General features: G+C 59.8%; 122 protein-coding genes, 1 tRNA gene, 1 rRNA gene and 1 other RNA gene (1 of these 125 cut by a window edge). 46 read left to right on the top strand and 79 right to left on the bottom strand.

Annotated features, from left to right (window positions below; genetic code table 11):
- The 5 genes from PSJ8397_RS14095 to PSJ8397_RS14075 form a co-directional block, all read right to left on the bottom strand.
- Positions 1–1,294 carry the 5' portion of an ABC transporter ATP-binding protein gene (locus PSJ8397_RS14095; RefSeq protein WP_085865265.1) on the bottom strand. 290 nt of this gene lie to the left of the window's left edge, so the window shows 1,294 of its 1,584 coding nt (coding positions 1–1,294); it begins with the start codon at positions 1,292–1,294; its stop codon lies beyond the left edge, outside the window.
- A complete protein-coding gene (locus PSJ8397_RS14090; RefSeq protein ID WP_143515485.1) occupies positions 1,291–2,451 on the bottom strand; it encodes an ABC transporter permease in 1,161 nt (386 codons plus the stop codon). Before PSJ8397_RS14090 ends, PSJ8397_RS14095 begins: the two co-directional genes overlap by 4 nt.
- Position 2,452: 1 nt before the next feature.
- Complete coding sequence (locus PSJ8397_RS14085; RefSeq protein WP_085865264.1) at positions 2,453–3,670, bottom strand: microcin C ABC transporter permease YejB; 1,218 nt, start codon at positions 3,668–3,670, stop codon at positions 2,453–2,455.
- Between the two features lie 45 nt (positions 3,671–3,715).
- Positions 3,716–5,635 carry an extracellular solute-binding protein gene (locus tag PSJ8397_RS14080; RefSeq protein ID WP_085865263.1) on the bottom strand — a complete coding sequence of 640 codons (1,920 nt, stop codon included), beginning with the start codon at positions 5,633–5,635 and terminating at the stop codon, positions 3,716–3,718.
- 162 nt (positions 5,636–5,797) lie between these two features.
- The gene (locus PSJ8397_RS14075; RefSeq protein WP_085865408.1) at positions 5,798–6,319 is read right to left on the bottom strand and encodes a c-type cytochrome; all 522 of its coding nucleotides are present in this window, start codon (positions 6,317–6,319) and stop codon (positions 5,798–5,800) included.
- 155 nt (positions 6,320–6,474) lie between these two features.
- Here PSJ8397_RS14075 and PSJ8397_RS14070 point away from each other — a divergent pair, with 155 nt between their 5' ends.
- Positions 6,475–7,323: a prephenate dehydratase gene (locus PSJ8397_RS14070; RefSeq protein ID WP_085865262.1), complete on the top strand. Its 849-nt coding sequence runs from the start codon at positions 6,475–6,477 to the stop codon at positions 7,321–7,323.
- Here PSJ8397_RS14070 and PSJ8397_RS14065 read toward each other — a convergent pair.
- The gene (locus PSJ8397_RS14065) at positions 7,320–7,781 is read right to left on the bottom strand and encodes an SRPBCC family protein (protein ID WP_085865261.1); all 462 of its coding nucleotides are present in this window, start codon (positions 7,779–7,781) and stop codon (positions 7,320–7,322) included. The two genes, PSJ8397_RS14070 and PSJ8397_RS14065, sit on opposite strands and share 4 nt — an antisense overlap.
- A 49-nt stretch (positions 7,782–7,830) precedes the next feature.
- Positions 7,831–8,784 (bottom strand): NAD(+) diphosphatase, encoded by a 954-nt coding sequence (gene nudC / locus PSJ8397_RS14060; RefSeq protein WP_085865407.1) that lies wholly within the window; start codon positions 8,782–8,784, stop codon positions 7,831–7,833.
- Between the two features lie 84 nt (positions 8,785–8,868).
- Here nudC and ffs point away from each other — a divergent pair.
- Together ffs and rsgA are read left to right on the top strand one after the other, a co-directional pair.
- Positions 8,869–8,967, top strand: an RNA gene (gene ffs / locus PSJ8397_RS14055) — signal recognition particle sRNA small type.
- 91 nt (positions 8,968–9,058) lie between these two features.
- The gene (gene rsgA / locus PSJ8397_RS14050; RefSeq protein WP_085865260.1) at positions 9,059–10,081 is read left to right on the top strand and encodes a ribosome small subunit-dependent GTPase A; all 1,023 of its coding nucleotides are present in this window, start codon (positions 9,059–9,061) and stop codon (positions 10,079–10,081) included.
- On the opposite strand, the gene PSJ8397_RS14045 is transcribed toward rsgA, so the two are convergent.
- Together PSJ8397_RS14045 and PSJ8397_RS14040 are read right to left on the bottom strand one after the other, a co-directional pair.
- Complete coding sequence (locus tag PSJ8397_RS14045; protein ID WP_306372146.1) at positions 10,078–10,434, bottom strand: protein-tyrosine phosphatase family protein; 357 nt, start codon at positions 10,432–10,434, stop codon at positions 10,078–10,080. The genes rsgA and PSJ8397_RS14045 overlap by 4 nt on opposite strands.
- 127 nt (positions 10,435–10,561) lie before the next feature.
- Positions 10,562–11,896: an ankyrin repeat domain-containing protein gene (locus PSJ8397_RS14040; RefSeq protein WP_085865258.1), complete on the bottom strand. Its 1,335-nt coding sequence runs from the start codon at positions 11,894–11,896 to the stop codon at positions 10,562–10,564.
- 78 nt (positions 11,897–11,974) lie between these two features.
- On the opposite strand from PSJ8397_RS14040, the gene PSJ8397_RS14035 reads away from it, so the two are divergent.
- From PSJ8397_RS14035 to recR, 4 genes are all read left to right on the top strand, one after another.
- A complete protein-coding gene (locus tag PSJ8397_RS14035; protein WP_085865257.1) occupies positions 11,975–12,337 on the top strand; it encodes a DUF202 domain-containing protein in 363 nt (120 codons plus the stop codon).
- 35 nt (positions 12,338–12,372) lie between these two features.
- Positions 12,373–14,142 carry a DNA polymerase III subunit gamma/tau gene (locus PSJ8397_RS14030; RefSeq protein ID WP_085865256.1) on the top strand — a complete coding sequence of 590 codons (1,770 nt, stop codon included), beginning with the start codon at positions 12,373–12,375 and terminating at the stop codon, positions 14,140–14,142.
- Between the two features lie 66 nt (positions 14,143–14,208).
- On the top strand, positions 14,209–14,553 hold the full coding sequence (locus PSJ8397_RS14025) for a YbaB/EbfC family nucleoid-associated protein (protein ID WP_085865255.1): 345 nt from the start codon (positions 14,209–14,211) through the stop codon (positions 14,551–14,553).
- A gap of 7 nt (positions 14,554–14,560) precedes the next feature.
- The gene (gene recR, locus PSJ8397_RS14020; protein WP_085865254.1) at positions 14,561–15,154 is read left to right on the top strand and encodes a recombination mediator RecR; all 594 of its coding nucleotides are present in this window, start codon (positions 14,561–14,563) and stop codon (positions 15,152–15,154) included.
- A gap of 174 nt (positions 15,155–15,328) precedes the next feature.
- On the opposite strand, the gene PSJ8397_RS14015 is transcribed toward recR, so the two are convergent.
- Positions 15,329–16,075, bottom strand: coding sequence for a DUF1013 domain-containing protein (locus PSJ8397_RS14015; RefSeq protein ID WP_085865253.1), 747 nt, complete (start codon positions 16,073–16,075; stop codon positions 15,329–15,331).
- 115 nt (positions 16,076–16,190) lie between these two features.
- Here PSJ8397_RS14015 and PSJ8397_RS14010 point away from each other — a divergent pair, with 115 nt between their 5' ends.
- The 3 genes from PSJ8397_RS14010 (at position 16,191) to PSJ8397_RS14000 (ending at position 18,269) form a co-directional block, all read left to right on the top strand.
- Positions 16,191–16,841: a ribonuclease T2 family protein gene (locus tag PSJ8397_RS14010; RefSeq protein ID WP_085865252.1), complete on the top strand. Its 651-nt coding sequence runs from the start codon at positions 16,191–16,193 to the stop codon at positions 16,839–16,841.
- Between the two features lie 67 nt (positions 16,842–16,908).
- On the top strand, positions 16,909–17,625 hold the full coding sequence (locus PSJ8397_RS14005; RefSeq protein WP_085865251.1) for a hypothetical protein: 717 nt from the start codon (positions 16,909–16,911) through the stop codon (positions 17,623–17,625).
- Positions 17,622–18,269, top strand: a complete 648-nt coding sequence (locus PSJ8397_RS14000; protein WP_143515484.1) for a hypothetical protein — start codon at positions 17,622–17,624, stop codon at positions 18,267–18,269. Before PSJ8397_RS14005 ends, PSJ8397_RS14000 begins: the two co-directional genes overlap by 4 nt.
- Here the strand turns inward: PSJ8397_RS14000 and PSJ8397_RS13995 are convergent.
- Positions 18,266–19,249 (bottom strand): NAD(P)H-quinone oxidoreductase, encoded by a 984-nt coding sequence (locus PSJ8397_RS13995; protein ID WP_085865249.1) that lies wholly within the window; start codon positions 19,247–19,249, stop codon positions 18,266–18,268. The genes PSJ8397_RS14000 and PSJ8397_RS13995 overlap by 4 nt on opposite strands.
- A gap of 48 nt (positions 19,250–19,297) precedes the next feature.
- The gene (locus tag PSJ8397_RS13990; RefSeq protein WP_085865248.1) at positions 19,298–19,990 is read right to left on the bottom strand and encodes a COQ9 family protein; all 693 of its coding nucleotides are present in this window, start codon (positions 19,988–19,990) and stop codon (positions 19,298–19,300) included.
- 115 nt (positions 19,991–20,105) lie between these two features.
- Here PSJ8397_RS13990 and rpsU point away from each other — a divergent pair, with 115 nt between their 5' ends.
- Positions 20,106–20,312 (top strand): 30S ribosomal protein S21, encoded by a 207-nt coding sequence (gene rpsU, locus PSJ8397_RS13985; protein ID WP_009159816.1) that lies wholly within the window; start codon positions 20,106–20,108, stop codon positions 20,310–20,312.
- 291 nt (positions 20,313–20,603) lie between these two features.
- Here rpsU and PSJ8397_RS13980 read toward each other — a convergent pair whose 3' ends face one another.
- Together PSJ8397_RS13980 and mscL are read right to left on the bottom strand one after the other, a co-directional pair.
- Positions 20,604–21,065 (bottom strand): Lrp/AsnC family transcriptional regulator, encoded by a 462-nt coding sequence (locus tag PSJ8397_RS13980; RefSeq protein ID WP_085865247.1) that lies wholly within the window; start codon positions 21,063–21,065, stop codon positions 20,604–20,606.
- A 390-nt stretch (positions 21,066–21,455) separates the two neighbouring features.
- The gene (mscL, locus tag PSJ8397_RS13975) at positions 21,456–21,884 is read right to left on the bottom strand and encodes a large conductance mechanosensitive channel protein MscL (RefSeq protein ID WP_085865246.1); all 429 of its coding nucleotides are present in this window, start codon (positions 21,882–21,884) and stop codon (positions 21,456–21,458) included.
- Between the two features lie 148 nt (positions 21,885–22,032).
- Between mscL and PSJ8397_RS13970 the strand changes: the two genes are divergently transcribed.
- A complete protein-coding gene (locus PSJ8397_RS13970; RefSeq protein ID WP_085865245.1) occupies positions 22,033–22,734 on the top strand; it encodes a glutathione S-transferase N-terminal domain-containing protein in 702 nt (233 codons plus the stop codon).
- A gap of 122 nt (positions 22,735–22,856) precedes the next feature.
- Here the strand turns inward: PSJ8397_RS13970 and PSJ8397_RS13965 are convergent, their stop codons facing one another.
- Entirely contained in the window at positions 22,857–23,303 is a 447-nt protein-coding gene (locus tag PSJ8397_RS13965; RefSeq protein ID WP_085865244.1) for a YtoQ family protein, read from the bottom strand.
- Between the two features lie 36 nt (positions 23,304–23,339).
- Positions 23,340–23,963, bottom strand: a complete 624-nt coding sequence (locus tag PSJ8397_RS13960) for a class I SAM-dependent methyltransferase (RefSeq protein ID WP_085865243.1) — start codon at positions 23,961–23,963, stop codon at positions 23,340–23,342.
- Positions 23,964–24,051: 88 nt separating this feature from the next.
- On the opposite strand from PSJ8397_RS13960, the gene PSJ8397_RS13955 reads away from it, so the two are divergent.
- Positions 24,052–24,942, top strand: a complete 891-nt coding sequence (locus tag PSJ8397_RS13955) for a LysR family transcriptional regulator (RefSeq protein ID WP_235000774.1) — start codon at positions 24,052–24,054, stop codon at positions 24,940–24,942.
- 3 nt (positions 24,943–24,945) lie between these two features.
- Here the strand turns inward: PSJ8397_RS13955 and pheT are convergent, their stop codons facing one another.
- The 9 genes from pheT to pyk all read right to left on the bottom strand — a co-directional run bounded on the left by pheT (position 24,946) and on the right by pyk (position 32,995).
- On the bottom strand, positions 24,946–27,345 hold the full coding sequence (gene pheT / locus PSJ8397_RS13950; RefSeq protein ID WP_085865241.1) for a phenylalanine--tRNA ligase subunit beta: 2,400 nt from the start codon (positions 27,343–27,345) through the stop codon (positions 24,946–24,948).
- A gap of 60 nt (positions 27,346–27,405) precedes the next feature.
- Entirely contained in the window at positions 27,406–27,618 is a 213-nt protein-coding gene (locus PSJ8397_RS13945) for a hypothetical protein (protein ID WP_085865240.1), read from the bottom strand.
- On the bottom strand, positions 27,615–27,806 hold the full coding sequence (locus PSJ8397_RS13940) for a hypothetical protein (protein WP_085865239.1): 192 nt from the start codon (positions 27,804–27,806) through the stop codon (positions 27,615–27,617). The genes PSJ8397_RS13945 and PSJ8397_RS13940 overlap by 4 nt, the downstream gene beginning before the upstream one ends.
- A gap of 611 nt (positions 27,807–28,417) precedes the next feature.
- Positions 28,418–29,479 carry a phenylalanine--tRNA ligase subunit alpha gene (gene pheS, locus PSJ8397_RS13935; RefSeq protein ID WP_085865238.1) on the bottom strand — a complete coding sequence of 354 codons (1,062 nt, stop codon included), beginning with the start codon at positions 29,477–29,479 and terminating at the stop codon, positions 28,418–28,420.
- Between the two features lie 110 nt (positions 29,480–29,589).
- A complete protein-coding gene (locus tag PSJ8397_RS13930; protein ID WP_085865237.1) occupies positions 29,590–30,465 on the bottom strand; it encodes a hypothetical protein in 876 nt (291 codons plus the stop codon).
- A 115-nt stretch (positions 30,466–30,580) separates the two neighbouring features.
- Entirely contained in the window at positions 30,581–30,943 is a 363-nt protein-coding gene (gene rplT, locus PSJ8397_RS13925) for a 50S ribosomal protein L20 (RefSeq protein WP_085865236.1), read from the bottom strand.
- Between the two features lie 14 nt (positions 30,944–30,957).
- Entirely contained in the window at positions 30,958–31,158 is a 201-nt protein-coding gene (gene rpmI / locus PSJ8397_RS13920; protein WP_085865235.1) for a 50S ribosomal protein L35, read from the bottom strand.
- A 129-nt stretch (positions 31,159–31,287) separates the two neighbouring features.
- Complete coding sequence (locus PSJ8397_RS13915; RefSeq protein WP_085865234.1) at positions 31,288–31,512, bottom strand: hypothetical protein; 225 nt, start codon at positions 31,510–31,512, stop codon at positions 31,288–31,290.
- A 31-nt stretch (positions 31,513–31,543) separates the two neighbouring features.
- The gene (gene pyk / locus PSJ8397_RS13910; protein WP_085865233.1) at positions 31,544–32,995 is read right to left on the bottom strand and encodes a pyruvate kinase; all 1,452 of its coding nucleotides are present in this window, start codon (positions 32,993–32,995) and stop codon (positions 31,544–31,546) included.
- A gap of 113 nt (positions 32,996–33,108) precedes the next feature.
- Between pyk and PSJ8397_RS13905 the strand changes: the two genes are divergently transcribed.
- Both PSJ8397_RS13905 and PSJ8397_RS13900 read left to right on the top strand, forming a co-directional pair.
- Positions 33,109–33,873 carry an N-formylglutamate amidohydrolase gene (locus PSJ8397_RS13905; RefSeq protein WP_085865232.1) on the top strand — a complete coding sequence of 255 codons (765 nt, stop codon included), beginning with the start codon at positions 33,109–33,111 and terminating at the stop codon, positions 33,871–33,873.
- Positions 33,869–34,189 carry a DUF1244 domain-containing protein gene (locus tag PSJ8397_RS13900; protein WP_085865406.1) on the top strand — a complete coding sequence of 107 codons (321 nt, stop codon included), beginning with the start codon at positions 33,869–33,871 and terminating at the stop codon, positions 34,187–34,189. The genes PSJ8397_RS13905 and PSJ8397_RS13900 overlap by 5 nt, the downstream gene beginning before the upstream one ends.
- 92 nt (positions 34,190–34,281) lie before the next feature.
- Here the strand turns inward: PSJ8397_RS13900 and PSJ8397_RS13895 are convergent, their stop codons facing one another.
- From PSJ8397_RS13895 to dgcN, 5 genes are all read right to left on the bottom strand, one after another.
- On the bottom strand, positions 34,282–34,911 hold the full coding sequence (locus PSJ8397_RS13895; protein ID WP_085865231.1) for a hypothetical protein: 630 nt from the start codon (positions 34,909–34,911) through the stop codon (positions 34,282–34,284).
- A 21-nt stretch (positions 34,912–34,932) separates the two neighbouring features.
- Positions 34,933–37,077, bottom strand: a complete 2,145-nt coding sequence (locus PSJ8397_RS13890) for an OmpA family protein (protein WP_143515483.1) — start codon at positions 37,075–37,077, stop codon at positions 34,933–34,935.
- Between the two features lie 88 nt (positions 37,078–37,165).
- Positions 37,166–38,026, bottom strand: a complete 861-nt coding sequence (locus PSJ8397_RS13885; protein WP_085865229.1) for a D-amino-acid transaminase — start codon at positions 38,024–38,026, stop codon at positions 37,166–37,168.
- 73 nt (positions 38,027–38,099) lie between these two features.
- Entirely contained in the window at positions 38,100–39,065 is a 966-nt protein-coding gene (gene dgcA, locus PSJ8397_RS13880; RefSeq protein ID WP_085865228.1) for an N-acetyl-D-Glu racemase DgcA, read from the bottom strand.
- A 97-nt stretch (positions 39,066–39,162) separates the two neighbouring features.
- The gene (gene dgcN, locus PSJ8397_RS13875) at positions 39,163–40,164 is read right to left on the bottom strand and encodes an N-acetyltransferase DgcN (protein ID WP_085865227.1); all 1,002 of its coding nucleotides are present in this window, start codon (positions 40,162–40,164) and stop codon (positions 39,163–39,165) included.
- Between the two features lie 229 nt (positions 40,165–40,393).
- On the opposite strand from dgcN, the gene PSJ8397_RS13870 reads away from it, so the two are divergent.
- The 3 genes from PSJ8397_RS13870 to PSJ8397_RS13860 all read left to right on the top strand — a co-directional run bounded on the left by PSJ8397_RS13870 (position 40,394) and on the right by PSJ8397_RS13860 (position 43,090).
- Positions 40,394–41,353 (top strand): L-malyl-CoA/beta-methylmalyl-CoA lyase, encoded by a 960-nt coding sequence (locus tag PSJ8397_RS13870; RefSeq protein ID WP_085865226.1) that lies wholly within the window; start codon positions 40,394–40,396, stop codon positions 41,351–41,353.
- Positions 41,354–41,633: 280 nt separating this feature from the next.
- Complete coding sequence (locus PSJ8397_RS13865) at positions 41,634–42,590, top strand: acetyl-CoA carboxylase carboxyltransferase subunit alpha (protein ID WP_085865225.1); 957 nt, start codon at positions 41,634–41,636, stop codon at positions 42,588–42,590.
- Positions 42,587–43,090, top strand: a complete 504-nt coding sequence (locus tag PSJ8397_RS13860) for a hypothetical protein (RefSeq protein ID WP_235000771.1) — start codon at positions 42,587–42,589, stop codon at positions 43,088–43,090. The genes PSJ8397_RS13865 and PSJ8397_RS13860 overlap by 4 nt, the downstream gene beginning before the upstream one ends.
- Positions 43,091–43,218: 128 nt before the next feature.
- Here the strand turns inward: PSJ8397_RS13860 and PSJ8397_RS13855 are convergent, their stop codons facing one another.
- Genes PSJ8397_RS13855 through PSJ8397_RS13830 form a run of 6 tightly spaced genes read right to left on the bottom strand, consistent with a single transcriptional unit; the run spans position 43,219 to position 47,397 of the window.
- Positions 43,219–43,935: a hypothetical protein gene (locus PSJ8397_RS13855; protein ID WP_085865224.1), complete on the bottom strand. Its 717-nt coding sequence runs from the start codon at positions 43,933–43,935 to the stop codon at positions 43,219–43,221.
- A 3-nt stretch (positions 43,936–43,938) separates the two neighbouring features.
- Positions 43,939–44,487: a hypothetical protein gene (locus tag PSJ8397_RS13850; RefSeq protein WP_085865223.1), complete on the bottom strand. Its 549-nt coding sequence runs from the start codon at positions 44,485–44,487 to the stop codon at positions 43,939–43,941.
- A 3-nt stretch (positions 44,488–44,490) separates the two neighbouring features.
- Positions 44,491–45,087 carry a pyridoxamine 5'-phosphate oxidase family protein gene (locus PSJ8397_RS13845; RefSeq protein WP_085865222.1) on the bottom strand — a complete coding sequence of 199 codons (597 nt, stop codon included), beginning with the start codon at positions 45,085–45,087 and terminating at the stop codon, positions 44,491–44,493.
- Entirely contained in the window at positions 45,084–45,827 is a 744-nt protein-coding gene (locus PSJ8397_RS13840) for a lysophospholipid acyltransferase family protein (protein WP_085865221.1), read from the bottom strand. Before PSJ8397_RS13840 ends, PSJ8397_RS13845 begins: the two co-directional genes overlap by 4 nt.
- Positions 45,824–46,729, bottom strand: coding sequence for a cell division protein FtsX (locus tag PSJ8397_RS13835; RefSeq protein ID WP_085865220.1), 906 nt, complete (start codon positions 46,727–46,729; stop codon positions 45,824–45,826). The genes PSJ8397_RS13840 and PSJ8397_RS13835 overlap by 4 nt, the downstream gene beginning before the upstream one ends.
- Positions 46,726–47,397, bottom strand: coding sequence for a cell division ATP-binding protein FtsE (locus PSJ8397_RS13830; protein WP_085865219.1), 672 nt, complete (start codon positions 47,395–47,397; stop codon positions 46,726–46,728). The genes PSJ8397_RS13835 and PSJ8397_RS13830 overlap by 4 nt, the downstream gene beginning before the upstream one ends.
- Positions 47,398–47,564: 167 nt before the next feature.
- On the opposite strand from PSJ8397_RS13830, the gene PSJ8397_RS13825 reads away from it, so the two are divergent.
- Positions 47,565–48,575: a zinc-ribbon domain-containing protein gene (locus tag PSJ8397_RS13825; protein ID WP_085865218.1), complete on the top strand. Its 1,011-nt coding sequence runs from the start codon at positions 47,565–47,567 to the stop codon at positions 48,573–48,575.
- A gap of 105 nt (positions 48,576–48,680) precedes the next feature.
- On the opposite strand, the gene PSJ8397_RS13820 is transcribed toward PSJ8397_RS13825, so the two are convergent.
- From PSJ8397_RS13820 to argH, 5 genes are all read right to left on the bottom strand, one after another.
- The gene (locus PSJ8397_RS13820) at positions 48,681–51,299 is read right to left on the bottom strand and encodes a TIGR02302 family protein (RefSeq protein ID WP_085865217.1); all 2,619 of its coding nucleotides are present in this window, start codon (positions 51,297–51,299) and stop codon (positions 48,681–48,683) included.
- 70 nt (positions 51,300–51,369) lie between these two features.
- Positions 51,370–52,635 (bottom strand): diaminopimelate decarboxylase, encoded by a 1,266-nt coding sequence (gene lysA, locus PSJ8397_RS13815; RefSeq protein WP_085865216.1) that lies wholly within the window; start codon positions 52,633–52,635, stop codon positions 51,370–51,372.
- A 110-nt stretch (positions 52,636–52,745) separates the two neighbouring features.
- Entirely contained in the window at positions 52,746–53,066 is a 321-nt protein-coding gene (locus PSJ8397_RS13810) for a DUF2834 domain-containing protein (RefSeq protein WP_085865215.1), read from the bottom strand.
- Positions 53,067–53,240 carry a hypothetical protein gene (locus PSJ8397_RS17140; protein WP_200811323.1) on the bottom strand — a complete coding sequence of 58 codons (174 nt, stop codon included), beginning with the start codon at positions 53,238–53,240 and terminating at the stop codon, positions 53,067–53,069. It lies immediately after the preceding gene.
- Entirely contained in the window at positions 53,237–54,646 is a 1,410-nt protein-coding gene (argH, locus tag PSJ8397_RS13805) for an argininosuccinate lyase (protein WP_085865214.1), read from the bottom strand. Before argH ends, PSJ8397_RS17140 begins: the two co-directional genes overlap by 4 nt.
- A gap of 30 nt (positions 54,647–54,676) precedes the next feature.
- Here argH and PSJ8397_RS13800 point away from each other — a divergent pair, with 30 nt between their 5' ends.
- Positions 54,677–55,261 carry a TlpA disulfide reductase family protein gene (locus PSJ8397_RS13800; protein WP_085865404.1) on the top strand — a complete coding sequence of 195 codons (585 nt, stop codon included), beginning with the start codon at positions 54,677–54,679 and terminating at the stop codon, positions 55,259–55,261.
- Between the two features lie 15 nt (positions 55,262–55,276).
- Here the strand turns inward: PSJ8397_RS13800 and PSJ8397_RS13795 are convergent, their stop codons facing one another.
- Together PSJ8397_RS13795 and PSJ8397_RS13790 are read right to left on the bottom strand one after the other, a co-directional pair.
- Positions 55,277–56,029: an anti-sigma factor gene (locus tag PSJ8397_RS13795; RefSeq protein ID WP_085865213.1), complete on the bottom strand. Its 753-nt coding sequence runs from the start codon at positions 56,027–56,029 to the stop codon at positions 55,277–55,279.
- Entirely contained in the window at positions 56,026–56,667 is a 642-nt protein-coding gene (locus PSJ8397_RS13790; RefSeq protein ID WP_235000769.1) for an RNA polymerase sigma factor, read from the bottom strand. Before PSJ8397_RS13790 ends, PSJ8397_RS13795 begins: the two co-directional genes overlap by 4 nt.
- Here PSJ8397_RS13790 and PSJ8397_RS13785 point away from each other — a divergent pair.
- Entirely contained in the window at positions 56,651–57,226 is a 576-nt protein-coding gene (locus PSJ8397_RS13785) for a YceI family protein (RefSeq protein ID WP_085865212.1), read from the top strand. The genes PSJ8397_RS13790 and PSJ8397_RS13785 overlap by 17 nt on opposite strands.
- Before the next feature lie 69 nt (positions 57,227–57,295).
- Here the strand turns inward: PSJ8397_RS13785 and PSJ8397_RS13780 are convergent, their stop codons facing one another.
- The 3 genes from PSJ8397_RS13780 to ubiA are packed head-to-tail and all read right to left on the bottom strand — an operon-like array spanning position 57,296 to position 60,553.
- Complete coding sequence (locus PSJ8397_RS13780; RefSeq protein WP_085865211.1) at positions 57,296–57,622, bottom strand: hypothetical protein; 327 nt, start codon at positions 57,620–57,622, stop codon at positions 57,296–57,298.
- Entirely contained in the window at positions 57,619–59,523 is a 1,905-nt protein-coding gene (locus PSJ8397_RS13775; RefSeq protein ID WP_085865210.1) for an OmpA family protein, read from the bottom strand. The genes PSJ8397_RS13780 and PSJ8397_RS13775 overlap by 4 nt, the downstream gene beginning before the upstream one ends.
- 58 nt (positions 59,524–59,581) lie before the next feature.
- Positions 59,582–60,553, bottom strand: a complete 972-nt coding sequence (gene ubiA, locus PSJ8397_RS13770; RefSeq protein ID WP_235000767.1) for a 4-hydroxybenzoate octaprenyltransferase — start codon at positions 60,551–60,553, stop codon at positions 59,582–59,584.
- Between the two features lie 11 nt (positions 60,554–60,564).
- Between ubiA and PSJ8397_RS13765 the strand changes: the two genes are divergently transcribed.
- The 4 genes from PSJ8397_RS13765 to PSJ8397_RS13750 all read left to right on the top strand — a co-directional run bounded on the left by PSJ8397_RS13765 (position 60,565) and on the right by PSJ8397_RS13750 (position 64,090).
- Positions 60,565–61,293 carry a 16S rRNA (uracil(1498)-N(3))-methyltransferase gene (locus PSJ8397_RS13765; protein WP_085865209.1) on the top strand — a complete coding sequence of 243 codons (729 nt, stop codon included), beginning with the start codon at positions 60,565–60,567 and terminating at the stop codon, positions 61,291–61,293.
- Complete coding sequence (locus tag PSJ8397_RS13760; RefSeq protein WP_159453153.1) at positions 61,290–62,129, top strand: GNAT family N-acetyltransferase; 840 nt, start codon at positions 61,290–61,292, stop codon at positions 62,127–62,129. Before PSJ8397_RS13765 ends, PSJ8397_RS13760 begins: the two co-directional genes overlap by 4 nt.
- Positions 62,126–62,635 (top strand): hypothetical protein, encoded by a 510-nt coding sequence (locus PSJ8397_RS13755; RefSeq protein WP_085865207.1) that lies wholly within the window; start codon positions 62,126–62,128, stop codon positions 62,633–62,635. The genes PSJ8397_RS13760 and PSJ8397_RS13755 overlap by 4 nt, the downstream gene beginning before the upstream one ends.
- Positions 62,636–62,719: 84 nt before the next feature.
- Entirely contained in the window at positions 62,720–64,090 is a 1,371-nt protein-coding gene (locus PSJ8397_RS13750; protein ID WP_085865206.1) for a glutamate--cysteine ligase, read from the top strand.
- A gap of 106 nt (positions 64,091–64,196) precedes the next feature.
- On the opposite strand, the gene PSJ8397_RS13745 is transcribed toward PSJ8397_RS13750, so the two are convergent.
- The 9 genes from PSJ8397_RS13745 to PSJ8397_RS13705 all read right to left on the bottom strand — a co-directional run bounded on the left by PSJ8397_RS13745 (position 64,197) and on the right by PSJ8397_RS13705 (position 69,842).
- Positions 64,197–64,586: a hypothetical protein gene (locus PSJ8397_RS13745; RefSeq protein ID WP_085865205.1), complete on the bottom strand. Its 390-nt coding sequence runs from the start codon at positions 64,584–64,586 to the stop codon at positions 64,197–64,199.
- A 22-nt stretch (positions 64,587–64,608) separates the two neighbouring features.
- Entirely contained in the window at positions 64,609–64,992 is a 384-nt protein-coding gene (locus tag PSJ8397_RS13740; RefSeq protein WP_143515482.1) for a hypothetical protein, read from the bottom strand.
- Positions 64,993–65,139: 147 nt separating this feature from the next.
- Entirely contained in the window at positions 65,140–65,667 is a 528-nt protein-coding gene (locus tag PSJ8397_RS13735; protein ID WP_235000765.1) for a GbsR/MarR family transcriptional regulator, read from the bottom strand.
- A 54-nt stretch (positions 65,668–65,721) separates the two neighbouring features.
- Complete coding sequence (locus PSJ8397_RS13730; RefSeq protein ID WP_085865203.1) at positions 65,722–65,976, bottom strand: hypothetical protein; 255 nt, start codon at positions 65,974–65,976, stop codon at positions 65,722–65,724.
- Positions 65,973–66,575: a glycerol-3-phosphate 1-O-acyltransferase PlsY gene (gene plsY, locus PSJ8397_RS13725; RefSeq protein ID WP_085865400.1), complete on the bottom strand. Its 603-nt coding sequence runs from the start codon at positions 66,573–66,575 to the stop codon at positions 65,973–65,975. The genes PSJ8397_RS13730 and plsY overlap by 4 nt, the downstream gene beginning before the upstream one ends.
- The gene (pyrC, locus tag PSJ8397_RS13720; protein WP_085865202.1) at positions 66,568–67,854 is read right to left on the bottom strand and encodes a dihydroorotase; all 1,287 of its coding nucleotides are present in this window, start codon (positions 67,852–67,854) and stop codon (positions 66,568–66,570) included. Before pyrC ends, plsY begins: the two co-directional genes overlap by 8 nt.
- 40 nt (positions 67,855–67,894) lie before the next feature.
- Positions 67,895–68,461, bottom strand: coding sequence for a hypothetical protein (locus tag PSJ8397_RS13715; protein WP_085865201.1), 567 nt, complete (start codon positions 68,459–68,461; stop codon positions 67,895–67,897).
- Positions 68,458–68,871, bottom strand: a complete 414-nt coding sequence (locus PSJ8397_RS13710; RefSeq protein WP_085865200.1) for a hypothetical protein — start codon at positions 68,869–68,871, stop codon at positions 68,458–68,460. Before PSJ8397_RS13710 ends, PSJ8397_RS13715 begins: the two co-directional genes overlap by 4 nt.
- Complete coding sequence (locus PSJ8397_RS13705) at positions 68,868–69,842, bottom strand: aspartate carbamoyltransferase catalytic subunit (protein WP_085865199.1); 975 nt, start codon at positions 69,840–69,842, stop codon at positions 68,868–68,870. Before PSJ8397_RS13705 ends, PSJ8397_RS13710 begins: the two co-directional genes overlap by 4 nt.
- 100 nt (positions 69,843–69,942) lie before the next feature.
- Between PSJ8397_RS13705 and PSJ8397_RS13700 the strand changes: the two genes are divergently transcribed.
- The 4 genes from PSJ8397_RS13700 to PSJ8397_RS13685 all read left to right on the top strand — a co-directional run bounded on the left by PSJ8397_RS13700 (position 69,943) and on the right by PSJ8397_RS13685 (position 76,197).
- Positions 69,943–70,731, top strand: coding sequence for a uracil-DNA glycosylase (locus PSJ8397_RS13700; RefSeq protein WP_085865198.1), 789 nt, complete (start codon positions 69,943–69,945; stop codon positions 70,729–70,731).
- Entirely contained in the window at positions 70,728–71,267 is a 540-nt protein-coding gene (gene moaB, locus PSJ8397_RS13695) for a molybdenum cofactor biosynthesis protein B (RefSeq protein ID WP_085865197.1), read from the top strand. Before PSJ8397_RS13700 ends, moaB begins: the two co-directional genes overlap by 4 nt.
- A gap of 85 nt (positions 71,268–71,352) precedes the next feature.
- Positions 71,353–72,810, top strand: a complete 1,458-nt coding sequence (locus PSJ8397_RS13690) for an efflux RND transporter periplasmic adaptor subunit (protein WP_085865196.1) — start codon at positions 71,353–71,355, stop codon at positions 72,808–72,810.
- Positions 72,811–72,813: 3 nt separating this feature from the next.
- On the top strand, positions 72,814–76,197 hold the full coding sequence (locus PSJ8397_RS13685; protein WP_085865195.1) for an efflux RND transporter permease subunit: 3,384 nt from the start codon (positions 72,814–72,816) through the stop codon (positions 76,195–76,197).
- On the opposite strand, the gene PSJ8397_RS13680 is transcribed toward PSJ8397_RS13685, so the two are convergent.
- Positions 76,194–77,006 carry a protein-disulfide reductase DsbD domain-containing protein gene (locus PSJ8397_RS13680; RefSeq protein WP_085865194.1) on the bottom strand — a complete coding sequence of 271 codons (813 nt, stop codon included), beginning with the start codon at positions 77,004–77,006 and terminating at the stop codon, positions 76,194–76,196. The genes PSJ8397_RS13685 and PSJ8397_RS13680 overlap by 4 nt on opposite strands.
- Before the next feature lie 116 nt (positions 77,007–77,122).
- Here PSJ8397_RS13680 and PSJ8397_RS13675 point away from each other — a divergent pair, with 116 nt between their 5' ends.
- Positions 77,123–77,689 carry a YqgE/AlgH family protein gene (locus PSJ8397_RS13675; RefSeq protein ID WP_085865399.1) on the top strand — a complete coding sequence of 189 codons (567 nt, stop codon included), beginning with the start codon at positions 77,123–77,125 and terminating at the stop codon, positions 77,687–77,689.
- Here PSJ8397_RS13675 and PSJ8397_RS13670 read toward each other — a convergent pair.
- Entirely contained in the window at positions 77,686–78,633 is a 948-nt protein-coding gene (locus PSJ8397_RS13670) for an L-threonylcarbamoyladenylate synthase (RefSeq protein ID WP_085865193.1), read from the bottom strand. The genes PSJ8397_RS13675 and PSJ8397_RS13670 overlap by 4 nt on opposite strands.
- A gap of 123 nt (positions 78,634–78,756) precedes the next feature.
- Between PSJ8397_RS13670 and PSJ8397_RS13665 the strand changes: the two genes are divergently transcribed.
- Together PSJ8397_RS13665 and PSJ8397_RS13660 are read left to right on the top strand one after the other, a co-directional pair.
- Positions 78,757–80,457: an acyl-CoA dehydrogenase gene (locus PSJ8397_RS13665; protein ID WP_085865192.1), complete on the top strand. Its 1,701-nt coding sequence runs from the start codon at positions 78,757–78,759 to the stop codon at positions 80,455–80,457.
- 24 nt (positions 80,458–80,481) lie between these two features.
- The gene (locus tag PSJ8397_RS13660) at positions 80,482–81,510 is read left to right on the top strand and encodes an MBL fold metallo-hydrolase (RefSeq protein ID WP_085865191.1); all 1,029 of its coding nucleotides are present in this window, start codon (positions 80,482–80,484) and stop codon (positions 81,508–81,510) included.
- Here the strand turns inward: PSJ8397_RS13660 and PSJ8397_RS13655 are convergent.
- Positions 81,498–82,238 (bottom strand): class II glutamine amidotransferase, encoded by a 741-nt coding sequence (locus PSJ8397_RS13655; RefSeq protein WP_085865190.1) that lies wholly within the window; start codon positions 82,236–82,238, stop codon positions 81,498–81,500. The genes PSJ8397_RS13660 and PSJ8397_RS13655 overlap by 13 nt on opposite strands.
- A complete protein-coding gene (locus PSJ8397_RS13650) occupies positions 82,238–82,474 on the bottom strand; it encodes a DUF6356 family protein (RefSeq protein ID WP_085865398.1) in 237 nt (78 codons plus the stop codon). Before PSJ8397_RS13650 ends, PSJ8397_RS13655 begins: the two co-directional genes overlap by 1 nt.
- A gap of 101 nt (positions 82,475–82,575) precedes the next feature.
- Between PSJ8397_RS13650 and PSJ8397_RS13645 the strand changes: the two genes are divergently transcribed.
- The 4 genes from PSJ8397_RS13645 (at position 82,576) to PSJ8397_RS13630 (ending at position 84,347) form a co-directional block, all read left to right on the top strand.
- Positions 82,576–83,037: an Lrp/AsnC family transcriptional regulator gene (locus PSJ8397_RS13645; RefSeq protein WP_085865189.1), complete on the top strand. Its 462-nt coding sequence runs from the start codon at positions 82,576–82,578 to the stop codon at positions 83,035–83,037.
- A gap of 12 nt (positions 83,038–83,049) precedes the next feature.
- Positions 83,050–83,496, top strand: a complete 447-nt coding sequence (locus PSJ8397_RS13640) for a DUF6173 family protein (RefSeq protein ID WP_085865188.1) — start codon at positions 83,050–83,052, stop codon at positions 83,494–83,496.
- 84 nt (positions 83,497–83,580) lie between these two features.
- A complete protein-coding gene (locus PSJ8397_RS13635) occupies positions 83,581–83,715 on the top strand; it encodes an aa3-type cytochrome c oxidase subunit IV (RefSeq protein WP_085865187.1) in 135 nt (44 codons plus the stop codon).
- 5 nt (positions 83,716–83,720) lie between these two features.
- Positions 83,721–84,347, top strand: a complete 627-nt coding sequence (locus PSJ8397_RS13630) for a hypothetical protein (protein WP_085865186.1) — start codon at positions 83,721–83,723, stop codon at positions 84,345–84,347.
- 3 nt (positions 84,348–84,350) lie between these two features.
- Here PSJ8397_RS13630 and PSJ8397_RS13625 read toward each other — a convergent pair whose 3' ends face one another.
- Positions 84,351–84,680, bottom strand: coding sequence for an AzlD domain-containing protein (locus tag PSJ8397_RS13625; protein ID WP_085865185.1), 330 nt, complete (start codon positions 84,678–84,680; stop codon positions 84,351–84,353).
- The gene (locus tag PSJ8397_RS13620) at positions 84,677–85,390 is read right to left on the bottom strand and encodes an AzlC family ABC transporter permease (protein ID WP_085865184.1); all 714 of its coding nucleotides are present in this window, start codon (positions 85,388–85,390) and stop codon (positions 84,677–84,679) included. The genes PSJ8397_RS13625 and PSJ8397_RS13620 overlap by 4 nt, the downstream gene beginning before the upstream one ends.
- Positions 85,391–85,505: 115 nt before the next feature.
- On the opposite strand from PSJ8397_RS13620, the gene mobA reads away from it, so the two are divergent.
- The 3 genes from mobA to PSJ8397_RS13605 are packed head-to-tail and all read left to right on the top strand — an operon-like array spanning position 85,506 to position 87,489.
- Positions 85,506–86,087 carry a molybdenum cofactor guanylyltransferase MobA gene (gene mobA / locus PSJ8397_RS13615; protein ID WP_085865183.1) on the top strand — a complete coding sequence of 194 codons (582 nt, stop codon included), beginning with the start codon at positions 85,506–85,508 and terminating at the stop codon, positions 86,085–86,087.
- Positions 86,078–86,905, top strand: coding sequence for a hypothetical protein (locus PSJ8397_RS13610; RefSeq protein ID WP_085865182.1), 828 nt, complete (start codon positions 86,078–86,080; stop codon positions 86,903–86,905). Before mobA ends, PSJ8397_RS13610 begins: the two co-directional genes overlap by 10 nt.
- Complete coding sequence (locus PSJ8397_RS13605) at positions 86,902–87,489, top strand: GNAT family N-acetyltransferase (RefSeq protein ID WP_085865181.1); 588 nt, start codon at positions 86,902–86,904, stop codon at positions 87,487–87,489. Before PSJ8397_RS13610 ends, PSJ8397_RS13605 begins: the two co-directional genes overlap by 4 nt.
- Before the next feature lie 15 nt (positions 87,490–87,504).
- On the opposite strand, the gene PSJ8397_RS13600 is transcribed toward PSJ8397_RS13605, so the two are convergent.
- Positions 87,505–88,542 carry a hypothetical protein gene (locus tag PSJ8397_RS13600; protein WP_085865180.1) on the bottom strand — a complete coding sequence of 346 codons (1,038 nt, stop codon included), beginning with the start codon at positions 88,540–88,542 and terminating at the stop codon, positions 87,505–87,507.
- Positions 88,543–88,564: 22 nt separating this feature from the next.
- Positions 88,565–89,035 carry a transcription elongation factor GreA gene (gene greA / locus PSJ8397_RS13595; RefSeq protein WP_085865179.1) on the bottom strand — a complete coding sequence of 157 codons (471 nt, stop codon included), beginning with the start codon at positions 89,033–89,035 and terminating at the stop codon, positions 88,565–88,567.
- Positions 89,036–89,249: 214 nt separating this feature from the next.
- Between greA and PSJ8397_RS13590 the strand changes: the two genes are divergently transcribed.
- From PSJ8397_RS13590 to PSJ8397_RS13580, 3 genes are all read left to right on the top strand, one after another.
- Entirely contained in the window at positions 89,250–90,899 is a 1,650-nt protein-coding gene (locus tag PSJ8397_RS13590; RefSeq protein ID WP_085865178.1) for an electron transfer flavoprotein-ubiquinone oxidoreductase, read from the top strand.
- Positions 90,900–91,062: 163 nt separating this feature from the next.
- Entirely contained in the window at positions 91,063–92,784 is a 1,722-nt protein-coding gene (locus PSJ8397_RS13585; protein WP_085865177.1) for a tetratricopeptide repeat protein, read from the top strand.
- Complete coding sequence (locus PSJ8397_RS13580) at positions 92,771–93,628, top strand: 4-(cytidine 5'-diphospho)-2-C-methyl-D-erythritol kinase (protein ID WP_085865176.1); 858 nt, start codon at positions 92,771–92,773, stop codon at positions 93,626–93,628. Before PSJ8397_RS13585 ends, PSJ8397_RS13580 begins: the two co-directional genes overlap by 14 nt.
- Here PSJ8397_RS13580 and PSJ8397_RS13575 read toward each other — a convergent pair.
- Positions 93,621–94,619: a polyprenyl synthetase family protein gene (locus PSJ8397_RS13575; protein ID WP_085865175.1), complete on the bottom strand. Its 999-nt coding sequence runs from the start codon at positions 94,617–94,619 to the stop codon at positions 93,621–93,623. The two genes, PSJ8397_RS13580 and PSJ8397_RS13575, sit on opposite strands and share 8 nt — an antisense overlap.
- Positions 94,620–94,673: 54 nt before the next feature.
- Between PSJ8397_RS13575 and PSJ8397_RS13570 the strand changes: the two genes are divergently transcribed.
- From PSJ8397_RS13570 to PSJ8397_RS13560, 3 genes are all read left to right on the top strand, one after another.
- On the top strand, positions 94,674–94,889 hold the full coding sequence (locus PSJ8397_RS13570) for a putative signal transducing protein (RefSeq protein ID WP_085865174.1): 216 nt from the start codon (positions 94,674–94,676) through the stop codon (positions 94,887–94,889).
- The gene (locus PSJ8397_RS13565; RefSeq protein ID WP_085865173.1) at positions 94,873–95,634 is read left to right on the top strand and encodes a tRNA1(Val) (adenine(37)-N6)-methyltransferase; all 762 of its coding nucleotides are present in this window, start codon (positions 94,873–94,875) and stop codon (positions 95,632–95,634) included. The genes PSJ8397_RS13570 and PSJ8397_RS13565 overlap by 17 nt, the downstream gene beginning before the upstream one ends.
- 115 nt (positions 95,635–95,749) lie before the next feature.
- Entirely contained in the window at positions 95,750–95,917 is a 168-nt protein-coding gene (locus PSJ8397_RS13560; protein WP_085865397.1) for a YdcH family protein, read from the top strand.
- A gap of 45 nt (positions 95,918–95,962) precedes the next feature.
- Here the strand turns inward: PSJ8397_RS13560 and PSJ8397_RS13555 are convergent, their stop codons facing one another.
- From PSJ8397_RS13555 to PSJ8397_RS13540, 4 genes are all read right to left on the bottom strand, one after another.
- Positions 95,963–96,895, bottom strand: a complete 933-nt coding sequence (locus PSJ8397_RS13555; protein WP_085865172.1) for a transcriptional regulator GcvA — start codon at positions 96,893–96,895, stop codon at positions 95,963–95,965.
- Positions 96,896–97,482: 587 nt separating this feature from the next.
- The gene (gene phbB, locus PSJ8397_RS13550) at positions 97,483–98,205 is read right to left on the bottom strand and encodes an acetoacetyl-CoA reductase (RefSeq protein ID WP_085865171.1); all 723 of its coding nucleotides are present in this window, start codon (positions 98,203–98,205) and stop codon (positions 97,483–97,485) included.
- A gap of 89 nt (positions 98,206–98,294) precedes the next feature.
- Positions 98,295–99,470, bottom strand: a complete 1,176-nt coding sequence (locus PSJ8397_RS13545) for an acetyl-CoA C-acetyltransferase (protein ID WP_085865170.1) — start codon at positions 99,468–99,470, stop codon at positions 98,295–98,297.
- 203 nt (positions 99,471–99,673) lie between these two features.
- Positions 99,674–100,468, bottom strand: a complete 795-nt coding sequence (locus tag PSJ8397_RS13540; RefSeq protein ID WP_407691756.1) for an EAL domain-containing protein — start codon at positions 100,466–100,468, stop codon at positions 99,674–99,676.
- 113 nt (positions 100,469–100,581) lie between these two features.
- On the opposite strand from PSJ8397_RS13540, the gene PSJ8397_RS13535 reads away from it, so the two are divergent.
- Entirely contained in the window at positions 100,582–101,142 is a 561-nt protein-coding gene (locus PSJ8397_RS13535; protein WP_085865169.1) for a DNA-3-methyladenine glycosylase I, read from the top strand.
- A gap of 35 nt (positions 101,143–101,177) precedes the next feature.
- Here PSJ8397_RS13535 and PSJ8397_RS13530 read toward each other — a convergent pair whose 3' ends face one another.
- The 11 genes from PSJ8397_RS13530 to rrf form a co-directional block, all read right to left on the bottom strand.
- Positions 101,178–101,597: a molybdenum cofactor biosynthesis protein MoaE gene (locus PSJ8397_RS13530; protein ID WP_200811327.1), complete on the bottom strand. Its 420-nt coding sequence runs from the start codon at positions 101,595–101,597 to the stop codon at positions 101,178–101,180.
- 21 nt (positions 101,598–101,618) lie between these two features.
- A complete protein-coding gene (gene moaD, locus PSJ8397_RS13525) occupies positions 101,619–101,864 on the bottom strand; it encodes a molybdopterin converting factor subunit 1 (RefSeq protein ID WP_085865167.1) in 246 nt (81 codons plus the stop codon).
- Between the two features lie 20 nt (positions 101,865–101,884).
- Positions 101,885–102,547, bottom strand: coding sequence for a CDP-diacylglycerol--glycerol-3-phosphate 3-phosphatidyltransferase (pgsA, locus tag PSJ8397_RS13520; protein ID WP_085865166.1), 663 nt, complete (start codon positions 102,545–102,547; stop codon positions 101,885–101,887).
- A gap of 235 nt (positions 102,548–102,782) precedes the next feature.
- Positions 102,783–104,645, bottom strand: a complete 1,863-nt coding sequence (gene uvrC, locus PSJ8397_RS13515; protein ID WP_085865165.1) for an excinuclease ABC subunit UvrC — start codon at positions 104,643–104,645, stop codon at positions 102,783–102,785.
- Positions 104,646–104,932: 287 nt separating this feature from the next.
- Entirely contained in the window at positions 104,933–105,712 is a 780-nt protein-coding gene (locus PSJ8397_RS13510) for an SDR family oxidoreductase (protein ID WP_085865164.1), read from the bottom strand.
- Positions 105,712–106,686, bottom strand: a complete 975-nt coding sequence (locus PSJ8397_RS13505) for a calcium/sodium antiporter (protein WP_085865163.1) — start codon at positions 106,684–106,686, stop codon at positions 105,712–105,714. The genes PSJ8397_RS13510 and PSJ8397_RS13505 overlap by 1 nt, the downstream gene beginning before the upstream one ends.
- Before the next feature lie 160 nt (positions 106,687–106,846).
- Positions 106,847–107,638 carry a S49 family peptidase gene (locus PSJ8397_RS13500; RefSeq protein WP_085865162.1) on the bottom strand — a complete coding sequence of 264 codons (792 nt, stop codon included), beginning with the start codon at positions 107,636–107,638 and terminating at the stop codon, positions 106,847–106,849.
- 43 nt (positions 107,639–107,681) lie between these two features.
- A complete protein-coding gene (locus PSJ8397_RS13495; RefSeq protein ID WP_085865161.1) occupies positions 107,682–108,443 on the bottom strand; it encodes an ABC transporter permease in 762 nt (253 codons plus the stop codon).
- A complete protein-coding gene (locus PSJ8397_RS13490) occupies positions 108,440–109,393 on the bottom strand; it encodes an ABC transporter ATP-binding protein (RefSeq protein WP_085865160.1) in 954 nt (317 codons plus the stop codon). The genes PSJ8397_RS13495 and PSJ8397_RS13490 overlap by 4 nt, the downstream gene beginning before the upstream one ends.
- 160 nt (positions 109,394–109,553) lie before the next feature.
- A tRNA-Met gene (locus PSJ8397_RS13485) sits at positions 109,554–109,630 on the bottom strand.
- A gap of 53 nt (positions 109,631–109,683) precedes the next feature.
- Positions 109,684–109,774, bottom strand: a 5S ribosomal RNA gene (rrf, locus tag PSJ8397_RS13480); the annotation flags it as partial.

The raw sequence follows: 109,774 nt of genomic DNA, 5'->3' as shown, positions 1-109,774 counted from the left end.
TGGCGATCCGTTGACGTTGGCCCCCTGAAAATTCGTGGGGATAGCGATCCATCAACGCAGGATCGAGGCCAACCTCTCGCATGATATCCGCCACCATCTCACGCGGGTTTTTGCCAGCCGCCGTGCCGTGGATGGTCAACCCTTCCGCGATGATCTGCTCAACGGTCATGCGCGGGCTTAGCGATCCGTAGGGGTCCTGGAACACGATCTGCATGTCTGACCGCAAGGGCCGCATTTGCCTGTCTCGGAACCCTTGGATGTCCTTACCCAGAAACACGATCCGCCCTTCGGACGAAATCAAACGCATCATCGCCAGCGCCAGTGTCGTCTTGCCAGACCCGGATTCGCCCACGACGCCCACGGTTTCACCCGCTCGGATCTGAAAACTGGCATCGTTGACGGCCTTCACATACCCCACAGTGCGACGCAGCAGCCCCGCCTGAATTGGAAACCAGATCTTGAGGTTCTGCGCCTCGGCCACGACGGGCGCGCCCTCGCGCACCGGATCGGGCAGGCCCACGCTTTCGGCTTCAAGCAACATGCGGGTGTAGGGGTGCTGCGGGTTGGCGAATATCTCAGCCGTGGGGCCGGTTTCGACGATTTCACCGTCTTTCATCACACAGACCCTGTCGGCAATTTTGCGAACGATGGTCAGGTCGTGGGTGATGAACAGAAGGCTCATCTTTAGGTCACGTTTCAGGTCAGCCAACAGATCGAGGATTTGTGCCTGAATCGTCACATCAAGCGCCGTCGTTGGTTCATCCGCGATCAGCAGTTCCGGCCCGTTGGCCAGCGCCATGGCGATCATCACACGCTGGCGCTGCCCGCCCGACAGCTGGTGTGGATACGACGTCAGCCGGTCTTCGGGGTCGCGGATGCCCACTTGGTTCAAAAGCTCAATAATCCGCGCGCGCACCTTTGCGCCGCGCAGGCCCTGATGCAGTTCGATGGATTCGCCCAGCTGTTTTTCGATGGTGTGCAGAGGGTTCAACGATGTCATCGGCTCCTGAAAGATAAAGCTGATGTCGTTGCCGCGCACCTTTTGCAGCTTTGCCTCAGACGCGCCGACCATCTGATCAGACCGATATTGGATCGACCCGCCAACCTTGGCGCTGTCGCCCAAAAGCTGCACCGTGGACAACGCCGATACCGATTTTCCGGACCCGGATTCACCGACCAGCGCAACGGTCTCCCCCTCGTCCACGTGAAAGGAGACGCCGCGCACGGCATGGACGGTTTGCCCGTCCTGCCTGAAATCCACGGTCAGGTCTTTGACGTCCAGAAGGCGGGTCATGAAAAGGTCTTTCTGGGGTCAAACGCATCCCGCACACCTTCAAAAATGAAGACCAGCAGGGACAGCATGATGGCAAAGGTGAAGAACGCGGTGAAGCCCAGCCACGGGGCCTGAAGGTTTTGTTTGGCTTGCAACGTCATCTCGCCCAGCGACGGGGCGGAGGATGGCAGGCCAAAGCCCAGGAAATCCAAGGACGCCAACGTAGCAATCGTGCCGGTGATGATGAAGGGCAGCATCGTGACGGTCGCCACCATGGCGTTGGGCAGCATATGGCGGAACATGATCGTGCGGTCGCGCACGCCCAGCGCCTTGGCCGCCCGCACGTATTCAAGGTTGCGCGCCCGCAAGAACTCCGCCCTGACAAGCCCCACCAAAGCGGGCCAGCCGAAAAGGATAGTGAGGAACACAAGGAGCCAGAACGAGCGCCCCAAGATCGCAAACAGGATGATGATCACGTAGATCGACGGGGTTGACCCCCAGATTTCCAACAACCGCTGAAACGTCAAATCGACCCAGCCACCGAAATATCCCTGCACTGCCCCGGCAATGATCCCGATGACTGAGGCCACCGAAGTCACGATGATGGTAAACAGGATCGACAACCGGAATCCGTGGATCACCCGCGCCACAACGTCCCGTTTGGTGTCATCCGTGCCCAGCCAGTTGTTCTCATCGGGGGCTGACGGCGCAACGCCCGGAATGTCGACGATCGTGTTGTAGCTGTAAGGGATGGGCGGCCAAAGCAGCCACCCCTTTTCGAACCCTTCCGCCTCAAGCGTGCCGGCATTGGCGGCGGCAATCAGATCTTCAGGTTCAAAAAAACAATCCTCAAGCCCGCCGGTTTCGATCAGACATTTGACCTCAATATCCTTGTATTCCGCTTCCGTGGGGAAATCGCCGCCAAAGGCCTGTTCGGAATAGAAGTTGAAAATCGGCATCCGCAGCTCACCGCGGTAACTGACAAGGATGGGTTTGTCGTTGGCCAGAAACTCCGCAAACAGCGACAACACAAAGAGGGTCAAGAAGATCCACAAGGACCAATAGGCCCGCCGGTTGCGTTTGAAATTTGTCCAACGGCGCTGGTTCAGCGGGGAAAGCGAAAGACGCCGCTTGCGCGCTGGCAATGCCTGCATGGAGGCCTCGGTGGTGTTGGCCATCTTACCCCCTCCTTTCGAAATCAATGCGCGGATCGATCAGCACATAGGTGATATCGGTAATGATCCCCACGACCAGTCCAACCAGAGAGAACGCAAAGAGCGTGCCAAAAATCACCGGATAGTCGCGCTGCAACGCGGCCTCAAACCCCAGCCGCCCCAGACCATCCAGCGAGAACAACGTCTCGATGATCAGCGATCCGCCGAAGAACACACCGATGAACAGCGCGGGGAAACCGGAAATTACGATCAGCATCGCATTGCGGAAGACGTGGCCGTACATCACGCGACGCTCTGGCAGGCCTTTGGCCTTGGCGGTGATGACGTATTGCTTTTTGATCTCATCGAGAAAGCTGTTCTTGGTCAGCAAGGTCAGCGTCGCAAAGGCGGAAATGGTTGATGCCAAAACCGGCAAGGCGATGTGGTGGAAATAATCCACGATCTTGCCCCAAGTGCTGAAGGTTTCCCAATCCGATGACGTCAGACCGCGCAGGGGAAACAGCCGCTTACAGGTCGGGTTGATGTCATAAAAGAACCGCGCATTGTCGCGCAGCCAGTCTGATATGCCAAAGCCAAAGCGGAAACAGTTGTTCGACGCAAACAGCACGATCAACAGGATTGCGAACAAGAACCCGGGGATCGCATAGCCCACGATAATTGCCCCAGATGTCCATGTGTCAAACGACGACCCGTCGCGCACGGCCTTGCGGATGCCAAGTGGTATCGAAATCAGATACGCAATCAGCGTGGACCACAAACCGAGGGTGATCGACACAGGCATCTTTTCCAGCACCAGATCCACCACAGACACCGACCTAAAATAGCTTTCGCCAAAATCGAACCGGACATAGTCCCACATCATCAGGAAAAACCGCTCCAGCGCAGGGATGGGGACGGCGCTGCATTCCTCGGCGCTCAGATCGGGCTCTCCGGTGAAGCCGTCTTCGCATGCGATGCGGGCGAAATTGAATTCAATCTCAAGTTGGTCCAGAAATTCCTGTGGCAAGCCGCGGGCGCCAACACTGTCGTTGCTTGTGTCCTCAACAATTTCAGATCCACCGCCTGAGATGCCTTCGAAGACGTCACCGCCCCCTTCAAGCTGGGCGATGATCTGTTCTACAGGGCCGCCCGGCACGAATTGAGTCAGTGAGAAATTGACGATCATGATCCCGAGCAATGTCGGGATCACCAAAAGCAATCGTCTGAGGATATAACTGCCCATTCAGCCTGTACCTTTACTGGTCTTCTTGAGGCCCATCACGATCCCCTACAGGGCACCCGATGCTTCAAGTTCGGCCGCTTTCTCTGCGTTGTACCACCAGAACGACAGGTTACCCAAGGCGAACGGAGGCAGCGGATCAGGATATTCGTACATATCGTAATACGCGACCGTGTGGGTCGATTTATACCACTGTGGCACCCAGAACCCTTTGGCCCGCAACACGCGATCAAGTGCATTCGTTGATGTCCGCAGATCATCCAAAGTACCCGCCGCAATGACACTGGTCATCAGACGGTCGATCGCTTCATCCTGAAGCCCCATGAGGTTTCGCGAACTGTCAGCTGCCGTTTCAGACCCGAACCACTGACGCATCCCGCTGCCAGGCTCAAACCCTTGGGTCATGGTGTGGGTGACAATGTCAAAATCAGACGGCGCGTTCAGACGTTCCACGTATTGCGCGAAATCCACACGGTTGAGGAACGCAGACACACCAAGTCGCTGAAGGTTTTCTACGTATGGGTTGATGATCCGATCAAACGACGGGGACGCAGAAAGGAATTCGACCTCCAGCAGCTGGCCGTCCTTGCGGCGCATGCCATCATCCCCAGTGATCCATCCGGCCTCATCCAACAGGGCCGAGGCGCGGCGCAGGTTGGCGCGGTCCGTGGGCCGACGTGCATCAGAGGTGGGTGGCAAGATCGCTTCGTCGGTGAGGATGGAGGCATCCAGCAGGCCTTCGTCTACAAGCGGCTGCAGCAGGGCGATCTCTCCCTCGGATGGGGCGCCTTGGGCCTGCAAATCGGCATTCTGCCAGAAGGATTCGACCCGGTCGTACAAGCCATAGAACAACGTGTCGTTTGACCATTCGAAGTTAAACATCAAACGCACCGCTTCGCGCACCCGCGGATCCTGGAATTTCTCATCACGCAGGTTGAAAATAAACGCCTGCGCGGACCCGATGGACCCATTCGGCAATTCTCGTGTCACGACAGCGCCGGATTCCACCCCCGGGAAGTCATAGCCCGTTGCCCACTGAAGGGACGAATTTTCATTGCGGAACGTGTATTCACCCGCCTTGAATGCCTCAAAGGAGGTCGATGCGTCGGTGAAATACTCATACCGGATGCGGTCAAAGTTGTTCTGCCCGACATTCAACGGATGATCGACGCCCCACCAATCGGGATCACGGGCGTAGATGACGTTCCGGTTGGTGTCGAAGCTTTCGATCACATAAGCGCCCGAGCCCATGAATGGCACATCCGTGCTCTCGTCTAGGCGCGCGCCGGTTTCTTCAAACCATGCTTTTGAAAAGACTGTCGTGCCGCCAGCAAAGCCCAGCACATCCCGACGCGGGGCGTCTTCGCTGAAGGTGAACTTGATCCGCAAGGTGTCCAAGACCTCAACCTCTTGGATGTATTGCGACACGACGGCCACATATTCTGGCAGGCCTTGCGTCATGAACAGGTTGTGGGTGTAGGCCACGTCCTCAGCCGTCATCGGGGTCCCATCTGCGAAGGTGATGTCGTCGCGCAGGTTAAAAATCACCCAGTCACGGCTTTCGGGAAATTCCATTGTGGTGCACAGATAACAATAGGATCCGTAGGGATCATCCGCTGTGCTGGCCAGAATGCTTTCGAACAGCAAGGTGGTGCCTGCTGCCGCTGCCCCCTCTCGGGTGAAGTTGTTAAAGGTATCAAACGTGCCCTGTGCCTGAACACTGATTTCCCCACCTTTGGGTGCATCTGGGTTGACGTAGTTCAGGTGCTCCATATCCGCGGGGTACATCAGTTCCCCAAAGTTGGAATAGCCATGGCTGATGGTGATGTTTTCGTGGCTGTCCGCACGCACCAATGTCGCAGCGCCGATGGCCAGAACAGACCCCGCAAGGAGCATCGCCCATTTCGGTGCCGTATTGGTTTTGACACGGGTTGCGGCTTGGGCAGGTCTACGCTGTGGCTTGGACATCGGGCACTCCTTTGAATTGGGTCTCACCCCTTTAACTTGAAGCTAAATCGCAGTTTGTCGAATGTTCAAGTTGAGATTGCGTGACATTGCCGTGATTACGCCTGATTTCCCAACAAAAAAGGCCGCCCCAAGGGACGGCCTTTGTCGTGTCTATCAGATCGCTTACTCGCCGATGGTGGCGAGGTAGGCAATGAGGTTTGCCCGATCTTCGATGCGGCGCATACCGTTGTAGCCCATTGCGGTGCCCGGTGCGTATGAGGACGGCTTTTCGAGGAAGGCGTTCAGCTCTTCCGCGGTCCAGACGTCGTTCACGGCAATCAGGTTGCCCGAATAGCCGTAGCCATCCACAGCCGCCACATCACGACCAACAATACCATACAGATGCGGGCCGACGCCGTTCACCCCATCTTCAAGCGCGTGACAGGCCGAACACGCGCGCCACTGGCTTTCTCCATCAGCGGCACTTGCGGCGGCATAAACCTCAGCGAAGGCGGGGCCTTCGTCGACTTCTTCTGCTGCGTCATCCGCAGACGCCACTTCGATGGTGTAGGACTGCGCATGATCGCCATGTCCATGACCGCCCGAGTGATAAATCCCTTCGGCGACCCAGCCGCCCAGCAAAAACACCAGCAGAGTGCCACACAGGCCGCCAAGTGCTTTGGTCAATGTCATTGTGTCGAACATGTCGCGTTCCATCTTGTTCCCGATTCAGACGCCGTGTATCCGCTTCCCACCCCTATGATCAAGGTGTAGCACCGCGACCAAATGCCCATTTTTTGCATTCGGTGCACATCGGTGCACACTGAGACATAAATCAGGGGGCAAACTGGGGGGGCGTCATGTCAAAATCTATCGCGTTTCAGGGAGAGCCTGGTGCCTACAGCCATCAAGCCTGCGTTGAGGCACGGCCCGATCACACGCCCCTGCCCTGCCCCACATTTGCCGCCGCAATTGAAGCCGTGCGCAAAGGGGACGCCGATCTGGGCATGATCGCCGTTGAAAATTCAACCTACGGACGCGTGGGCGATGTGCATACATTGCTGCCAAACAGCGGGCTGCACATCGTGGATGAGGCCTTCGTGCGGGTGCACATCAACCTGTTGGGCAAACCAGGGGCAAGCCTGGATCAAATTCGCACCGCCGCCGGGCACGTCGTGATTTTACCCCAATGCGGCAAGTTTCTGCGCGAAAAGGGCATTGCCCCAGTGGTCAGCCCAGACAACGCCCGCGCGGCGATGGATGTGGCAAATGGGGATGACATGACCGCAGGCGCGTTGGCGTCTGAAATGGCCGCAGACATCTACGGTCTCGACCTTCTGGCGCGCAACATCGAAGACCATGACCGCAACACCACACGGTTCCTGATCATGTCGCGGGAGCCGGATTTCAAACGGCGCGGCAATCACGGCATGGTCACCAGCTTCGTCTTCCGCGTGCGCAATATCCCCGCGGCCCTATACAAAGCGATGGGTGGGTTTGCGACCAATGGCGTCAACATGACCAAACTTGAAAGCTATATGGTCGGCGGACAGTTCACGGCGACCCAGTTCTACGCAGAGGTCGAGGGCCACCCCGATGATCGCAACGTCCAACTCGCCATGGAAGAGTTGGATTATTTCACCGATCACATCAAACTGATGGGCGTTTTTCCCGCCGCCCCGCGCCGCCATGAAGCGGCGAGTGATTAGGCGCGATACCGCTTTTCGATATCTTCGGCAAAATTGCCAACCGCCCCTTTGAACCGATTGTTCGTCTTTTGACGGGCAAACCGCAGGGACTGGAAGAACAACTTGGCAGGAATTGTCTTGGCCACAGCATCAAAAGAGACATTCAACCGTGTGCGGGCGGGGGAGAGGGGCACCAATTCCAGCTGAATTTCGGCATCCACGTTTTTGGAGGTCACACTGACCCCGATCAGGTTGGGTTTTTCGGCTTTTGTCACTTCAGCGGCGATCTTGCGTTCGACACCACGCATCATGAATTTGACGCGCCACTTGGCCCCCAGTCCATTCGCAGCCCCATCGGCAAGCCGTTGCACGTCAGCACCGCGCCGCATCACCGATCGTTCAAAAGACGCAAAATCGGTCAATTGATCGTATACAAATTCAATCGGTGCTTCGATGTCTTCACGCGCTTGTATGTCCATGATGATCTGCCTGTTCTGCCAGCCGTTTCGGGGCGATATTTTATCTGTGTTAATCTAACGTATTCGCCAGCCAGTTCTCTAGTAGAAAATGTGCAATGGCGCCTTTTCGGGCGGGTTTGATCGTCGGATGTTCCCCCTTTGAGGCCAGCATCATGTCCCCTCGTGTGACCCAGATCGCGTCCTCCAACTCCTCCGGATCGAGGGTGATTTTCGTCGTGGTCGCTTGCCCTGCGCACCCAATCATCAAAGAGGACGGAAACGCCCAAGGCTGGCTGGCAAGATACCTGACCTCGCCGACTTTGATGCCTGCCTCCTCAAACACCTCGCGGCGCACGGCGGCCTCGATCGTTTCCCCCGGTTCGACAAAACCCGCCAGCAGCGAATACATCCCCTCGGGCCAGCCGGGGGAGCGTCCGACAAGCACGTTGTCCCCATCGGTGATCAACATGATGACCACAGGATCGGTGCGCGGAAAATGCGATGTGCCGCAGGCCGCACAGCTGCGTCGCCACCCCGCGTCCGCGGCCTGACTTTCGGCACCACAGGCCGAACAGAACCGGTGGCTTTGGTGCCAACCCAGCACCGCCCGTGCGGTCGCCGCCAATTCAGCATCTCGCGCGGTCAGGGTCGTCATGATGGCCCGCAATTCAGCAAAAACAGCATCTCCGGTGGCTGGATGTTGCTGCAGCGTCGGGTCGAGGAACGTGTTCAGATCCTCTGCATCCGACAGATCAGGCGTCCACCGATCCAGTGAAAGCGCAAAAACAGGCCCGTCGTCATCCAGCCCCAGAAACAGCCGCACATCGCCCGCATCCGCCATCACCGGATGATCTAGCGGCACGCGCATCAGCGGCCCGCCCTCGTGTGTTGTCAGCACTTTGCCACGCCAAAAAACGAGGGCCCGCGTATCGCTTTGCGCGGCCAAACCTTCCGCCTTTGACCGTAAATGTGCGGCGCGGTTCAGGCCCGACCCGCCGAATGTCACTGTCTCTGCATGTTTCATGATCTGTGCGTTGCATGACCCGCCCGCGCGTGCAAGACCACTTCGCCCCCTTGCATCGGACCGCACCCGTTCGTATATGACGCCCGAGGGGTTGGCGCGGGCAAGTGCCTCGCCAACCTGGTCAGGTCCGGAAGGAAGCAGCCACAACGAGCCCCACTTGGGTCGATGTCCAACCTCTCACCCATATCGTCTTGCACCACAGCGCGGACGACATGGAACGACAAAGCGTAAGCACCGCTTTCGCGAGGTCGTCCAATAGGATAAACACCCTGACATGACAGATACCCTCGCCACCCTTGGCTGGACCCCTCATTTTGCGCGTCAGGTTGATCTGGACGATGACATGGCGCCCACACGGATCACTGCCGTGCATCGATCCCGTCTGGACGGGCTGCAGGCCTATGGAACTGTGTCGCTCTCACCCACCGCCGCTGCAGGGCTTTATGCCGTGGGCGATTGGGTCATCGCTACCGGGGCCGCCGCGTCCGAGCCATTGGACAGAACCACCGCAATCACCCGCCGCGCCGCGGGCGAAGAAAGCAAACCCCAGCTGATCGCCGCCAATGTCGACACCTTGGGCATCGTCACAAGCTGCAACGCAGACTTCAACGTGGCCCGCCTGGAACGCTATCTGGCCATGTGCGGCGCGTCGGGCTGCATGCCCTTGGTCATCCTGACCAAAGCTGATTTGGTGGACGACGTCAGCGACTACATCCGGCAGGCCGAACGCCTGTCCCCGCTGCTGACCGCCATCGCCATAAACGCCAAAGACGACGAAGACGTGGCCCGCCTTTCCCCTTGGTGCAGCAACGGGCAGACGCTGGCCTTGGTCGGATCCTCTGGGGTTGGCAAGACCACGATCCAGAACCGTCTGACGGGCCAGATCGACACGACGCAAGACATCCGGGAAGATGACGCAAAGGGTCGCCACACGACCACCAACCGCAACCTGCGGGCCACAACCACTGGCGGCTGGTTGATCGACACCCCCGGCATGCGGGAACTGCGTTTGGTCGACGCCGAAGAAGGGGTCGAAGATGTCTTTGGGGACATCACCGACCTTGCCGCCCAGTGCAAATTCAACGATTGCGCCCATCAGACCGAGCCGGGCTGCGCCGTGCGCGCAGCGATCGAAGCCGGGGATCTGGACGCGGACCGGCTGGAACGGTGGCGCAAGCTGGAACGCGAAAACCGGTTCAACACGGCCACGGTGGGCGAAAATCGCGCCCACATGAAGCGGCTTCAAAAGATGTATAACGAAGGCAAGGAACGCGGGGCCGCGAAACGGCGGCGCTAGTGGCCGCTCGTTTGTGATGCCCAATCAAACTGCGCATCGCGTTCCACCGCACAGGGCCGCACCGCGCGCAGACGTGCAAGTGCGGCATCCGGCGCCTCACCCGCTTCGACCATCAGCCGCAAAGCGACCATACCGGATCGACCGCAGCCACCAAAACAATGGGACAGCACGCGCCCACCCTCTTTGAGGAGTGTATGCGCCTGCGCCGAGACCTCGTGCCATTGGTGTCGGATCGTGGCATCCGGTGCGCCAAAATCCACAATCGGCAAGTGATGCCAAGCGATGCCCACAGCCTCTAGGTCATGGCCAAACGACGACGCCCCCATTCTGTCCATCTCGCTTTGGGTGGTCATCGTCAAAACCAGGTGAGGCGCCCAGTGCAAAAGCGTGGACAGGTCTGTTTCATAATCTCCAGACCTGCCCGGAACGGGCGACACGGCAATCAACCCCGCACCAAGGGAAAGGACATGTATTCCAAAGTCAGACAATGCCGTCCTCCACCACTTGGCCCGGACGCGCGGCGGCCCATTCGCGCAAAAACGCGCGGATTGCAGGATCACCTGATGCCTCAATCCCCTTGCGCGGCAGCGCCACACCATGATCCAGCGCAAGCTGCAAACAGCCGATATAATCCCCCTTTGCACGCGTCGGGTTCATATCCGCCCCATGCAGGATGGTTGAAAACAAAGTGCCACCATACCCGTTGATGTGGGACAAATCAGGCTTCAGAGACAGGAAATACCCCATCACATCAGGCAGGCCTGACCATCCGGCCACCTGCACAGGCGTCAGACCTTCGGCATCCGGACGGTCCCATTCAAGGCCAATGGCAATCAGCGCCTTCACGTGGTCGGTTTTGCCAGGCAGATGAACAATCTCGCGCAGGATGTTGCGATAGGCCTCGGGCAAGGTATCGGGGTTGATGAAACCGTCGGGCACATGCCCCAGCGCCGCCGCAGCCAACATGGCCTCATCAGGTGTCAAATCCGCCGAAATTCCCCTGTCGGTCAGTTTCTCAACAAGGGTGTGATTGCCAAATACGCTGGCAAACGCAAAGACACTGTGCCCCTGCCATGTCGCATTCGGGTCAGCCCCATGAGCCAGCAAAACGTCCAACACGGGGGCGGAATTCATCCGCCGCGCCGCCTGATGCAAGACTGGCACGCCCGATTGCATCCCTGTTCCGGATTGCCACGCATCCGTGCCAGCAGACAGGTCCGCGCCCGCCTCAATCAGCAGTGTCACCATGTCGACGTCGTCAAAATCCATCGCGCGCGGCAGGGCATTCGTGCCATCCACCGTCGCACCGTATTTCAGCAACAACGCCACGCCTTGCGCGTGCCCCAACTCCGTCGCGTGATACAGGCTTTCGTTGTCATCGGGGGTAGCGCCATGATCCAGCAACCATTCCGCAAGGGGGAGATTGCCCGCATGTCCCAAGGCCCAATACAGCGGGGACAATGCAGCTCCTTCATCAAAACTGGGCGCATTCACATCCGCGCCATGATCCACCAGCAACTGTGCAATGGCGGTCATCTGGTCCAGACGCTCTGCGCTTTCCCGCCATAGCGGCGATTTACACAAATGAATGAAAGGCAGCCAAGGTCCAGCAGGGGTGATTGCCGCGCGGGGATCCTGCGACAGCGTCTTCCGCACAGCATCCACGTCATAAAGCGCACAAAGCAGCCCAAAGTGGCCATGCGCCAAGTCCGGCGTCGCCTTCAACAGTTGATGTACGTCCTCAAGGCACCCGAAATGCAGCGCCTTATTCAAATGCTGCAAGGCGTGATCAAGATGGGAGGGGGTGTCCGACACGGCGCGCGCGACCTTCTTTTGCACACAACGCTACCCCGCCCCCTCGCCCCCAGCAAGGCGTCTGCTATATCTCATTGTATGGGAAAATCAGAAGACCTCGCCGAGGACCGCACCGATTGGGCCGAAGACCGCACGTTGATGGCCAATGAACGCACCTTTGCCAGCTGGACAGGCGGCGGCATGGGCGCGATAGGTCTGGCCCTCGCGTTCAAGGCCGTGTTCGGGGATTTCGAGCCCTCCATCGTGGCCCGTATCGTGGCACAAATCCCGTTGATCGCGGCCATTGTGCTGTTTTGGTCGGCGCGCAGCAAAGCCTGCCACACCATACACCGTCTGAATGAACGGACGGTTCAGGGCGCCTCTACCGCGACGCTTACAGTCATCACCATATTGATGACCGCAACCGCCATCGGCGCAGGCTTCATTCTTTGGTTTGTCTAGTGGACGCCCCGCTGGCCCGCGCATAGTCTAGCGAAATGACCGAATCCGACGCCCCCCAAGATCGAACCCAGTACCAAGTCCTCGCCCGCAAGTACCGCCCCGAGACCTTTGCCGATCTCGTGGGGCAGGACGCCATGGTGCGGACGCTGAAAAACGCCTTTGCCGCTGATCGTATCGCGCAGGCGTTCATCATGACCGGCATCCGCGGGACGGGTAAAACCACCACAGCCCGCATCATCGCCAAGGGCATGAACTGCATCGGGCCGGACGGAAATGGTGGCCCAACCACGGAACCCTGCGGTCAATGCGAACATTGCGTGGCCATCATGGAAGGCCGCCATGTGGACGTGATGGAGATGGACGCCGCATCCCGTACAGGCGTAGGTGACATCCGCGAAATCATCGAAAGCGTGCATTACCGCGCGGCCTCGGCCCGCTATAAGATCTACATCATCGACGAAGTTCACATGCTGTCGACCAGCGCGTTCAACGCGCTGTTGAAAACGTTGGAAGAACCCCCCGCCCACGTCAAATTCATCTTTGCGACCACGGAAATCCGAAAGGTCCCCGTGACGGTGTTGTCGCGCTGCCAACGGTTTGACTTACGTCGCATCGAACCCGAGGACCAGATCGCCCTGTTGCGTAAAATCGCCACCTCCGAAGGTGCCGAAATTACCGATGACGCCCTGGCCCTGATCACCCGCGCCGCCGAAGGCTCCGCCCGGGATGCGCAATCGCTGCTGGATCAGGCTATTTCTCACGGTGCGGGTGAAACCACCGCAGAACAAGTGCGCGCCATGCTGGGCCTGGCCGACCGTGGACGCGTGCTGGACCTGTTCGACATGATCCTCAAAGGCCAAGCCGCCGAGGCCCTGCGAGAACTGTCCAGTCAATATGCAGACGGCGCCGATCCCATGGCGATCCTGAGGGATCTGGCCGAGATTGCCCATTGGGTCAGCGTTATCAAAATCACCCCCGATGCCGCCGAAGACCCCACTGTCGGCCCTGACGAACGCACCCGTGGCGCAGATATGGCCGAGGCCTTGCCAATGCGTGTGCTGACGCGGCTGTGGCAAATGCTGTTGAAGGCATTGGAAGAGGTTTCCATGGCGCCCAATGCGATGATGGCCGCTGAAATGGCCGTGATCCGCCTGACCCATGTGGCCGACCTGCCCAGCCCGGAAGAACTGGTGCGCAAACTGGACGGTCAAACACCGCCTCCGCCGGCGGGCGGCGGTGGGTCACGTCCAGCCCCCACATCACAACACACCCATGCACAAGGCACCCCGACGCAAACGCACGCGGGCCCCGCTGGCACCACAATGTCCGCAGGCAACACCGCCGTGGCTGTCGCGGCTGAGGAGGCCTTGTCTCATTACCCAACGTTCGATCACGTGGTCGAACTGATCCGCCGCCACCGCGACGCCAAACTGCTCGTCGATGTTGAAGACGGCGTGCGCCTGGCCGCCTATCAACCCGGTCGCATTGAATTCGAACCTGGCCCCAACGCCCCCCAAAACCTCGCCCAACGGCTGGCCAGCCGCCTGCAAGCTTGGACAGGCAACCGTTGGGCCGTGACGCTGGTAAATGAGGGCGGCGCACCGACGATTGCCGAAATCCGCGACGCCGAAGAAAACGCGCTCAAGGAAAAAGCAACCGCACTGCCCCTCGTTCAGGCTGTGCTGCAACACTTCCCCAGCGCCAAGATCACAGACATCCGCACCCCCAAAGCCCTCGCCGCCGAGGCCGAGGCCGACGCCCTCCCCGAGGTCGACGAAGAATGGGACCCGTTCGAGGACAGCTAGCCGCCGCTTGCGGCTCCGCACTGCGCCGCCTATCTAAAGCACAACGATATTCAGGAGACAGACAAGATGTTCAAAGGACTAGGTGGCCTTGGCGATATGGCCGGCATGATGAAAAAGGCTCAGCAGATGCAAACCGATATGGCCGCCCTGCAAGAAGAGCTTCACACGATGATGGTCACCGGCGAAAGCGGCGCGGGCCTCGTGAAGGCGACCGCAACTGCCAAAGGCGAACTCAAAGCCCTCGACATCGACCCGTCCATCTTCAACGGCGACGACAAAGAAGTGGTCGAAGACCTGATCCTGGCCGCCATCAAAGACGCCCAATCCAAAGCCTCCGAAAAAGCGCAGGAAGAAATGGCAAAGCTGACCGAAGGCCTCGGGCTTCCGGCAGATATGAAACTGCCGTTCTAACCCCCGCGTGAGCCAGGCCCCAAAAGACATCGACGCGCTGATTGACCTGATGGCCCGCCTGCCCGGCCTCGGCCCCAGATCGGCGCGTCGGGCTGTGCTGCATCTGATCAAGAAACGCGGCCAACTCCTCTCCCCTTTGGCCGATGCCATGACGACAGTGGGCGCAACCGCCCGTGAATGTCTCAACTGCGGCAACATCGGAACCTCTGACATCTGCGATATCTGCGCCAGCGAAAAACGCAGCATCGGACAAATCTGCGTTGTCGAAGACGTGGCCGACCTTTGGGCGATGGAGCGGGCCGGCGTCTTCAAGGGTCGCTATCACGTGCTTGGCGGCACTCTGTCAGCCCTCGACGACATCGGCCCTGATGAATTGCGCATCCCCAAACTGCGCGACCGCGTGACCACCGAAGGTGTGACCGAGGTCATCCTTGCCCTCGGCGCCACAATCGACGGCCAGACCACAGCGCACTACATTGCCGACGAACTGCAAGGCGTGCAGGTGACGTCGCTCGCACAAGGCGTGCCTGTGGGCGGCGAACTCGATTATCTCGATGATGGCACCATCACAGCAGCCCTCAACGCCCGAAAATCTGTGTAACACCCGTTTCTTTGGGTCAAAAATACCTCCGCCGGAGGCACCCATCCAGCGCGCCTATCGATAACCGATGCCAGTAAACCGGCTGTCCCTCGCGCCCATCAAATCAAACAGAAAAGCAAAACCGCCCGGGCCAAAGGCCGGGGCGGTTTTTCAATTTCACACCACTTGCGAAGATCAATCTTCGTCGTCACCGTCATCATCGGGCAAGTTAAAGAACGTATCGGCGTCTGGCACCGATGTGTCCTCTTCCGGCTCTGGTGCGTCGGACAGCGTAAACGTCTCAAGACCCGCCATGCCAGCAGGGATCTTGGGCTCTGCATCCATACCGAGGCTCTGTTCCGTCGACACCAGCTTACGCCGTTCATCATCAGACATTACGCCGCCCTCTTTGGCCTTCTTGGCGTTGGCCTTTTGTACAGCCGCATCCAACTCGGATTGTTTGCACAGGCCCAGCGCCACAGGGTCAATCGGTTCGATGTTGTTGATGTTCCAATGGGTGCGTTCACGGATCGCCTGAATGGTAGGCTTCGTCGTGCCCACCAGCTTGGAGATCTGACCATCGCTCAGCTCTGGGTGGAACTTCACCAGCCAATAGATCGACGCAGGCCGGTCCTGGCGCTTGGAGAGGGGCGTGTAGCGCGGGCCGCGACGTTTTTCCTCGCCAGCCGAGGCGGGGTTGTACAGCAATTTCAGCTTGTGGGACGGATCAGCCTCAGCTTTGTCGATCTCTTCCTGGGTCAGCTGCTTGTTGGCGATCGGGTCAAACCCTTTGACGCCGGTTGCCACGTCACCATCCGCGATGCCTTGCACTTCCAATTCGTGCAGCCCGCAAAAATCTGCGACCTGTTTGAAGGTGATCGTCGTGTTGTCACACAGCCAGACTGCGGTTGCTTTGGCCATGATGGGCAGGTTCTGAGCCATCTGCTTTCTCCTATCAATAGACACGCCTTCCCTACACCCTTAAATGGGCAGACCGTTTCAGGCCGGGTTCACGTTGTCGGGGAACTTGAGACGTATATAGTCGGGCCAACGCCACATGGAAAGACCCCAAATGCGCAGCCTTATTGCCCTTCTGATCACCCTTGCCCTGCCCGCCACATCCCACGCCCAAGACAGGGCGGGGGACTTCGACTACTACGTCCTGGCGCTGTCATGGTCACCCACCTGGTGCGCCCTCGAAGGCGATGATCGGGGTTCACCGCAATGCGATGCGGATGCAGATTTCGGGTGGGTGCTGCATGGGCTTTGGCCACAATATGAACGTGGTTGGCCATCCGATTGCAGGCACAGCTTTCGCAACCCCTCGCGCAGTGACACGGCGGCCCAGGCAGATCTTTATGGGTCCTCCGGTTCAGCATGGCATCAGTGGAACAAACACGGGTCGTGTTCTGGCCTCAGCCCCGATGATTTCTATGACCTCTCACGTGAGGCCTACAGCCGGATCACACGGCCAGAGGTCTTCCGCCGCCTGACCGATCCCGTGACCTTGCCCGCGTCCCTGATCGAAGAGGCATTCATGCGCGACAACGATGGGCTGGATGCAGACGAAATCACCATCACCTGCCGGTCCGGCCGCATCCAGGAGGCCCGCATCTGCCTGACCCGCGATTTGGAACTGCGACATTGCGGATCCGACGTCATCCGCGATTGCAGTTTGGACGACGCGCTGTTTGATCCGGTGAGGTAAGGTTTTGAAGACTCGCCAGATCGTTGATTGAAAGTTAACGTAAGGTCAATTCAACAAGGAATTGACCATGGCAGACGACAACACACCAGACGAAATGCCCCCAAAGGCCCCACCGTATGCCACCAATACATTGGTGAAAGACGGCGACATCCGCATCCTTGCCTGGGTTGGCGGCGGGGCGATGGGGGTTCTGGTCTTGTTTGGCCTTGTGCTGGGTCAAACCGGTCTGATTGATTTTCCCCACCTGAACCGATCAGAAGACTTGGGCGAATATTACGTTGACACCTTGATCTACCGCGAACGTCGCGTGGCGCTGGCGCTGGTGATGCGCACGTTCATCACCGGGTTTTCCTTCGTTGTCGGGCTGGCCCTGTGCACCATGGGTGGATTGTTCATCTTGCGGCAGGTGACATCGCTGACAACCATTTCCGGCAGCATGGGTGGCGGCCCCAACGCCCTGTCCGCTTTGTCGGACGGCGAAGATGCGGCCAAGACGTTGAAAGAAAGCCAGTTTGCGTTTTCCTCATACTCGCCCGGGGTCTTGTTCATGCTGGGTGGCGTCCTTGTCATGGGCATCACACAGGCCCTCGCCATCCCGATCAAATCTATTGAGGTCGTCCCCCCCGGTGCTACCGCATGGTGCCTGACGGAAGAGGGCGGGACCTATGAGATATGTCGTGCCGATGTCGAAACGGAAGACGCTGTGTCCCCCCCGACCACGCCTGACCGGGCGACACCCCAGCCGCCCGCCTTTGAACCCGTCGCAACGGGGGAAGAGGAATGAGGATCGAACCGGTCGCCTTTTTACTCGTCATGGTTCCCATGATGGTTCCAGCACAACCCACAGAGCTGTGTCAGCCGACCGAGGCGGGCCTTTACACACAAGACTGCATTGATGACCTACGACAGCGCCCGCTGCGTGCGGCTGCAACGCAGGCGCGTCGGACGTGCGATCAGGTCGCGTCTCAACTCAATGGTCAGCCCTATTTTGTCCAACATCTGGGCAATGCGGAGGTCGGAACGCTCTGTCATGTCGCGCCCCTTGATCTTGGCTCAGACGATGCATCCGGTTTGCTTGCGCAACTCGATGCCTTCAACGGGGACGACGACAATCCGGCGCTGCCGAATGGCAACAATCCGACGAACTGGCAAAATGTCGTGCCCGAAGACATTGCCGCCCTCCAGGCGTTCTTGGATGGCTATGACCCCACCATCGGCTTCCCGCAGATCGGCGGCACCGGTGAGGCCATCGTGGTTGAGGCCCCCTCTTATTCAAATCAGGGCGTCTTTGTTGATCCTGTCGACGTCCAGCAGTTCAAATTTGTAGACTCGGTTGGTGACAGCACCATCTATCGCGCCACGCCCGAGGTCCGCTTGCTGATCGACAATGCAACAAACCAACTGCTTGAGATGGACATCCTACGCTAGGCGACCTTCAAAACGATTTTGCCAATGTGTTGACTGCTTTCCATTCGCGCGTGGGCGGCAGCGGCCTCGGTCAAGTCAAATTCAAGGTCCATCACGGGGGCAATGCGCCCCGCCGCAATCAAGGGCCAAACGTGGTCGCGCAGTTGCGATGCGATGTCTGCCTTGGCCTGATCGTTTTGCGGCCGCAGGGTTGAACCGGTAATCGTCAACCGCCGCATCATCACCTGCGCAAAATTCAACTCAACCTTGGGTCCCTGCAAAAAAGCGATCTGCACAAGGCGTCCATCGTCGGCCAAAGCGCGGACGTTGCGGGGCAGATAATCCCCGCCCACCATATCGAGGATCAGGTTCGCGCCGCCCGCCTGTTTCATCATCTCGACGAAATCGTCCGCGCGGTAATTCACGGCAACCTCTGCACCCAGATCACGGCACACCGCGCATTTGTCATCCGAACCTGCGGTCGTGAACACCCGTGCGCCCATCACATCGGCCAGTTGAATGGCCGTTGTGCCGATGCCAGACGATCCACCATGGACCAAGAACCGCTCCCCCGCCTTTAAGCCGCCACGCATGAAGACGTTGGACCAGACGGTGAAAAACGTCTCGGGCAGGCAGGCGGCCTGTTTCAGGGTCAACCCGTCCGGGACGGGCAAACAATGCGCGGCAGGGGTCGCTGCGTATTCTGCATACCCACCGCCGGGCAAAAGCGCACAGACGTGATCGCCAAGGGCCAGATCGGTGACCCCTGTCCCGACGTCAACAACCTCGCCCGAGGCCTCAAGCCCAGGAAGATGGCTTGCCCCCTTGGGCGGGGCATAACTGCCCGCGCGCTGTAGGGCATCAGGGCGATTCACCCCAGCATAGGCAATTTTCAAAACCACCTGCCCATGTCCAGCAACGGGCAAAGGCCGCACGGTTTCGGCCAAAACCTCCGGGCCGCCGGGTTTCGTAATTTCAATGGCGCGCATGGTATCGGACATCTGTCACCCTCTTGTCTTTCGCTTTGCATCATCAGTCGGCGGGGCCGCTCAGCCCCCGCGGGACCACCGCCCGGGCACGTCCGTCGGGGCCTCCCCCGGTGCCTTGATACGAGAGGTCAGCTGCCCAAGCACAGACGCAAACGGCTTGGTCAGCGGGTTGGACTTGATCGCTGATTTGAAGGTCTCAAACTGCATCACATTCTCGATCCGTCGGTCGATGAAGCTGCGCGTGGCCTGACCATCAAGGCTGTCGTCCCCCAACCAATACAGAACCACAGACCCATAAACCGCCGACAGTGTCGCGCGCTTCGTGTACCAGTTCACATCGTCTGACGTGTCGCCCAGCGCGGTCCAGATCGCATCGGCCGTTTCCCAAATCAGCTTGGAGCCTTCCGGTGCCATGTGCGGCAGTGCGAAAAGCACCGATCCGCGACGCACCGCCTCCTTGTCTTGGGCAACCTCAAGCCGCAACCAGATCGCATTGGCAACCTTGTCGCGGAACCGCATCTCCGCCAGTTCAGCATCCTTTAACGCCGCAACCATCGCCGCATCCCCCTGCCGGTGAAAGGCCACCGCCAGATCAACGGCACCCCGTGGACAGGCATCGCGCGCGGCCTCCAGCGTCATATCGCTGTCGTCTGCACCGGCCTTAAAGGCGGCCTCTGTCCAGCCGTCAAAGGCCACATGGGGCAAGACGGCATCCAGCAATTCAATCTGTCGAGGGTCGGTTTGGGGTGTCATAGCAGCCTCCCATTTGCAGCGTTCGGGGCACCCTAGACAACATAGGACCCCTTTGCTATACGGCCAACTCCTGCAATTCCTTGCAAATCCAACTTAGAAAGGTGGTGAAAACCACATGCAGGTTAGTGTTCGTGACAACAACGTCGATCAGGCGCTTCGTGCCCTGAAGAAAAAGCTCCAGCGTGAGGGCGTTTTTCGTGAAATGAAGCTTAAGCAGCATTTCGAAAAGCCGTCCGAGAAAAAGGCGCGCGAGAAGGCCGAGGCCATTCGCCGTCAGCGCAAGCTGGCTCGGAAGAAAGCACAGCGTGAAGGTATGCTCTAAGCAGCCTTGAACACGTTTCGAATAGAGAAAGCCCCCGTACCAATTTGGCGCGGGGGCTTTTTCGTAATTGTCTTGTCAGTGTTTACGCGATGCCTGCCAAACGCAGGATCGCGACGACCACGACGATCAGGCCGATGATATAAAGAATGTTGCGCATGTCTACACCAGATTGATGATGGCCATGACGACAACAACAAGGCCGATAAGGCTGAGAATTCCACGCATGATGATACTCCTTTTGGATCAACTTGCCGAACAAACACCCGAAAACGCGGGATAGTTCCCCAACCGTTAAACCGGCAGGGCCGTTGTCTGGCGCACGGTGCGCAGCGCAAACGAGGATTGCATGCCCTGAACGCCGGGCAGGCTGGCCAGATAACGCCGGTGAATGCGTGCGAAATCTTCGGCGTCCTCGGCCACGACTTTCAGCAAATAATCAGCGGCCCCCGCCATCAGGTGGCATTCCAGAACATCGGGGATGCGCGCGACAGACTTTTCAAACGCATCCAGCACATCATCCGCTTGGGCCCGCAGGGTGATTTCCACAAAGACCGTCGTTTTACGTTCTACCTTGCGCGGGTTCACGAGGGCCACATAGCCATCAATAAACCCCTCTTTTTCAAGACGTTGGACCCGTCTGTGACAGGCGGAGGGGGACAGGTTCACCTTGTCCGACAATTCCGCGTTCGACAGGCGCCCCTCTCTTTGCAAGGCCTTCAGCAAACGCCGATCTGTGTCATCAAGATCACCCATTTCGGAAATCCTCCCGTGTTTTTGTCAATCAAAGCAAGATTGTCGCACCTTTATCGCAACCACGCGAAAAATAGCGAGTCATTCGCCGCAAGCACCGCGAGATGACGACCCTCAGGACTGAGGATACCCAAAATGCGCATGGATTGCCCCGAGGAAATCAAACCTCAGAAGTTTGCATTGGATTGACACCTTACGCGGTGCCGGAGGTGGTGTCTCTCCGTCATGCAGGCACCATGCAAGCCGGCAGGGGGGCAATGAGCATGACTGCGCGAAGGCTGTCGCAGAGAGTCCCGGAGGATCCGCTAGACGTCTTGTCCTGCAACTTGCGTTGGCAGCCCAGAAAAAAGGCCCGCCTGATGGGGCGGGCCTTTTGCGTCACAAAGAGACGGCTTACTTCTGCAGAGCGGCCAAGATATCGGACAACAGCTCTTCCTGCGTGGGGCCTGCGGGGGCCTCTTCCACGGGCTCTTCCGGCGTCTCGGCAGCGGCTTTGACCTTGTTGACATAGCGCACCAACATGAACACCACGAAGGCGATGATCAAGAAGTTGATAACGGCCATGATGAAGGCACCGTAAGCGAAGATCGACGCGCCAGTTTCACGCGCAGCTTCCAGCGATGCGCCTTCGGCAACGTCACCGGCCAGCACGGCATAGTTGTTGGTGAAATCAACACCGCCCATGAACAGGCCGATGATCGGGTTGATCAAATCCCCCACAAGAGAGGTCACAATCGCCGTAAAGGCGGCACCGATGATGATACCAACGGCCATGTCCATGACATTGCCCTTGGCGATAAAGTCTTTGAATTCGTTCAGCATTTTTCTTCCCACTGTATTGGCTACAACGCAGAAAATTCCCTCCCTGCGCCCACGTGCACAGTGTTAACTTAAATTTCGCACACCACCAAAGGGTTATATTCCGGAACATTCCCCTTACGTTACCCGCATCAATCGAAAGGAACCCCCCGTGGCCGATCTCTCTGACTTTCCCATCACCCAGCGTTGGGTGCCCCAGAACCCCGACATTCTGCAGCTGTTTTCCTTCCCGACCCCGAACGGCGTGAAGGTTTCGATCGCCCTTGAGGAGATGGGCCTTCCGTATGAACCCCACCGCGTCACACTGTCCGATGCAGACGTGAAGTCAGAGGCGTTCCTCAGCCTGAACCCCAACAACAAAATCCCTGCAATCATTGATCCCGATGGCCCCGATGGCACACCCGTCGGTCTGTTTGAAAGTGGCGCGATCTTGATTTATCTGGCTGAAAAATCAGGGAAATTCATTGGGAAAACGGCGGCGGACAAGGCCCATGTCATCCAATGGCTGATGTTCCAGATGGGCGGTCTTGGGCCTATGTTCGGGCAGTTGGGCTATTTCAGCAAATTCGCGGGATCCGAGATCGAAGACCCGCGCCCCAAACAGCGATTTGTCGACGAAGCCAAACGCCTGTTGAACGTCCTTGAGGGTGAATTGGCCAAGCGGGACTGGATCGCGGGCGACTATTCCATCGCCGACATGGCCATCGCGCCATGGCTGGGCGCGCTGGAGTTTTATGGCACAAAAGATGTGGTGGGCTTCAACGATCTGACCCATGTGCCCGCCTATCTTGAACGGTTCAACGCCCGTCCTGCCGTGCAAAAAGGGCGCAATATTCCGGATCGGAATGGTTAACACCACTCTGAAGAAAGAGTTAAAGGCCCCTGCGAAAGGTTAATGCAGGGGCCTTTTTTCGGCGTATGGCTCGCGTACGGTTTTCGTATGGCTCGCGTATGGCAGCCTGGCCAGAAAACGCGTCAGCCCGGCAGTTTTCCAGTCAGGACATAGCGCAGAATTTCGACCACTTCGCGCGGTTCGCGGGTCACGGCGAGGGCCGCGGCATCGACCTCTTTAAGGGCGTGATCATGGTCAGGCTGCTGCAGGATGATCAGGGATTTGCCCAAGGCCGCGGCAAAGCCCGCATCGAACGCGGCATTCCATTGCTTGTACTTTTCCCCAAACCGCACGACGACCACATCGGCGTCCTCGATCCCCTTGCGGGTGCGGATCGCGTTGACCATCGCGCCCTTGTGGTCGTGCCAGTATTTGTTCGGCTCCTCCCCCAGGATGGCGACGCCACAATCATCTGAGGCCGCATGATCGGTCACGGGGCTGTTGAAGGTCACATCCAAACCCTGTGCCCCTGCGATGATCTGTTCGCGCCAGTCGGTATGGATTTCACCGGAGAGATATACGTTGAGCATGCTGCGCCCCCTTTCGTTAGGGGGCCATGTAGCACGTCAGGTTTTGCGCGCCACAATGTAGCGGGAGATGGCGGGAAAATTCCCGGCCTCCACAACCTCAAACCCTGCAAACTGAATGGCCTGTTCCAGTTCGACTTGGGTGAAGAACCGCACCGTCGGCGCTTTGCCGATCCACTGCATGGGCGGGATCATGGCGCGAAACAGGTGACGTTTGACCCCGATGGAGGGGTCCGCAAGGCAGGGCGTTTTTGAGATAAAGTACCCCCCTTTTGGCAAGGCGCGGTGAATGTCCGCGAAGATGTCTTCGGCCTTGGGAACAAGGTGAAACAGGTTGAACCCCAAGATTGCATCGACGGGTCCGTGCCCGCGTGCGACCGTTTCGGCGCGCGCCGCGTGAAAGCTGGCGTTCGGGGTCTGTGCCGCCTTTTCATTGGCAATCGCGATCATCCCAGGTGACACGTCGGTGCCTGTGATGTTGCGCACATGCGGGGCGATCGTGAGGGCCGTTGATCCTGTCCCGCAGCCGATTTCCAGAACGTGGTCGTCCGTTGTCAGGTAGGATTTGGTGCGGCCCAAGGTGTATTCGTAGGCGGCCATGTCTTTGATCGGGTCTTGGGCGTACTTGGGGGCGATCTTGTCCCAGAATGCTGCGTCGTTCATGTGAACCTCCGTTCTTTAGGGGATGTAATACAGCTGTATGGGTGGCGGCGGAATTGACGAAATTCACACGGTATCTATACATTTGCGTATGGATATTGACCCCAACAGGCTCGATTGGAACCATCTGCGGGCGTTCATGGTCACAGCAGAGGCGCAATCGCTGTCGGCGGCGGCCCGTATTTTGGGGCTGACGCAACCCACACTCAGCCGGCAGGTGGCCGCATTGGAAGATCGTTTAGGCCTTTTGTTGTTCGAACGCGTGGGGCGCGGATTGGCGCTGACCGACGCCGGACGTGAGGTTTTGACGCACGTTCAGCCCATGGGACACGCCGCACACAGCGCCACCATCGCGGCCAGTGCGCAAAGGTCGGACCTGACCGGCTGGGTGAAAATCACCGCCAGTGATATCATGTCCGCCACGTTGCTGCCCGCCGTCATCAGCGCCGTGCGAAAAACCGCGCCGCAGTTGCAGGTTGAGGTCGTGGCCACCAACGACATCAGTGACCTGATGCGCCGTGAAGCAGACATCGCCATCCGCCACATGCGACCCGAAGAGCCCGATCTGGTGGCACGCATGGTGCGCGAGGCGAAGGGGTATTTCTACGCAAACCGCAGCTATCTTGATCGCGTCGGCCGGCCGAACACCCGCGCGGACATGGCGAAGATGGATTGGGTGGCCTACGGCAATATTGACCGTATGGTGGAGTATATGACGGGGCTGGATATCCCCCTGACGCCAGACAACTTCCGCACGTCGTCCGCGGATGGGTTGGTCGCATGGGAAATGGGGCGCGCTGGATTGGGGATTTGCCCCATGGACGAAAGCGTTGGGGCAGCCGCACCCGAGATGGAGGCTTTGTTGCCGGAAACGCTGCAGGTGGCATTTCCCGTCTGGCTGGTCGCACACCGCGAATTACACACCAGCCCGAAAATCAGGCTGGTGTTCGACATGCTGGCCGATGCGATTGCGGCGCGGTAAGGTCTAGCCCCGCAGCGTGCCACCTGTCGCCTTGGTGACTTTGTCGACGATCTTGGTGCTCACAGCCTCAATATCGGCGTCTTTCAGCGTCGCGTCTTTGGGCTGCAGGCGGACCGTCACGGCAAGGGATTTCTTCCCTTCGCCCAGACTGCCACCGATGAATTCATCAAAGACGCGCACATCCTCGATCAGTGCTTTGTCCGCACCTGCCGCAGCGTTGACGAGCGTCAAAGCCTCAACACCCGCGTCCACAACAAAGGCGAAATCACGTTCAACCGCTTGCAGGTCAGGGATGCTGGCCGCACCACGGTTGGCGGTTTGCTTTTTGGGGAGCGGAATTTCAGCCGGATAAAGGGTAAAGCCCACGACAGGGCCTTTGACGTCCAGCGCGGTCAAAATCTTGGGGTGAATTTCGCCAAACACGCCCAACACCTTTTTGGGGCCAAGACAGATTTTGCCGTGACGCCCGGGGTGCCATTCGGCGCCTGCGTCGCGCAGGATTTGCACTTTGGCGGGCGCCCCCATGGCCGTAAGGATCGCCTCGGCGTCGGCCTTGGCGTCGTAAACATCCACATCGCGGGACGTGCCGTGGACGTCCTTGGGGCCCGTTTTGCCGACCAAAATGCCTGTCACGACAGTATGTTGTTCGCCCGGTTCACCGCCGTGGAAGGCATCGCCTGCCTCAAACAAGGCCATGTTGGACAGACCGCGTGCCTGATTGCGGGCGGCGGCCTGCAACAGGCCGGGCAGGACAGAGGGGCGCATGTGCGACATCTCGGAGCTGATGGGATTGGCCAGCATCGTCGCATCGTCCCCACCGCCAAACAGGGTGGCCGCTGCCTTGTCGATGAAGCTGTAGGTGACGCATTCATTGTATCCCAGCGCGGCCGTCGTCCGTCGCGCCATGCGCAGGCGGTTTTGCATGGGCGTGAGAACGGGTTCGGGCACGCCAGCGCGAGCGCGGGCCATGGGTTTGGGTTCAAGGTTGGTGAGGGACGCCATGCGGGCAACTTCCTCGACCAGATCAGCCTCGCCCTGAACATCGGGGCGCCAGCTGGGCACCTGTGCCATGTCGCCCTCCATGGTGAACCCAAGCGCGGTGAGCGTGGCGCGTTGCTGATCTGCCGGGATATCCATGCCCACCAGCGAGGAACAGCGTGCCGTGTCCAGTTTGTAGGCCCGCGAGGTGTCGGGAACCGCACCTGCCTGCACAACCTCGGACGCGGCACCGCCCGCGTGATCGACGATCATGCGCACGGCGTGCTCCAGCCCTTCTGGGGTGAAGGCAGGGTCAATGCCTCGTTCAAACCGGTAGCGCGCGTCTGAATTGATCTTCATCGCGCGGCCTGTGTAGGCGGTGCGGATCGGGTCAAAATAGGCCGCTTCGACGAAGACATTGGTGGTCTCTGCGGTCACGCCGGTGCGCAGGCCGCCCATGACACCGGCGATGGATTCGGGGCCTTCGGCGTCCGAAATAACGGTGGCACCTTCGGGGAAGGTGTAGTCACGCTCATCCAGGCCTTGCAGGCTTTCTTCGCCGCTGGCGCGGTGCAGGCGCAGGCTGCCCCCTGTGATTTTATCAGCATCGAAGACGTGCAACGGGCGGTTCAGATCATAGGTGAACCAGTTGGTCACATCGACGAGGAAGCTGATCGGACGCAACCCAATCGCGCGCAGCTGTTGCTGCAGCCAGTCAGGGCTGGGCCCGTTTTTGACGCCTGTGATCAGGCGGCCAAAAAACACGGGCGCCTGGTCGAGGGTGTCGGCGTCGATTGTCACGCTGATGGGGCATGGGCCGGATGCAGGCACCGGATCTACGGTGCAGGGTTTGAGGGTGCCCAAACCGCGCGCGGCCAGATCCCGGGCCACGCCGCGCACGCCCAAGGCGTCAGGTCGGTTGGGCGTAATGGCGATTTCGATGACCGGATCGACCTTGGCCGCGTCATGTTCCGCCAGATAATCCGCGAAGGATTGGCCAATCTCTCCGGCGGGCAGTTCGATAATGCCGTCGTGTTCGTCGCTCAGTTCCAATTCCCGTTCGGATGCCATCATGCCGTGGCTTTCGATGCCGCGGATTTTGCCCACGGAAATGGTGATGTCGAGGCCAGGGATATAGGTGCCTGGACGGGCCACAACGACGGTGATGCCTGTCCGCGCATTGGGCGCACCGCAGATGATCTGCGTGGGGCCTTGGCCGTAGTCGACGGTGCAGACGCGCAGCTTGTCCGCGTCAGGGTGCTTTTCGGCGGCTGTGACCTTACCGATGATGAAATCGCTAAGTTTGGCGGCGGGGTTTTCGATGCCCTCAACCTCAAGCCCGAGGTCGGTGAGGGTGTCCGCAATCTCATCGACGGAGGCGTCGGTGTCGAGGTGCGATTTGAGCCATGAAAGCGTGAATTTCATCTGTCTGGTCCCTGCCGGAATACGTGTTGGCAGGGGTTTAGCGGAAAGGCCAACGCGCTGCTAGGGGCGTTCGTCGGTCTTGGCCGTCTTGGATTTGAGCCACTGATTGACGGCAAAGACCGGCAGGATGATCGCGGCCCAGCCAAGCGCATTTAGGGTCGTCAGACGGCGCTTTGTGTCCAGCGGAATATCCGGATCGCGCCACAGCTCCACATGGGCCACGACGATCAGCGCAACGAGGGCGATCAGATAGAGTTTGAAACGGGTGCTCATGGGGGAGAGGTGGCCCGCCTGGGCGGGGGATCAAGGGGCGGCAGGGACAGGAGGATGGCCAGCGCGACCGGTTGCAGGAGAAACCCGTTCCAATACCAAACGACCGTGGGCCGGTGGCGCAGCGCGGCCGCGATCAGGCAGGCGGGGCCAAAGGAGATCGCGCCGAGGAGGTAGAGTGTGAGGAGCATGAGGTGCCTTTCGCGGGTGGAAAGGCGGGGTTAGCAGGTGGAGGTTAGGATGGAGTTACGGTCTCTGGCGACAAACAGAGGGCAGCGCCCGACCCTGGGTGGGCGCATGTGATCGGGCTGTTTGGGCGGGGACGTTTGCCTCAAGCTTTATCGGCCGCGCGAGGGACTGACGTAGCAAAAGCGCCCTCCCGGGGGGAGGGTCGTGCGCTGTCCGGCGGTGCCGGGCTTTGTTCACTGTTTACAACTAAACAACGCAAACGGGCTGACGGGACTTTGCAAATATCTGTTTGTGGTGACGTGAGCCACTGCGTTACCGTTTATTATCAGGAGCGGTGGTTCGCTAGCATAGTCGTTGAATGGGGAGAGATTTGAATATTCCGAGCCATAAGTTGAATATTTGTTCAGAATGCTCGTTGTAGAATACTCTGAGCCATGGCTTCCGTATTCGTTAAAAATAGAATCTGAATCGTATGGTGAGGCAACATATCCAAGAAACTCCCCATCCTGTGCCACGATAGCAGCGCCCCACACTTGCTGGCAAAAATCTTGAGCAGCCAATTGCAACGGAAAGGCTGGCAGCGTGGTTAGAATGAGAATGCGGCGTAGCAATCCTACCCCCCATGCACCGTCGGCACCTGTAGCGCGCTGAACCCGTAGTGGCGCAGCCAGCGCAGGTCGCTTTCGAAGAATGCACGAAGGTCGGGGATACCGTATTTCAACATCGCAATCCGGTCGATGCCCATGCCGAAGGCGAAGCCTTGCCATTCGTTCGGGTCGATGCCGCCTGCGGCCAGCACTTTGGGGTGGACCATGCCGGAGCCGAGGACTTCGAGCCAGTCATCGCCTTCGCCCACTTTCACGGTGCCGCCTTCGAAAGAACACTGGATGTCGACCTCAGCCGACGGTTCCGTGAAGGGGAAGTGGGACGCGCGGAAACGGGTTTTGACGGAGGTGCCGAAATAGGCGGTGAAAAACTCCTCTAGCACCCACTTCAGGTTCGCCATGGAGAGGTCTTTGTCGATCGCCAGACCTTCGACCTGATGGAACATCGGCGTATGTGTCTGGTCATAATCCGCACGGTACACGCGGCCAGGACAGATGATGCGGATGGGGGCGCCCTGCTCTTCCATAGAGCGGATTTGCACGGGGCTTGTGTGGGTGCGCAACACGTGGGGCGGGCGATTGTCGCCGTCCGCACGGTGGGTGTAGAAGGTGTCCATCTCGGCCCGGGCAGGGTGGTGACCGGGGATGTTGAGGGCGTCGAAATTGTACCAATCGGATTCAATCTGGGGGCCTTCGGCGGTGGCAAAGCCCATGTCGGCAAAGATCGCCGTGCATTCTTCCCACACCTGAGAGACGGGGTGGATCGTGCCGGCACGACGGTCGCGGGCGGGCAATGTCACGTCGAGCCATTCTGCCTTCAGCCGCTCATCAAGGGCGGCGTCTGCAAGACCCGCTTTCTTCGCGGCCAATGCCGCGTTGATCTCATCCTTGAGGGCGTTGAGGGCAGGCCCGGCCACCTGTCGTTCCTCGGGCGTCATTTTACCCAATTCACGCATCTTGAGGCTGATTTCACCCTTTTTGCCGACGGCCTGGACGCGCAGGTCCTCCAATGCGGCCTCATCCGCTGCATTGCCTATAAGATCAAGGTATTTGGATTTGAGATCGTCCATGAGTACTCGGCCCTTGTTGTGCTGATCTGCGGGGTAGCTGAGGTACGCGTCGGATGCAATACGGACGGGATGTACCAGTATCGCAAGCGCCTGTTCTGGCGGAGGCGCCCCTAGAGGGCGGAGTCATACCTCGCCCGCAGCTGTGTGATGGGTGTCGGCGCGATAAGGTCTCTGTTGGCTGTCTGGGCCAACGCCTGATCCAGCAACCAACTGGCCAGATGGAAATTCCCCTCTGCGTGACGGCGGACCCAAAATGACACGATCCAGTCTTCTAGCGACACACTGTAAAGTGCTGCGTGAAAACAGGGAGACGGATAGGGCGCGATGCCAAGGACATTCTTGATCTGAACAAATCGCGTCCGGGTGCCCTCGTCAAAGGAAGCAAACTGTGGATCCCCGGCAATCAAGATATCAGACGCTTGGGACAACCTTGCTTCATAGTTTTCATGAAGCGTGATCGTGTCCCTGTAGTACCGAAACACTTCGAACGCTTGACGGAATTGAGACACGTCCAAATCCCGCAACGCGACCAACCCGACCTCCAGCCCGTGGTTGCGGTGGCGATCAAAGTCATCAATGCGATAGGCATCGCTATTGAACACAGAATTGATGGCCATCATGCGCAAGACCAGCAATTGGCTTGTCACCCAATAATCCCGATCAATATCGGTGTTATAGCCGTCCGGCCAACACAGATCCATGTGCTGAAACACTCGTTTAAGGGTGATGGACCTATGGTCGTTAAAGTCGAACATGACCTTTTCGGACAGGTCCGCTGTGACCTCATCCACGATGTTTGGGTTGGCGTCTTCGAAACTGAAACTGGGCGGGGATGTCTCGGTTAGATAGGCCCATCCCCTCTGCAAAGCACCGGTTTGCAGCACCGCGACCAAAAGCGACAGCACACCGGCGAGGGTTCCGATGTACGTGGCTTTGGATGGAAGGCTCCAATTCAACCACTGCTTTTTGCTGGGGATAAGCTTCATTCGTGGTCTTTCAGTCCAGGTGTCATCGCGACTTTGACTTACAACACGCAGCATTCAAAAACAAAAAGGCCGCCCATGAGGACGGCCTTTGATGACGCAGGGTCTGGCGTGGCGTTTACGCCATTGCAGCCTTTGCCTTTTCAACGATGGCACCGAAGGCTTCGGGTTCGTTGACGGCCAGATCGGCCAGCACTTTGCGGTCCACTTCGATCCCGGCCAGGTTCAGGCCGTTGATGAAGCGGGAATATGTCAGGCTTTCGTCGGTGGCACGCACAGCCGCGTTGATCCGCTGGATCCACAGGGCGCGGAAGTTGCGTTTGCGGTTGTGACGGTCACGGGTTGCATACTGGTTCGCCTTGTCGACGGCCTGACGTGCAACTTTGAAGGTGTTGGAGCGGCGGCCATAGTAGCCTTTCGCTGCATCCGTGACCTTCTTGTGACGACGATGAGTGACGGTTCCGCCTTTGGTACGAGACATGGTCTACCCTCCTCTTAGCGTGCGTAGGGCATCATGGACTTGACGATTTTCTCGTCAGCCGCACAAAGCGTTGTGGTGCCGCGCGCGTTGCGCAGGAATTTGTTGGTGCGTTTGATCATGCCGTGGCGTTTGCCCGCCTGACCGGCCAGAACGCGGCCAGAGGCCGTCACTTTGAACCGCTTTTTGCAGCTCGATTTCGTTTTCATCTTAGGCATTTCCGTCTCCTGTAAAGTCGGTTGTGACACACGACTCGGCATGCCAAACTGGCCGGTCGCGCGGGTTGAATGGGGCGTGTAGCCCGCGTTTGACTGTATGGCAAGCAAAAAGGGGCGGAAATCCGCGCTCTAGTTGATATAGCGCCCGACGACCGACACGAAAACATCCGGAATATCAGACACCGCATATCCGCCTGGATTGTCGCGGATGGCCAGAACGATCAGCCCGCCGGAAATCAGCACAGCAATAGACGCCACACGGGGCACGGCCCCATCGGCCAACGCCCCCATTATCGACGGTATTGAAAACACACCGACAACCAAGCCGATGACCAACATTAAATCCGGATCCATGCCCACCCTCATTGCTAAGGTTTTGGAAAGGTTACTCCGAAGCGCCGGCCAAAATCAAACTTTCGTCGCAAGGGGCCACCCGCAGGATGTTCGTGCTGCCGGGCGTATTGAACGGCACACCGGCGGTCACGACGACCATGTCCTGCTTTTGGGCGATGCCCGTGGCGGTCGCAGCGCGGATGGCCTCAATCACTGCCGTCTTGAAGCGGTCGACCACTTTGACAGACTTCACACATGTCGTGCCCCAGCTGAGGCAGAGCCGACGGATGGTGTTTTCATCACTGCTGAGCACGATGATCGGCACCCGCGGACGTTCACGCGATGTCAAAAGGGCTGTAGTGCCCGACTGGGAATAACAGCAGATCGCTTTGATGTCGGCGGTTTCGGCAATCTCACGTGCGGCGGCGACGATCCCGGCGGCCACGGTCTTGCCGTCGGTCGCACGGCTGGCTTCGATGATGTCGGTGTAGGTGGGATCTGCCTCAACCTCGACCGCGACGTTGTTCATTGTCGTCACAGCCTCAATCGGGAAATCACCGGCGGCGGATTCCGCGCTGAGCATGATGGCGTCGGTGCCTTCATAGATGGCGGTGGCCACGTCGGACACCTCGGCCCGGGTGGGCATGGGCGATTCGATCATGGATTCGAGCATCTGGGTCGCCACGATCACAGGCTTGGCCGCCGCGCGACACTTTCGGATCAGCTGTTTCTGGATGGGCGGCACGTTCTGGACAGGCAATTCAACGCCCAGATCACCACGGGCAACCATAATCCCGTCAGAGACCGCCAGAATATCGTCAAAGGATTTCACAGCGGCGGGTTTTTCAATCTTGGAGAGGATCGCAGCACGGCCTTTGGACAGCTTGCGCGCCTCATCCACGTCGGCGGGACGCTGCACGAACGACAGCGCCAGCCAATCCACGCCTAGATCACAGACAAATTCCAGATCCTTGCGGTCTTTTTCCGACAAGGCGGCCAGCGGCAGAACCACATCAGGCACGTTCACGCCCTTGCGGTTGGAAATGGTGCCCGCCACGAGCACTTCGCAGTCGGCAAAATCGCGGCCGCAGTCTTTGACACGCAGTTTGATTTTGCCGTCGTTCACCAACAGGTGCGCGCCGGGTTCCAGCGCGTCGAAAATCTCTTTGTGGGGCAGCTGGACGCGGTCTTTGGTGCCGGGCGCGTCATCCAGATCAAGGCGGAAGGACTGGCCGACCTCAAGATCCTCACCATCCTCGCTTGCGAATACACCGACGCGCAGCTTCGGCCCCTGAAGGTCCGCAAGGATGGAAATCGGGCTGCCTGTGTCCTGTTCGACCTGGCGAATAATCTCATGGCGAACCTTGATCTCAGCGTGGTCCCCATGGCTCATGTTCAAACGGAAGACGTCTGCGCCCGCTTCATGGAGGGCGCGGATCATCTTGTAGTCATCGGATGCAGGGCCAAGGGTGGCGACAATCTTGACGTTGCGATCACGTTTCATGGTGTTATTCCTTCGATCGGTCGGTGTTCGGCGGTGCGGTTACCGCTAACAGTTGGCGGTCTTATAACGAAATTCAGGCGGGCTACAACTGCCCCGAGAAGGTTAACAATCAGATGACAGTTGACGGATATGAGCCGTTTTTTCTGCACGGTGCCACGCGCCAGTCATGTTGGCTGATCACCTGCGATCACGCGTCGAACGTGGTGCCCCCTTCGGTGGGTGGCGGTGATCTAGGCCTGCCTGCCGAAGACATGGGGCGGCACATCGCCTATGATGTCGGGGCTGCGGGCGTGACACGTGCGCTGGCGGATGCTTTGGGCGCGCCTGCGGTTCTGTCCAACTTTTCACGCATGGTGATCGACCCGAACCGTGGTCTTGATGATCCGACGTTGTTGATGAAGCTGTATGATGGGTCGGTGATCCCCGCGAACCGCGATGCGGACGAGGCCGAAAAAGCGCGGCGCGTGGAGGCGTTTTATGCGCCCTATCACGCAGCCGTCGCCGATTTGGCTGCGCGGCAGGACGACACCGTGATTGTTGCGATCCATTCGTTCACACCGCAACTGAAAGGGCGGGCACCGCGGCCTTGGCATATCGGGGTGCTGCATGAGTTCGATGACCGGCTGTCCGACCCGCTGTTGCGGGAATTGCGTTTGGAGGCCGATTTATGTGTGGGGGACAATGAGCCCTACGTCGGCCATTTGCCGGGTGACAGCATTGATAGGCACGCATTGCAAAAGGGGCGGCCCAATGCACTGATTGAGGTGCGCAACGATTTGATTGAAACGGCGCAGGATCAGACGATGTGGGGCCAACGGCTGGCCCCGATCCTGACCCGCGCCTTGGCAGACATGGAGGCCACAGATGGCACAGATTGACGACCAGACACAATTGGAACTGGAGGCGGCGGCCTTTCGCCGGTTGCAAAAGCACCTGATGGAAGACCGCACCGATGTGCAGAACATCGATATGATGAACCTCGCCGGGTTTTGCCGCAATTGCCTGAGCCGGTGGTACCAAGACGCCGCCGCTGAACGGGGCATAGAAATGACCAAAGATGAAGGCCGCGAGGCGTTTTACGGAATGACCATGGCCGAGTGGAAGGCCAATTATCAAACCGAGGCCAGCCCAGCGCAAGATGCCGCATTTAAAGAGGCGTTTGAGGCGAATGTGGGATCAGACGGGAAAGACTAACGCCTGCGGCGGGCGGGGAAACAAAATTCCGGAATTTTGTTCGCCTCCGGCGGGCATATTTTTGAAACAGCGAAACGGGCACGTTTGAGGGGTCAGTGTTTCCTGCGGAAGGTTGGAAGGTCGTTCTTGGCAAGCGCCTTGGCCTGATCCACCCAATTGTCCCGTGTGACGCGACCTTTGAACCCTTCGAGGTTGTCGTCCACCCATGCGATTTCCTTTGGCGTCCAGGCGGCGATCTGGTCGTAATGGTAAAACCCGAGATCATTGCAAAGTTTGGCGAGCTTTTGGCCAACCCCGCTGATCTTTGTCAGGTCATCGGGCAGACCATCCCGGGGGGCATCGAGGCCCGATGGTTTGGACGTGGCGGGGTCCGGCACGGGAGGTGTTGGCGCGGAGGGTGTCGGCGGCGGGGCCACGTTTTGTGTCGGGGTGTCGGAGGGCCGTGCTGAGGTGGGGGAGGCTGCGGCGGGTAGCGATGTGGTCGCTGGCCTGCGGTAGCCGCCCCCTTCCATTGGGGGGATGTCGGTGTCAGGTCCGCTCAGCGCGGCACGCGTGCGGGCGCGTTCGCGGTCCAGTTGGGTTTGCAGGCGAAACAGCGCGTCGCGGTCTGCCGCGGCCCCGCGCCCGCCCCAGATCAACCAGCCCGCCAAAAGGCCAATCAGCACTGCGAGCGCCAGGAGCACCCAGATTTCGGCCAGAAGAAAGTCCCATTCAACAAACATAGTTTGGTCCCTTATGTGTCATCATGGATCGCGCAGCGCGCCGCGTTCGAACCAATCAATCTCTGTGCGGCGGTTGGCCGCCCGCCCCTCAGGGGTGTCGTTGGTGGCGATGGACCTGTCCGCGCCAAACCCGATCGCGGTGATCGCACGGGCGGGGACGCCGCGTTCGATCAGGGCGCGGCGCACCACTTCGGCGCGCTCTTGGCTGAGGATTTGGTTTTGATCAGGATCGCCGGAGGCATCCGTGTGGCCCGCGACCTCAAGTTCAAGATCCGCCTCAACGCAAGGACGGGCGATCGCGGCCAGCGCGTTGATCGTGCGCAGGGAGGCCGCATCGAGACGGGCGGACCCTGACACGAAACCGATCTGGCGGGCGCCCAGACGGCTGTCCGCCTCAGCCGCGCACCCATCGAGGGTCGTTGCGAAATCAAGGTCAGGGATCCAGAAGCCGTCTAAGAACACCTCATCCAGACCGGTGGCCGCGTTGGTGCGGGTGCTGCCCTGTTGGGGCGCCTCATCCAACGTGCGAATGGAGAAGGCGACGCTGGCGGGCAGGTTTTGCGCAAGCTCTGCCGCCAGAAGATCAATGTCGCTGCCAGGGGTCGTGACCAGATCAAGGGCCGCGCCGGTGCCGTCCACCGATGCGGTCAGCTGATCCAACTCAGGCAGGATCGCGGCCACTTGCCGCAACGCGTCTGGCATGGGGCCTGCCGTGTCGTCTTCGGCGGCAGTGACGGGATCGCCCGTGACGTCGCTGCCCAAAGCGGCTGCGAGATCCGCACGCGAGAGTGTCGTGGGCAGGCGTCCTTCGACGGTTGCCCCGCTGGATGCATCATAGGTCAACGTCCATGCGGCGGGCGATCCGTCATCGAGGTAGATCAGATCGACTGTTGATGGCACGGGTGCCTCGGTCAGCAGGGTGTCGATCACGGTGCCGACTTGTGGCGATGTCGCCGTTCCGCTGAGCGTTATGTTCTGCGTCGTGACGGTGAGGGTGCCAGACCTCAATTGCCCCAAAGCCGCGACCCCGGCGGCGGCATTGGCCGCAAACGCACCGTCGTCTTCCAGAAAACTGGCGGCTCCTGTATCCTCAACCTGCGTGCCCAAGGGGCCGGTTGGCGCAAAGCCTGCGGGGTATTTGCCGGATGCGGTGGCGGTTGCGCCGTCCCAAGCGATCGTCAACGACACAGGCGCGCCATCATCATCAAGGGCAAGATCGCGCGTCACGTCATAGGATGCGGGCAGATTGTCCAACATGGCATTGGCCCGCGCCAAGGCATCGGGCGTGCCGCGCCCCGCAAGCGAGACGGTCGTGCTTTCGACGTTCAGGCGGCCGCTGTTCAGTGTCGCCAAAGCGGTGATCAAACGCCCCGTGATCTGCGGCCAGTCGGGGGGATCTGCGGGCAGCGCGGATTGGGCGATTTCCACCATTGCACCGCCAAAAACATCCGTAACCGCAGCGAAGGCCATGTCAGCAGGCACCTTGCCCGTGGCACGGGCGCGCCCGTCTGACAACGCAATGTCAAGACGCAGCGGCGTTCCGTCGTCCAGCACATCAAGCGCATCGATATACCGGTAACCGTCCGGCAGATCCGCCATCACGTTGGCCACACCGGTCTGTTCCTGTGGGGTGCGCACCGAGCCTGAGAGCGTCAGCGCACGATCCGACAGGATGAGCCCTCCGCCGTCTATCCCGTCAAGCGCCTGCACCCCCATCCAAAGGGCGGAGGTCCATCGGTCATCGGGGACACCACCCGCCAGCGTCACGGCAGAGGTGTCAATATTTGGAAGCATCGCGCGGCTGTCCTCTGAGGGCAGCACCCCTGTTGCGATCAAAGTGCCATCGGCGCCGGGTGTGATCCGCACCTCAAACGGGGAGGCGATGGGCAGCAGGGCGAGGGTATCGGCCTCGACAACACGAACCCCGTCCAATGCAAACAACTGACCCACAAGACGATCACGGTCCGTCTGTGACGCGACCGTCCCTGCGACGCGGACATCCCGCCCCGACACGTCGATGACCACATCGCGGCTGGCATCCTGCACCAAGGCGGTGGCCGCTTGTGTAATCTGCTGTTCGATGCGCACAGCGTGGGTGGCGCTGGCCCAATAGGCCAAGCCGCCTGTCCCTGCGATCAACACGAGAACGCCAATCAGCCTACGCACACCATCCTCCGGCTTGGGGTTATCTGACTGCCGACACTATGGTCGTGAGACAGCAGACAAGGCAAGCGGAGCAAATGTGCAGTGAGACTCAAACGGCGGCTTTGCGGCTTTCATCGAGGTAAATTTCACGCAACCGCGGCGCAACGGACCCAACTTCGCCAGTCCCCACAGGCACGCCGTCCATCTCAACCACGGGCATCACGAACGTCGAGGCCGAGGTGATGAACGCCTCATCCGCCTCTTTCGCCTCTTCCATGGTGAAGCTGCGTTCCTCCACCGTCATCTGAGCCTCTTTGGCAAAGCGCAACACCGCCGCACGGGTGATCCCATGAAGGATGTCATTGGACAGCTGACGGGTGATGATTGTGTTGCCCTTGACGATGTAGGCGTTGTTGGAGGTGCCTTCGGTCACAAAGCCGTCCTCGACCATCCACGCGTCATCGGCACCGGCGGCTTTGGCCATCATCTTGCCCATGGACGGATACAAAAGCTGAACCGTCTTGATGTCGCGCCGGCCCCACCGTTGATCTTCGATCGAAATCACCTTGATGCCCTTTTTGGCTGCAGGGCTATCGGCCAGACCCGGCTTGTTTTGCGTAAACAGCACCAAGGTGGGTTTCACGTCTTCGCTGGGATAGGCAAAATCACGGTCGCCAGCGCTGCCACGGCTGACCTGAAGGTAGACCAGCCCGTCGGTGATCTCGTTGGCACGCACCAACTCTCGGTGGATTTCCAGCAGGTCGTCAAAGGCCTCAGGCTTTTGCATGTCCAGCTCATTGAGCGACCGCTCCAGACGCACCTTGTGGCCTTCGAAATCAATCAGCTTGCCATCCAGAACCGATGTGACCTCATACACCCCGTCAGCCATCAGGAACGACCGATCAAAGATGGAAATTTTCGCGTCTTCTTCGGGCAGATACTCCCCGTTGACGTAAACAGTCCGGCTCATGCGTGTCTCTCTTTCATCCGTCTTGCGCCGCGTCGCGCAGCGTGTTCGTTCCTGTTCTGGCGCGCTTCGCACCCTAGCCCCAAAGTGTGGCGGCAGGCGGGTGAACGCCACGCTCATCAAACACCAAAGGCTCATCGCGGTCTTCGGCCAGAAGAAGCGGCCCGTCAAGGTCCACAACCTCCGCCCCTTGGGCCACAATCGTCGCAGGCGCCATGGCGAGGGATGACCCGACCATACACCCGACCATCACCGAATACCCCTCAGCCCGTGCCGCATCCCGCAAGCGTAAGGCTTCCGTCAAACCACCGGTCTTGTCCAACTTGATGTTGACCATGTCATATTTGCCACGAAGACCTGACAAGGTCGCTGTGTCGTGGCACGCCTCATCCGCGCACACAGGCAAAGGACGGGCAATCTCCGCCAGCATGTCATCGTCCCCTGCGGGCAGGGGTTGCTCCACCATCGACACACCTAGGCGCAGAAGGTGGGGGGCGAGGTCTGTATAGACCTCGGCGGTCCAGCCCTCATTGGCGTCCACAACGATGGTGCTGTCCGGTGCGCCCGCCCGCACGGCTTCAAGCCGGGCCATGTCGTCCGGCGTGCCCAGCTTGACCTTGAGCAAAGGCCGATGGGCATTCTTGGCCGCCGATGCGCGCATGTTTTCAGGCGTATCTAGGGACAACGTAAAGGCCGTGATCACCGGTGCAGGCTGCGGCACGCCCAGCAGATCCCAAACGCGTTTGCCTGCGGCCTTCGCTTCCACGTCCCACAGCGCACAATCAACAGCATTGCGCGCGGCCCCCGCAGGCAAATACTGATCAAGCCGCGCACGTGTGACATCTCCAGGCACCCCTTCAATCTGGGTTGCGACACTGTCCAATGTTTCACCATACCGCGCATAGGGCACACATTCGCCACAGCCCATCAACCCGTCACGCGACACTGTGACGGACAAAACCTTGGCCTCGGTGCGCGATCCACGACTGATGGTGAACACATCCGCCAAACGAAAGGTGTCGTGTGAAACCTCAAACATCATACGCGCCCCTTATTTCCGTTTCGCTGTTTCAAAAATATGCCCGCCGGAGGCACAACAAAATTCCGGAATTTTGTTGCCCGCCCGCGGCACGCGCAGGTTACAGGCCTTCCAGCGCGTCGACCAGCCGTCCGGCCCCATGGCGGAACGGATCCACCGTCGGCAGACCCATGCGGTCTTCGACCTCTTTCAAATAGGCCGTCGCCTCATCCTCTGACAGATGCTGGGTGTTCACGGAAATGCCGATCACCTGACAGGCCGGATTGGCAACCCGCGCCATGGCCAGCGCAGTGTCGCGCAGATCTTCCAGTGATGGTTGCTGATAATCAGGCAGACCGCGCATGTGCGCACGGGTGGGCTCATGGCTCAGCACGAGGGCATCAGGCTGGCCACCGTGGACCAAGGCCATCGTCACACCGGAATAGCTGACATGATACAGGCTGCCCTGCCCTTCGATGTGATCCCAGTGATCATCGTCATTATCGGGGGTCAGATACTCAACCGCGCCCGCCATGAAGTCTGCCACTACCGCGTCCAACGGCACGCCGCCACCTGTGATCAGAATGCCCGTCTGGCCTGTCGGACGGAATGTGGATTTCATACCGCGCTTGCGCATCTCTGCGTCCATCGCAAGGCCCGTATACATCTTACCAACCGAACAATCCGTACCAACAGCCAAGCACCGCTTGCCCGACCGTTTCACACCGTTGGCAATCGGATAGGCCACGGACGGGATGCGCACGTCGTGCAGGGTCCGACCATTGACCTTCGCCGCGGCCACAAGATCGTTTTCGTCACGCAGCAAGTTGTGCAAGCCAGAGGCGAGGTCATAGCCCATCTCAAGCGCCTTCACCAAAACCTCTTTCCAGGCCTGGCTGATCACGCCACCACGGTTGGCAACCCCGATGACAAGCGTCTGAGCACCCGCCTCTTTCGCCTCCTCCAGCGTCATGTCTGTCAGACCAACATCAGCGCCACACCCGGGCAGGCGCAATTGGCCAACGGCATTTTCCGGACGCCAGTCCTTGATGCCTTGCGCCACCTTTGCGGCAAGTTGATCTGGGGCATCGCCAAGGAACAAAAGGTAGGGTGTGGGAATCATAGCAGTCTCCAATTCGTTTCGCACAAATTGGGATAGGTTTGGGGGAATAATGTGCCGAGTTTTCAGTATTTTTCAAAATAATCAGGATATTTTTGCAGAAACAAACATGTTTGCGAGAGATTTTCGCGTTGCTGCGGTTGCGAATTCGCGCTTGCAGCATATTGCGCAACAATCTATTGCTGGCGAAACCTGACGCGAAACATCATTACCCAGCCGATTTGAGGTGCCTATGTCCTTCCGCCTGCAACCCAGCCCCCTTGCCCGCCCGAATCGCTGCCAGCTGTTCGGACCTGGATCAAACACAAAGCTGTTTGAAAAGATGGCGGCGTCGGCAGCGGATGTGGTCAATCTGGATCTGGAGGACAGCGTCAGCCCCACGGACAAAGACACGGCCCGTGCCAATGTGATCGAGGCGATCAACACCGTCGATTGGGGCACCAAGACCGTCAGCGTGCGGATCAACGGATTGGACACCCCCTATTGGTACCGCGACGTGGTGGATGTGATGGAACAGGCGGGGGAGCGGCTGGACCAGATCATGATCCCCAAAGTGGGCTGCGCGGCGGACGTTTACGCCGTCGACGCGCTGGTCACGGCAATTGAGGCCGCAAAAGGCCGATCCAAAAAAATAACCTTCGAAGTGATCATCGAAAGCGCGGCAGGCATCGCCCATGTGGAAGAGATCGCGGCGTCCAGCCCGCGGATGGCGGCCATGTCACTGGGGGCTGCAGATTTTGCGGCGTCCATGGGGATGCAGACGACGGGCATCGGGGGCACGCAGGACAATTACTACATGTTGCAGGGCGAGACGCGCCACTACAGCGATCCGTGGCATTGGGCGCAGACGGCTATAGTCGCGGCGTGCCGGACCCACGGCGTGCTGCCCGTCGATGGGCCGTTTGGTGATTTCAGCGATGATGAAGGCTACCGTGCGCAGGCGCGCCGGTCGGCCACCTTGGGCATGGTCGGCAAATGGGCGATCCATCCAAAACAGATCGCGTTGGCCAATGAGGTGTTTACCCCATCCGACGATGCCGTTGCCGAGGCCCGTGAAATCCTTGCCGCCATGGAAGAGGCCAAGGCCCGCGGTGAGGGCGCGACCGTTTACAAAGGCCGTTTAGTGGACATTGCAAGCATCAAGCAGGCGGACGTGATTGTTAAACAATCCGACATGATCGCGGGACGCTGACACCGCCCGCAAAAGTTTAACGCTTGCAAAGATTTTGCGCCATGGGGGATTTGGCGCAACTGCCGCTGGGGCTGTTTTGCGAACACACCCAGTCTATACACCGCAGGACAGCGGAGGCGCCGGACGGGAGAGACCCTTTGGCGAAACGACCGCGCTGCGACAGGTGCCGCTGGCACGGGCCTGTCGCACGGGCCTGTCGCATTGGCCTGTCGCACTGGCGCATTGCAATTATGCCCTTTCGCGCCCTATATCGGGGAAAAGAACGCGAAGGGCACGACGGATGACCAACTACCTCGATTTTGAAAAACCGCTGGCCGAGATTGAAGGCAAGGCGGCTGAGTTGCGGGCCATGGCGCGGGCGAACGAGGAAATGGACATCGAGGATGAGGCGCAGGCGCTGGACAAAAAAGCCGCCGACCTGCTGCAGCAAATGTACACCACCCTGACGCCGTGGCGGAAATGTCTTGTGGCCCGTCACGCAGACCGGCCCCACTGCAAGGATTACATCAGCACGCTTTTTACGGAATATACCCCGCTGGCGGGCGACCGGAATTTTGCCGATGACCACGCGGTCATGGGGGGCCTGGCACGGTTTGACGGAAAGCCTGTGATGGTCATCGGCCATGAAAAGGGCAATGACACCAAAAGCCGGATCGAGCGCAATTTCGGCATGGCGCGCCCCGAAGGCTATCGCAAGGCGATCCGCCTGATGGATATGGCCGACCGGTTTGGCCTGCCCGTGATCACACTGGTCGACACGCCCGGCGCATTTCCGGGCAAGGGCGCAGAAGAGCGCGGCCAATCTGAGGCAATTGCGCGGTCCACGCAGAAATGTTTGCAGCTGCGTGTGCCATTGGTGTCGGTGATCATCGGTGAGGGCGGATCTGGCGGGGCTGTGGCCTTTGCCACGGCGGACCGTGTGGCGATGCTGGCCCATTCGGTGTATTCGGTGATCTCACCCGAGGGCTGCGCGTCGATCCTGTGGAAGGACGCAGAGAAGATGCGCGAAGCGGCGGAGGCCTTGCGTCTGACCGCGCAGGAGCTGCACCAGTTGGGTGTGTGTGACCGTATCATCGACGAACCCATGGGCGGGGCGCACCGCAACAAGGACGAGACGATTGCCAATGTCGGGGCCGCCATTGGTGAAATGCTGGCGGAGCTGGACACCGGTAAGGACCGGACCGCCGCACGTCGTAAAAAATACCTTGATCTGGGTCAGAAGGGTCTGGCTGCTTGATCTTGCGCGCGGCGCTCTTTGCGCTTTGCGCGCTTATCGGTGGTGCGGCACACGCGGGCGGGTTGATGGACCGCACGGTGACGTTTGGCGCATTGGCCTATGATGACCCCGATGCGCCGATTTACGTGGGCGAACGCCATCCGGCACAAGTGGGTCACGGGATTGAATACGGGCTGGGCCCGGAAGGGTCGCAAAACGGGTGGGACATTGTGCCCGCCATCATCGACATCCGCGACCGGCAAATCATCCTGACCTACCCCGACACTGTGTCGGGTGAGTTTCCGGAACCTGCGTTCAATGGCTATGTTTTGGATTTTCTGACGGAATGCGTGCTGTTCAATGGCGCCGAGCAGGACATCGAGACTTCGACTGTGACGTTGGGGGAAGGCGCGATCTTTGTGGAGGGGGCGCGGTTGTTTGTGGATGTGGGCGGCCTTGAGTATGGGCCGGAGGTGTTTGTCGTTGTGTCCGTGGATGTGGCCGACTGCCCGCTGAGTTGAGGCTGCTTGGGTTTGTTGAGGGGCGCTGCCGTGCTGATGTTTTTAGGGGACTCTGCCTTGCTGATGTTTTTAGGGGGCTCTGCCCCCGGCCTGCGGCCTCCCCCGAGGTATTTGGGACCCAAAGAAGCCTAGTGCGTGTGGGGCAGGCCTGAGCGTTCTTTCTGCCATGTGACGAAGGTGTCTGTGGGAGGATGGCCGAGCTGCTCTGCGAGGGCCCAAAGCGGGTGATCGTCATCGTCGACCTCAAGTGTGGCGTGGGTCCAGCCGATCGAGATGGCGCGGCGCAGGCAGGCGGACAATGCATATGGAATGAGGGGGGGTGCGCCGCCTATCCAGCCGATGTCCTGGTCGTCGCGGAGGCTGGCAAACGCGCGGGTGCGGCCTTGGGGGCCGTCGCGCAGGGCGAGGCCTGCGACGAGGTCGGGACCTGCAAAGATATCGCGCAAGCCGGTGTCAGGGATACGCGGCGGATTGGTTTGATGCGTGGCGCGGTAGTGGCGCCAGTGTGCGGTGACCCAATCGTCCCAAGGGGCGCGTTCGGTCGGCGTGAACCAGTGGGCGTTTATGTGGTCCGGCAGGGGCGACGTGAGCGCGGGGTGGCTGTGCAGATCCAGTGGCAGCTGGATGATCTGGGTAAGGCGGGTGGCCGTGAAGCCTGCGGTGATCAGCACGGGTACTGCCTGACCTTGACGGGCGACGATGCGGTAGCGGTGGATAACGGGCGGCGGGTTGAAGGCGGCCAGATCGGCAGCAAGAGCCGCAGCGAAATCGGGCCGGTCCAGCGCGTCTTCGGTCAGGGACAGGGCGTGGGGGTGCAAGTCCGATTGCTGCCATGGCAGGCGCATGGCTTAGTTTATCGTGTCGATCAGGGTGAGCGACTGAAGCGTCGCCGCCGCACCGCTGCGCGTGGTAATGGCAAGCGCGCGGTAGGCCGTGTTGGGCGGCATATCCGGGGTGGACCAGACCAGCGTTGCAGTGCCTTCGGGCAGGGCTTGCGTGTCGGGCACGAGGGGTTTTGTGGTGCTGAGCTGCGCCGTGATGCTTGGCACGAAAGACGCAGGCGCGATGCTGAACCCTGCGGGTCCTGCGGCCTCTAGGGTACACAGACGCAAGCGCACACCTTCGTCCGACGCCTCCCCCCAGACAGCCGTGAATCGACCGTCATCGAGGATACGGATGCCGCCGTTGGTCAGGCTGGCCGTTGGCGTGGTGTCATAGACCCCGGGCGCGCGGCCGGTGTCCGCAAAGGGATCGGTGCCGGTGTGAACGTAGGGCAGGCAGTGATCGGCCAAGATGCGCGCCAGACGGTTCTTATCGGTGACTTCGGTCAGGGCGTAAAACAGCCACACTCCGATGGCGGCCAGTACAGCCCCTGTCAAAAAACCCCAACGTTTCATGGGCTACCACATCCGTGTCTTGGCATATTCGGCGTAGCCCTCGTCGTAGGATTTGCCGTCAAATTCTGCCTTCTGTTCCTTGATCATATCGCCTGCGGTGGGCAGGCCTGTCACCGGGTCTGCGGTCCACAGATCGGACCGCATGATGGCTTTGGCGCATTGAAAATACGCTTCGGCCACGGTGATTATGATCACGGATTTAGGGTGTTTGCCGCGCTGTTCAAATGTCTGCGTGACGTCCTCGTCCGCCGACAGCACGGCGGTGCCATTGATGCGGATGACGTTGCTGTTGCCCGGCACCATCAACATCAGGCTGACACGCCCATCGCGTACGATGTTGCGCAGACTGTCGATGCGATTGTTGCCGCGCCAGTCAGGCAGATGCAGCGTGCGGTCGTCCACGCGGCGCACCACGGGGCCGGTGTCGCCGCGGGGGGAGCCATCGGTGCCTTCGGGTCCGACGGTGGTTAGGATGCAGAACCGTGCCGCATCGATCCAAGCGGCATAGCTTGGGGTGATGCGGGTGACGACCTTATCAAGGGAGGCAGGCACGGCGACGTCATAAAGCGCCTCAAGTTCAGCGATGGTGGTGACGGTCATTTGCTGTCCTCAATCGCAGTAAAGCCGGCCTCAACCATCAGGGCGTTTGAGCGAGTTTCGATGGCGGTTTCCAGGTGCGCCATGAAGTCTTCAACCGACAGGCCCGGCGCGATGGGGGGCAGAAATTCCACCACGGCTGTGCCCGGCGCGCGGTAGATGCCGCGCTTTGGCCAGAACACACCGACGTTGGCCGCCACCGGTACACAGGTTTGATCCATCTCACGGTAGAGCACGCCTGTGCCAATTTTGTAGGGCGCGCTGACGCCCGGGGCGATGCGGGTGCCTTGCGGGTAGATGATCAGCTGTCCGGGAAAGAGGCGGCCCGCCTCAACATCTGCAAGCATCTGTTTGATCGCAGCACCGCGTGCGCCGCGTTTCACAGGGATACAGCCAACGCGCAGGCCGAATTGGCCCACGATGGGGGCGTATTTGAGGATGTCTTTCATGATGAAGCGCCCTGCGGGGATGGCGCTGTAGATCATCAGGACGTCGAGGAAGGATTGATGTTTTGCTGCAATCAGGCAGGCGTCCTTGGGCGGTGTGCCGCGGACCTCACATCGCAGGCCGATCATGGGATAGGCCAGCCACATGATGCATTGCGAATAAGACCGGCAGCAGCGGATCGCGGCGGAGCGGGAGAAAATGGCTGGGATCATGAACACAATCGCCCACGGGACCATCAGCAGGTACATCAGCACGATGAAGGCCAGGGACCGGATCCATTGAATGGCGTATGTCATGATTGTTCCTTAAGCGTGCGCAGGGCGGCGTGGCGGGTTGCGACGAAGGCCACGACGCCCGCAAGTATGGGGATGATCAGTGGCCAAAGCCAGTGCCAGCCTTGAAACCCCAGCCCCGTAAGGAACCCGCCTGCCGCATCGGTACTTGGCAAAAGCAGCACGGCCAAGGTGCCCAGCACCATGCCCGCCGTGGCCCCGATCAGCGCGCGGAGGGTGAAGCGACGCACAAAAGCGCTGGCGATATAGGTGTCTTGCGCACCCACCAGACGCATGACGCGGATCACTTGCGCATTGGCGGCAAGGGCTGCGTTGGCGGCAAGTGTGATCATGGCGGCGGTGGCGGCGGCGATCAGCACCATGGCCGTAAAGCCGAGCAGGCGCAGGCGGCTTGCGGCCTCGACCAGGGGTGCGCGCCAGCGGGTGTGGTCGTCCAACACAGCGCCCGGGGCCTCGGCGGACAGACGCGCGCGCAAGCCCGTGGCGTCATAGCCCGCGCTGTCTTCGACGATTTCGATCAGTTGCGGGACGGGCAGGGTTTCGATCGGCAGGTCGGGGCCGAACCACGGGGCGAGGAGGGCGCGTTGTTCGTCGTCTGTCAGCGCACGGGCAGAGGCCACGCCGGGCGTGGTGGTCAAGACCGCGAGGGCTGCCTGCGTCTGTGCGGCCATCTGGCCTGCGGGGGCGGAAATGCGCAAGGTTGAGGTTTGCGCCAGTTCCGACGCCCAGCGATCCGCCAAACGGCCTGTGGCCAGCGACAGGGCCAGCGCAAAAACCGCCAGAAACGCCATCGCGGCGGCGGACAGCACGGTCAAGCGTGCGGTGAAGCCGGTGGGGGGGACGGCGCGGTCGGCCTGCGGGTCGCCTGCCAGCGCATCAATGAGGGATTGCAGACGCGGTGTCATAGATCCGCCCCCGCCAGTTGCAGTTTGCGATCTTTGAGGCGCAACACACGGGCGGAGATCTGTGATTTCGCGGTGCGGATCAGGCTGAGGTCGTGGGTGGCGATCAGAACGGTTTTGCCCATTTTATTGAGTTCGACCAGAAGCGACAGCAGACGCTGGGACATCTCCCAATCGACATTGCCGGTGGGTTCATCGGCCAGAATGACATCGGGCGACATGATGACGGCGCGCGCGAGGGCTGCGCGCTGACGTTCACCGCCCGACAGCTCGGGCGGGCGTTGGTTCGCCTGACGGGTCAGCCCGACCCAGCCCAACAGGTCGGTCACGTCATTCGGGTGCGCGGCGCGATTCGACACGGTGAGCGGCAGGGCGATATTTTCGGCGACCGACAGATGATCAAGGAACTGGCAGTCCTGATGCACGACGCCGATGCGCCGGCGCATCTGGGCGACCTGATCACGGCCCAGCGCCCGCGCGTCTTGCCCAAACAGGCGGACCTGCCCGCCGGTGGCGATCAATTCACCGTAGCAGAGTTTCAGCAGCGTGGTTTTGCCCGCACCCGACGGGCCGGTGAGAAAATGAAAGGAGCCCGGCGCAAGGGACAGATCAAGGGCGGAGAAAATCTCCGCGCCGCCGTAGCTGTAGCCTGCGTTGTCCAACTCGATCACGGGGGTGTCCTTATTCGTTGGTTTGGTTTTGGCCCAAAGAAGCGTTACATGCAATCAACAGGCCCCTTGATTTTATTGCAAAACCTTTGCGCGGTGGATTTTTGAGGGGTATGTTTCGAACAACAATAGCGGGATAACCCGCCCTGCCGAGGCTAGGAACACGAGATATGCGGCTGATTTGCCCCAATTGCGGCGCCCAATATGAGGTTGCGGATGACGTTATCCCGGAGGGGGGACGTGATGTGCAATGCTCAAACTGCGCGCATACCTGGTTTGAACAGCCCGGCCATTCGGTCGCGTTGGAGCATCCGGAGGATCACGATAAAGGCGACGGGCTGGCCCCCGTAGACCACCCCGATGAGGGGGGGGACGAGACGTGGCAAGAGGAGGCGACACCGGACGCCGCGTCTCAGCACGACACGCAGTCGGATGATGACACCGGTCAGACCGGGGACACCGACGAGAACTGGGACACCGACGAGACGTGGGACGACGGGCCGCGGTCTGAGGGCGATGACCCCGTTGACCCTGAGGAAGCAGCGGACGACAACGCCGAACCCGAAACGGTCACCCCGCCGCAACGGCGCGAATTGGACCCCGAGGTGGCTGACATCCTGCGCCAAGAGGCCGAGTTTGAGCAAGCGGCCCGCGCCGCACAAGCAGACCCGATTGAAACGCAGCCGGAAATGGATCTGTCACATGATCCGGACGAAGACCGACGCAGCCGTGAGGCCCGTGACCGTCTTGCCCGTTTACGCGGCGAGCCTGAGACGGCCACCGCCGCAGCAGCAGCGACCACTGCAGCCGTGGCCGCAACGGTCAGCAGTCAGGTGGATGCACCCCGTCGTGAGTTGCTGCCAGACATTGAGGAAATCAATTCGACACTGCGCCCTGACGCCCCCCCTGCCGCCGCAGACGGGATGGAGGATGGCGCCACCACAAAAAGTGGCGGCTTTCGGCGTGGCTTCGTTTTCATCGTAGCGCTGTTTTTGATTGCTTTGGCGGTTTATGTCTTTGCACCTCAGATCAGTGCTGCACTGCCCCAAGTCGAACCGATGTTGACCGCCTATGTGGAGTGGGTGAACGGATTGCGCCTGTGGCTGGATGCAAAGGTGAGTGAATTTGTGGCCCAAGCGGGCAGCAATGCGGAGCCAGAGGCCGTCGTCCCGGCGGAGTGATCCTGCGGGCCTATGCCCACGTGGGGACGTGGGATTTGAGTTTCTCTGGTCAGATGAAGGGGGGCGTGCCGTCCGCCAAAGCGGTCTGCGCATGAATGCACGGGCCTAGAACCGGTCAAGCAGGCGGCGCAGATAATCAAGTTCTTCTTGCGGGCGGGTTTGTTCCGATGATCGATCGCGCAGTTCGCGCAGGAGTTCTTCGGCGCGGCGGTTGATTTCGTCCTGCAACATGGATTCTTCGGACCCGAATTGACCTTGGGTTCCCATCTCGCGGCCCAAAGGATCACGGCGTTCCGGTTCGGGGCGACCTTCGGCACGGCCCGTTTGGGTGCCTTGCCCTTCTTGCAATTCGTCGCCTTCGTTTTCAGCCAGCGCCTGACCCAGATTGCGCATCCCGTCGCGGAGCGCGTCAAGGGCTTCGGCCTGTTGATCAATCGCTTCGGCCAGATCACCCTCACGCAGGGCGTCCTCGGCGTTGTCCATCGCACCTTCGGCGCGTTCGAGGGATTGTTCGGCATTGTCGGCGGCATCCCCTGACAGGCCAGGCAACCCATTGCGCAACTGGTTGAGGCCCTGCCGCAGGGCCTGTTGACGTTCGGCCAAGGACTGCGGGCTGCCGCCGCCTTCGCCGCCCTGTCCTTCGCCGGTCAATCCGTCTTGGGTGTTGTTGCCTTGCCCCTGACCTTGGCCCTGCTGCTGGCCTTGTTGCTGACCGCTTTGGCCCTGTTCCCCATCCTGGCCCTGTTGGCCGGACTGTTGGCCTTGTTGCTGGCCCTGTTGGCCCTGTTGCTGGCCCGGTTGCGGTTGCTGACCTTGCTGCTGGTCTTGATTGAATTGGTCCTGCAATTCGCGGAAGGCCTCATCGGAGAGCTGTTGTTGATCGCGCAAGGTTTCAGCGAGGTCTTCCATGCTGCGTTGGCCGGGGGTTTGGGGGCCGCCCTCCCCGCCTTCGCCCTCGGTCACGCGGAGGTTCTCCATCAGCTCATTGAGCTGTTCCATAAGCTCCATCGCTTCGGCCATGCGGCCTTCTTCCATCAGCTCCTGGATCCGGTCCATGAGGGCCTGCAATTCGTCTTGCGTGATCTGGTTGCCTTCGCTGTTTTGCTGGGGCTGATCAGGGCCATTTGGATTGGGTTCGGCGTTTTGGGCGAGCATGTTCATGTAGTCATTCATCGCCTCCCGCAACTCTTGCATCAATTCGGCGATCTCTTCGTCAGAGGCGCCGTTGCGCATCGCCTCTTCCAACCTCTCCTGTGCGCGTTCCAGTCGCGCGCGGGCATCGGCGAGGGAGCCTTCCTCAAGCTGGATGGCCAATTCCCAAAGCGCTTCCACCACTTCGGTTTGAAGGTCATCCGTCAGACCGCCATCGGTTTCCAAACGGCTGACGATGAAACGCAGACGCAGGTAGGCGGCCTCGTTCGGGAAGAAATCATCGGGGCGGTGGGAGACGGCGCGCAGGACCTGCGCCGCACGGCGGGCGTTGGATTTGGACCACAGGATATCGCGGCGCTGTTCGATGACCGCGCGAGCGATGGGTTGGAAAAAGCGCCGACCGGGCAGGATAAGAGGTTCGGGATCGGTGGTGCCGGTTTGGCCCAGCGCGTCTTCGACCTGCAAGGTCAGGGTGACGGGCAGGTTTGCAAAGGGGTGCTGGCTGAAGTCATCGATCAGTTGTTCTTCGAAATCGGCACGGTCGCCGGAAAAGGGCATGGGCAGATCAATGACCACTGCATCCCGCGGGTCGGGATCCACGGTAAGACCATAGCGGCGGTCCACCGCGGCAAGATCAAGGGCGATGGTGGCGGTGCCTGCGACGACGCCGTAATCGTCTGTAGCCTCAAAGGATTGCGCCATTTCGCCGCTGGCCTCAGCCTCGATCGGGGCGGTGAGGTCCACGGTCGGGGGCGTGTCTTCGAGGATGAGAATATTCCACGCGGCACCGTTTTCGCCGTCAATGGAGATGGTGCCGGATCGGGTGACCTCAAACCCCTGCTGCAGATCGGTGGCCGGCGGGATGTCTGCTGTGCGGCCCGACACGGTTTCAGAGACGGTCAGGTCGCCGACCTCCCCATATAGACGGATCGTGACGAAGGAGCCTTGCGAGATTTGCACGCGATTGGCGACAATGTCGGCCAAATAAAGCGTCGGCTTGCCCGTGTAGACAGGCGGTTCGATCCAGCCTTCCCAGACGGGGCCGGTGGCCAGGGTGGTGCCTGCACCGGTGGCCGCATCTGCAACCGTGCCAACCCGCCAGATGGACCCGAACAGAAGTGCTACGACCATCACCAGCAACGCCATGTACCGCGTGCCGTATGGGTCACGGTCAGACACACGCAGGTCCGGCTGAACGGCGCGGGCCTCACGCGTTTTGGCGGCCATGCGGTCAAGGTGCGCAGCCCAAACGGCCTGAGACGCGGGGTCCCCCGCGCCGATGGCCTGCGTGTCGGTCAGGGCCGCGATGGGACGGCCCGGCAGGCGGGCATCAACCCGGGCGATGGCCTCATCCTCAGACGGCCACCGAAAGGCGCGGATGCCACGGTAAAGGGCGTAAAGAAACCCAAGGATCAGGACGACGCCCCCGCCCCACAGAACCTCAAGCGGGGCCCATTCGTGCCAGCCCATCATCAATGGGGCCAACGCCACAAACACAATCGTCCACAGGGGCCAGAACGCCACTGTCACACGCTCAGCCAACAGGCCGGCGCGGGTCAGGGCGATGGGCATCCTCAGATGCCTCTGTGCGGATGGGGGTGGGGTCAGCGGCCCTCTCCTGCGGCTTGGGTGGCTGCGGGAACTACAGCCACTCTGGTATGGTATCTCGATTGATCATTTCGTCAAAGGTCGGGCGTCGGCGGATAACCGCGAATTGATCGCCCTGCACCAAAACCTCAGGGATGAGGGGTCGGGAATTGTATTCGCTGGACATCACAGCGCCATATGCCCCCGCAGAGCGAAACGCGACAAGATCCTGAGCCTGCAACGTCGGCATCATTCTGCCTTTGGCAAAGGTATCGCCGGATTCGCACACAGGGCCAACGATGTCATAGGGGGTCAGATCATGGCCCGCCGCAGGTTCAATCACAGGAATGATATCATGCCAGGCTTCATACATGGCGGGGCGGATCAGGTCGTTCATAGCCGCATCAAGGATCAGGAACCGCCGCCCCTCGCCGGACTTCACATAGATGACGCCCGCGACCAAAAGACCGGCGTTGCCGGAGATCAGGCGCCCGGGCTCAATCTCAATCTCGCAGCCCAGATGGCCAACCTCTTCGCGGATCATGGCACCATAATCGGTGGGCAGAGGGGGGGCGCTGTTGTCGCGCGCATAGGGAATGCCAAGGCCACCGCCGAGATCAAGACGCGTAATCTCATGGCCATCGGCGCGCAACTGTTCGGTCAATTCAGCCACCTTGCGATAGGCCAGACGGAAGGGCTCAAGCTCGGTCAGTTGTGATCCGATATGCACATCAATGCCGATCACTTTAAGACCCGGCAAGGCGGCTGCCATCGCATACACCTCACGGGCGCGCGAAATCGGGATGCCGAATTTGTCTTCTTTCTTGCCGGTAGAGATTTTGGCGTGGGTCTTGGCATCCACATCGGGGTTCACGCGCACGGTGATCGGTGCCTCAAGCCCGAGCGACGTGGCAACCTCTGACAGAGCCTCCATCTCAGGCTCGGATTCCACGTTGAACTGACGGATCCCGCCTTCGAGGGCGGTGCGCATCTCCTCACGGGTTTTGCCGATGCCCGAAAACACGATCCGGTCGCCCGGAATGCCCGCTGCACGGGCGCGGCGGTATTCACCGCCAGACACAACGTCCATGCCAGCACCTGCGTCGCCCAAAAGCTTCAGGACAGCCTGATTGGACAGGGATTTCATGGCAAAGCACACAAGATGATCCATGCCAGCCAAGGCGTCATCAAACAATTTAAAGTGACGCAACAACGTGGCGGAAGAATACACATAGAACGGCGTCCCAACCTCGGCCGCGATCTGGGCCAAAGGCACATCCTCAGCAAAAAGCTGTCCGTCACGATAAAGAAAGTGGTCCATGATTGCCCCCAGATTCGCACCTAACGCAGACCTAGCAGATCACGCGCGCGGTCCAACCTTCATCTGACCCAAAAAACTCCCGCCGGAGGCAACAAAATTCCGGAATTTTGTTACCCGCCTGCGGCACGCGCCTTGGACATCCGGATAAAGATGTACAGTGGCAACCCGCAGCTGACACCAATGCAAAAGGTTGCAGGGATCGCGACAAGCCGGACCCATTGGCGGGTTTGGACCGCTTCATAGATGACCCAAACAGTCAGGGCGACAGCAGCAACCGTCAGATCCCAGACCAGACCGGAGGCCGCATCATTGGCATGCCATGCATCGACCATCGCCATGATGTCCCAGGTGTTGGCCTGAAACCAGCTGACAAAATAATACATCGGGTGGATCGTGCCCCACACCGCCATCGCCGCAAACAGCCACCGCATTTACAGCGAGAGCCCCACGTTGAAGGTGCCATTGGTGGCGCCAACACCAACATTTGGCGTCACGCCATTTGGCCCGACGCTGATGCCCACATTGCCAGAGGGGCGAAACGGCGGATCGTCGGCGCCGCAGGCGGCGACGACTACAAATGCGGCAAGGGTGAACAGTTTTCTCATGACTTTACCTCTTTCCCCAATGCGTCTGTCCATCGGGCGATTTGGGCGCGCACGTTATCTGGTGCGGTGCCCCCGTAGGATGTGCGGCTGCGAACAGAATTGTCCACGCCCAACACGTCAAAGATAGCGTCCGTGATGCCGTCGTGAACAGACCGCATGTCAGAGAGGCTCAAGTCCGGCAGATCGATGCCTTTGGTTTCGGCCATAGCCACCAGTGATCCGGTGACATGGTGCGCGTCGCGGAACGGCAGGCCCAATTCACGCACCAACCAATCGGCCAGATCGGTCGCCGTGGAAAAGCCCATGGCGGCCGCCACGCGCAAATCGTCGGGCCGCGCCTTCATATCGGCCACCATGCCCGCCATCGCCGCCAGCCCCAACATCAGGTTGTCGGCGGCATCAAAGACCTGTTCCTTGTCTTCTTGCATGTCCTTGGAATAGGTCAGCGGCAGGCCCTTCATGACCGTCATAAGCGCCACATTGGCCCCGAAAATGCGCCCCAGCTTGGCCCGCAGCAATTCCGCCGCGTCCGGATTGCGTTTTTGCGGCATGATGCTGGACCCCGTGGACCAGCGATCCGACATCGAGACAAAACGGAATTGTGCGGAGGACCAGATCACCAACTCTTCGGCCAGACGGCTGAGGTGCATCGCACAAATGGATGCGGCGGAGAGGAACTCAAGCGCAAAATCACGGGCCGCGACAGCATCGAGGGAATTGGCCATGGGGCGGTCAAAGCCCAGCGCCGTAGCCGTCATTTGGCGATCCAGCGGGAAGGACGTGCCGGCGAGGGCCGCGGCCCCCAAGGGCGATTCATTCATTCGGGCGCGGGCATCTGCAAAACGCGCGCGGTCGCGGGCAAACATCTCGACGTAGGCCATCATGTGGTGGCCCCAGGTCACGGGCTGGGCCACCTGCAGGTGGGTGAAACCGGGCATGACCCAATCGGCGCCGTCGTCGGCCTGACCCAGCAGCGCCCTCATCAGCGCTGTCAGTGCCACTTCGGCGGCATCACATTGATCGCGCACCCAGAGACGGAAATCGACGGCGACCTGGTCGTTGCGGGACCGGCCTGTGTGCAGGCGGCCTGCGGGTTCACCGACGATGTCTTTCAGGCGGGCCTCGACGTTCATATGAATGTCTTCAAGTTCGGTCTTGAAGGGGAAGGTTCCGCCCTCAATTTCTGACAACACCGTGAGGAGGCCTTCCCTTATCGCCTTTGCATCGTCATCACTGATAATACCTTGGGCGGCCAACATGGCTGCATGCGCGCGGGAGCCTTCGATGTCTTGTTTCGCCAAACGCTGGTCGAACCCGATGGATGCGTTGATCGCTTCCATGATGGCGTCCGGCCCTGCGGCAAACCGCCCGCCCCACATTGCATTCGAGGATGTTGTATCCGACATGTCTGTCACCCTTAGTCCATGGATCCGTCGATGAAGAAACAGCTTATTTTCGCCGCAGCCTCGATCATTGGTGTTGCGGGTGGGCTATACTTGGCAACCGCGACTGAGGAAAGCCCTGCCCTGCCGCAGATGGAATTCTCCGCCGTGGAGGCGTTGCGTGAAGCGGACATGCAAAAGCTGCAGTTTGGTGTGAACCGCGGATCGGACGTGGTGTTCACCCATGAAGACGGGTCAGACATGACACTGGCGTCTTATGAGGGCCAATGGGTTGTCCTGAATTTCTGGGCCACGTGGTGTGCGCCGTGCCGCAAGGAAATGCCGCATCTGTCAGATTTGCAGGCGTCGATGGACAGCGATACATTTGAGGTCGTGACGGTGGCAACGGGCATCAACCAGCGCCCCGCAATGATCCGCTTTCTGGATGAAATCGGCGTCGATAACCTGCCGCTGCACACCGACAATAATTCGGCATTGGCCCGCGATATGGGCGTGATTGGCCTGCCGGTTACGGTGGTTCTCCATCCCGACGGGTTCGAGGTCGCGCGGCTGATTGGTGATGCCGATTGGGCCAGCGACAACGCGAAAGAGATTTTGCAAACCTTGATGGCGCAATAGCCTACGGTGTTGAAGCTAAAGCGTCTGGCGGACCTGATCTGCCATGCGAGACAGCCTGTCTGCAGGCACATCCCCCACGATCATATAGCTGAACCTGCCGTCTGACCAATGCACCGTCGGCAGGCCCGACAAGGTCTGCGCCACGACGTCCGCCGCATCACCGCCTTCGGTCATGCAAAACGCCACCGGTTGGCCGTCCTCGGTCAAATAGGCCATCTGAATAAGCGGGGCATCGTCAATCCCTAGAATCTGTGCCCGCAGCAGGGGCAGACCATCCAGATCGCCCACCGCATCGCGCGGCAAATCGCGGCCCAGAGCCTGCGCGCTGAGGCTGAGTTGTTGGTCCAGCGCGGCGCTGTCCACTTGCAGATTGGCAAGCGTGTCTTCGGTGTAAAGCGACTGATAGATCGCGACCGCGTCCTTCCAGTCGAGTGCGACAGGTTCCGGGCTTTGGCCGGTCACCACCACGGCCAAGGCAAAAGATGCCGCTGCGGCCAAGGCTGGCACGCCCCATTGACGCAATTTGCCACGCACTGGGGCGTCGATCTTGGCCGCCGATTGGGTCAGCTGTGTCAAAGTCTGGACGTTTTCGGCCAAAGGAACGTGGGCGAAGGCCTCCCGCAGATCCGACGCAGCCTCCAAATCCAAAGTCAGCAGTCGGGCTTCTAACGCGTCATCAACCGCAAGGGCGTCCTCCAGTTCGGGGACGCGATCTTCGGCCAAAGCTCCTGACAGATAGAGTTTCAGCTCGGTATCACTAAATGTCATCTTAGTCCTTTTTTCCGCACCACAATCGGATCATCGGAGAGGTGTGGTCTCAGTTTCGCGCGTGCCGATGACAGACGGCTCATCACCGTGCCTATCGGTATATCTAAGATGGCAGCTGTTTCTTTGTAGGTGTGACCTTCGATTAGAACCAACAAAACGACAGATCTGTGTGCCTCGGGCAGCGCCATCACAGACATAAACACCTCTCTGGCGTAAATATTCATTTCGGTGGGCAAAATATCTGCCGCCACATCAACGCCAGCCGCCGGATCCAGCGATTGGGTTTGGCGCAGGGCATTGGCGCGCAAATCATTATACCAAACAGATCGACAAATCGTCATAAGCCAGCGCCTGACCCCGGTGACGTCATACACCTGACTGGTCCGTTCCAAGGCCCGCAGGCAGGTTTTCTGAGACAAATCGTCCGCCAAATCCGAAGACCCTGACAAGGACAACGCAAAGCGCCACAGCGCCGGGAGAGCCTGTGTCATCGCTTGGTCAAACTGCGCTTTGGAAAAATCAACCATGAGAAAGTGAATAAACAGGAAGTGCGACGTGTTGAAGCAGTGATCGCCCTCATAACGAGGACGTGTTCCGAGGTTTATTTTTAGGGAGGCCACCATGAAACCCACACTCATCTCCGCCACGTTGGCACTGCTTTTGGCTGCAAGCGGCGCTACGGCACAGACTTGGACCCTTGACGCTGAGGCGTCACGACTTGCATTTGGATCGGTCAAGAACGCCTATATCGGTGAGACGCATACCTTTGAAGGCCTCAGCGGAACGGTGAGCCGGGACGGGGCCGTTGCCATCGACATCCCGCTCTCCGGGGTCGCCACCAATATCGACATCCGCAATGAACGGATGATCGAATATGTGTTTGCCAATGCGCCGCGCGCCAAGCTGACTGCAGATCTGGATATGGATGAAATCTCATCCATGCGCCCAGGGGAGACGATGACCATGGAGTTGGATGCAAACCTAGCTTTTTTGGACAATGACGTTCCGGTTTTTACGGAAGTTTTCGTCGCCCGTCTGTCACCGCGCAGCGTCATGGTGACGACAAATGACATGCTGTTTCTGGCCACAGACGAATTGGGCATCGACAGCGGTATCGACGCGCTGCAGGAGTTGGCAAGCCTCGACAGCATCACACGGTCCACACCCGTGACGGTGCGGTTGATGTTCGAACGCTAACCGCTTTGTTTGAGTAATGAGTAAAATGGGGCGGCCACTGTGGTCGCCCTTTTTGCGTTCAGCCTACGTTTAACCTGCGCGTTGGCCCGACAGTTGGCTGCGCAACTCCTCGGCTTCTTGGCGGGCGTCGCGCAGACCGTCCATGGCGGCGCGCAATTCTGCCTCTGTCTGGCTGAGCTGGTTGGTAATCTCGGCCTCACGTTGTTGCAGATAGGTGATCGCCTGATCGCGGGTTTCTTCGGCTTCGTGCAGGGCTTGCGCCATGCGGTCCAATTCCCCCACTTCGGCTTTGGAGACGCGGGTGAAACGGTTGATCAGCCAGCTGGCAAACCACCCCAGACAGAACGCCACAAAGAGGATAATTGCCGTGGCGACAATGAATTCGGTTCTGTTCATTCGCTGGCCTCTTCTGCGTCGTCTTCGGCAGCGTCCGCCGCCGCTGCTTCGGCCTCGATCTGTTCGAGGGCGGTGGGTTCTTCGGTACTCTCGGACGTGATCAAAGTAAACTCAATCCGGCGATTGGCCTCACGGCCTTCTTCGGTCTCGTTGTCGGCGATCGGGTTTTCTTCGCCGTATCCCACGGCGCGGAAGGCGGCGACCGGCACGCGGCGGATCCGCAGGGCATCAAGAACGGCATCGGCGCGCTGCTGGCTGAGACGTTGGTTCCCGCTCTCGGAGCCTTGGCTGTCGGTGTAGCCTGCGACCTCAATGCGCTTGTCGGGGCACCGCTGAAGGATCTCGGCGATGTCATCAAGGATCGACGCGCCTTCGCCTGCGATGTTGGCGGACCCCGGGTCAAACGTGATTTTGCGCGAGGAGGTTGCGGCGGTGATTTGGGCCAGACACTCTTCCTCGGTGGGAAGGGCCGCGATGGGATCGAGGGCCTCAACATAGGTGACGTCGACCTGAAAATCTGCGGTGCTGCCCAGTTTGTCGATCAAGAGACGGCTGATGATCCCGCCTGCGTCTTCGATGCCTGAGTTGCCGCGCACGATCATGTTTTCAGGCTCGACCGTGACCGACCCGTTTGACAGCGACGACAGGGCCTCAACCCCCGCGAGCACACGCACGGCCCATTCACGGGGCAGGCCATCGACGACGCGTGTCGCCATGGAGATGTCGTTGGACCCGAATTTCGCGCGGGCGAAGTTTTCGGCGGTGGTGTTCAGCAGTTCATCAGACACACGGCCCCGCAGTTGCACAAGGCCTTCGGGGCTGAGCGTGGCGATGAATTGCGGGGGGCCTTCGTTGCCGGGCGTGGGGGCTGCGGGCAACACGGCCTCAAGCGCGAAGGATTCGGGCAGCGCGTTTTCGAGCTCCCCCGCGACACGGTCAAACAGGCCTTCGACTGCGCCCGGCTGCGCCACGAGCGTCACCTGCGTGTCCGAGATTGTCACAGTGCCTGCGCCCAGCTCATCCACCGCCTCAAGAGCCATGGTCACAGTATCGGCCCAGCGCGCCGAGGGTGCGCCCAGCGCCACGGTGCACCCCATGCGGCCTTCGACGCCTGCCGCCTGCCCTGCGGCCACGATGCGACGTTCGGCGGCGGGCGTATCGGCGACACAGCTGTCAAAGCGCGCGCCATCCGCGTCTTTGATGAACCGAGTCACAAAGGGCGACACGACCTGACGGGGCGCCATGATGTCCAGCGTCACGAGCTGGCCTTGCGGGGTGATACGGCGCAGATCGTTTTCAAACCGCGCCTTTTCTTCGGCGGAATCCGAGATCGCCTCGACCGCGACGCGGCCGGCCCGCACAGAGATTTTTGAGCGCGGCAGTTGTTCCAGCGCGCGCAGGGCGAAGTCTACGGAATTGTCCCAACCGGCAGGCACGTCGTAGTCTGCCGTTTCCAGGAAGTCGGCAAAGTTGGCGTCCTGACCGGCGAGATCGGCCAAGGTTTCGGTCAGCGCCTCACGGTCTGTTGCAGCGGGGATCAGCCCGATAAGGGAGATGCCGCTGTCGTTGCGCAGGATTTCCATGGAGAACTCGGGGGCCTGCAGCGCCTCGGACGGGGTGACGGACATATTGTCGATCACACGGCTGGCGTCGACCATGGAGCCTGCGGTGGAAATGGCGCGAAATCTATTGGCCTCGGTCGGGGCCTCGCCTTCCAGAATGACTTGCAACCCGTCGCCCAGCACGGTGGCGAAGTCGTGCCCGTTGGTGATCAGCGCGGCCTGCACCGCCTTTACGGACCGGTCTTCAACTGTGGCGACGGCGAAGTTGGCGCCGAACACGCAGATGATCGCGGCGACAGCGAATGCGCCCAGTCGTACAAAAAGTTCTGAAAGCCGCATGAACGGATCCTTTGAAACCTGTTGCCCCGTGATTAGGGGGTTCGCGTCAACACTTCAATCATAGCCACAAGGCAATGGCGAAAAACAGCACAGGAAGCAGGCCCGCGTTTCGGTTCGACCGGAAGAGCCGCAAGAGGCCCGGCCCATCGTCGGCATCAAATGTGCGCAGCTGCCACGCCAGATGCCAACCCATGGCCCACGGCCCGCCGAGGGCCACAACCAACGCCAATGCATTGGCGTTCAGCCCCGCCAGCACGACGGCCACGCCCATCAGAACCACAGTGGCCACCATAAACAGGCGCAAGGCCGTCGGTGTTTTGTCCCCGAACAGACGCGCGGTGGATTTCACGCCGATCAGCGCGTCATCTTCGGCGTCTTGGTGGGCATAGATGGTGTCATAGAAAAGCGTCCATGCGATGCCGGACAGATAGAGTGCAACCGCAGGCCAGCCGAGAGAGCCCGTGTGGGCCGTCCACGCCAGCAGCGCGCCCCAATTGAACGCAAGGCCCAGAAACACCTGCGGCCACCACGTGAACCGTTTGGCAAAAGGGTAGATGGCTACGGGGATCAGGGACGCCACCCCCAGCAGCACCGCGTTCGGGTGGAACGTGAGCAAAATGCACAGCGAGATCAGCGATTGCAGCGCCATCCAGATCAGCGCCGCGCGCACCCCCACCTGACCGGCGGGAATGGGGCGGTTTCGGGTGCGTTCCACGCCCGCGTCGATGTCCCGGTCGGTGATGTCGTTCCATGTGCACCCTGCCCCACGCATGAAAAACGCTCCCAGAGCGCATCCAATCGCGATCCATGCGTCGTGCAAGCTGGCCGTGCCCGTGTGCAGCATCCCCAGCGCCAGCCCCCACCAGCACGGCAGCAGCAGCAGCCATGTGCCGATCGGGGCGTCGGCGCGGGACAGACGCAGGAAGGGACGGGTGGCCTCTGGCGCCCATGTATTGACCCAGCTGTCTTTGAACCTGTCGGGGATGTGACCCTGTGGTGTCGCCTCTGGCATCCCGTGATCTTGGGTCATATGGTCCTCGCATGGCACGGAAAAGCAATCATATCAGGCTCTATGTAGATCATCCTTTGGGGGCAGATCAAAGGGTAAGCCTGACGCGGGATCAGGCGCATTATCTGTTCGGGGTGATGCGTCTGGATGTGGGTGATGCCGTGGCGCTGTTTAACGGGCGCGACGGGGAGTGGCAGACGCGGGTTGGAGTGGCCAACAAGAAGGGCGGCGATTTGGTCTGCCAGGTGCAGACGCGGGCGCAGGTGGGCCCGCCCGATCTGTGGCTGGTCTGCGCGCCCATTCGCAAAGAACGCCTATCGTTCATGGTGGAAAAGGCAGTGGAGCTGGGCGTGGCGCGGATTGTGCTGATGCAGACAGACTTCACGCAGGACGCCAAACGGGTGCGGCTGGACAAATTGCAGGCGGTGGCCGTGGAGGCAGCGGAGCAGTGCGAGGCGCTGGTTGTGCCTGAGGTTGTTGGGGTTGAGAAATTCAGCACGCTGATGGGCGGCTGGGACGCCGCACGGCGTATCCTGTTTTGCGATGAGGCGGCGGCAGGACGCCCTTCCGTCTTGCCAGACGTCATCGCAGGCCCCTGGGCCGTTGTGATTGGGCCGGAGGGTGGATTTTCCGATACGGAGCGGGAGGTGCTGCAAGGCCTGGCCGCGCCGGTGTCGTTGGGGCCGCGCATCCTGCGGGCTGAGACAGCTGCGGTGGCGGCTTTGACGGTATGGCAGGCGCGCTTGGGGGACTGGGTGTGAGCTGGCGGCGCGTGGCGGCGCAAGAGGTCGCAGAGGTCGAAGCGTTCCTGCTGGCACACATCGAGACATCCGTGTTTCTGGTGTCCAACCTTCGGCGATTCGGGCCGGATGGCGCGGATCACCCCCGTGCTATGACCTATTGGATCACGGGGGACCCTGTGTCGGGCGTGATTGCGCAATCCAGCGCGGGCGTTGTCATGGCCCAATGGCCGGAGGCAGACGATTGGCACGCGGCAGTTGATATCTTGCCGCATCCGATCACCGGGGCGATTGGGCACGGGGCGCAGATGAATGCGATGTTGCGGGCCGCGGGGATCCGTGACGGTGTCGCCAATCTGGACGCGGCTGAGGTTCTTTACGCGTTGGATCTGGAGGCTTTGGAGGTACCAAACGGTGTTGGCACCTTGCGCCCGTTGACCGAACATGACCGCACAGTGGTTCATCCATGGCGCACAGACTACGCCATCAATATCCTTGGCGAACCAGAGGCCAAGGGGCCAGCACGGGCTGACGCCGAGATCAGCGCCTATATCGAAGCGGATAGCCACCGCCTGTTGGTGGACGGCGACGCGCCAGTGTCAATGACAGGGTTCAACGCTTGGGTGGATGATGTGGTGCAGGTGGGCGGTGTGTACACGCCGCCCGCGTTGCGCGGGCGCGGCTTGGCGCGGCGGGCGGTTGCGTTGCATTTGCAGGCGGCACGTGCGGAAGGGGCCAGACGGGCCATTTTGTTTGCGAATGACCCTTCGGCGCTGGCCGCGTATGAGGCCATCGGGTTTCAGCCAATTGGAGACTTTGCCTTGATCATGTTCCAAGATGGGCAGACCCCGCGATGATCCGACCCGAAGTCAAAACCCTGGCGTGGCGCTGGCGCGAGGTTCTGTTTGCGCTGGCCCTGATCGGGATCGGCATTTGGTGGGGCATGGCGTTCTTTGGCATTGTGGCTTGGATCGGCTGGGGGCTGGCCGTCGTGGCGGCGGGTTTTGCGGTGTCGGCGGCGCAAAAGGTGCGGTTTCGGGGGACATCTGACGGGCCGGGTGTTGTCGTCCTGGACGAACGGCGCGTGACCTATTTGGGACCTGAGGACGGCGGCGTGGCTGATCTAGATCTGATGGTTCAGTTGGATGTGACGCCTGCGCCTGCCTGGCGGCTGATCAACCGCGACGGTCATTTCATCGACATTCCGACCGATGCCAAAGGGGTTGAGGTGCTGTTTGATGCCTTCACCGCCCTGCCCGGCCTGAACACCGAACATATGTTGTCTGTGTTGCACCGCAAAAAACCTGCGCAGATGACCGTCTGGATGGCGCCGGACCATCGGCCTTACAGACAGTTAAATTGACAGGAAGTGTTGACACTCTGTCATTGACACCGGCGACCCACCTTGCGAACGGTGGACACCCACACACGAAACGGAGCGCCCTATATGTCTATTCCACAATCCGGCGGCGGTCCGATCGAACGTCACGAACAACTGGCCGAATATCTGGCAGAGGGCTGCAAGCCCAAGGCCGATTGGCGCATTGGCACCGAGCACGAAAAATTCGGCTACTGCGTGGACGGCCACAAACCCCTGCCCTTCGCGGGGGAGCGATCTATCGAGGCCGTGTTGAGCGGTTTGCGTGACCGCTACGGCTGGGCGCCTGTAACCGAAGCCGGACATCTGATCGGGTTGGAAAAGGACGGGGCCAATGTATCCCTTGAACCGGGCGGTGCGTTGGAGTTGTCGGGCGCGCCTGTTGAGACGATCCACCAAACCTGCGACGAGGTGAACAGCCATTTGGCGGAAGTCAAATCCATCGCGGATGAGATTGGCGTGGGCTTTATCGGTCTGGGTGCGGCACCCGAATGGTCCCACGATGAAATGCCGCTGATGCCCAAGGGACGTTATAAGCTGATGGATGCCTATATGGACACGGTCGGCACCAGCGGCAAAATGATGATGCGGCGAACCTGCACGGTTCAGGTGAACCTCGATTTCTCATCCGAGGCGGACATGGTGCAAAAGATGCGTGTGGCCCTGGCGTTGCAGCCTGTGGCGACGGCCCTGTTTGCCAATTCGCCGTTTTTTGAGGGTGCGCCCAACGGTCACAAAAGCTGGCGCAGCCGGATCTGGCGCCATCTGGACGACAGCCGGACGGGCATGTTGCCGTTTGTGTTTGACGAAGGCTTCGGGTTTGAGGCCTGGGTGGAATACGCCCTCGATGTGCCGATGTATTTCGTCTACCGCGATGGTGAATATGTGGATGCTTTGGGGCAGTCGTTCCGCGACTTCCTGAAGGGTGAGTTGCCCGCCCTGCCCGGTGAGACGCCGACCCTTTCGGACTGGGCGGATCATCTGACGACAGCCTTCCCCGAGGCGCGGTTGAAGAAGTTCATTGAGATGCGCGGGGCCGATGGCGGCCCGTGGCGGCGGCTGTGTGCATTGCCTGCGTTTTGGGTTGGTCTGACCTACGACCAGGAGGCCTTGGATGCGGCCTATGACCTGTGCAAGGGTTGGGATGCGCAGACGCGTGAGGCGTGGCGGGTTGAGGCGTCCGTACATGGATTGCAAGCCACCGTTGGGGGGCAATCGATGCATGACATCGCACGGGAGGTTGTGGCGATTGCCGAGACCGGGTTGAAAAACCGCGCCATGCCCGGCGCCGGTGGTTTGGTGCCGGACGAGACGCATTTCCTGAACGCGCTGAAAGAAAGCATCGAAAGCGGCAAAACGCCGGCGGATGAATTGCTGGACGCCTACAACGGCGAGTGGGGCGGCGATCTGAGCCAGATTTACGCGGCGTATTCTTACTGAGCCGGCGGTATGCGTGGCGCTGGTCGGAGCCTCCGGCGGGAGTTTTTCGGGTCAGATGAAAGAAAGGCCGCGCCCGATGGTTGCCGGGAGCGGCTTGTTGTCTTGGTTAGACTGCTGGCGGTGGTGCGTCAGCAAACGGATCGGCTTTGGGGGCCTGGGGCCCGACCTGCTGAGGCGGTGCGATGACCGCGCGCAGGGTTGATATGGCATTGCTGAAGCCCAGGCCCAGACACAGGATGACAAATCCCAAGACAGCAAAGAGGGGGGCGATGGCGGGCGCCACGAAAACCGCAACTGCGCCGCCGATCACGATACCGCCCGCCCCGATTGCAAGATAACCGGTGGCGATGGTCACGCTGGCCGCTTTGGCGCGGGCCTGTGCGGCGGGGCAGTCGCCCAGGAGGGTGCCGATCTTTAAGATCATCCAGCCGAGGGCACACAGGGCTGCGAGGGACAGCAGGACATAGGCGGCAATTGCAAAGGATGCGAGGGGCATTTTAAGTCTCCTTTCTAAGAGGTCAGGCAATGGGCTGCGCGCAAGACGCACGCCGGAATTTGAGGTAGAGGGGGGCAGCGAAGCCCCCCCAAAGAGGACCGATGATGGCGCCCATGATAGCGTACAGGGCTGCGGCCTGATCCAGACCCGAGGCGGGGAGGATGCGCCCGAAGAGGGCCATCAAGGCCGCAACCACCATCGCCGCGCCAAAGCCGAGCCACGCCAACCGCGCGAAGGTTGGTTCGTGCCGCGGTATATCCCACAGCAAAACAGGGATGGCGAAAATCAGATAAACGGGTCCGCCCATCACCAGAGCAAAGGGTGGCACGACGAGCCAAAAGGTGGCCAACGTGACCAACAGGGGCGCGCCGATCACCGCCAAAAAGAACGCGGTCGGATCAACCATATATCGATGAGGACGCGGGGCCCGTGGGTGTTTGGGGGCCATGAGGTGGCGATCTGGCCACAAAACTTTTTTCCTTATGTCGAACATTTCTGTCATGACAGAAATCGTTTCCCAAATTTTTTTGCTCGGTGCTTAGGGCGGGGCGGATCAGCCGGACTTCGGCAAAAACCGCGCGATGCGACCACCCAGTTTCAAGACAGCGATTTGGACGGAGCGCGACAGTTTGGACACGTCGCGGTACCAGTCATCGAACATTTGCATCGTCGTCAGCGTTTCTTCGATACGGGCGCGGACATCTGGGCCGGTGCCGTCGGTTTGCGCCTCCTCCCGCACTTTATGAAGCGCCAGCAAGGTGGGCAAAAATTCACGTTCGCGGCGGCCTTCGATGACGACGTTCACCAAGTCAAACATATCGCGAACAGATGTGAAGTGAGCGCGGCGGTCGCCCAGTTCGCGTTTGGCCTGCACCAGTTTCCAACCCTGCAATTCCTTGAGCGCGGTCGACACGTTGGAGCGCGCGAGGGTCAACGTCTCGCAAATCTCATCCGCCGTCATCGGTTTGGGCGAGATATGCAGCAGCGCGTGGATCTGGGCCACGGACCGGTTGACACCCCACTTGGCCCCCATTTCCCCCCAGTGGAGGATGAAGTCTTGCATGGCAGGGGTCAGGTTCATCGAGCGACTCGCGTTCTTGAATTTCTGTTATGACAGAAACAACAGATACTCCCGTCAGGCCAAGACCTTTAGGTCCGCCACAAAGGCACGCACCTTGGCGGTGGACATTTCGCAGGGGTTCAACAGATCGCCAGAGGCCAGATGATAGAGGTTAAGGCTGATGTAATCGGACCCGTCCAGTGCCTCGCCCACCAGTTTTTCGCCGCGCCCGCCGGCGACAAGGCTGCGGGTGACGATCCAGTCTTTACCGTGGGCATGGGCGCGAAACGTGCCGATGGGCAAAGCGGCGAGCGTGGCCGCAAAGGTCATTTCTGACCGATCTTCGTTTCTTCACCGGCCATGAGACGGCGGATGTTGGCCGCGTGACGCCAGAAGATGAGGGCGCAGAGGACAACCATAAGAAAGAAGACGTCCGGCCAGCCGATAAAGGCTGCGACGGGCGCGGCGATGGCGGCAACGAGGGCGGACAGGGACGACAGCCGCGATATCGCCGCCGTAGCGAGCCATGCAATGGCCGCGATCAGGCCGATGGGCCAGACCAACCCGAAGAGCACACCGTAAAAGGTGGCCACCCCTTTGCCGCCGCGAAAACCAAGCCAGACCGGAAAACAGTGGCCGATGAGGGCCATGAACCCAGCCACTTGCCCTGCGTCGGGTCCAACAAAGGCCAAGGCCAACCCAACCGCCGCGAGACCTTTGCCCGCATCCAGCGCAAGGGTCAACGCGGCGGCCTTTTTGGACCCGGTGCGCAGCACGTTCGTGGCCCCGATGTTGCCCGATCCGATGTCGCGCAGATTGCCCAGCCCCATCAGTTTGGCGATGATCACGCCAGACGGAACGGACCCGATTAGGTATCCGATCAGGGCCCAGAGGCCCAAAGTTGTGGCGGGGCTGACAAGTTCAGGCATCATGCGGCCCATCGTTCATCTGCACGGTCATATTTTCACCGCCGACATAGGTGGCGGTCACGCGGCCTTGCAGGATGGCGCCATCAAAGGGCGTGTTTTTCGATTTCGATTTCAACGCGAACCGGTCGAGTTTGAAGCTGGCGTCAGGGTCAAACAACACCAGATCGGCGGGCGCGCCGGGGGTCAGTCGCCCGCAGGGCAGACCCAGACGGTTGGCGGGGTTCAGCGATAGCGCGCGGAACAGTGTCGGCAAATCAAGGTGTCCGTTGTGCACCAGCCGCAGGGCGGCGGGCAGCAGGGTTTCGAGGGCCACAGCGCCGGAGGCGGCCTCTTCGAAGGGGAGACGTTTGGATTCCTCATCCTGCGGGGTGTGCATGGAGCAGATGATGTCGATCAGGCCAGAGGCCACAGCATCGACCACCGCGAGACGGTCTTCTTCCGCGCGCAGGGGCGGTTTGAGTTTAAAGAACGTGCGGTAGTCGGCCACGTCCATTTCATTCAGCGTCAAGTGGTGGATGCCTACGCCTGCGGTGATGTCCAGCCCATTGGCCTTTGCCCTCTCCAGCGCAGGCAGCGCGCGGGCCGTGGTGATTTGATCGATGTGATAGGCCGCACCCGTCATCTCCAACAGGGCGATGTCCCGGTCTATTCCCATGCGTTCGGCCATGGGCGACACGCCAGACAGACCCCGCAGGGTTGCGAATTTGCCGGAGGTCACAGCGCCGCCCGCAGAGAGCCCCGGTTCCTGCACGTGACCGATGACCAGCGCGCCGCAGGATTTGGCGTAGGTCAGGGCACGGCTGAGAACCTTGGTGTCGGTGATGACGCTGTCGCAATCGGTGAAGGCAATGGCCCCTGCATCCATGAGAAAGCCGATCTCGGTCATCTCACGCCCCTGCCGCCCTTTGGTCAGCGCGGCCATGGGCAGGACATTGACGGCGGCATCAATCGCGGCGCGGCGTTCAACAAATTCCAGCGTTTCGGGCGTGTCGATGGCGGGCGTGGTGTCGGGGCGCGTCACCAGCGTGGTGATACCACCCGCCACCGCAGCGCGTCCGGCGGAGGCGAAGGATTCTTTGTGCCGCTCCCCAGGTTCAGACACTTTTACGCCGATGTCTACGATGCCGGGGGCGAGGCAATGGCCTTTGCAATCAATCACCTCATCGGGCGCGGCGCCCTCTTCGGCAATGACGCCGCCTGAGACGGTCAGAGTACCTAAGGTATCGGTGCCGGCCTCTGGATTAATGAGGCGGGCGTTTTCGAAACGAAGGGTGGTCAAAATGGGGCCTCGTTTGGTGGGAACGTGGGGTCCGCGGCCATTAGCCAGCGACCCAGATCATCAGGCCGACCAACAGGGCCATGACCAGCAGCGCCAGAGTGGCGATGCGGCCGGACATGGCTGCGTCGGAGGGCTGTTTCTTTTTGGTTTGCGGCGGATCTTCGAGCGTCGCGGACGGATCGGGGTTGGGCAGGGTGTCAAAACTGACGGGCGCACGTTCGGTGGCGAAGGTCCCGATCCAGCGCAGGGGCGGTTTCGGGGTTAACGTCTGATCTGTGCCGTTGACCGCACGACTGTGCAGGATCAGCACGTGGCCAGTCACTGCTTCAAGCTGGGCGCGCATCGGCTCTACCTCGGCCTTGGGGATGCCGTGACCGTCCATCAGCAGGCCGGCAAGCCCCAGATCATCAAGGATGGCGCTGTCGAACAGATCGAAGTGGTCGGGATCAAGCAGGTCAGCACCCAGCGCGTCTGCGATGGGCCAAGTGGTGGTGTCGCCGATCTGCAATTTCGTCTCAAATGCGTCCACCTGATCGGCCCGCAGATCAACGGCGAAGACGCGGACCACGCCGATTTCGGTGGCAGAGACATGCATGGTGTCCGTCATGGGGCAGCCTTTCTTGCGGTGTCGACTGCGGCCTGAAACGCCGCTGGGTCCTCCGCATAATAGAGCCTGAGACGCGTGATCCCAGTTGTGATCATCAAGGCGGACCCGCGGGTTTGGGTTTTGGTGATGTCGCCCAGCGCGATGTCGCGACCGCCTTGCAGGATCACGCGCCGGTTCGTGACCCACGCGCGATATTTGCTGATCGTCCATCGTTCTTGCACCAAAAGAAGACAGGCCACAAACAACGGGACAGCAGGCCAGAACGTATCTGGGAAGACGATCAGAAAGGCGATTGTGGGCACCAACGAGGCCAGCAACAGGATGCGGGCGGTGCGTTTGAAGGGTTTGAGGGAGGGGATGTGATCAAACACGACCGCCTCTCCCTCGGTCAGGGGCGGGCCTTCGGTCACACCATCACCCCGGTGCCGATCCCTGCCGCCTTTGCACCCCGCGCGGCCCGCAGGTTGCGCGCCAAGAGATCCATGGCGGCCATACGGACGGCCACGCCCATTTCCACCTGTTCCTGAATGACGCTGCGGTTGATGTCGTCGGCAATCGTGCCATCGATTTCAACGCCGCGGTTCATGGGGCCGGGGTGCATGACGATGGCATCGTCCTTGGCGTAGCTGAGCTTTTCAGCGTCCAGCCCATAGCGGTGGAAGTATTCACGTTCCGACGGGATGAACCCGCCGTCCATGCGTTCCTTTTGCAGACGGAGCATCATGACGACGTCCACGTCGCGCAGCCCCTCACGCATGTCGTGAAAGACTTCGACACCGAATTCCTCAACCCCGCTGGGCAACAGCGTGGGCGGGCCGACAAGGCGCACGCGGTTTTCCATTTTGCCAAGCAGCATAATGTTGGATCGCGCCACGCGGCTGTGGGCGACGTCACCGCAAATGGCGATAGACAAGCGGTGCAAACGGCCCTTGGCGCGGCGGATTGTCAGAGCGTCCAACAGCGCCTGCGTCGGGTGTTCGTGCCGCCCGTCGCCTGCGTTCAGAACGGCGCAATTTACCTTTTCCGCCAGAAGGTTCACTGCACCGGAATTGGGGTGCCGGACGACCAGCAAATCGGGGCGCATGGCATTCAACGTCAGCGCCGTGTCGATCAGGGTTTCGCCCTTTTTGATGCTGCTGGCCTGCATGGCCATGTTCATGACATCGGCGCCAAGGCGCTTTCCCGCGATTTCAAAGCTGGCCTGGGTGCGGGTTGAGTTTTCGAAGAACATGTTGATCTGGGTCAACCCCTCGAGAACATCGCGGTGGGCGCGCCCGATGCGGTTGTGTTCGGCGTATTGATCGGCCAAATCCAGCAACGTCGTGATTTCTGTGGGGTGAAGGTGTTCAATGCCCAGCAGGTGCGACGCGCGAAATGACATGGGGACCCCTTCGGTTTGGTTCTGGTGGGTTATAGGGCTGGCGCGGGGGCGCGGCAAGATCAGCACGTGAAGTCCCGTTGGCGGCAGGCTAAGGTGCGGCATGGAATCGGCTGTGGACTACTGGACATCGAAGGCGCTTCTCGACTGGCAGGTTGAGATGGGCGCGGATGAGGCGATTGCCGACGCCCCAATCGACCGCTACGCGCTTGAGGATAAAAAGCCTGCGCCGAAAGTGCAGACGGATCCCGCCAAGATGGCCCCGCCCCCGCCGCCAGCTGAAACACCCCAAATCGACGTGGCGCAGGCCGCGCAGGATGCGGCGGCTGCGGCCAGTGATCTGGACGGGTTGCGTGCTGCGATGCTGGCCTATGAACATTGCGACCTGAAGGCGGCGGCGCGGCATTTCATTTTCAGCGACGGGGTCGCAGGCGCGCCTGTGATGATCCTGACCGATGCGCCCGACCGCGACGACGACCGCGCGGGACAGTTGATGTCGGGGCCCACGGGCGTATTGTTTGACAAGATGATCGGGGCCATTGGGCTGAATCGCGTGGGCGAAAACGCGGTTTACATGGCACCGGTGCTGCCATGGAACCCGTCGCAAAACCGCGATCCCAGCGCGGCGGAACTGGCGATGATGACACCGTTTTTGCGCCGTCACATCGAACTGGCCGCGCCGAAGCTGGTTGTCTTGATGGGCAACGCGCCGTGTCAGGCGCTGTTGGGGCGCAGCGGTATGACACGGTTGCGCGGCCGATGGGTTGAGGTGGACGGCGTGCCGGCCCTGCCGATCTTCCCGCCGTCATTTTTGCTGACCAACAGTGCCGCGAAACGGGACGCCTGGGCCGACCTTTTGGCCCTGCAGGCAAAACTGAAAGACGTCACATGAGCATCGACGAAAGCCGCGAATTTATCCCCGTGCGCATCGCTATTCTGAGTGTCAGCGACACCCGCACGCTGGACGAAGACCGATCCGGTCAGACCTTAGTGGATCGGCTGACGCAGGCAGGGCATGAACTGGCTGATCGCAAGATGTTGCGCGACGAACGGGCCGAGATTGCAAACCAACTGCGCGCGTGGTGTGAGGACGACGGTGTGGATGTGATCCTGACGACGGGTGGCACCGGTCTGACGGGGCGCGATGTCACGGTAGAGGCGCACCGCGACGTCTACGAAAAAGAGATCGACGCCTTCGGGACGGTCTTCACCCATGTGTCCATGGCCAAGATTGGCACATCTGCAGTGCAAAGCAGGGCCACCGGTGGGGTGGCAAATGGCACCTATCTGTTTGCTCTGCCCGGCAGTACGGGGGCGTGCAAGGACGCTTGGGACGAGATCCTGGTCAAACAGCTGGATTACCGGCATCGGCCCTGCAATTTCGTCGAGATCCTGCCCCGTTTGGACGAACATCAGCGACGGAAGTAATCCGAACGCACGTATCGCCCGTAAAACAAACGGATTGAAGCGGCATTGATGCCGCTTAAGTCGTTTGGGGTCTATGGAGGTACACATGCAGTTTTTGCGGCGCAGTCTGGTTGGTATTTTTCTTTTATCGGTAACGTTGGCGCTGTTTGCATGGGCCGGAAATACGGTGCGTCTGGCCGTGCAGGAGCGCATGAACGCAGAACCGCGCAGCTTTCCCCAGCGCGAACGTGTGTTGTCTGTCAATGTCGTGACTGTGACGCCAGAAGTGATTGCGCCGGAACTGGTGGTGTTTGGTGAATTGGACAGCGCGAATCGTCTGGACGTGCGCGCCTTGGCAGGTGGCACGATCATGGAGGTGTCGCCGAATTTTGTGGACGGCGGACAGGTTGAGGCTGGCGAATTGTTGGTGCGCATCGACCCCCGCGATGCCCAATCGGCGCGCGACCGGTTGATCGCCGATCTGCGCGATGCGGAGGCCGAGGCACGGGACGCCGAGCGGGCTTTGACCCTCGCCCAAGACGAGTTGGCCGCCGCTGGTGAGCAGGCGACCCTGCGCCAACAGGCGCTGACCCGCCAGCAGGATTTGTCGGATCGCGGAGTGGGCACGGCGGCTGCCATTGAGACGGCGGAGCTGTCCTTGTCCACCGCGAGACAGGCCGTGCTGTCGCGCCGTCAGGCCGAAGCGCAGGCACAGGCGCGGCTGGATCAAGCGGCCACACGTCTGGACCGCGCCCAGCTGAACCTTGCGGATGCTGAACGCGCCTTGCAGGACACCGAAATCACCGCGCCTTTTGCGGGGACTTTGGCAGACGTCACGGTATCGCAGGGTGAACGGGTTACGCCCAACGAAAGCCTGGGACAGTTGATCCAGAAGGATGATCTGGAGGTGTCGTTCCGCCTGTCCACGGCGCAATATTCACGCCTGTTGGGCGAAGACGGCAGTCTGATCAACGCGCCGGTGACCGTAGCCCTTGAGGCGCAGGGGCTGACCTTGATGGCCGAGGGCCAAGTGACCCGCGAAAGCGCCGTGGTGGGCGACGGGCAAACGGGACGGTTGCTGTTTGCACAGATCGACGCAACGGCGGCCCTGCGGCCTGGCGATTTCGTGACCGTATCGGTGACCGAGCCCCCATTGCGCGGCGTCGCCCGTGTGCCGGCCACTGCGGTGGGGGCCAATGAAACGGTGCTGGTGTTGGGCGACGAAAACCGGCTGTCAGAGGTCGATGTTGAGGTGTTGCGCCGTCAGGGCGACGATGTGCTGATCCGCGCGCCGCAGGCCTATGGCCAACAGATTGTGGCCGAACGCTCCCCTCTTCTGGGGCAGGGCATTGCGGTGCAGCCGATTGACCCCAATGCCGCCCCCGTTGTGCCCGAAGCGCCTGAAATGATCGCTTTGGAGGATGAGCGTCGCGCGCGTCTGATTGCTTTTGTCGAAGACAGTCGTATGCCGCCGCCCGTCAAGACCCGCATCATCGGGCAGCTGGAACAGGACGAAGTACCGTCAAACGTCGTGGACGACATCGAAGCGCGGATGGGGAGCTAAGAGATGCTCAAAGCCAGTGGTATCCTGTCCTATTTGACCCGCCATCGCACAGCCGCCAACCTGTTGATGGTGGTTCTTCTTGCCGCAGGCATTGCTGCCTACCCCAAGATGCGGGCACAGTTCTTTCCTGATGTCATCATCGACAACGTCACCGTGTCTGTGGCCTGGTCTGGGGCCGGCGCAGAAGACGTAGACGCGGCCATCGTGCAGGTGTTGCAGCCTGCGCTTTTGGCGGTTGAAGGGGTCACCAACACGTCCTCCGCATCTTACGAGGGCACGGCGCGGATCTCGATGGAGTTTGAACCTGGCTGGGATATGGCCAAGGCGACCGAAGACGTGCAGCTGGCCGTGGATGCCACATCCAACCTGCCTGACGATGCCGAAGACCCCAGCGTGCGGCGCGGGCAATGGTCGGACAGGGTCACCGATGTGGTGATCACGGGGCCGGTGGCGCCCGAACAGCTTGGCCGCTTTGCTGATGAATTTACCGTGCGGCTGTTTGCCCAAGGCGTGACACGCACAACGATCCGTGGCGTCGCGGCCCCATCGACCATTATCGAAGTGCCGTCTCTGGCGCTGATCCGCTACGACGTGTCCATGTCGGACATCGCTGCAGCCATCGCGCAAGAGGTGAACGCAGATCCGGCAGGCGATGTGTCCGGATCAGCGCGGGTGCGCACCGGCGTCGAAAAACGCACCGCCGATGAGATTGAAGCCATTGTGCTGCGCACAGACGCAAGCGGCGCCAGCCTGACCATTGGCGATGTGGCGCAGGTCTTTGTCGAAGGGGTGGACCGCGAACGGGCCTATTTCGTGGGCGACGATCCGGCCATCACCATTCGCGTGGACCGTGCCGCAACGGGCGATGCTATTGATGTGCAAAACACCGTGCAACAGGTGGCCGACAGCTACGCCGCCACCTTGCCCCAAGGCACGAGTATTGAGCTGATCCGCGCACGGGCGGAGCTGATCACGGGCCGTCTGAACATTCTTTATGAAAACGCGGCGTTGGGGTTGGCGATGGTCGTGGCGCTGTTGTTTTTGTTCCTCAATGCGCGCACGGCTTTTTGGGTCGCGGCGGGGATACCTGTGGCCTTGGCCGGTGCGATTGCGCTGATGTGGGCGGCAGGGCTGACGATCAACATGATCTCTCTTTTTGCGCTGATCATCACCCTTGGCATCGTCGTGGACGACGCAATTGTGGTAGGGGAGCACGCCGATTACCGCCACCGCAAACTGGGCGAAAGCCCCGCGCAGGCCGCCGAAAACGCGGCACAAAAGATGTTCAGCCCTGTGTTTTCCGCCACGTTGACAACGATCATAGCGTTCTTTGCGTTGGTTCTGGTTGGGGGACGGTTTGGGGATTTGATCGCGGACATCCCGTTTACCGTGATCGTCGTTCTGATCGCGTCATTGATCGAATGTTTCCTGATCCTGCCCCATCACATGTACAAATCCCTGAAGGCGGCAGAGGGCGGCGAAAAATGGTACGATGTGCCCAGCCGCATCGTGAACCGCGGCTTTGACTGGGTCAAAGACCGGCTGTTCCGTCCGTTCATGGCAGGCATCATCTGGGCGCGCTATCCGGTGATGGCGCTGGCGGTCGTGCTGCTGGCGGTACAGGTCAGCGGATTGATCCGGGGCGACGTCCAATGGCGGTTCTTCAACGCGCCCGAACAAGGCAGCGTGACCGGCAATTTCGCCATGCTGCCTGGTGCCACGCGGCAAGACACGCTTGAGATGATGCAATCGCTGCAAGACGTGACCGAGGCTTTGGGGGCCGAATATGAAGAACGGCATGGGGTGAACCCGCTGAACTACGTCATCGCGGAGATCGGCGGCAATTCGGGCCGTGGCATCGCGGGGGCAGAAACCAAGGACGCCGACCAGCTGGGCGCAATCGCGATTGAGCTGATCGACGCAGACAGCCGCCCCTATTCGTCCTTTGCCTTCGTGGCTGAACTGCAAGACCGCGTCATCCGGCACCCGATGGTGGAAACTGTCAGCTTCCGGTCTTGGGCGTCTGGCCCTGGAGGGGATGACATCGACATCCAGCTGTTTGGGGCCAATTCTGAAGTGCTGAAGGCCGCTGCTGAGGCCCTTAAAACGGAGCTTGGCCAGTTCGGTGAGATTTCCGCGCTGGAGGATTCGCTGGCCTACGACAAGGAAGAGCTGATCCTTGAACTCACGCCGCAGGGTCAGGCCCTTGGGTTCAGCATCGACGGGCTGGGACGCGTGTTGCGCGACCGTCTGGGCGGGATTGAGGCCGCGACGTACCCTGACGGGCCTCGCTCTGCGACCATCCGGGTGGAGCTGCCAAGTGGTGAGCTGACGGCGGATTTTCTGGATCGCACCCAGATGCGCGCAGATGGTGGGATTTATGTGCCGTTGGCCGATATTGTGACCGTGCAGTCGCGCACGGGATTCAGCACGGTGACCCGGGAAAACGGCGTGCAGCTGATCTCGGTCACCGGGGATCTGACGGATGATGATGCGGATCGGGCGTCTGAAATTCAGGATCTGATCACATCGGACATCCTGCCACGGGTTGAGGCTGCCTATAGCGTGTCGACCTCTTTGTCGGGGTTGAGCGAACAGGAAGACGAATTCCTGAACGACGCGCGCATTGGTTTGATTTTCTGCCTGACGGGCATTTTCCTTGTGCTGGCGTGGATTTTCCAAAGCTGGACGCGGCCGATTGTGGTTATGGCGATCATTCCGTTCGGCCTGATCGGGACAATCTATGGCCACGCCCAGTGGGAGGTTCCGCTGTCGATTTTCACTGTCGTGGGACTGTTGGGCATGACCGGTATCATCATCAATGACAGTATTGTTCTGGTGAAGACCATCGACGAATACGCCGAGACCCGCGGGCTGGTGCCCGCGATCATCGACGGGGTCAGCGACCGATTGCGGCCGGTCTTGTTGACCACGTTGACGACGGTCTTGGGCCTTGCGCCCCTTTTGTACGAAGGCTCATCTCAAGCAGAGTTTCTGAAACCCACGGTGATCACATTGGTCTACGGCTTGGGCTTTGGGATGGTTCTGGTGCTGTTCATCGTGCCGTCGTTGATGGCCATGCAGGGGGACGTGGGCACGCAGGTGCAATCGGCAAAACGCGGATTGTCCAGCGGCACGCGGGCCATTTCGATCCCTGCACGATTGGCGGCTTTGGGCGCTATTGGGTTGTTCGCAGCCATTGCAGCACCGGTGATGTTGACCGGTGCGCCATGGGCACCTCTGGCAGGCGTACTGCCCATGCTTTTTGCGGGTGTTGGGGCGGCGTTGGGCGTCTTTGTCTTGGCTGTGATAGTCTGGCTGCTGTTGGTCTATATCATCACCGCGCTGATCGTCGGCCTATCAAGGCGCAGATCCACCGCAACCTAGCGGTCGGAGCAGCCCTGAATTTCGACAGATTGCCCGTCGGCAAGCACCGTGATGCGCATGTTGGACCGGTCAAGGGCAAACCCTTGGCCGTTGACATGGATCATATCGGACTTGGCATAAAGGGTTCCTGCGGTGCGCCATGTGGAGGGTTCAGACACCCACACCTGCTGGTCGCCCGCCTCAATCACGACCTCTTCGGTGCGGTCAATCTGCGGCATGGTGATTGCTGCGGTGACCTGCAGGCCACCGTCGATCGGCTCAATCGCACAGGAAACGGATCGCACGCCTGCCTCTCGTTCTGTTTGTGGCCGGTCCACGAGGGACGCAATAATGCTCGGGTCGCGCCGCCCCCCTGCAGGCAAATCAGCAGCGAAGGGCAGCATCACCGGAATGCAGATTTCTTCGCACACGCCGATCTGAACTTGCCCCGCCATACGGGCCGCGGCGTCTGCATCATCAAGGGCCAGTTCGACAGGAATAATCACGATGTCAGAATAGCCAATGGAGCGCATGTTGTTGATATGGCTGACCTCAGGCACGGGCCAATGGAGGGCCACGCCTGACAAATTCTCCGACCCGTTCCAGGCAAAACGGGGGGGGATGCCCCCATCGCCCGGCACGCGCCAATAGGTTTTCCACCCGGGCGCCAAGGTAAACTGCAGTCCCGCCATATGCGTGCCCTGATCGGTGCGCCAGCCTGGCAAGATTTCAAGATCAACGACACCCTCAGCCGGATTGGCTGACAACGGGGCGGTGGCGGCGGCCAAGGCAAGGGCGGCCAGCACGGGGGAGAGAATGCGAGTCATCATGAACCTGTACTTCGCCCAAGGGCCGCGCAATAGAAAGTCACGTTTGGGTTAGGCGGTTGTCATATCCGGCAAGCGTGCCCCTTGCGCATGCCCTGCAGCGCGCCCACTATCAAAGCATGACAGACACCACCAACTTGACCGGCAAACTGTTGATCGCCATGCCTGACATGGGCGATCCCCGTTTCGACAAAGCGGTGATCTATATGTGTGCGCATTCGGCTGAGGGCGCGATGGGTCTGATCGTCAACAAGCCTACGCCCGACATCAAATTCGCCGATCTGTTGGAACAATTGTCCATCGACGACGGGGAATTGCGGACAGATGTGCGGGTGCATTACGGCGGACCGGTGGAAACGGGGCGCGGATTTGTGCTGCATACGGCGGATTATGCGTCCGGCGCGGGCACGATGGAGGTCGCAGGCGGCATTGCCATGACGGCGACCTTGGACATTCTGGAAGACATCGCCATGGGTGCCGGGCCAGAACGGTCCATGCTGGGGCTGGGGTATGCCGGATGGGGACCCGCGCAACTGGAGGGGGAGTTGGTGCGCAACGGCTGGCTTGTCAGTGACGCGACCGACGACATCCTGTTTGGCCGCGCGGCGGAGCACAAATGGACGGCCGCGCTGAAAGTCCTTGGAATTGACCCGTTGATGTTGTCGTCCTCAGGCGGATCGGCCTAGCGGGGCGCGGCTGCACGGCGCAGCCGGTCATTGATTGCAGCCCCCAGACCCGTTTCAGGGATGGGCGAGACGGCGATTTTCTCAGCACCCATTGCGTTTAGTTGGTGGAGCGCATCAAACAGGTTGGCGGCGGCTTCGGTCAGATCACGGGACCGTGACAAGTTGATCGCAGCGTCCACTGGCCCGAAACCCAAAAGGGTTTCGCCCGCCTCAACCGTTTCGGCATTCAGACGCACGGTCCCTTTGGGCGCATAATGCGACGCCAACTGACCGGGCGAGGTGGGGGCGGCGCTGTCGCCTGCACGGGCCAAGGGCTGGCGGATCACGGCCTCAATGCTTTCCGTCGGGAGGCCACCGGCGCGCAACACTGTCGGCACAGGCTGCGTTGCGACAATGGTGGATTCGACGCCCACGGTGCAATCGCCGCCCCTCACAATGCCATTGATAAGGCCTGTCATGTGGTCGGCCACATGCACCGCCTTCGTCGGGCTGACCTGACCAGACGGGTTGGCGGAAGGCGCGGCGACAGGGCCATCAAAGGCCTGCAGCAGATCGCGGGCAAGGGCGTGATCGGGCACGCGGACGGCCAATGTCTCCAACCCGGCGGTCACGAGGGGCGATATGCCCGCATCTGGTTTCAGTGGCAGCACCAATGTCAGCGCACCGGGCCAAAAGGCCTGCGCCAACGCGCGGGCGGTTGCGTCGAACGAAACGTGCCGTTCCGCCGCCTGAAGCGTGGGCACATGCACAATCAGCGGGTTAAAGCTGGGGCGGCCCTTTGCGGCATAAAGCCGCGCGACGGCGTCTGAATTGCGCGCATCTACACCCAAACCATAGACCGTTTCCGTCGGAAAGGCGACAAGCCCGCCTGCCGCCAGCACATCTGCCGCAGCGGTCAGGCCCGCAGCATCGGGCGCAAAAGTGCGTGTGGTCACTTGGTCCATGACGTCGCGTTTTGGTTGATCGAAGGCGCCATGCCATTCACCTATACGTAAACCCCGACCACATACGCGGCGCGCACGCCGTTGCCAAGAACCCAAGCCCTGACCAAAGAGAGGGAGGCCCAAATGCCCTATCGTTCACCCGCCGACGAATTTCGGTTTTTGATGGATCACGTTGTTGGCTTTGATCAGGTCGCGGGCACCAACCGCTTTGCTGAGGCCACGCCCGATATGTGCGACGCCATCCTCACCGAGGCCGCCAAGCTGTGCGACGACATCATCGCCCCGCTGCAGCGCCCCGGTGATCTGGAACCGGCGCGGTTGGAAAACGGTGTTGTGCGCACCGCGCCCGGATTTGGCGACGGGTTCAAGGCGATTGCAGAAGGCGGCTGGATCGGCATTTCCGCGGATCCCGAATATGGCGGCATGGGCCTGCCCCTGACGCTTGCTACAGCGGTGAATGACATGATGGCGGGGGCGTGTCTGTCGCTGCAGCTGAACCCGTTGATGTGTCAGGGCCAGATTGAGGCGCTGGAACATCATGCGTCAGATACCATCAAAGAGACCTACCTGCCCAAGCTGATTTCGGGCGAATGGACCGGCACGATGAACCTGACCGAACCACAGGCCGGATCGGACGTGGGTGCCCTGCGATCCAAGGCGGAGCCGAACGGCGACGGGTCTTATGCGATCAGCGGGCAGAAAATCTACATCTCTTGGGCCGATAATGATTTCACGGAAAATGTCTGTCATCTGGTGCTGGCGCGCTTGCCTGATGGTGTGCCGGGGACCAAGGGGATCAGCCTGTTCATGGTGCCCAAGATTATCCCGAATGAAGACGGAAGTTTGGGCGAACGCAATTCGCTGCGCGTGGTCAGCCTGGAACATAAGATGGGCCTGCACGGGTCGCCCACTGCGGTGATGGAATATGATGGTGCGCGCGGTTGGCTTGTAGGGCCGGAACATGGTGGGATGGCTGCGATGTTCACCATGATGAACAACGCGCGGCTTGGTGTGGCGACGCAAGGCATCGGCGTGGCCGAGGCCGCCTATCAGCACGCGCTGGCCTATGCGATGGACCGCAAGCAGGGCAAAGCACCCGGCACGGGGGCGATCGTGGAACACGCCGATGTGCGCCGGATGCTGGCGTCGATGAAGGCCGACACGTATGCCGCTCGCGCCATCGCCATGGCCAACGCCGTGGCCATTGACATGGCGAACGCCACGAAAGATCCCGCATGGGAGGCCCGCGCCGCCCTCTTGACCCCGATCAGCAAGGCCTTTGGCACGGATGTCGGCGTTGAGGTCTCCGCCACGGGCATTCAGGCCCACGGTGGGATGGGGTTCATCGAAGAAACCGGTGCGGCCCAATATTCACGCGATGTGCGCGTAACCACCATCTATGAGGGCACCAACGGCATTCAGGCCATGGACCTTGTGGCGCGCAAGATGATGGACGGCGGCGACGCGGCCTTCGCCCTGCTGGATGAGGTTGAAGCCTATGCCGAGGCCCACAAGGCCAGCGCCCCAGATCTGGCCGAACCTGTCTGGCAGGCCTGTGAGACCCTGCGTGAGGCGACGGAATGGCTTGTCGACCAAGAGATGACCGACCGGTTTGCGGGGGCTGTTCCCTATCTGAGGGCGTTTGCGCGGGTGTTGGGCGGATATTACCATCTGATCGCAGCGCTTGAGGGCGATGCCACACGCAAACGGTTGGCGACCTTCTATATCAAACGGATCCTGCCGGAGCATGTGGGCCTTCTGGCCCATGTCCGCGAAGGGGCCGAGGATCTGATGGCGCTGACCATTGACGATCTGGTGGCCTAGGCCGATCTGGGCTAGGTGGGCCGTATGAGCGCCCGCATCCGATATCCGTTTCCCGACATCCCCGCCGAAGGCGAGGCAGTTCAGGTTGCCGATGGTGTTCTTTGGATGCGGCTGCCGCTGCCCATGGCGTTGGATCATGTGAATGTCTACGCGTTGGACGACGGCGATGGCTGGACGGTGATCGACACAGGCTTTGACACGCGCAAAACGCGGGCGATTTGGGGCAAACTACTGGACGGACCGCTGGCCGCCAAGCCTGTCACCCGCATCATCGGCACCCATCACCACCCTGATCACATCGGTTTGGCCGGTTGGTTTCAAGAGGCGGGCGCGGATCTTGCGATGCCCCGTACAGCTTGGTTGATGGCGCGGATGCTGACGCTGGACGAACAGCCCGCTTACCCCGCGCGGTCCATCGATTTTTACCGCCGTGCGGGCATGTCGGCGGACATGCTGGCAAAACGCCAAACCGAACGGCCCTTCAACTTTGCTGATTGCGTGCACCCCATGCCGCTGGGCTTCACCCGCTTGCAAGAGGGCGGCGTGATCACCATGGGGGGGCGCACGTGGGACATTCACATGGGCAACGGCCACGCGCCTGAACATGCGACGTTCTGGAGCCGCGACGACAATCTGGTGATCGGGGGCGATCAGCTGTTGCCATCCATCAGCCCCAACATCGGGGTTTACCCCACAGAACCCGACGCCGACCCATTGGCAGAATGGCTTGAGGCCTGTGAAAGGCTGGCCCCTTTCGCGCGGGAGGATCACTTGGTGTTGGGGGGGCACAAACTGCCCTTTACGGGACTGCCCACGCGGATGCGCCAGCTGATCGACAATCATCATGGCGCGCTGAAACGATTGCTGGAGTTCATCGCGACGCCGAAACGCGCGGGCGACTGTTTTGCACCGCTGTTCAAACGCACCATCGATGAAGGGACTTATGGCCTTGCCTTGGTTGAGGCGTTGGCCCATCTGAACCACCTTCACCAGACCGGACAGGCGACGCGAAAACGGGGCGAAGACGGCGCCTATCTGTTTCAGGCCGCCTGAGAAACCGCCGGTTTTCCCAAGGTGACAATCTGATTTTCGGGCACCACGTCCCATGCGCCGCCATCCAAAGGTTCAGACGCAAAGGCGCGCCCGCCGTTGTCCAACGGGCCCGAAACATAAAGCGTCGGTGCCTTCCCGTGTGAGGCATGGCGGAAGGCAAAGACATCGTGCCCGTTGCTGAAAACGCAGGTCAGCTTGACGGGCGCCGGACCTGCGCCCAAAGCTGCCAAGGTGCGGGTCATGGCGGCCTCTGGATCTGTATCAAGGCCATGGGCCAGAAGGGTCAGGAATACCATTTCACTGTCCGTGGTGCCCTGCCGCGCGGCGTAAAGCTCATCGGGCAGCGCCTGTTCAAGGGCCCGCCTGATCTGGGGAAAATGGGGCACTTGGCCGTTGTGCATAAAAGTCCAGCGCCCGTGTTTGAAAGGATGGCAATTCTGCCTGCTGGTGCCGCCCACAGTGCTGGCGCGCACGTGGGACAAAAACAGCCGAGACCGAACCATGCGGCACAGGCTTGTTAGGTTCTCATCGGCCCATGCGGGCAGGACATCGCGGTAGAGGCCGGGGTCTCCCCCTTCGCCGTACCACGCAATGCCGAATCCGTCGCCGTTCACGGCCAATTTCGCCTCGGTCGCATGTTGGGATTGTTCCAGCAGGGAATGGCGCGGGCAAATGATGATATTCTCAAGTGGAATGGCAGGCCCCGCGTAGGCGGCGATCCGGCACATCAGTGACGGGCCTCCATCCGTGCGGTCAGCTTGCGCAGGATTTGACTGGCGGTGGTTTCGCAGAGACGCGGGATCAGCGCATGGATTACGGCCGCGGCGGCGGCGACGGCCAGCCAGAACGCAAAGCCCGCAGCAAAGCGCATGTGCTGCAAATAGGTTTCATCGACAGAGGCCGGATGGGCCAGGAACCAGCGATCAAGAAGGGAGGTGCGGTTGGGCGGTGTGATATCTGTCATGGGATCCTCTGACGTTGTTTTCACCACTGTCGCCCAAGCCAGGAACCAATACATCCCAAAGGGACTGGCCAAATACGTATTTTATGGGATAAAATCCCGATATGGCGACACAAATCGACACATTAGACCATCAAATTCTGTCTCTTTTGCAAAAAGATGCCAGCCTGTCGGTCGATGCGATTTCAGATGCGGTGGCCCTGTCGCGCAATGCCTGTTGGCGGCGGATCAAAACCATGGAGGGCGCGGGTATCATCCGCAAACGGGTGGCCCTGCTGGACGCGGCGCAGATCGGGTGCCCGTTGTCAGTGTTGGTGATGATCCGTACGGACCATCATTCCGACACATGGCGCAAGGAGTTCGCCATCGCCGTTGAGGCTCTGCCCGAAATCACCGCCGCCTACCGCATGACCGGTGATCTGGATTACGTTCTCAAGGTCCAACTGGCGGACATGGCCGCCTATGACCGGTTTTACAAACGCCTCACCTCACGGATTTCGGTCTCGGACATTTCCGCCAGTTTCGTTATGGAGGATATCAAAGACACCACGGCGCTGCCGCTTTGACAGGACAAGATGATGAACGATGACATCCAAACCTCAGCCGAAGCCCTCGAAGGCGCGGTCCTGCATGAGGTTCACACCGATCCCGACGCATCCAAACCGGACGCCAGCGTTTTGAAAAAACCGGACGGCCCCAAAAGCCCATCGCGGTGGGCGTATGAGCGGTTGATTCTTTATATTCAGAACTTTGAAAAGCAGTTGGACAATGAACATGAGGTCGCGATGGGCTTTGCCGGTGGCGACACGGGCGTGATCCGGATTGAAGGCATGGGGTATTTCGACCCTGATATCATCACCTTTTACGGCACCGACCCCACAGGCGCGAAAACACAATTGGTGCAGCATGTCAGCCAGTTGTCGGTGATGTTGCGCGCTTTGCCCAAGCAGGTGGCCGCGGCCGAACCCAACCGCATCGGGTTTCGGTTGGCCGCGGATCTGGACACGCCAGATGTGACGACCTGACCTAGCCCCATATGGAGGGTTCGGGGCTGACAAGCTGCCACCGATCCGATATGGACAGCCCGACTGAGAAAAAGGGAACACAACATGGCTGATCACAAGCACGGCGAAATGGACATCTCCGTTCAGGAAAAAACCTTTGCCGGTTTTATGAATTGGGTCACCAAAGGCAGCATCGTCATCATCGTGGCGCTGATCCTTTTGGCAATGATCAACGGTTAATTTAGGTGAAACGCCGCACGTTCATCTTGACCGCCCCACTGGCCCTTGCGGCCTGTGGGGATACCGTTCTGCGTGAAGAGGTCCTTGCCTCTCAGGCGGATATTGACCGTGTGGCGTACACCCATCCAGGGCCCAAATCGCTGACGTTGTTCACGATGAAAAACGTAAGCTCCGGCAATGGCGCGCATAGCGGGTTGATGATCAACGCCAGCCAGCGCGTGCTGTGGGATCCTGCGGGGACGTTCGGCCATCCGTCGATCCCCGAACGCAACGATGTGCATTATGGCGTTACGCCGCGGATTGAGCAGTTTTACACGTCCTATCATTCGCGTGCGACCTACTACACCCTCATCCAAGAGGTTGAGGTCCCCCCCGAGGTGGCCGAAATGGCGCTTCGTATGGCGATTGCGAACGGCCCTACGCCAAAGGCCGCATGCACACGCCACACCTCGCGGCTGTTGGGTCAATTGCCTGGCTTCACCTCTATCCGGTCGAGCCTGTTTCCAAACAAACTGGCCGATCAGTTCGGGGAAATTCCGGGCGTGCGGTCACGGGAATATTACGAAGACGACAGCGATGATAAATCCATCGCGGCGGCTGAGATTGACGCGGCCATTCGCGCCGATCAGTAGACGTCAGGCCCCGCCCAGCGCCCAGATCATCACATAAAGCGTCACCCCACCACAAAGAATGGCCGCGACCACATTGCGCGTCACAATGCCGACGCCAAAGGTCACGAGGGCCGCGCAGAGCCGCGCGGGATCGACCTCCCCCTCCGTCGCGGAGGGCCAGAGCACCAGCGGGGCGACCAAGCCCGGCAAAACCGCCACAGCCGTATAGCGCAGATGCCGCAACATCCATTCCGGCAGATCACGGCCTGCAATCAATCCTAGAAACGAAAATCGGATCAGATAGGTCCCGATGCCGAGGATCGCGATGATGGTCCAGATATAGGCGTCGGTCATGGTGCGGCCTTTCTGGTCAGCCACAGTTCCACCTGTGCGCCGATCATCATCGCGAGGACAGCAGCACCCAAAAGGCCAAGGTTGTACGGCAAGCCAGCCAACACCAACGCAAACACAATGGACGCGACAGCCGCCACCATATGCGCCAGCGTCCGCATCATGGGCGCGATGATGGCGAGAAAACAGATCGGAACCGCAAAATCCAGCGCCATCCATTCAGGAATGCCTTCACCTAGCCAAATGCCCAGCGCGGTGGCCACCACCCACATGGGCGCAATGGGGCTGACCGCGCCCAGAAAGAACGCGACCCGTTGGGGCACGGTCAGATCCGGGGTGTCTTCGAACTCGTTGATCGATACCGCATAGCTTTGATCAACATTGACGTAGGCCACAAAGGCGCGTGTCCAAAAGGGTGCGTCGCCAATCCAAACTGCAAGGGAGGCAGAATACATCGCCATCCGCAAATTAACCGCGAGGGCTGTGGCCACAACGATCAGCGTGGGCGCATTGTCCACCATCAGCTGCAACGCTGCGAACTGCGCAGCGCCAGCGAAGACAACGGACGAAAACGCCAAAGTTTGCAGTGTGGTCAGCCCAGCTTCGGTCGCGACAACGCCAAACAAAAGACCGAAGGGCATCACCACCAGCAAAAACGGGACGCCCATGCGGAACCCCGTCCAGTAATGTGATTTCTGGGTCGCGTTGGTCATTGTCCTGTCCTAATATTTGCCCACCGCCTTAGCGGTGACCCCGAAGATTGGCAACATGAGGCCCCGATGCGCGCACCGGATCGCTTTATCACCGACATCAAAGATCGCATGTCCCATGGATAAACCGCTGGGCTTGATCCTTGCCGGTGGATTGGCACGGCGCATGGGCGGCCAGCCCAAGGCCGATGTGATCTTGGGTGGCGAACGCCTGCTGGATCGCTGCGCTGCGCGCCTGAGTCCCCAAGTGGACGATATCCTTGTGAACGCCAACACACCGGTCGAGACATCCTATCCGGTGATCTCCGACAGCCTGCCCTCGTATCTTGGCCCCCTTGCCGGTGTTCTGTCAGGTCTTCAGGCCGCGGCAGAGCGTGGCGCGTCCCATATCGTCAGCGTGGCTGTGGACACGCCGTTCTTTCCTTGCGATTTGGTGCCGCAGTTGCAACTGGCCGCATTGGACAGCACGGACGGGTTTGCCGTGGCGGCAACGCCGGACGGTGTGCAGGGCGCCTTTGCGCTTTGGCCGGTGACGCTTGCCCCAACGTTGCAAACATGGCTGACGGGCGGCAACCGCAAGGTCCGAGATTTCACCAGCCACCACGGGGCTGCCATAGCCCTGTTTCCCGCCACAACGCCGAATGCGTTTTTTAACATCAACACCCCTGACGATTTGACTGAGGCCGCCCGATGGACGTGACGTTCGACACCTACATCACGGTCGATTGGTCAGGTGGCAACCAACGCCCTGCGGTGCCCAGCCCTGATGCCATCTGGGTGTCCATCTGGCGGTACGGTGTACAGGAAAAACCTCTGTATTTTCGCAACCGCCAACTTCTTGAGGTCTGGTTGAGGGCCGCATTGAAAGATGAACTGACCAACAAACGCCGCGTCTTTGTTGGGTTTGACTTCGCCTTTGGCTTCCCAGATGGGTTTGCTGAGGCGATCACAGGCGACGCCGACCCGTTGGCGATGTGGCGTTGGCTTGAGGGACTGATTGTCGACAGCCCCAAGGCAAACAACCGGTTTGAGGTCGCAGGCGTCATGAACAGCCGGTTCGACGGCGTGGGGCCATTTTGGGGAAATGCGTCGCCCCATGATGTGGACGGCCTGCCGCGCAAAGGCAGCACGCGTACCTGCACCGCCTTCGCCGAAAAACGTGCCGTCGAGGACCGACTGCCCGGGGCGTTCCCCGTTTGGCAGCTGGCGGGCGCGGGCGCTGTGGGCTCGCAGACCTTGATGGGGCTGCCCGTGCTGTGGCGGATGATCGAACGGTTTCCCGATATGATTTCTGTTTGGCCCTTTGAGAGCCTTGACCGTCCTATTGCCTTCGTCGAGATCTGGCCGTCCCTTTTTGCGGATCAGGTGGCCGCGAATGGCGATGTTCACCCCATCAAGGATGCCATGCAGGTTCATACAATGACCGATCTGGTGGCCAACATGGCGCAAGCGGAACGGGCAGCCCTGCTTGATGTGCCGCGCAACCGTGAAGGTTGGATTTTTGGGGTGCCTGCATGATTGTCAGCCTTGGCTTCGTCCCCGAAGAACGGGACCAGGTCGCCGCGATGTATTGGCAGGCGTTTGGGGCGAAACTTGGCCGCGTGATGGGGCCTGCACCGCGCGGGATCGCCTTTGTCCGCGACGTGCTGGACCCGACACATGCGCTTTGCGCACGGGACGCGCGGGGAATTTTGCTGGGCGTGGCCGGTTTCAAGACCTTTCAGGGCGCGTTGGTTGGCGGGGCTTGGGCGGACATGCGGCGGCATTATGGAACTTTCGGCGGAGCGTGGCGCGCCGCGCTTTTGGCGCTGCTGGAACGGGATACAGAAAACCAAAGGTTCCTGATGGACGGCATTTTTGTGCATGATGCCGCCCGTGGGCAAGGCGTGGGCACCGCGCTGTTGGGTGCCGTTTTCACGGAGGCCCGAAAGCGCGGCTACGCCGAGGTCAGATTGGATGTGATCGACAGCAACCCGCGCGCCCGTGCGCTTTATCTGCGCGAAGGGTTCATCGAAGGGGACGTGCACCAGCTTGGCCCGTTGCGCCATGTCTTCGGCTTTGAAAGTGCGACGATGATGACCCGAACGGTCGGGGCCAGTTGAATATAGGCCAGTCGGTCAGTCAAACGCGCCTGTCACGCGCCCCAGAAGCATAAAGGCGCGGCTGGTGCGGGTTTCGGCCAAGGCGGCCAGATCCTCATCCGAGGCGTCTTCTTCGAAGGTCACAAGCATCTGGTCGTATTTGCGCAAAAAGTGATGCGCCGCGTCGCGGAAAATTGTGTCTTCACGCATGCGGCCTGCGGTCAATGCCAGCGACGACCGGTCCCGCACACCACCCAAGGCCGCCACCGTTTTGCCCCGTTCCCCGCCAGCGAACTTGCGCCAGATTTCGGGTCGCGCGCGGTCGGGCCGCAGGTCATCCATGTAGATGCCATCTTGGCTAAGCAGGGTCAGAACGTCTTGGCTGGCCTGGATCAACTGCTTGGCCGTACGGTCTTTCAAAGCGCGGCGCAGGGCGGCAAAACCCACTTCGTCCCCTTCGGTGTCGGGAAAGTTCAGCGCGCGGACCAGATCAGGCTTACTGATCGGGGGTGTGATGTCCTCGGCCGTGGTGCCGAGCGCAAGACTGGGCTGTTCATCGCCGCGCGGCTGGGCGGTTTGTGACGGCGGGGCGGGCTGCGCCTTGGCCGCAGGCCGCGATGACGCAAAGGTCGCCAGCGCTGTTTCGGTCTTTTGCGTGGCGCGCGCGATTTCGTTCAGCTTGCGTTCGACGGTGGGTTCAATCCCCGCGCCGCGCGCCTGACGGTCCGCCACATAGGTCTGCCGCATCCCGTCAATCGCGGCCTGCAAACGGCGGCTCTCTTCGCGCACAACACGGGCTGATCGTGCGGACATCGCCGCGATCCAGACCATCGCGATGGGCAGAAAAATCGCCATCAACGTCATCACAAAACGCAAGCTGTCGATCTGCGCGGACCCGTCGCCCTCGGTTGGAAGCACAAGAAAGAACACGGCCACGCCCACAAGCCAGATCAGGCTGACGACGATGGCCACGACCTCAATCCCGGTCACGCGCACGTCCGCCGTGCGCACACGCGCGCCCATCATCCCGTTTTTGGTCTGGGTGACATCGGTTTTCTGGCCATCATTCGGCATCGGGATCGCCTTGTTTGCGGGCTTATTTATAGACGACCTCAAGCACTTCGTAAGACTTTTCACCGCCTGGCGTGCGCACTTCGACGCTGTCACCTTCGTCTTTGCCGATCAACGCCCGCGCGATGGGTGATTTGATGTTCAGACGGCCGTTTTCGATGTCAGCCTCATATTCACCAACAATCTGATAGGTCTTCTCTTCGTCGGTGTCTTCATCCACCAACGTCACATGCGCCCCGAACTTAATCGCGCCGGACAGTTTGGACGGATCAATGACATCGGCCAGCGAAATCACCCCTTCGAGTTCTTTGACGCGGCCTTCGATGAAGGACTGCTTTTCCTTGGCGGAATGGTATTCCGCGTTTTCGGACAGGTCACCATGTTCGCGGGCTTCTGAAATGGCACGGATGATGGCGGGGCGTTCGACAGTCTTCAGATGCTTGAGTTCGGCATCCAGTTTGTCAAAGCCAGCGCGTGTCAGCGGTATTTTGTCCATTTCAAGCGTCCTGCGGTGCGGTTTTTCAAGTGCTCTTGCATAACCCGCGGGGCTTGCAACCCTCAAGGGGGTATGCAGTGACGCGGGCCTTTATTTGCAGACGTTACGTTTCGGTCGGCTCTGCGCAATTTTATGTCGCCCCAAGATTGCTGCACGGCGGGCGTTCCGATATGCAGACACGGACGCAGTGCCCATCCAGCCAAGGGAGCAAAACATGGCCGAGATTGAACGCGAATCGATGGAATACGACGTTGTGATCGTCGGTGCAGGCCCCGCAGGCCTGTCTGCGGCGATCCGTCTGAAACAGCTGGATGCCGATCTGAATGTGGTCGTGCTGGAAAAAGGGTCCGAAGTGGGGGCGCACATCTTGTCGGGGGCCGTGTTGGACCCCGTGGGCCTTGATACGCTCATCCCCGATTGGAAAGCCAAGGGCGCGCCGCTGAACGTGCCGGTGACGTCCGACAAATTCTATCTTTTGGGTGAGGCCGGCCAACTGCCAATCCCGACTTTCCCCATGCCGCCGCTGATGAACAACCACGGCAACTACATCGTGTCGATGGGCAACGTCTGCCGCTGGATGGCCGAACAAGCCGAAGAACTGGGCGTTGAAATCTTCCCCGGCATGTCCTGTTCCGAACTGGTCTACGGGGACAACGGCGAAGTCAAAGGCGTCGTCGCTGGCGTCTTCGGGCTGGAAGCTGACGGCACCATCGGCCCCGACACCGAACCGGGCATGGAACTGCACGGAAAATACGTCTTCCTGTCTGAGGGCGTGCGCGGGTCGCTTTCGAAGGAGGTCATCGCAAAGTACGAACTGGACAAAGACGCCGAGCCACAAAAATACGGCATCGGCATGAAGGAAATCTGGGAGATCGACCCAGCCAAGCACCGCGAAGGCGCGGTTTTCCACTCTCTGGGCTGGCCTTTGGGCGGGAACGCGGCGGGTGGGTCGTTCATCTACCACGCCGAAAACAACCAGATCTTCATCGGGCTGGTCACGGCGCTGAACTACAAGAACCCCCATGTCTTCCCCTACATGGAATTCCAGCGGTTCAAGCACCATCCGATGGTCAAAAGCCTGCTGGAAGGCGGCAAGCGCGTGGCCTACGGTGCCCGCGCCATCGCGCAAGGCGGCTGGCAATCGATGCCAAAGGCGTGTTTCCCAGGTGGGGCGCTGCTGGGCTGTTCCGTGGGCCTTGTGAACGTGCCGCGAATCAAGGGCAATCATAACGCCATGCTGTCGGGCATTGCCGCTGCAGAAGCCGCACAAAAGGCCATTGCGGCAGGGCGCGCGTCCGATGAGTTGTCAGAATACAATAGCGAACTGCGCACTGGCCCGGTGGGCAAGGATCTTCACAAGGTCCGCAATGTGAAGCCCTTCCAGTCCAACAACGGTGTGCTGGGCGCATTGGGACTGGGTGGTCTGGACATGTGGACCAACACGCTTGGCTTTTCACTGTTCGGCACCAAAAAGCACGGAAAATCCGACGCGGCTGCGACGGAAAAGGCCAGCAAACACAAACCCATCGACTACCCCAAGCCTGACGGCAAAATCAGCTTTGACCGTTTGACGAACGTGTCCTTCAGCTTCACCAACCATGAAGAAAGCCAGCCCGCGCACCTTAAACTTAAGGACAGCACGGTGCCTGTAGCCGTCAATTTGCCTGAATACGCGGGCCCCTCGGCGCGGTATTGCCCCGCCGGAGTGTACGAGTTTGTCGAGGAAGACGGCAAAGACACACGTTTTGTCATCAACTTCCAGAACTGTGTGCATTGCAAAACCTGCGACATCAAAGACCCTAGCCAGAATATCAACTGGACGGTGCCGCAGGGGGGCGACGGGCCAAATTACCCCAACATGTAAACCGAATAGACCGACCCCAAAGGGCCCTGCAGCGCAGGGCCTTTTTTGGTGCAGCACCCATGTCGTGCGACATTCGCGATATACCGCCCAAATCCGAAAATGTTATTTGATCCGTTGTTTCTTCCTGCCTAGGCTGCCAATTGGGGACGATAAGGGGATACGAATGACGTTTTTGAAGACTGCTAAGATGTGCACGACTGGTGTGGCGGCTGCGCTGTGCCTGTCAGGACCAACGCTCGCTGAAACGACAGATGCGGGGGCTTATCTTGCCGCGCGTCAGGCCGGCATCGGGGGGGATTATTCCGCCGCAGCCGCGTATTTCCAACACGCGCTGATAGCCGACCCCAATAATCCGGTTCTCATTCAACAGACGCTGACGGCCTATTTGGGCAGCGGTCAGGTTGAAACCGCAGCGGCCATTGGCCGAACATTCACAGCGTCTGGAGGTGACAGCCAAGTCGCCAACATGGCCATCATGGCGCAGGCTGCACGCAGCGGGAATTGGGGCACCATTTTCGACATGCTCGAAGCGGGGCATGAGGTTGGCCCCCTTCTGGATGGTCTTGGTCAGGCTTGGGCCTTTGTGGGTCTGGGCCAGATGGACCGCGCCCTTGCGTCCTTTGACGAGGTGGCCGACACCCCGGGCCTGCGCAATTTCGGCCAGCAGCACAAAGCCATGGCCCTGACCATCATGGGGGAGCTTGAGGCCGCCGAGGCGATCTATTCCCTGCCCCCCAACGAAGGCATCGTCCCCACCCGTGGATCCGTGTCCGCACATCTGCAAATTCTGTGCCGTTTGGGCCAGTTCGATAAGGCCCGCGGCATCGTCACACGCGCGTTTGGGTCAGACATGGACCCCGAAATCGCTGAATTGCGAGATGCGATCGAAGCGGGCCAAATCCCACGTTTGGACAACACAGTATCGAACCCTGCCGAAGGCCTTGCCTATGCGTTCAAAAGCCTGAGCGATATTTTGCAGGGGGAAGCCAACGAAAGCTATCTGCTGCTGTACGCACAAGCGGCCCGCCATATCGCGCCGCAAGATGCAGACACGCATATCGCCGCCGCCCGTTTACTGAATGCGCTGGAACAATACAACGACGCCGCAGTGACGTTTGCGCAGGTTTCAACCGAAGATCCCGCCTATCACAGCGCCGAGTTGGGCCGCGCAGAGGCGTTGCGCCTCGACGGGCAGCACGACAAGGCGATTGAGGTTCTGACCCAGCTGACACGCAGCCACCCTGACCTGCCTTTGGCCCATGCGTCCTTGGGGGATGTGTTTCGCCAGCAAAGCAATTATGCCGCCGCAAATTCGGCCTATGATGCCGCTTTGGAGGCCAACGATGCGGATACTTCGATCCGCTGGTGGCTTCTTTATTCGCGCGGCATGACCCATGAACGGCTAGATCAATGGGACGCAGCGGAGGCTGATTTCCGCGCCGCACTGGACCTGAATCCCGGCAATCCGTCGATCCTGAATTACCTTGGCTACTCCTTAGTAGACCGCGGCATGAAGTTTGACGAAGCCGTGACCATGATCGAAACCGCTGCAGAGGCGCGGCCCGACAGCGGGGCGATCATCGACAGCCTTGGGTGGGCGTACTACAAACTTGGCCGCTATGAAGATGCGGTTGGCCCTATGGAACGCGCCGTGGAACTGGCCCCGAATGACCCAGTCATCAGCGACCATCTGGGCGATGTTTACTGGAAAGTCGGACGTGAGGTTGAGGCCCGCTTTCAATGGGCCCGCGCCCTGTCCTTTGGCCCCTCTGACGAGGATGCCGACCGTATCCGTCGCAAACTGAACCTGGGCCTTGATGCGGTCTATGCCGAGGAAGGCGTCGACCTTGAACCGGCGGTTGAGGTCGCCAATGACGCCAACTGACGGCGCGGTCACTGAACCCGCCTTTGCGAAGATCAACCTGACCCTGCATGTCACGGGTCAGCGCGCTGATGGCTACCACCTGTTGGACTCGATGGTGATGTTCACCTCCATTGGGGATGAAATTACCGTGCGTCCTGCGGATACCCTGCGGCTGACGATTGACGGGCCGTTTGCGGCTGGTCTGTCTGCCGATGACGACAACCTTGTTTTGCGTGCTGCGCGCAGTTTTGGGCTGAACCATGGGGCGGACATAACCCTGACCAAACGGTTGCCCGTCGCCTCTGGCATCGGGGGTGGCTCTGCCGACGCGGCGGCCACGCTGCGAGCTTTGTCGCGGCTTTGGGGCGCACCCCTGCCCGATCTGGCCGCGCAGGTGGCGCTTGGCGCGGATGTGCCTGTGTGCATGTCGGCTGAGGTCACGCGCATGGCGGGCATCGGAGATGATCTGACCCATCTGGGTCCTGCCCCGATGTTGGATATGCTGTTGGTCAACCCCGGCGTTGGCGTGTCCACGCGGGTCGTGTTTGAAGCGCTGGCGCGGAAGACCAACCCACCCATGGGAGACGCCATGCCCGATCCATTTGATATTGACGATTGGGTGGTTTGGCTTGCGGATCAACGCAATGACCTTGAGGCACCGGCCCGCGCCGCCGCGCCCGAAATAGATCAGGTTCTGTCCCGCCTGTCTGCGCAACAGGGCTGCCAGCTGGCCCGCATGTCCGGATCAGGTGCGACCTGTTTTGCGATCTTCGAAGACGCTGATAGCCGCGATAACGCCGCTGCAGCTTTGCGGGTCGGCCACCCTAGCTGGTGGATCGCCCCCACGGACGAAGCCCCTACCTGACGCGGGCGACCACGTAATCGGCCAGATCCAGCAACATCGTTTTGATGTCATGGTCGGGCAGTGGGTCCAAGGCCGCCTTTGCGGTGTCCATCCAAGCCAGCGCGTCCTGCCGCGTGGCCTCTAGCGTGTCGTGTTTGGCCATCAAGTCCAAGGCATGATCCAGATCACCGTCCTCCTGACGGCCTTTTTCGATGGTCCGCACCCAGAACGCCCGTTCTTCATCATCGGCCTTTGCGACCGCCTTGATCACCGGCAGGGTCAGTTTACGCTCGCGGAAATCATCACCGATGTTCTTGCCCGTGGCGTCCGTACCGGCGTAATCCAGCAGGTCATCAACAATCTGGAACCCGATGCCCAGCGCATCACCATAATCAAAGAGCGCCTTGACCAGACCTGCATCGCGGCCTGCGATCACACCGCCCACTTCCATAGCCGCCGAAAACAGGGCAGCCGTCTTGCCGCGCACGACCTTGAGGTAAATGCCCTCATCTGTCGCCAGATCCCGCGCCGCGGTGAGCTGCAGCACCTCTCCTTCGGCAATGGTTGCGGCAGCGTTGGACAGGATGCGCAGCACGTCCAGCGATCCGGTTTCCGTCATCAACTGAAACGACCGCGCGAACAGATAATCGCCCACAAGCACCGACGACGTATTGTCCCACAAAAGGTTCGCCGTGGGCCGCCCCCGCCGCTGTTCGCTTTCATCAACCACATCATCATGCAGCAAGGTCGCTGTATGAATGAATTCAACCGTCGCGGCCAAATGCACATGATAAGGACCGTCGTAGCCGCACATTTTGGCCGACGCCAAGGTCATCATCGGGCGCAGGCGTTTGCCGCCTGCCTCAACCAGATGGGCCGTGACCTCTGGGATGCGGGGGGCGTGTTCTGACGCCATCCTCTCACGGATGAGGGTGTTCACGGCATCCATCTCGTCGCTTAATGCGGCGGCCAGTCTCTCATGAGGTTTCGTTGATGCTTGGTCGAGGCTCATCACCACTCCGTCAGTTGCTCGACAAAGGGGGGCAAAGCACCCTAAATCGGAATTATGAAAGAACTTTTGCGCACCAATGACATCACCATCATCGCCTTTGCCAAGGCCCTTCTTCAAGGCGAGGATATAGAGGTGTTCGAGTTGGACGTAAATATGAGCATCCTTGACGGAAGCTTGGGCATATTGCCACGCAGGTTGATGGTCCGGCGGGAAGATCATTTCATCGCGACCTCTGTTTTGAAGGCCAACGATATTGACCTTGGCTTCTGACACCACACTGGACGACTTTCTGGGCGGACGGCTGACGTTGGAACAGCCGAGCACTGGATATCGCGCGGGCGTTGATCCGGTGTTGTTGGCCGCTGCCGTGCCCGCCACCGCGGGGCAATCCGTGTTGGAGCTGGGCTGCGGCACGGGGGCTGCGATGCTGTGTCTGGCGGCCCGTGTGCCGGGGCTGACGTTGACGGGGGTTGAGGTTCAGGACCGCTATGCTGACCTGTGCCGCGCCAATGCCGCGCGCAACGAGATCGCGGCAGACATTCACACCGCCGACCTTCGGGCGATGCCAACCGAAATCCGCGGACAAAGCTTTGATCACGTCATAATGAACCCGCCCTATTTTGACCCTGCCACAGGCAACCCCAGTGCCGCGCGGGACAAGGACACAGCTTTCCGTGGCGACACTGATCTGCGCGATTGGGTGGATCAGGCCGCGCGCCGGTTGCGGCACAAGGGGCATCTGACGCTGATCCAAAAGGCCCATCGGCTGGCGGATGTTTTGGCGGCCATGGATGACCGGATGGGGTCCATCGTGGTTACGCCCATCGCTGGGCGCACTAGATATGACGCCGATCGTGTCTTGGTGCGGGCGCGCAAAGGAGGCCGGGCGGCGTTTCGCCTGACGGCGCCTGTGGTGCTGCATACCGGCAGCGCCCATACAAAAGATCGTGAAGATTATCGGCCAGAGATTGCTGCAATTTTAAGAAACGGCGCAGCTTTCCCCAACATCGGTTAACTTTTTGGCAATACTTTCGGAGTGTCATGTCGGGGTGTCATATGCTGCCCCGCAGCGTGACAGCAGGGCCTATCTATGGTTCTCTGTAAGGACACATCAACAAATGGAGGACTACATGAGCTTGACGTCACACTTGGCCGAACTCAAGAAAAAGCACGAATCCCTCTCCAATGCCGTAGAGGTTGCCCAGCGCAGCCCCGGCGTTGATGACCTTGAGATTTCGCGTCTCAAAAAACAAAAACTCCATCTCAAAGAAGAAATCACACGCCTGCAAGCAGGCTAAGCGCTTTGGCGTTGGCGCCGATGCGCGCCAGCGTCGTCCCCGAACCTACCCGACAGGGACCAAATCGCGTCCGTCTTCGAACACATGAGACGCCTGAATTTCCTGAACAACCCAAGATTTGAACGCCGCCACATGCGGTCTCTTTTGCATTCCTTCCGGACAGATGAACCGGAAATATGCAGGCGTCAGAAGCCCTGTTTTAAACGGCGCGACCAGCCGTTTTTGCTCCAACGCGCGCGTCGCCAGGGAAACGCGGCCCAAAACCACACCCGCCCCTGAAATCGCTGCGTCCAAAGCGTGATCTGCCTGCGAAAATCGCAGGCCACTGGAGGTATCCATGTCGACACCTGCAACACGACTCCACGCCGCCCAATCCGTGGGGGCATTAAAAAACGCGATAGAATCGTCATGAACCAGCGGGGCGTTGGTTAATTTTTCTGGTGTATCAAACTCTGCCGCCAGTTCCGGCGTCATCATTGGCATCAGCCATTCGCGGATCAGGGGTTCAGAAAACAGCCCATCATCTGCCCCCAATCCGAACCGGATCGCGACATCAACCTCATCACGGGAAAAGTCGATGAGACGGAGGGAGGCCGAAAACCGCAATTCGATCTCTGGGTGGGCCTGCGCGAATTCGAAAAGGCGCGGGGCCAACCATTTGGACGTGAACGCTGGCCCCGCTGTGACAGTCAACGTCTTGTTATCGCTAAGCCTTTGAGCATTTCGCCAAGCCGCAGACAAGGCCGCGAACCCATCTGTCAGCCCTGGTGCCAAGGTGCGCCCTGCCTCTGTCAATTCAACCGCACGGTTCAGACGACGAAAGACCGGCTGGCCCAGATGGGTCTCAAGCGACTTGATCTGGAACGACAAAGCGGCGGGTGTCACGTGCAATTCAGCGGCCGCTTGCGCAAAAGACAAATGGCGGGCAGCGGCCTCAAATGCGCGAAGGGCGGTTAACGGGGGCAGACGGTCAGACATTTCACATAAGTAAAACTAAACCGAAGGCTTGAAAAGTCTCGTTTGTAGGAATGTCCGAATAAGCCCATCTTAGGGACAGACATCGAAACACCCTCAAGGAGGACACGATATGTACGAAGCAACGACAAACGCCCGCACCCGTGACGCCATCCGCGCCGCCCACGCCGAACGCGGCGCCGTTCTGCGCGGCTTGTTCCGCCGCAAATAAATCGCTCCGGCAGGCTTTGGTCATCTGACCCGTCCAGCCGAACGACCTAAGGGGCCATTCCTTCGGGGATGGTCCCTTTTTATGTGGCACAGGCGCCTTGCGAAAACTGCAAGGCGGGCTTGCGGCAATGTCAGTTTCTTGGGCCGGCGCAGACACGTAAAACCACACTCGTGGGAGGAACCACACGAGCATATGGATTTACGCGATGTACACCCAACTCACCCAACGAGACATTGACCGCATCGTCGCCACAGCCCGCGCCCAGCGCGCCGGAGCTTTCGGGCGCATGATGGCCAACCTGTTCCGCCGCTAAGCTGCGCGATCAAAATGCAAAAAGGGCGGGAAAATCCCCGCCCTTTTGTTGTTTCTGATGGTTGGATCAGACGAAGAACTGCGCCCCATTGGCAGAAATCGTCGAACCATTGATGAACCCGCTTTCGTCAGAGGCCAAGAACGCCACGCAGCGCGCGATCTCTTCAGGCTCCCCCAAACGACCGGCTGGGATCTGGCTGATGATGCTGTCGCGCACCTTTTCGGGCACCGCCATCACCATTTCTGTCGCGATATAGCCCGGGCAAATCGCATTTGCCGTGATGCCCGCCCGCGCGCCTTCTTGGGCCAGTGATTTCACGATGCCCAAATCGCCCGCCTTTGTCGCAGCGTAGTTCACCTGCGCGAATTGACCCTTCTGACCATTGATCGAGGAAATCACGATCACGCGGCCAAATTTGCGTTCCCGCATGCCGGGCCAGATGGGGTGGACGGTGTTAAACACGCCGGTCAGGTTCGTGTCGATGACCTGATGCCACTGTTCTGGCGTCATCTTGTGGAATGGGGCATCGCGGGTGATGCCGGCGTTGGCGACGACCACTTCGATCGGGCCCAGATCGGCCTCAACCTGTGCCAAGCCTTCTTTGGAACTGTCATAGTCCGCGACATTCCATTTGTAGGTTTTGATGCCCGTCTCTTCGGTGAATTTCGCAGCGGCTTCGTCATTGCCCGCGTAGGTCGCGGCGACGGTATACCCGTCGGCCTGCAGTTTTTTAGAAATGGCTTCGCCGATACCGCGGCTACCGCCCGTGACGAGTGCAACGCGTCCCATAGTCTTCTCCTTCAAGGAATCTGTTCGGTAATGTTATTATATAGATGAATTCTGCAGAGCAATAAAATTACGCGGCAGATGCAAAATAGTTAGGGACGCTCAACGCAGAGAGCGACGCCCATCCCGCCACCGATGCACAGGGTCGCAAGGCCCTTCTTGGCATCGCGGCGCTTCATCTCAAACAACAAGGTGTTCAGAACACGGCACCCAGACGCGCCGATCGGGTGACCAATGGCAATGGCGCCACCATTCACGTTGACGATGGACGGATCCCAGCCCATGTCTTTGTTCACAGCACAGGCCTGTGCGGCGAAAGCCTCGTTCGCTTCGACAAGGTCAAGATCGTCGACCGACCAGCCTGCCTTGTCCAGCGCCTTGCGCGACGCATAGATCGGGCCAACGCCCATGATGGACGGGTCAAGACCGGCGGTGGCATAAGATGCGATGCGCGCCAGCGGCTCGATGCCCCGTTTTTCAGCCTCCTCCGCGGACATCAACAACGTCGCAGCGGCCCCATCGTTCAAGCCAGACGCGTTGGCCGCCGTCACAGATCCGTCCTTCGTGAAAGCGGGGCGCATTTTGGCCATCGCCTCAAGGTTGGCACCATGGCGGATGTATTCATCACTGTCCACAATGATATCGCCCTTGCGGGTCTTGACCGTGAAGGCCGCGATTTCATCTGCAAACTTACCCGCCTTTTGCGCAGCTTCGGCCTTGTTCTGAGACGCAACAGCGAATTCGTCCTGCATATCGCGGGAAATCTGCCACTGCTCTGCGACGTTTTCCGCCGTTTGGCCCATGTGGTATTGGTTGAACGCATCCCACAGGCCGTCTTTGATCATTGTGTCGATCAGTTTCATGTCGCCCATTTTCTGGCCCGCACGCATTGCCTGCGCATGGGGGGACAACGTCATGTTTTCCTGACCGCCTGCTGCGACGATGGACGCATCGCCCAGCATGATGTGCTGGGCGCCCAGTGCCACCGCACGCAAGCCGGACCCACATACTTGGTTGATCGACCAAGCGGCCGCTTCCTTGGGCAGGCCCGCGTTCACATGCGCCTGTCGCGCGGGGTTCTGGCCCTGTGCGGCGGTCAAGACCTGACCCAGGATTGTCTCCGACACCTCTGATTTGTCCACGCCTGCGCGCTCGACCACCGCTTCAAGAACGGCAGCGCCCAGATCGTGGGCGGGTGTGTTTGCGAAAGATCCGCCAAAGCTGCCCACTGCGGTGCGGGCGGCTGATGCGATTACGACGTTGGTCATGAGTGACTCCTTTGGTTCGTCCAAACGTGTGACGACCAAGAGAGCCCGTATCAATCGGACCAAAACGCATGCCACCATGCACCTTGGCTGCGGACCCCCTTACCCGCCGTTGCCTTCGTGCATATGGGAACGCCCTGCCATACGCAACGCCCTGACCCTGCGTCACCTACCCGCAGCGCGAAAGCCCGCCATGCATAGGGCCACTAGACCGAGAATTTCGGCACGCCAAAATGATACCCCTGCACACAATCCACCCCAATCGATTTCAAAAAATCAGCCTCTTGTTCGGATTCAACACCTTCCGCAACAGCGAACATTTCAAACTGATGGGCGACGGTGATCAACGCCTCCGCCAGAACTTGATTGTCAGGCTCTTCGTTGATGTTGCGAATGAAGTGACTGTCGACTTTCACAAGGTCGAAAAAGAAATCCTTTAGGTAGCGGAACGCCGTCATCCCCGACCCGAAATCGTCCAGCCCGAACGCGATGCCGTAAGGTTGCATTTCTTCCATGAACCGAATGACAACCTCAGGCAGGTTCATGGCGCTTTCTTCGGAAATCTCCAAAATCAACCGATCCACAAAGTGCATTCCACTCTGCAACTCATGGTCGAGGACACGGCGCCACGCAGCATCCCCCAAAGACCGCGCGGAAACATTGACCGACAACCGCAAGTCAGGATGCTTGGCCAACAGCCGGAACGCCAATTTCAAGCTGGCGGCATCAATATCTCGCCCGATTCCCGTTTCCTCAATCTGCCCCATGAACTGGGCCGCGGGAATAATGCGACCCGTTTCATCCATGACGCGGATCAGACATTCATAAAACGCCACTGGATAGCCGTCGCGCGCCGCGCGCACGGGCTGCAGGGCAAGTTGACAGGCATCCGTTTTCAACGCGGACCGCACCATGCCCATGACATCACGGTCTCGCACGCTGACAGCATATTCCAAGGGATCTCGCGGAACTTGTGCATCCCATGTTTTGGCCGACTTTATCACAGGTCTCACCCTTTCCAACTCACCTCTCTTCCATGGCACGCGCGTGCTTAAGGGCTGGTAAAGGTTTCGGGTTTGAACTTAATTGTAGGCACTTATCACGGGGGCCAATCATGTCTAAACGTTGCAGCTGGGCAGGGCCCGATCCAATCTATCTGGACTATCACGACACCGAATGGGGGATGCCCGAATGGGACAGCCGGGCCCTGTGGGAAAAGCTGATCCTCGACGGCTTTCAAGCGGGGCTCAGCTGGATCACCATCCTGAAAAAACGAGATAATTTCCGCGCGGCATTCGAAGGCTTCGATCCTGCCACCATCGCCAACTGGGGCGAGGCCGACGTGCAGCGCCTTCTTCAAAACGAGGGCATCATCCGTCACCGCGGCAAGATCGAGGCCACGATCACAAACGCCCAAGCCTATCTGCAAATAGATGACTTCTCGAAACTCTGCTGGTCCTACGTCGGTGGCCGCCCCCTACAGAACCGATTCAAATCGATGGACGATGTCCCCGCCGCGACAGACATCTCAACCCAGTTTTCCAAAGACCTGAAAAAACGCGGCTTCAAATTCTGCGGCCCGACGATCGTCTACGCTTGGATGCAGGCCTGTGGTCTGGTCAACGATCACATCATCACATGCCCACAACACGACACCTGTGCGGCCATGGCATAATCTTCATCTGACCAGAAAAACTCAAAAACCAACGCCTACCACCGGCACAACGCATCTTCATCTTCTGCCTTGGACACCACCCAATCCTCTCCGGCCTCGGTGACTTCCTTTTTCCAAAACGGCGCGCGAGACTTCAGGTAATCCATCAAAAAATCTGCGGCCTCAAATGCATCTTTGCGATGCTTTGAAGCCGTGGCAACCATCATGATAACCTCATACGCCTCTAGCCGTCCAAACCGGTGGATGATCAGGGCATCTGCCAAATCCCAACGGCCCAACGCCTCCGCACGAAGGGCACCAAGCGCTTTCTCTGTCATGCCAGGATAGTGCTCGATCTCCATCCCGCGCAGCCCGCCGGACACATCACGCACGATGCCGGTGAAACTGACAACAGCACCCGCGCCCTCGACACCTGCCGAAAACGTATTTAACTCCCCGCCTGGATCAAACGGCATGGCCTGCACGCGGATCACGGGCTAGCCCCCTGTCATCGGCGGGAAAAAGGCGACCTCACGGACACCCTCTAACGGCGCGTCGAACTCGGACAACTCTTGATCAAGGGCAACCCGCAAGGCGCTTGTGTCTGCAAAGGCCATCTCATACCGGGCCTCGCGCGCCATCAACTCGGCCACCAAATCGTTCACCGTGGCCGCCTGCGTCTCAATCTCCTCGCGCGGCAGTCCGATCCGCTCACGCACCCATGCGAAATACAAAACCTGCATTGTCGTCCTTCCCACGCCGCTCAGGCGTCGCGCAAATAGGGCATCGCCTTGCGCAAATAATCAAAACCGGTGATGACCGTCAGCACCATCGCTGTCCAAAGCAACACAATCCCGATCCACCAAGAATAGATCATCCCATTCAACTTCCAACGAATGCCACCCTCATCGGGCACATCCCCCGCGATCACCGCATCAAACGTCTGCTGATCAAGGCCTTCGATCGCCATGTTGAAATACGTCTCGAACGCGCCGGTCGAAAACAGCACGGCAATCGCTGTCATCTGCGCGGCCGTTTTCCACTTGGCCAAAGACGTCACCTTCAACGTGCCCGCCGTGTCGCCCAGAAATTCGCGCAATCCGGACACGAACGTCTCCCGAAACATAATCAAAGTGGCCGGCAGCAAAATCCACGGATCCATCCCCGAAAACCCACAAATGACCAGCAAGGCAATCACCACCATCGCCTTGTCCGCAATCGGATCCAACATGGCACCAAATTTGCTCTCTTGGCTCCAGGCGCGCGCCAGATAGCCATCAACCCAATCCGTCGTCGCTGCCACAACAAACAAAACCAAAGCAAACCAATCGGCCCAAGGCCGCGCGAAATACAAAAACATGATCGCCACACCCGGGGCGGCCAGCAAACGCAGCAGCGTCAGAATATTCGGAACAGTCCACATCATCGCTTACGTCTACGTCCTTTGCGGGTGCAGCGCCACACCCCCGCTTCTTTGGGTCAAAAATACCTGATCCGCCGCCGGAACCAACCACATCGCGCAAAGATGATACGCATTGTCGCGATCGGTCCGTCGCGCCGCGCAGCGGCGCGGGTCGGATGGGCAAAGCCCATTCGAAATCAGATGGGTAGAGGTAAACAATTCATTAACAAAATCAGAATCTTACCCGCGGATAAGGTCGTTATTTCTCATTGAAATACCCGTAAATCGTCTCCGCCATATTGTCGGAAATTCCTTCAACAGCTTTCAGATCGGCCAGTGCTGCGCGCCCGACAGCTTTCGCAGACCCGAAATGCTGCAACAAAGCCCGCTTGCGGGCGGCCCCCACACCCGGCACGTCATGAAGGGGCGTCGCCCCGATGGCCTTGGCGCGTTTGGCACGGTGGGTGCCGATCGCAAATCGGTGCGCTTCGTCGCGCATCCGCTGGATGAAATACAAAACCGGATCATTGCGCGGCAGTGCCATGACGGGTTTGCCCGTGCGGTAAAATTCTTCCTTGCCGTGATCACGGTCCACACCTTTGGCCACGCCCACCATGGGGATATCGCTGACGTCCAATTCGTCCATAATCTCGCGCACGGCACTCACCTGCCCCGCCCCGCCGTCAATCAACAACAAGCCAGGCCAGGTGCCCTGCTTGCGGTCTGGGTCTTCCTTCAACAACCGTTTGAACCGCCGCGTCAGCACCTCTTTCATCATGCCAAAATCATCCCCGGGGGTCAGCTCCTCCCCCTTGATGTTGAACTTGCGATATTGGTTCTTGTCGAAACCTTCGGGCCCCGCGACGATCATTGCGCCCACAGCAAACGCCCCTTGAATGTGGGAGTTGTCGTAGACCTCAACGCGCTCAGGCACCTGCGGCAGATCAAAAGCCTCTTTCAGACCACGCAACAGGCGCGCTTGGGTCGCGGTTTCGGACATCTTTCGCCCCAAGCTTTCGCGGGCATTGCGTGCAGCCCCCGAGACCAGCTCGGCCTTCTCACCGCGCTGGGGCACCGTAATCTCAACCTTGCGGCCCGCCTTTTCGGCCAAAGCCTCGCACACCAGATCTTCATCATCGACACCATGGGACAACAACAACATACGGGGCGGTTCGCGGTCCGCATAGAATTGCCCGATGAACGCCTGCATGACCTCGGCGGGGTCTTCGTCACCACTGACACGGGGGTAATAATCGCGGTTGCCCCAGTTTTGGTTGGCGCGAATGAAAAACACCTGCACGCAGGCCTGTCCGCCCTCTCGGTGCAGGGCAATCACATCGGCCTCTGTGACGCCGCGCGGATTGATGCCCTGGGCGGTCTGCACCTGTGTCAGCGCCTTGATGCGATCGCGCAGGGCTGCGGCGCGTTCAAACTCCATCTCCTCAGACGCTTGGTTCATCTGCGCGGCCAAAGCGGCCTGCATGTCCGTCGTTTTGCCGGTCAAAAACCGTTCAGCATCGCGGACCAGTTGTTTATACGCCCCCTCCTCAATCTTGCCGACGCAGGGCGCGCTGCAGCGTTTAATCTGATACTGCAAACAGGGGCGTGTGCGGCTTTCGTAATCGCTGTCACTACAGGTGCGCAGCAAGAACGCCCGTTGAAGGGTGTTCAACGTGCGGTTTACCGCGCCCGCACTGGCAAAGGGGCCAAAATACGTCCCCTTCTTTTTCTTCGCGCCTCGGTGTTTGTCGATCCGCGGAAAATCGTGATCTTTCGAGATCAGGATATTCGGAAAGCTTTTGTCGTCCCGCAGCAGCACGTTGTACTTGGGCTTCAACTGTTTAATGAGGTTCTGTTCCAGCAACAGCGCCTCGGTCTCTGTCTGGGTCGTCAAGAACATCATCGACGACGTATGCGATATCATCGTAGCGATGCGCGCGGAATGCCCGGACGGGCGCGCGTAGTTGCTGACACGGTTCTTGAGATTGCGCGCCTTGCCGACGTAAAGAACGCGGCTTTCAGAATCGAGCATCCGGTACACGCCGGGGGATGAATCGAGGGTCCGCAAATAGCCCTGAATCACCTCATGCCCTGTTGGAACTGTCACCGAATCGCTGGTCATGACTCCACCTTATGATTCTCTCTTTTCGCTGCAATGGCGGGGGCCATGCTGCAAGTGAAAACATACCCACCGAATCTGGGGATAACTGCGGGGGTAGATCGCGGTGAGACGCGATTTCCCGTTAAAACAATGGGGGTTCATCACATTGCCTATCTTTTAGGCACTCCGTCAACTTATTGAAAATAAACCAAAATTAAATTAACGATTGTTAAATTATTGAATTCATTAATGAAATGTAAACGGAATGTGAACGCATACGCCTGCGGTGCACAAGTTGACGCGGCGTTCTATTCAACCCCAAGAACATCAGGCGTTTGCCATGCCAAATGCTGGCCCCCGTCAACGCAAAGCAATTGCCCCGTCACCCCCGGCGAATCGAGGAAATATCCAAGCGCTGCGGTAATATCAGACCGGTTCGCGCCGCGTCCAAGAACAGTGTTGGCCCGTTGGGCGTCAAAGTGATCTTTGGACTGCCGCGCCCCCTGCAACGTGGGCCCAGGCCCGATACCGTTCACCCTGATGTCTGGTGCAAGCCCTTGCGCTGCGGTTTGCGTAAAGGCCCACAAGCCCATCTTCGCAATGGTGTAAGTCATGAATTCAGGCGTCAGCTTACGCACACGCTGATCGATCATGTTAATGACCAATCCACGCGCCACAGGCTCACCCGCGTCATCACGTGCGCCCTTGGGGCATTGTGCCGCGAAAGCCTGCGTCAGCACGAACGGCGCCCGCAGATTAGACCCGATATGGCGGTTCCAGCTGTCAAGGGTGGCACTTTCCAGACTGTCGTATTCAAAAATCGACGCGTTGTTGATCAGCACTGTCAGGGGCTGACCAAGGGCTGCCGCTGCGCGGTCGATCAAGACGCTTGTCGCATCCTCATTCAGAAGGTCGGCTTGTACGGCATGGGCTTTACGGCCCATCCCCTCAATCTCAGCCACAACGGTCAATGCGGCCTCTTCCCCCGAATGATAGTGAACCGCGATGTCATAGCCGCGCGCTGCCAGATAGAGCGCCATGGCCTTGCCCAGCCGGGCAGAGGCCCCCGTGATCAGCGCAGCGCCCATTACAGCACCAGCCAAAGATAGACGAGGTAGGCCGCTGTCAGTGCGACGCCCCAAAGGCGCGTCAAATCTGTCCGCAGGTAAACGAACGGGATCAACAGAAGCGAAGCCGCCAGCATCACCCAGAAATCGAAGTTGAAGAAGTTTTCGCTGACCGGAATGTTTCCAACGAGGGAAGCGACACCAATGATGCCCAACAGGTTGAACATGTTGGACCCGATCACGTTGCCCAAGGCCACGTCGGCCTGACGCCGCAGGGCTGCCATCACCGTAGTCGCAAGTTCCGGCAGTGAGGTGCCGATCGCCACAAGGGTCAGCCCGATAACCGCGTCGGACACGCCGTAATCACGCGCAATGTTCGATGCCCCGTCCACCAAAAGGCTTGCCCCCAAAGGTAGGCCAATGAGGCCCAAAACCAAAAACACCAGAATTTTGGACCACGGCAGATCAGGGTCCGCCCCTTCAAGATCATCTTCCTCGTCCGCGCAGGTGGCACGGTGGTCTTTGGCGGCCATCGCGGCATGGATCAACATCGCGGCAAGGGCTGCCAACAGGATAAGCCCCGAAATCCAGTCAAACACGCCGCGATAGGCCAATGCGATGAACAGCACGGTCGCGGCGATCATCTGTTGGTACGAAACCTTGGTGTTGCATTGGCTGGTGTGCATCACCGCCAACAGCGCAGGGACACCCAGCACCAACAGCACGTTCGCCGTGTTTGATCCGACCACGTTGCCCAAGGCCAGGTCGGGTACGCCATCCCAAATCGCCTGAACGGAGATCAAAAGCTCCGGCGCGGAGGTCCCGAACGCCACAATCGTCAAAGACACAATCAGCGCAGGCACACCGACGCGTAGCGACAAGTTCACGGCGCCTTTGACGAGGCTATCGCCCGCCAACAGCAGCAGAACCAATCCGATGATCGTGAACGCCCAATCCGTGACAGGGCCAGCGGGGAGCGCAAACCAATCCAACATCAGCCCCGCCCCTTACAGTCACATGGTTTGCCGAAAGTGAAGCGCCCGCACCGACGGCATTTGGCATCCGTCAAACGTTTCATGCCAGGCACAGTCAGCTTGCCAAACATGGCAAGCACACCCATACCAATCAGGAACAAAGAGACGATCTTGAAAATCATTAAAGACCAAACCGCGCATAGGCGGCCCGTTCTTCGATGCCACCTACCGCATCATCAACAATTTGCGCACCGAACCTTGCAAGGAAGGGGCGTTTTTGTCCGTAGCGCCGGAATTTGATCTTATCGCCAAAACGGTCTTTCATTGTAGGCACAAGATGGCCGATCCCGTCGGCCAAGCCAACATCAATCCCCTTCTGGCCGACCCAAATTTCGCCCGTAAACAAATCTTGGCTATCATCCAGTTTTCCGGCGCGCCGCGACGCGACATGGGATTTGAAAACCTCATGCAGGTCCTCAAGCAGGGATTTGAGACGTTTCACATCGGCGGGTTTTTCCGGCTGAAACGGGTCGAGCATGGATTTGGATTTGCCCGCGGTATAGACCCGACGTTCCGCCCCGACTTTGTCGAGTGTGCCCGTTAGTCCGAAGCCCGCAGAAATCACACCGATTGACCCGACGATAGAGCCGGGATCGACAAGAATCTCATCCGCAGACACGGCAAGCCAATAGCCCCCTGAGGCCGCAACGTCCTCTACAAAGGCAAAGACGGGAATATCTTTTTCGTCGGCCAGCCTGCGAATACGGGCAGCGATCAGGGAGGATTGAACAGGCGATCCCCCCGGGCTGCTGATTTCGAGGGCGACGGCCTTGGGCTTCGACGAAAAAGCCTTTTCAATGGCGTCTGATAGCCCACGATCGGACAAGGCGCGGCCCGATGTGGCAATCGCGCCCTGAAGGCGGACGACAGCAACATGGGGATCAGATTTCAGGAATGGGATCCAGCGTTTCATGTTTGTCCATGTAGGCCGCAGGGCGGGGTGAAACAAGGTGCGGTCACTGCCGGATGCGCCAGCCTGTTTTGAAAATCCACGCAATTACGGCAACGCAGGCGGCGGTAAACAGGGCGATGGCAAACAGACTGAACGCGATGGGCACATCAGCCGTGCCAAAGAACGACCACCGAAAGCCGGAAATAAGGTAAACAACCGGATTGAACATGGTGACCGTCTGCCAGATGGGCGGCAACATGGAAACGGAATAAAACGATCCCCCCAAGAACACCAAAGGCGTGATGATCAACAATGGGATCAGCTGCAGCTGTTCAAAATTGCCCGCCCAGATGCCGATAATAAACCCCAACAAAGAGAACGAGAGACAGGTCAACGTCAAAAACGCGAGCATGGCCAGAGGGTGCGCAATGGTGATGTCGACGAACAGAAATGACGTCGCCAAGATGACCAGACCGATGAACATCGCCTTCGTGGCCGCCGCCCCGACGTAGCCCAATGTGATCTCAAGAAAGTTCACAGGTGCAGACAGCAATTCATAGATCGTGCCGATAAATTTCGGAAAATAGATGCCGAAGCTGGCGTTGCTGGTTGCTTGGGTCATCACACTCAACATGATGAGACCGGGCACGATAAAGGCACCGTATCCCACGCCCTCGACCTCCTGGATGCGGCTGCCGATGGCGGTTCCGAACACGACGAAATAAAGGGAGGTTGAGATGACAGGGCTGATGAAACTTTGCATTAAGGTTCGAAAGAATCGCGCCATTTCAAACAGATAGATGGATCGGACCGCTTGAAAGTTCATGATGCGTCCGCCTTATCATGTGTATCTGTTTGGGGGGCGTCTGTCACCAGTGAGACGAAAATCTCCTCAAGGGAAGACTGACGGGTCTGAAGATCCTTCATGATCAAACCGTTCTTTTGCAGATCTGCCAACAGGCCTGTGATCCCCGTCCGTTCGGTTCGGGTGTCGTATGTGTAGACGAGGTGACCGTCTACGAGGTCCAGGTCGTAAGTGCCCAGCCCGTCGGGTATTGTATCGATGGGCTCTGACAGCTCAATCTTCAGACTTTTCTGTCCCATCCGCGTCATCAAGGCGTCCTTGTCTTCGACCAGCAGGATTTCACCCTTGGCGATGACACCGATGCGGTCAGCGATGGCCTCCGCCTCCTCGATATAATGCGTGGTTAAGATGATCGTCACGCCATTGGCCTTTAGCTGGGCAACGACATCCCACATGTCTTTGCGCAACTCGACGTCCACACCTGCTGTAGGCTCGTCCAAAAACAGGACGCGCGGTTCGTGGGACAGGGCTTTTGCGATCAAGACACGACGTTTCATGCCACCGGACAACATCATGATCTTCGCGTCCTTCTTATCCCAAAGGGACAAAGACCGCAGCACGCGTTCAAGGTAGACCGGATCTGGTTTTTTGCCGAACAGTCCACGCGAAAACCGGACCGTGTTCATCACTGTCTCAAACGGTTCAAGGTTGATCTCTTGCGGGACAAGGCCAACAAGATTTCGGGCAGCGCGATAGTCAGAGACGCTATCGTGCCCCCCGATCAATACCTGGCCAGAGGTCGCACGGGTGATGCCGCAAATTGTTGAGATGAGTGTTGTCTTGCCAGCCCCATTCGGCCCCAAGAGGGCAAGAATTTCACCTTGTTGAATATCGAGATGTACGGATGACAGCGCCTGAAACCCGCCATCATAGGTTTTGGTAAGGTCGGTGACCTGAACAATTTGCGTCATGCTGTTTCCTTTGACGAGAAAATAGGTCGATGACTGAGGAAGGGGAAGGCCATATTGCGGATGGGTGACATGCAATACTGCACGACCCGTGCCCTCCGTCATGAAACGAACGACCAAACGACACTCACGCCAGACTTGGATCAGGATTTTGGGGAAATTTTGGTTGCGGGAGTAGGATTTGAACCTACGACCTTCAGGTTATGAGCCTGACGAGCTACCGGGCTGCTCCATCCCGCGCTACCGAAATTAGTCTTACATCATGAGAGAGATATTTTTCTATTTCTTACTAGGTTTGGCGGTGACTTACTCTCCCACGTCTTAAGACGCAGTACCATCAGCGCTACGGCACTTAACGGCTGGGTTCGGAATGGGGCCAGGTGT

This window comes from Pseudooctadecabacter jejudonensis (assembly GCF_900172275.1).
GTDB lineage: Bacteria > Pseudomonadota > Alphaproteobacteria > Rhodobacterales > Rhodobacteraceae > Octadecabacter > Octadecabacter jejudonensis.
The sequence above is the reverse complement of the archived record's forward strand: the minus strand, read 5'-3'. Positions and strand labels throughout refer to the sequence as shown.

Coding starts and splice junctions, on each gene's coding strand:
- PSJ8397_RS14090 (WP_143515485.1), bottom strand. CDS start 2,451: ATGGCCAACACCACCGAGGCCTCCATGCAGGCATTGCCAGCGCGCAAG.
- PSJ8397_RS14085 (WP_085865264.1), bottom strand. CDS start 3,670: ATGGGCAGTTATATCCTCAGACGATTGCTTTTGGTGATCCCGACATTG.
- PSJ8397_RS14080 (WP_085865263.1), bottom strand. CDS start 5,635: ATGTCCAAGCCACAGCGTAGACCTGCCCAAGCCGCAACCCGTGTCAAA.
- PSJ8397_RS14075 (WP_085865408.1), bottom strand. CDS start 6,319: ATGTTCGACACAATGACATTGACCAAAGCACTTGGCGGCCTGTGTGGC.
- PSJ8397_RS14070 (WP_085865262.1), top strand. CDS start 6,475: ATGTCAAAATCTATCGCGTTTCAGGGAGAGCCTGGTGCCTACAGCCAT.
- PSJ8397_RS14065 (WP_085865261.1), bottom strand. CDS start 7,781: ATGGACATACAAGCGCGTGAAGACATCGAAGCACCGATTGAATTTGTA.
- nudC (WP_085865407.1), bottom strand. CDS start 8,784: ATGAAACATGCAGAGACAGTGACATTCGGCGGGTCGGGCCTGAACCGC.
- rsgA (WP_085865260.1), top strand. CDS start 9,059: ATGACAGATACCCTCGCCACCCTTGGCTGGACCCCTCATTTTGCGCGT.
- PSJ8397_RS14045 (WP_306372146.1), bottom strand. CDS start 10,434: ATGACCACCCAAAGCGAGATGGACAGAATGGGGGCGTCGTCGTTTGGC.
- PSJ8397_RS14035 (WP_085865257.1), top strand. CDS start 11,975: ATGGGAAAATCAGAAGACCTCGCCGAGGACCGCACCGATTGGGCCGAA.
- PSJ8397_RS14030 (WP_085865256.1), top strand. CDS start 12,373: ATGACCGAATCCGACGCCCCCCAAGATCGAACCCAGTACCAAGTCCTC.
- PSJ8397_RS14025 (WP_085865255.1), top strand. CDS start 14,209: ATGTTCAAAGGACTAGGTGGCCTTGGCGATATGGCCGGCATGATGAAA.
- PSJ8397_RS14015 (WP_085865253.1), bottom strand. CDS start 16,075: ATGGCTCAGAACCTGCCCATCATGGCCAAAGCAACCGCAGTCTGGCTG.
- PSJ8397_RS14010 (WP_085865252.1), top strand. CDS start 16,191: ATGGAAAGACCCCAAATGCGCAGCCTTATTGCCCTTCTGATCACCCTT.
- PSJ8397_RS14005 (WP_085865251.1), top strand. CDS start 16,909: ATGGCAGACGACAACACACCAGACGAAATGCCCCCAAAGGCCCCACCG.
- PSJ8397_RS14000 (WP_143515484.1), top strand. CDS start 17,622: ATGAGGATCGAACCGGTCGCCTTTTTACTCGTCATGGTTCCCATGATG.
- PSJ8397_RS13995 (WP_085865249.1), bottom strand. CDS start 19,249: ATGTCCGATACCATGCGCGCCATTGAAATTACGAAACCCGGCGGCCCG.
- PSJ8397_RS13990 (WP_085865248.1), bottom strand. CDS start 19,990: ATGACACCCCAAACCGACCCTCGACAGATTGAATTGCTGGATGCCGTC.
- rpsU (WP_009159816.1), top strand. CDS start 20,106: ATGCAGGTTAGTGTTCGTGACAACAACGTCGATCAGGCGCTTCGTGCC.
- PSJ8397_RS13980 (WP_085865247.1), bottom strand. CDS start 21,065: ATGGGTGATCTTGATGACACAGATCGGCGTTTGCTGAAGGCCTTGCAA.
- mscL (WP_085865246.1), bottom strand. CDS start 21,884: ATGCTGAACGAATTCAAAGACTTTATCGCCAAGGGCAATGTCATGGAC.
- PSJ8397_RS13965 (WP_085865244.1), bottom strand. CDS start 23,303: ATGCTCAACGTATATCTCTCCGGTGAAATCCATACCGACTGGCGCGAA.
- PSJ8397_RS13960 (WP_085865243.1), bottom strand. CDS start 23,963: ATGAACGACGCAGCATTCTGGGACAAGATCGCCCCCAAGTACGCCCAA.
- PSJ8397_RS13955 (WP_235000774.1), top strand. CDS start 24,052: ATGGATATTGACCCCAACAGGCTCGATTGGAACCATCTGCGGGCGTTC.
- pheT (WP_085865241.1), bottom strand. CDS start 27,345: ATGAAATTCACGCTTTCATGGCTCAAATCGCACCTCGACACCGACGCC.
- PSJ8397_RS13945 (WP_085865240.1), bottom strand. CDS start 27,618: ATGAGCACCCGTTTCAAACTCTATCTGATCGCCCTCGTTGCGCTGATC.
- PSJ8397_RS13940 (WP_085865239.1), bottom strand. CDS start 27,806: ATGCTCCTCACACTCTACCTCCTCGGCGCGATCTCCTTTGGCCCCGCC.
- pheS (WP_085865238.1), bottom strand. CDS start 29,479: ATGGACGATCTCAAATCCAAATACCTTGATCTTATAGGCAATGCAGCG.
- PSJ8397_RS13930 (WP_085865237.1), bottom strand. CDS start 30,465: ATGAAGCTTATCCCCAGCAAAAAGCAGTGGTTGAATTGGAGCCTTCCA.
- rplT (WP_085865236.1), bottom strand. CDS start 30,943: ATGTCTCGTACCAAAGGCGGAACCGTCACTCATCGTCGTCACAAGAAG.
- rpmI (WP_085865235.1), bottom strand. CDS start 31,158: ATGCCTAAGATGAAAACGAAATCGAGCTGCAAAAAGCGGTTCAAAGTG.
- PSJ8397_RS13915 (WP_085865234.1), bottom strand. CDS start 31,512: ATGGATCCGGATTTAATGTTGGTCATCGGCTTGGTTGTCGGTGTGTTT.
- pyk (WP_085865233.1), bottom strand. CDS start 32,995: ATGAAACGTGATCGCAACGTCAAGATTGTCGCCACCCTTGGCCCTGCA.
- PSJ8397_RS13905 (WP_085865232.1), top strand. CDS start 33,109: ATGACAGTTGACGGATATGAGCCGTTTTTTCTGCACGGTGCCACGCGC.
- PSJ8397_RS13895 (WP_085865231.1), bottom strand. CDS start 34,911: ATGTTTGTTGAATGGGACTTTCTTCTGGCCGAAATCTGGGTGCTCCTG.
- PSJ8397_RS13885 (WP_085865229.1), bottom strand. CDS start 38,026: ATGAGCCGGACTGTTTACGTCAACGGGGAGTATCTGCCCGAAGAAGAC.
- dgcA (WP_085865228.1), bottom strand. CDS start 39,065: ATGATGTTTGAGGTTTCACACGACACCTTTCGTTTGGCGGATGTGTTC.
- dgcN (WP_085865227.1), bottom strand. CDS start 40,164: ATGATTCCCACACCCTACCTTTTGTTCCTTGGCGATGCCCCAGATCAA.
- PSJ8397_RS13870 (WP_085865226.1), top strand. CDS start 40,394: ATGTCCTTCCGCCTGCAACCCAGCCCCCTTGCCCGCCCGAATCGCTGC.
- PSJ8397_RS13865 (WP_085865225.1), top strand. CDS start 41,634: ATGACCAACTACCTCGATTTTGAAAAACCGCTGGCCGAGATTGAAGGC.
- PSJ8397_RS13855 (WP_085865224.1), bottom strand. CDS start 43,935: ATGCGCCTGCCATGGCAGCAATCGGACTTGCACCCCCACGCCCTGTCC.
- PSJ8397_RS13850 (WP_085865223.1), bottom strand. CDS start 44,487: ATGAAACGTTGGGGTTTTTTGACAGGGGCTGTACTGGCCGCCATCGGA.
- PSJ8397_RS13845 (WP_085865222.1), bottom strand. CDS start 45,087: ATGACCGTCACCACCATCGCTGAACTTGAGGCGCTTTATGACGTCGCC.
- PSJ8397_RS13840 (WP_085865221.1), bottom strand. CDS start 45,827: ATGACATACGCCATTCAATGGATCCGGTCCCTGGCCTTCATCGTGCTG.
- PSJ8397_RS13835 (WP_085865220.1), bottom strand. CDS start 46,729: ATGACACCGCGTCTGCAATCCCTCATTGATGCGCTGGCAGGCGACCCG.
- PSJ8397_RS13825 (WP_085865218.1), top strand. CDS start 47,565: ATGCGGCTGATTTGCCCCAATTGCGGCGCCCAATATGAGGTTGCGGAT.
- PSJ8397_RS13820 (WP_085865217.1), bottom strand. CDS start 51,299: ATGCCCATCGCCCTGACCCGCGCCGGCCTGTTGGCTGAGCGTGTGACA.
- lysA (WP_085865216.1), bottom strand. CDS start 52,635: ATGGACCACTTTCTTTATCGTGACGGACAGCTTTTTGCTGAGGATGTG.
- PSJ8397_RS13810 (WP_085865215.1), bottom strand. CDS start 53,066: ATGCGGTGGCTGTTTGCGGCGATGGCGGTGTGGGGCACGATCCACCCG.
- PSJ8397_RS17140 (WP_200811323.1), bottom strand. CDS start 53,240: ATGAGAAAACTGTTCACCCTTGCCGCATTTGTAGTCGTCGCCGCCTGC.
- argH (WP_085865214.1), bottom strand. CDS start 54,646: ATGTCGGATACAACATCCTCGAATGCAATGTGGGGCGGGCGGTTTGCC.
- PSJ8397_RS13800 (WP_085865404.1), top strand. CDS start 54,677: ATGAAGAAACAGCTTATTTTCGCCGCAGCCTCGATCATTGGTGTTGCG.
- PSJ8397_RS13795 (WP_085865213.1), bottom strand. CDS start 56,029: ATGACATTTAGTGATACCGAGCTGAAACTCTATCTGTCAGGAGCTTTG.
- PSJ8397_RS13785 (WP_085865212.1), top strand. CDS start 56,651: ATGAAACCCACACTCATCTCCGCCACGTTGGCACTGCTTTTGGCTGCA.
- PSJ8397_RS13790 (WP_235000769.1), bottom strand. CDS start 56,667: ATGAGTGTGGGTTTCATGGTGGCCTCCCTAAAAATAAACCTCGGAACA.
- PSJ8397_RS13780 (WP_085865211.1), bottom strand. CDS start 57,622: ATGAACAGAACCGAATTCATTGTCGCCACGGCAATTATCCTCTTTGTG.
- PSJ8397_RS13775 (WP_085865210.1), bottom strand. CDS start 59,523: ATGCGGCTTTCAGAACTTTTTGTACGACTGGGCGCATTCGCTGTCGCC.
- ubiA (WP_235000767.1), bottom strand. CDS start 60,553: ATGACCCAAGATCACGGGATGCCAGAGGCGACACCACAGGGTCACATC.
- PSJ8397_RS13765 (WP_085865209.1), top strand. CDS start 60,565: ATGGCACGGAAAAGCAATCATATCAGGCTCTATGTAGATCATCCTTTG.
- PSJ8397_RS13755 (WP_085865207.1), top strand. CDS start 62,126: ATGATCCGACCCGAAGTCAAAACCCTGGCGTGGCGCTGGCGCGAGGTT.
- PSJ8397_RS13750 (WP_085865206.1), top strand. CDS start 62,720: ATGTCTATTCCACAATCCGGCGGCGGTCCGATCGAACGTCACGAACAA.
- PSJ8397_RS13745 (WP_085865205.1), bottom strand. CDS start 64,586: ATGCCCCTCGCATCCTTTGCAATTGCCGCCTATGTCCTGCTGTCCCTC.
- PSJ8397_RS13740 (WP_143515482.1), bottom strand. CDS start 64,992: ATGGTTGATCCGACCGCGTTCTTTTTGGCGGTGATCGGCGCGCCCCTG.
- PSJ8397_RS13735 (WP_235000765.1), bottom strand. CDS start 65,667: ATGAACCTGACCCCTGCCATGCAAGACTTCATCCTCCACTGGGGGGAA.
- PSJ8397_RS13730 (WP_085865203.1), bottom strand. CDS start 65,976: ATGACCTTTGCGGCCACGCTCGCCGCTTTGCCCATCGGCACGTTTCGC.
- plsY (WP_085865400.1), bottom strand. CDS start 66,575: ATGCCTGAACTTGTCAGCCCCGCCACAACTTTGGGCCTCTGGGCCCTG.
- PSJ8397_RS13715 (WP_085865201.1), bottom strand. CDS start 68,461: ATGACGGACACCATGCATGTCTCTGCCACCGAAATCGGCGTGGTCCGC.
- PSJ8397_RS13705 (WP_085865199.1), bottom strand. CDS start 69,842: ATGTCATTTCGCGCGTCGCACCTGCTGGGCATTGAACACCTTCACCCC.
- PSJ8397_RS13700 (WP_085865198.1), top strand. CDS start 69,943: ATGGAATCGGCTGTGGACTACTGGACATCGAAGGCGCTTCTCGACTGG.
- moaB (WP_085865197.1), top strand. CDS start 70,728: ATGAGCATCGACGAAAGCCGCGAATTTATCCCCGTGCGCATCGCTATT.
- PSJ8397_RS13690 (WP_085865196.1), top strand. CDS start 71,353: ATGCAGTTTTTGCGGCGCAGTCTGGTTGGTATTTTTCTTTTATCGGTA.
- PSJ8397_RS13685 (WP_085865195.1), top strand. CDS start 72,814: ATGCTCAAAGCCAGTGGTATCCTGTCCTATTTGACCCGCCATCGCACA.
- PSJ8397_RS13680 (WP_085865194.1), bottom strand. CDS start 77,006: ATGATGACTCGCATTCTCTCCCCCGTGCTGGCCGCCCTTGCCTTGGCC.
- PSJ8397_RS13675 (WP_085865399.1), top strand. CDS start 77,123: ATGACAGACACCACCAACTTGACCGGCAAACTGTTGATCGCCATGCCT.
- PSJ8397_RS13670 (WP_085865193.1), bottom strand. CDS start 78,633: ATGGACCAAGTGACCACACGCACTTTTGCGCCCGATGCTGCGGGCCTG.
- PSJ8397_RS13665 (WP_085865192.1), top strand. CDS start 78,757: ATGCCCTATCGTTCACCCGCCGACGAATTTCGGTTTTTGATGGATCAC.
- PSJ8397_RS13660 (WP_085865191.1), top strand. CDS start 80,482: ATGAGCGCCCGCATCCGATATCCGTTTCCCGACATCCCCGCCGAAGGC.
- PSJ8397_RS13655 (WP_085865190.1), bottom strand. CDS start 82,238: ATGTGCCGGATCGCCGCCTACGCGGGGCCTGCCATTCCACTTGAGAAT.
- PSJ8397_RS13650 (WP_085865398.1), bottom strand. CDS start 82,474: ATGACAGATATCACACCGCCCAACCGCACCTCCCTTCTTGATCGCTGG.
- PSJ8397_RS13645 (WP_085865189.1), top strand. CDS start 82,576: ATGGCGACACAAATCGACACATTAGACCATCAAATTCTGTCTCTTTTG.
- PSJ8397_RS13640 (WP_085865188.1), top strand. CDS start 83,050: ATGAACGATGACATCCAAACCTCAGCCGAAGCCCTCGAAGGCGCGGTC.
- PSJ8397_RS13635 (WP_085865187.1), top strand. CDS start 83,581: ATGGCTGATCACAAGCACGGCGAAATGGACATCTCCGTTCAGGAAAAA.
- PSJ8397_RS13625 (WP_085865185.1), bottom strand. CDS start 84,680: ATGACCGACGCCTATATCTGGACCATCATCGCGATCCTCGGCATCGGG.
- PSJ8397_RS13620 (WP_085865184.1), bottom strand. CDS start 85,390: ATGACCAACGCGACCCAGAAATCACATTACTGGACGGGGTTCCGCATG.
- mobA (WP_085865183.1), top strand. CDS start 85,506: ATGGATAAACCGCTGGGCTTGATCCTTGCCGGTGGATTGGCACGGCGC.
- PSJ8397_RS13610 (WP_085865182.1), top strand. CDS start 86,078: ATGGACGTGACGTTCGACACCTACATCACGGTCGATTGGTCAGGTGGC.
- PSJ8397_RS13605 (WP_085865181.1), top strand. CDS start 86,902: ATGATTGTCAGCCTTGGCTTCGTCCCCGAAGAACGGGACCAGGTCGCC.
- PSJ8397_RS13600 (WP_085865180.1), bottom strand. CDS start 88,542: ATGCCGAATGATGGCCAGAAAACCGATGTCACCCAGACCAAAAACGGG.
- greA (WP_085865179.1), bottom strand. CDS start 89,035: ATGGACAAAATACCGCTGACACGCGCTGGCTTTGACAAACTGGATGCC.
- PSJ8397_RS13590 (WP_085865178.1), top strand. CDS start 89,250: ATGGCCGAGATTGAACGCGAATCGATGGAATACGACGTTGTGATCGTC.
- PSJ8397_RS13585 (WP_085865177.1), top strand. CDS start 91,063: ATGACGTTTTTGAAGACTGCTAAGATGTGCACGACTGGTGTGGCGGCT.
- PSJ8397_RS13580 (WP_085865176.1), top strand. CDS start 92,771: ATGACGCCAACTGACGGCGCGGTCACTGAACCCGCCTTTGCGAAGATC.
- PSJ8397_RS13575 (WP_085865175.1), bottom strand. CDS start 94,619: ATGAGCCTCGACCAAGCATCAACGAAACCTCATGAGAGACTGGCCGCC.
- PSJ8397_RS13570 (WP_085865174.1), top strand. CDS start 94,674: ATGAAAGAACTTTTGCGCACCAATGACATCACCATCATCGCCTTTGCC.
- PSJ8397_RS13560 (WP_085865397.1), top strand. CDS start 95,750: ATGAGCTTGACGTCACACTTGGCCGAACTCAAGAAAAAGCACGAATCC.
- PSJ8397_RS13555 (WP_085865172.1), bottom strand. CDS start 96,895: ATGTCTGACCGTCTGCCCCCGTTAACCGCCCTTCGCGCATTTGAGGCC.
- phbB (WP_085865171.1), bottom strand. CDS start 98,205: ATGGGACGCGTTGCACTCGTCACGGGCGGTAGCCGCGGTATCGGCGAA.
- PSJ8397_RS13545 (WP_085865170.1), bottom strand. CDS start 99,470: ATGACCAACGTCGTAATCGCATCAGCCGCCCGCACCGCAGTGGGCAGC.
- PSJ8397_RS13535 (WP_085865169.1), top strand. CDS start 100,582: ATGTCTAAACGTTGCAGCTGGGCAGGGCCCGATCCAATCTATCTGGAC.
- PSJ8397_RS13530 (WP_200811327.1), bottom strand. CDS start 101,597: ATGCCGTTTGATCCAGGCGGGGAGTTAAATACGTTTTCGGCAGGTGTC.
- moaD (WP_085865167.1), bottom strand. CDS start 101,864: ATGCAGGTTTTGTATTTCGCATGGGTGCGTGAGCGGATCGGACTGCCG.
- pgsA (WP_085865166.1), bottom strand. CDS start 102,547: ATGATGTGGACTGTTCCGAATATTCTGACGCTGCTGCGTTTGCTGGCC.
- uvrC (WP_085865165.1), bottom strand. CDS start 104,645: ATGACCAGCGATTCGGTGACAGTTCCAACAGGGCATGAGGTGATTCAG.
- PSJ8397_RS13510 (WP_085865164.1), bottom strand. CDS start 105,712: ATGGGCGCTGCGCTGATCACGGGGGCCTCTGCCCGGCTGGGCAAGGCC.
- PSJ8397_RS13505 (WP_085865163.1), bottom strand. CDS start 106,686: ATGTTGGATTGGTTTGCGCTCCCCGCTGGCCCTGTCACGGATTGGGCG.
- PSJ8397_RS13500 (WP_085865162.1), bottom strand. CDS start 107,638: ATGAAACGCTGGATCCCATTCCTGAAATCTGATCCCCATGTTGCTGTC.
- PSJ8397_RS13495 (WP_085865161.1), bottom strand. CDS start 108,443: ATGAACTTTCAAGCGGTCCGATCCATCTATCTGTTTGAAATGGCGCGA.
- PSJ8397_RS13490 (WP_085865160.1), bottom strand. CDS start 109,393: ATGACGCAAATTGTTCAGGTCACCGACCTTACCAAAACCTATGATGGC.